Raw genomic sequence first — 115,343 nt, 5'->3', positions numbered from 1 at the left:
CGACGATCAATTCTCCACTCATCTACATCGATGCCGATACATACGCCGTCATTCATTGTTACTGCAAGTGGCTGCGCCCCACCCATACCACCTAGACCAGCTGTTAAAGTGATAGTATGTTTTAATGAACCGCCGAACTCTTGACGAGCAAGCTCTGCAAATGTTTCGTAAGTTCCTTGAACAATTCCCTGGCTTCCGATATAGATCCAGCTTCCAGCAGTCATTTGACCGTACATCATCAAGCCTTTTTTATCAAGCTCGTGGAAGTGCTCCCAGTTTGCCCATGCAGGTACAAGGTTTGAGTTAGCAAGCAATACGCGTGGTGCATCTTTGTGAGATTTCCAAACAACGACTGGCTTACCTGATTGAACTAGCATGGTTTCATCATCTTCAAGCTCTAAAAGCGTTTTCACAATTGCATCAAAAGATTCCCAGTTACGAGCTGCTTTCCCAATCCCGCCGTATACAACAAGATCTTCTGGTCTTTCTGCTACTTCTTGATCTAAGTTATTATATAACATACGTAGTGCTGCTTCTTGGATCCAGCCCTTTGCATGGAGTTCAGTGCCTTTATAATTTTTGATTACTCTTTTTTCAGATGTCTTTGTCATTTTTTACACCCCTTAGTTAATGTTTAACTCTGATTTCATTATAAAAAGATAATCTTCTGAAAAATACGAATAAAACATTAGAAAAAGGAAAGTATTTTTTGATTTCAGGGGTGTTTATATAAATATTCTCGGTCTTTATCTATAAAATTTTTAGGAACATATATTATATTTATATTTCCGCATAAAAATGACCGCCCTCAGCGGCGGCCTTTCATGTTTCAAGTATATTTTTCAGTCTTTGTAAGTCCTTCTGATTTTCCCGTTTCATCATTTTCCCCATAAACGGTGCGAAGATTTTCGAAAAACCGCTTGGATTCCCAGCATTCTTTAATGTCATCCTTGTGGAAGCTGTGTCCAGCTTTTCCCATGTATAGGTCGTTTCCATGGGAAAAGGTCCATGTGCCGTTCTCATGACGAGCTTTTGTCCTGAAATATATTCTGCGATCTCATACGTATACTCAAGCCGCCGTCCGAGGAATTCCGCTTTGAAGGCAATTTTCGAGCCGCAAATCAAAGGTTTTGGTGTTTTCCATTCCACAGATCTAATGTTTACATACCATTTTGGTGCATTGTCAGGATCTCCTGCAAAATGAGCTACTTTATCTATTGGAGAATTAATGATGATTTCCGTTCGAACATCGACCATTCTAATCCCTCTTCATATTGTTTTTATCACTAGTTTTCTGCTTGCTCCTTGTCGCTATTCAAATTTTCCGCTTTATTCAGGCGGAATTCCCTTGGTGACATCCCGGATGTTTCTTTGAAAATCCGGCTAAAATAATTGGTATTTTGATAGCCGACAAGATAGGCAATCTCTTTTACTGGCTTCCTTGTCTCGATGAGCAGCCGTTTTGCTTCCTTCATCCGTATGCCTGCGAGGACTTCGGTAAAGCCTTTTCCGGTTTTTGAGATAAGAAGATGGCTGAAATAAGACGGGTTGCGGTCGACATAATGCGCCACATCTTCTAGCCTAAAATTCGTGTTGGAAAAATTGGCTTCCATATAGGAGATTCCCCGTTCGATTGGATCTTGTTTGAAGTTTCGTGAACTGGCTTCAGCTCCAATAAAGATCTTTTGAATAAAGAGAATTAGGTTCTGTACTGTTCGATATAAAACCGTATCATATAAAATCGAATTAAAAATATATCGGTACTCGCGCTCATAAAGCGACTGGTCATCTAGATTAAAGGTTTGCATATATCTCCTGATTTGGGCAAGTATACTTGTCAACCTAATTCTGACCAGACCGGGATCTGGATATGGATTTTGCAACTGGAGAAATTCATCATACAGCCATTTTTTTATTTTTTCTAAATCAAAATTAGTCAGCATATCAATCCAGGTCCGCTGTTCGGGCGGGGTTAAAAACGGATCCATATGCACCCAGTCCGGAGAGTATTCGAATTCAACTACCTGTTTGTAGCCTTGATAATAAGTAAATTCAAGCATTTTCTGGGTTTGAAGATATTTTTGGTTTAGCGTCACAGCTGGATTTTTCCCTGTATAAACCACAATCGCAAGCGGTTCAGAAAATTCCTCATCCCATCTTCTCATCGCTTTTTGGCATTGTTCCGTTATATTTGGGCATGATTCTTGAAACAATAAGACAACCAATTCACTCAGAGCGAAGACACCATGTAGGTCTTTAAATGGAAATTCGGACAGAAAGGAACTCAATGTGCCGATAGTCTCAGCATTTTCCGTTTTAAATGCCGCTATATGATAATCTTCAACTAGGGATGGCTGTGAGATAAACAGGGCTTCATAGGATAGATCTTTGTATGAATTTGGATGGTTAGCGCCAATTGCATTTTTTTTTCTCCCGATGCTTCTTGATGCCTTTTGAAAGGCGGAATTTACCTTTGTGGTCGAAAAAGGCTTAATCATCAGGTCTAACGCCTGCATATCTATCGCAAGTCGTGCCTTTTCAAAGGTTGCCTCGGCACTGGTTAAGACCAAAGTTGGATCGTAAATTTGTATCAACTCTCGAAAGGAGGACCAATCCTCCCTTCCGATCATATCCAGCTCCATCACCACAACATCCGGAATTTCCTGCTCAAATATCACAACAAACTCCTGATAACTAGAAGCTAAATGAATATTCGTAACCGGAATCGAAGACGTCCTCAACCACCACTTCAACCCCTCCCGCTCATTCAAATCCCGATCCACAATTAACCAATTACCCTCCACCTGTGGGACCCCCTTCCAATACGGTGATACAATACGGTGACAGGCACCGTCCGTGGACTTTCACACCAATTTGTCCGTCTCCAATGGACACTATTTTTTGTCATGATACGGTAAGGAGACGATAAAGGTGGTGCCTTTACCTTCTGTTGAAATGATTTCAATCGCTCCATTTAGGGCTTCGATGCTTTGCTTGACTAAATACAATCCGATACCTCTATTATGCCCTTTAGTGGAGAAGCCTTTTATAAAAAGATCATCCACCTGCTCATCTTTAATACCTTTTCCGGTATCGTGAATCTCTAATACAAGCTGACCCTCGTAGTAATCAAACCGAAGGGTAACCGTTTTAATCAAACAATCCTTCACTGCATCCAACGCATTGTCAATCAGGTTTCCTAGAATTGTTACCAATTCATGTGTTGTCTCTTGGCGGCGTGGTTCAGGTAAAATTCCCTCTCCATCAATGGTCAATTCACAGCCATTTTCCCTAGCGTAGCTTAACTTACCTAAAAGAAATCCGGCCAATACCGGGTCCTTAAACCTGCTGACAACAAAGTTCACTTCGGTCTGTTGATGATCAACAAGATCGGTTATATACGAAGAAACCATTTCATAATTTTTCATATGAATTAACCCTGAAATCACGTGTAATTTATTCATAAATTCATGCGACTGGGTACGTAATGCTTCCGCATAAAGCTTAACCCCGGTTAATTGTTCCGCCAACTGCTTGATTTCAGTTTTTTCACGAAAGGTTGCAATGGCACCGACAATTTTTCCTTTCACGATGATCGGAACCCGGTTCGTTATTATCGTCACACCGCCAATGTCCTGCTCCTGATCATAATGATGCTCCCCAGATTTCAAAACAGAGGTCAGCCTTGAATTAGGTAAATACCCGTCAATTTTTCTTCCAAGCGGTGGATCCTGAATTCCCGCTTTTTCAAAAAGCCGAATGGCTTCATTATTTACTAACGTTATTCTGCCCCTTTGGTCAACCGCAAGCATCCCTTCTCTAGTAGACTGGAGCATCATACTTCTTTCCTCGAGTATTTTGGCGATTTCATTTGGTTCAAGTCCAAATAATATTCTTTTGATTTTTCTTGCAAGAAAAAGGGCCCCGATAATTCCGACCAATATTCCAAAAAACGTGCCGATAATGATTATATTCCGGCTTTGTGCAACCGCTTGATTAACCTTTTCTAAAGAAATCCCGACGGCAACAGCCCCAACCTGCGTGTGGCTTTTATCGTAGATGGGGATGAACGAACGTAATGAAACTCCCAATGTCCCTGTGGCTATCGAAACATGTTCTTTTCCTTTCAGGACAGCCTTTTCATCTCCACCAACAAAATGCTGGCCAATTTTGTCTTTATTCGGATGGGATTTTCGGATTCCGTTCATATCCATCACTACCACAAACTCAACCTGTGTAGATTGTCTTATTTGACTGGCAAATGCTTGAATTTCCTTTTCATCCGCCTTTCCAGTAAGCCCGTCGATCACAAGTGGAGTCTGAGCGACGATTTTCGCAATTTGAGTTGCTTTGTTTGCTTGAGTTTTTTCCGTTTCACTCGTTATCCGGTAGGTGATCAGTAAATCGGTTACGAGAAATGCCAAGACTACGACAACGCAAACCATTAACGTAATGACTGATTGCAGGCGAAGCTTCGGCTTTGAGAGTCTATTATATACAAGGCCTTCCACGATGTTCTCCCCTTCTCCAAACCTTGTGATGTTAAATTCCGTACCGATTAACCGGTCTTCCTACCCCGCCATAATGAACATGTATCTTTACTTTCCCTTCCTTTTCCAAAAAATCAAGATATCTTCGTGCTGTTACCCGGGCTATCCCAATGCCTTCTGCCACTTCCTCAGCAGAAACAGGTGTTTTTTGGAGTGAAAGGTAGCTTGTAATTTTAATTAATGTATTTGGGTTTAACCCTTTCGGCAGGTTCTCCATTTCCTGGTCTTCTTTATTTTTTAAAAATAACAGCTGATCTAACTCATCCTGTCCAAGAGCATCTTTTTCCTTCAATTTCATGCGATATCCTTTATAGTTTTCAAGAGACTTTTTGATTCTCTCAAACGTAAAGGGTTTCATAATATAGTCAATGGCTCCCTGCTGGAGGACACGGTGAACGGTTTCAATATCGTTCGCAGCTGTTATCGCTATCACATCGACCAATAAATCTTCTGATCGTAATTCTCTTACCATTTCCAAGCCATTTACATGGGGCATGTATATATCGATAATGGCCAAGTCTGGTTTGGATTCTTTTATTAATGCAAGTCCCTCAAGCCCGTTTGTAGCAGTCCCAATGATTGTAAATTCTTCAATTCTTTCAATAAACTGGCGGTGTACTTCCCGAACCATTGGATCATCTTCTACTAAAATTACCTTGAATGGAAACAACGCTGTTCCCCCTGGTTTTATAATCTATTACTATCATCACCTATTTTATCAATATAGTAAATTGAATAAACACTATTTCCAAGAATTTTTAGATAACAAAAGGAACAATAAGACCAATATGACCAAAATATAATCTTTTCTGAATTTTCTTTTATCATGTAGATAGACGGGATGAAAGCGATACCAAAATTAAAAAAGGGGTGTAACAATGAAGAAGATTAATTTTAAAAATTTAACGGTCCAAGTTTTGACAGGTATTCTTCTTGGAGTTATTGTTGGTTTCTTGTTTCCGAAATTCGGGTCTGAATTAAAGGTTTTAGCGGATATTTTTATTAAACTGATTAAAATGGTGATTGCTCCAATTGTCTTTTTCACGATTGTTATTGGAATTGGAAATATGGGAGATTTGAAAAAGGTTGGCCGAATTGGCGGTAAAGCCCTCCTTTATTTTGAAATTATTTCGACTATCGCTTTAGGAATTGGTTTATTGCTTGTCAATATCCTTAAGCCTGGTTCCGGTTTTGATACTCATGGCGCAAAAGCAAGTGATGTTGCACAATTTACAGAGCAAGCAAAAGAAAGCAGTCATGGATTTGTCGAGTTTATTTTGGGAATTATTCCGGATAATTTTGTTGCCGCTATGGCAAATGGCGAGCTCCTGCCGATCCTATTCTTCTCCGTTCTTTTTGGAATTGCGCTTGCATCGTTTGGAGAAAAAGGGAAGCGAGTTGTTGCATTGTTTGAAGATTTAACCGAAATCTTCTTTAAAATTGTTAATATCGTTATGAAGTTTTCTCCAGTTGCAGCATTTGGTGCAATGGCATATACGATTGGTAATTTTGGTCTTGGCTCTTTAGTTTCGCTTGGCAAATTGATGGGAAGCGTCTACTTGACGATGTTTATCTTTATTGTCTTTGTTTTAGGAGCGGTTGCAAAGTTTTACGGCTTTAATATTTTAAAATTCATCGCCTATATTAAAGAGGAAATTTTATTGGTATTAGGTACTTCTTCTTCTGAATCCGCTTTACCAAGAATGATGGAACGTCTTGAAAAATACGGTTGCTCAAAGTCTGTTGTAGGTCTTGTTGTTCCAACTGGATATTCATTTAATTTGGATGGCACCGCCATCTACCTTTCAATGGCAGCGATCTTTATTGCACAAGCCTATCATGTTGATATTACGATTTGGCATCAGATCACTTTACTCGGAATTTTAATGCTGACTTCTAAAGGTGCAGCAGGTGTAACCGGATCAGGTTTCATTACCCTTGCCGCTACCCTTTCAGCTTTTCCGGTTATTCCGGTTGAAGGAATTGCCCTTCTACTAGGTGTCGATCGCTTCATGTCCGAAGCACGTGCCATCACCAACCTAATCGGAAACGGCGTAGCAACAGTCGTTGTTTCAAAAATGGAAAAAGAATTCCACCCACAAGGTGAAACAGAAGAAGCTGATGTAACCATCAGCGCATAAAAAGGAGGGTGGAGCTTGGAAACCAAGCTCCACTCTCTTTTTGTAACAAAATTTAATTCGTTTCATACTATAAGGAATAATACAATATGAAAGAGGTGCAGCAATTGACTCAAAATATTACAACAGGACCACATCCTGGACAACCTGGAGCATGTATGGCACAATACAACCATCATATCCATAGTCACTCACACCATCATCACTCCAATCCTCACAATCAACAAATGCCATATATGCAACATATGAACTATGGTAATTATGGGACTACTAGCTGGAGACCACCTGGGGCTTCATTTCCTACTTTTTATTAAATTCTTATCGCGCTGATGTTAGACAAGCTTTCTTAGATTGCACCTTCAAATTTGTGAAACTTTCACACGGTGCCTGTCACCGTTCGTGGACAATTGCCCATTTTTGTACACGTGGAAAGTACACTCAATAATATTTTAATAGAAGTAAAGCTTGGAATTGCTTATTCTAAGCTTTTACTTTGGATTAAAGGCGTTTACATAGGATTGAATATATTAAACAAATTTTCTAGATGCACGATTTGTCGTGCAAACCATTGCCCAAAAATATACGACTCCAACCCATACAGGGCTGCTTTTTTCAATGGAACCCGTGTTTGCAGCTTTCTTCGCTTTTGCTTTCGCAGACGAAATGCTGACGGCAAAAGGATATTTGGGTGCATCATTAGTCTAATTAGGTGTCCTTACAGCTGAATTTGATGTTAAAAAGTATTTATTAAAAAAAGGGACCAACAAAACAAACCAAGGTTGTGAAATGACGAAATAGTCAACTCACAACCTTGGTTTTATTTTTGTTTAAACAAGATTTTCCATCCACCCACAACGGACAAAACTGCCGAATTGTCCACGAGCGGTGCCTGTCACCTTTTTTTGTCACCTTTTTTACTACCTTTTTATCCTTTTACGAACACAGTTTTGATGGCGGTGAAGAATTCTTTGGCGGCTTCGCCTTGTTCGCGTGAGCCGGAGGAGGATGATTTCATTCCGCCGAATGGGGCTTGAAGTTCGACGCCGGCACTTTCGGCATTGATCCTCACCAAGCCCGCTTCCATATCATCAATAAATGTTAGCATTTTGCCAATATTGGCGGTAAAAATGGAAGCACTTAATCCGTATTCTGAATCATTGGCGATTTCTATCGCTTCTTCCAGTGAATCTACCTTGATTAACGCGAGCACAGGCCCAAAAATCTCTTCCTGCGCAATTGCCATATCCGTGGTGACACCCTCAAAAACGGTAGGATTGATATAAAAACCATCCTTCAACCTCGGATCAACAGGCTGATCTCCTCCGCAAAGCAAGACGGCGCCTTCCTTCTTCGCCACTTTAATATAATACTTAACGGTATTTAACTGGCTCTCACTCGCACAAGGTCCCATCCACGTACCTTCAGAAAGCCCGTCTCCAACCTTAATACTGCGAACCTTCTCAAGTAACAATTCCTTAAACGCCTCATACACCTTTTCGTGAACAATCACCCGGCTCGTGCAGGTACATTTTTGGCCGGTTGATTTCAGACCCCCACTAATAACAGCCTCCACTGCTTTCGCCAAATCTGCATCCTCGGTGACAATCACCGGGTTCTTCCCACCCATTTCAAGCTGGAATTTCGCACCGCGGGCAACGGCCCCTTGTCCAACCCTTTTCCCGGTTGCAGAAGACCCTGTAAATGTAATTCCATTAATATCGGGATGTTCGATAAGTCCATTTCCGATCACCGAGCCTGAGCCTGTTACGAAATTTAAAACACCCTTTGGCAGCCCCGCTCTTTCAAAACACTCCACCATTTTAGCCGCCGTCACCGCAGCTTCTGTAGCCGGTTTAAAAACAACTGTGTTCCCGTATATCAAAGCAGGTGCAATCTTCCAAATCGGTATCGCCACAGGGAAATTCCAAGGTGTGATCACCCCAACCACCCCTAATGGAGCCCTGGTAGTAAACATTAACGCACCGCTATCAGATGATGGGATAACATCTCCAGATTTGCGCATCCCTTCCCCTGCATAATAGCGCAAGATCGCTACACCACGAGCTGTCTCCCCTTTTGCTTCCAGCAAGGTTTTTCCCATTTCTCGTGTCATCGTCTCAGCGATGTCATCCAGGCTTGCCTCTAAGATGTCGGCAACCTTAAACAAATAATTTCCCCGAGAAGGTCCGCCAAGCTTCCACCACGATTTTTTTGCCGTTTTGGCTGCGTCAACAGCCGCTTTTAAATCGGTAATTGTTGATTTTTGCACCTTTCCGACCACTTCAAAGCGGTTTGCTGGACTGATACTTTTAATCACCTCGCCAGATTCACTTTCCACCCATTCCCCATTAATATAATTAAAATATGTTTTTGTAAAAACCTCGGTTTGCATTTGCAAAAACACCACCTATTAAAATATTAAAGTTTTACTTTTTGACCGATCCCCAGTTCCAATGCTTTATCATAAATCGCCTTAGCGACGACCACATCCATCGCTGCTAAACCTACTGATTTAAAAACGGTAATTTCTTCATTGGATTCTCTTCCAGTTCTCATACCATTTATGATTTCGCCTAATTCTCCATAAAGATCATCTGCTTGAAAAAGTCCGGCTTCAATTGGATTAATTAAATCACCGCATTCCTCCAATGCAGCTTCCTTGGCTTCGACTACTACTTTTGCAGCACTTGTAATAATTTCAGTTGGTATTTCCTGCATGCTTGGCTTAAAGGATCCCACCCCGTTAATATGTACACCGAGCGCAACACTTTCAGCGGAAAAAACCGGCCTTTCGGAGGTAGTCGCCGTTACAATAATATCAGCAGCCCTTACTGCCTCATCTGCTTCGTCCGCAATGACAATCTCTGGACACTTCTCCTGGTAGCGAGCCTTTAATTCCTCTGCCAATACAGATGCTTTTGATTTCGTTCGATTATATAAACGAATTTCCCTAACCGAAGGCCGAACATGTAAAATCGCTTCAATCAATCCTCTTGCCTGGCTCCCGGTCCCAATTACCCCCAGCACCAACGCATCCTCTTTAGCAAGATACTTTGTTGCCAGACCGGAAGCAGCACCAGTTCTCAAAACCGTTAAGGAAGAAGATTCCATTAAAGCTAAGGGCTGCCCGGTTTCTACATCGGATAAAACCATGACACCGTAAATGGTTTTGTCTTTATTTTTTGGAAAAACGGAGACGAATTTAACCCCTAGACCGCCTCCGTATTCCACTAAAGATGGCATGAACAAGGCCGTTCCCTCTGTTTGGGAAGTGCTAATTGCCGTGCGAACCGGTGTAACTGTTCTTCCCTCTGAATATTCAACAAGTGCCACCTCTACAGCTTTCATCACATCTTCCATGGTAACCGCTTTTTTTATTTCTTCTTCACTTATAACTAACATCCTCTACCTCCATTTCTTCTCATTCAAGCAGTCTCTTATCCTATTAAAAAACCGCTGCTTAATGGGTCTGTTGGGTCCACAACAAATTGGTGCATACCGGTAATAAAGGCATTCCCAGTAATTTTCGGAATGACTGCTGAATAAGGACCAAATTCTGTTTCTTCAATAATTTCTGCGGCAAATTGGCTGTTCACAATACTCTCATGGACAAATCGCTGTCCTTTCTGTAGATGACCTTTTTGTTTCAGAAGGGCTACACGGGCACCCGTCCCGCTGCCACATGGGGATCGGTCAACCTGCCCATCAGCAAAAATCGTTACATTGCGCGAATCGGAATCTTCAAGATCGGGCTCATCGGTAAAAATAACTCCGTAAATCCCATTAATATCCTGTTCAAATGGATGAACGACCTCAATGGACGATTCAATTTTACGCTTAATCTCCATACCAATTTTTTGTAATGCTGCGAGATGTTCAATATCTATCTTTTGGCCAAATTCATTGGCATCGACAATGGCATAAAAAGCACCGCCATAAGCAATATCAACCAAAATATTTTTTCCATCTACCACTACAGGGTAGTTTTCCATAAAAACAAAGGATGGTACATTTTCAAAGGATACGGACTTTACTTTTGTTCCCTCACACTGGGCATAGGCTGTCAGCTTCCCAGCAGGGCTGTCGATTACAACACGTGTTTCCTCACCCGTTGCCGCAACCATCCCACTTTCAATTGCGTATGTTACAGCAGCAATCGTTCCATGTCCGCACATTGTACTTAGCCCTTCATTATGCATAAATAGAATACCGAAATCGGATTCCCCTCGTTCCGGCGGAGTGATTACACAGCCATACATCCCGTGATGGCCCCTTGGTTCAAACATCAACACCCGACGAACTTCATCGTGATATTTTTTAAAATAAGCACGTTTTTCCAAAATGGTATCCCCTTTTAAAAAAGGAACACCTGATGTAATGATTCGAAATGGCTCGCCGCCCGTGTGCATATCAACGGTTGAAAAATGCTTCGTAAACTTCACCGATTTCTCCCCCTTAATGATCGTCCGCTGCAGGAATTAATAAAAACCCTTCATTTAATTCGTCTTCTTCGTTATAAAGGAATGTATGGAAACCCATCACCCATGCCGATCCGGTTATTTCCGGAATGACTGCCGGATAGCCCTGAACTTCACTTGTTTCCAAAATTCGTGCCTTAAATAATGAACCGACGATGCTTTCATGAACAAATTCTTCACCTACGGCCAAATCTCCTTTATTGAACAGTACAGCTAATTTTGCTGAAGTCCCCGTTCCGCAAGGGGAGCGGTCAATTCCACCCGGAGGGACGACAACCGTATTTTTCAAATTGGCATCCGGATGAACCGGATCAGTATAAAATTCAATATGAGTCAAGCCGCGGATAAACGGAAAAACAGGATGAACAATTTCATTCTGTTGATTAATTGTTTTCCGAATCCTGATTGCTTTTTCTATAATCTCAGAAGCATTTGAAGGGGTAAGTTCCAAATTTAGCTTCCTTGCGTCCAAAATCCCGTAAAAATTGCCGCCGTAGGCAATATCACAGTCGATTTCACCAAAACCTTCTACTTCAACCTTTAGCGATTTATATAAGAAAGACTCTATATTTCGGAATGTTACCTGCTTTGCCTTGCCACTTTCTACTAGGATCTCTGTTTTGACCAAGCCTGCCGGTGTGTCCAATGTAATGTACGTGACCGGCTCAACCGCCTCCACCATCCCCGATTCGATTAACGCGGTACAAACGCCAATCGTGTCATGTCCACACATCGGTAAATAGCCGCCAGTTTCGATAAAAATAACACCGATGTCCGCATCAGGATGACATGGGTCAGTTAGTAATGCACCCGACATAACCCCATGTCCCCGCGGTTCATTCATTAAAAATTTACGAATCCAGTCATATTCATTTTTCATTTGCAGCATTTTTTCTGACATGGTGTTGCCAGTAAGCTTTGGCACACCGCTCGTTACCGTGCGTGTTGGGTTCCCGCCGGTATGTGTGTCAATCGTCGTAAACATTTTTTTCGCCGATATCATCTATGCCACCTCGTTTCTAATGTTTAAGGGTGAATGAAGGCGTAAACCGATCATGACGTAGCGGTTCAACAGGAATAATCGTTTTTTCACGCCCTTCTATCATTTCGGAAATCAACTTGCCCGTTACTGCTGCAAGACTAATGCCGTCCCCTTCATGACCGGCCGCAATATAGTAACCGGGAACTTCCTCCACATGAGAAATCACAGGTAAGTGATCCGGAGTCCACGGGCGTAGTCCTGCATAGGCCCGGATAAAATTCATTTCCTTCAATTTTGGATAAAATCGAACTGCCCTCCGTGCAATACAATGGACGACATCCATATCAACTTTCGTGTCAAAACCAACAAATTGCCGGCTGCTTCCGATTAAAAAGTTTTGACTGACAGTTGGTTCGAATACCAAAGCAACCCCGTATTTTTCGGTTTCAGCATCGACCTTCCTCTCCCCGCCGAATTTGGACAGCAGGTAACCAAATTCCATTACTTTTCTGAGCCCAATTGGGAGATTGCGAGAAGCTACAATGATATGGCCCTTACGCGGCTGGATGGGAAGTTCTAGCCCAACCATTTCAGCCAGTTTTGGTGCCCAAATCCCACCGGCATTGACGACTTTTTTAGCAGTGAAATCGCCGTTTGATGTTGAAACATGAAAAACATCATCCGCCAGCACTTTATTTACGCTCCTGACTTCGGTATTTTTTACGATCCTAGCCCCGAATTTTTGCGCACCTTCAAATAATGCATAGGTTAATAGATACGGATTTACGGTTGAGTCAGAGGGACATTCCAATCCGCCTAAAAGATCGTCGGCAAAGTAGACTGAATCCTGTCTGATATCTTCCCGGTCAAGCAGGCGCATGGGTACTCCGGTTTTATTCTGGCGGTCCACCCATTTTTCGGCGGCCATCATTTCTTCCTCCGTCTCACAGACAAGTATGCTTCCCGGTGCACGGTATTCAAACTCCGATGGCAGCTCCCCGCTTAATTCATGGACTAATTTTTGACTATGTAGGGACATTTCCGAATCAAATCCCGGGTCTTTGTCAATGGCTAAAATATTACCGTCACAACGGGAGGAGGTACCGCTGGCCAATTCCTTTTTTTCAATCACTGTCACTTCGAATCCTAGTTTCGAAGTATAGTAGGCAATCGCGGCCCCAATAACCCCGCCCCCGATAATTACAACCTCTGAATGTGTTTTCATGGTTATCCCTCTTTTGAAAAACTTTTATATTTATCTGCGTAAAAATGACTTTTATCTGCGATCCTTCTGGTTTTATCTGAGTAAATTCAACTTTTATCTGCGATGCATCCTTTTTGAAAGAAATTACCCTTTTTTCACGTATAGCTGATTCCCCATTTCAGCCTCCCAAACCTTAAAAGCCATTTCCACCTGCTCTCTGCCTTTTTCAATCCCGGGATGAAATTGAATGTCAGCCTTTTGCCTGGTTGCCTCAACCTTCTCGAGGGCTGCCCTTAGCGGCTCCTCGAATGAGCGAGTCCCTAGTAGCTCCTCAGCAATCGAATAGCCGGCTACCTCACCCTGGGACATGGCTACCTTTGCACTTTCAATTCCGGTAATGTTTCCGGCAACATATAGCCCTTTCAGACCTGTTTTCATTTTTTCACTATGAATGGGAACATGCCCACCGAGCTCTTCCACATAACGGAAAGAACATCCGGCCAAAGCTGCTAATTCCACAAGTGGATACAAGCCGCCAGCAATACAAACAAAATCCGCTTCAATCAAACGTTCAGTGCTTTCAACTGGATTTCCATCCAAATCAATATCCACCACTCGAACTCCTTCGACCTGCTCCGATCCGACAATTTCAACCACAGCCTGCCGCAGCTTGACTGGAATTCCCCAGACACGAAAACCGCTTTTAGGATAAAACTTCAACCCAAACCGTTTCATCGACGGCGATTTCATCATTCCGCTGCCAAAACGAAGAAATTTAGAGGGGGCAAGATGGGCAACACGCAATAGCGAATCCAGGACTTTCCCTGGGTCACCAGCATCTTCAGTAATCAGACTTTTCAGCGGAAGCATCATTGACTCAATTTCAACCCCAGCTAATTCCAACTCACGGGCAATTGCAGTAGATAAAATATTGACCCCGACAATGACTCCACGCTGTCCCGGCCGTACCCGATGCACATTCGTCATCACCTGGGCCGCACCGATTGACATTACCCCCGGCAAGGTCCAACCGGCAATTGGCAGTGCCGTTTCTGCTGCACCCGTTGCCAGCAGCAATGCTTTAGCCCGGATTGTATCCTTTGTGGTGTATACTTTCCATTCGTCCCCCGACCGTTTAAGGTTGTAAACCGAAACACCCATATCAAATTCCACACCCAATTCACGAGCTTCCGAAATCAGACGTTCAGCCGTTTCGATTCCATTCCACCAGGTGCCATCCGGTTCTTCGTGCAGTTGACCGAGCAGCCTGCCGCCAGGTCGTACGAATTCATCGACCACCTTCACTTTTACTCCAGCACGTGCACAGACAATCGCTGACGAAATACCTGCTGGTCCCGCTCCAACAATAAGAACATCCCTCACAAGGTATCGCCCTCTTTCTTAAAAGGAGTAGGCAGCTTTTCTCCCGAATGGACATTCATCCCATTTCGAATTGGGGTTAAACAAGCCCGAACACCTGTCCTACCATCCACTTGAACTCGACATTCATAACAATGTCCGATATTACAATAGATTCCACGAGGCGTACCCGTCTCTTCCTGGCATCGTAATGTTCGAACACCGCTGGCCAGAAGGGCCGCTGCAATCGTTTCTCCCTCCAATCCGCTAAATACCTGATCGTTAAACGTAAAATTCACTAGACCTTTAATCTTTAATTCTCCCAAAATAGGATGATGGACCACCCGATTATTCTTTTCCATTCGAATCATTCCCAATCATAAAAAATTGGATGGGTCGGACAGGCGGCTGAAACCTTAGCGGAATATCGTTCGTCCGCTCTTTCCCCGTTTGTTTTTCAACAATCCGATCAATCAGGTTGCGGCAGGTCCGCCCGCCGCAATACCCCATTCCAGCCCTTGTCCGGAGTTTTAGTTCCCTGGAGGAACACCCGTGAATCTGAACTATTTCTATTAAATCCTCCAAATATACTTCTTCACAGCGGCAGACTACCGTTTTCGGTTTCTCCAAAAAAACACCAGCTTTCCAATGAATATAGGGGGACAAATTACCTCCCCCTTAAATCCTCAAATTAATTCACCTTCACACTGACCGCTTGCTCGAACGCTTCTTTAATTTTTTGAAGCTCACTCTCAGGCAGCGGCATTCTCGGCGGACGAGTTGGTCCCACCGGTCTGCCGGCAAGTTCCATCGAATATTTAATCGCCTGAACAAGCTGCGGTTTTGCATCATAATGATACAGAGGCAGTGAAGGACGATAGAGTTCCAGAGCTTCTTGTACCCTGCCTTGCGATGCCAATTCAAATATTCGTACCCCTTCTCTAGGAAAAACATTTGGGAATCCGGCAATCCAGCCAGTTGCCCCGGCAATCGGACCTTCCATTGCTAAATCGTCAACACCAATCATTACTTCTAAGTCAGTTTTAGCTAAAATATCATGTACACGGCGGATATCTCCCGAAAATTCTTTTACTGCAACCACATTTTCAATCGCCGATAATTTTTTTAGTAAATCCGGTGTTAAATCAACTTTGTAATCATGGGGATTGTTGTAGGCAATAATTGGAATACCAACTTCCGATAATGCCTCATAATGAGCAAAAATTTCCGCTTCAGTCGGATTATAATTAATCGGCGGCAGTGCCATAATTCCGGCCGCACCAGCAGCTTTTGCATGACGAGCCCAGCCTGCTGCCTGATCAGTAGACGGCGCACCCGTGCCGACAACAACCGGTACTCTTCCATTTGCCGCAACAATGACGGTTTCAATAACCTTTGCCCTCTCCTCAGGAGTCAGCGATGCATATTCTCCAACCGATCCTGCCGGGATAATTCCGTGCACTCCTTCCTTAATCAGCCAATCTACATGCTCCTCCAACTTCTTATAATCAACCTGATATTCCTCTGTAAATGGTGTAATAATCGCGACATAAACTCCTGAAAACTTTGCCATTTCCACATTCTCCTCTCAAACTCGAAAAATATTTTTATTTTATGCTAAATAAGCATTAACCACTTTACTATCTTCTTGCAGTTCCGCAGCAGACCCCTCCATCGTCACCGAGCCTGTTTCCAGCACATAACCCCTTGTCGCTAGCTTCAAAGCAGCTCGCGCATTCTGTTCAACCAGCAAAATCGTTGTCCCTTGGTTATTGATATTGCGGATAATCTTCATAATTTCTTTGACAATAATCGGCGCAAGTCCCATTGACGGTTCATCGAGCATCAACAATTTCGGCTCCACCATCAATCCTCGGCCAATCGCCAGCATTTGCTGTTCCCCGCCAGACAACGTGCCGGCCTTTTGCTTCGCCCGCTCCCTCAGACGGGGAAACAGCTCAAAAATATTTTCCACATTATCCTTAATATGATTTTTTTTCTTTCTTTGGGTAAAGCCACCCAGTTCAAGGTTTTCAAGAACGGTCATTGTGCCGAAAATCCGTCTGCCCTCCGGAACATGGACAATTCCCAGTTCCACAATTTCATGAGGACGTAATTTCGTGATTTCCTGCCCTAAAAAAGTAATTGAACCATTTTGGTTTTTCACGAGACCGGAAATGGTTTTCAGCAGGGTGCTTTTTCCGGCTCCGTTACTACCAAGCATTGTCACAATTTCTCCAGGATAGATGGCGGCACTCACCCGTTCTAGTGCCTGAATTTTTCCATAATAAGAGTCTACATTCTTTAATTCTAAGACGGGAGTGCTCATTCATCGTCCTCCTTTCCTAAATAGGCTTCAATCACCAGTTGATTTTGGAAGACTTCTTCCGGGCTGCCATCGGCAATTTTTTTCCCATAATCCAAAACCGTTACATTGTCTGCTAATTTACTAACAAGGCCAATATCATGTTCGATGATAAAAATCGTCAGGTCATATTCCTTATGAATTCGTTTAATCAACAGAATCAGTTCTTCCCGTTCACTTTTATTCAGCCCTGCAGCGGGTTCATCAAGCAGTAACAACTTCGGCTGAGAGGCAAGGGCTCTGGCAATTTCCACCTTCCGTTGCAGCCCATATGGCAGGTTTTTCGCTTGGCGGTTTGCATAATCACTAACGCCGACAAATTCCATTGCTGATTCCGCAACGGTTTTAATTAATTCTTCTTCTCTTCTTTGCGCGGGTGTACGAAAAATAGCTCCTAGATAGCCCTGTCTTGTTTTGCTGTGCATCCCGCTCATTACATTTTCAAGCACCGTCAACGACGGAAAAAGACGGATATTTTGAAAGGTTCGAGCCATGCCCAATTCGGTGATTTTACTTGGCTTTTTCCGGACAATATTATTACCATCGAAAATGATATTTCCTTTGCTAGGTTTGTAGAACCCTGTAATGATGTTGAACATCGAGGTTTTTCCAGCCCCGTTCGGTCCAACAAGCCCGATAATTTTACCTTTTTCAATCGTGAAACTGACATTATCAACCGCCTTCAGGCCACCGAACTGTAAGGTTACATTTTCGATACTAACCAGCGACATGGCGATCCGCCTCCGTTTCTTTTCCTGCTGAAACCGATGCCCTTTCCTTTGCGGACGGCCAGATTCCTTCCGGACGGAAAATCATCATGACCACGAGGAGTCCGCCAAAGATTAGCAGGCGCCAGTCGGAAAAATCACGCATCACTTCCGGAAGGAGAATGACAAATACTGCACCCAATACCACTCCCGGAATTCTGCCTATCCCCCCAGAACTACAGCTAATAAAATCATCGCTGATTGGTTAAAGCTAAAACTCTGCGGAGAAATCGCCGTCATTTTTACCGCAAAAATTGATCCGCCAAAGCCGCCGACTATCGCTCCAAAAATATAGGCTAATAGTTTTGTCCTCCAACGGTTAATTCCCATTGCTTCCGCTGCATCTTCGTCCTCGCGAATATATTTCCAGGCTCTTCCTAATCGTGAATCTCCTAGTCTTCTGACAATAAAGATCATTAAAATGACAGATACAAATGCCAGATAATAAACCCCTGTTAGACCTGTTAATTGGAAAGAACCAATCGAAGGCTTTGGAATCCCGTAAATTCCCGATGCACCGCCGGTAAAATGAAGATTTATGGCAGAAATCCGGACAATTTCGCCAAACCCTAATGTGACAATCGCCAGGTAATCACTTCTGAGACGAAGTGTGGGTGCCCCGATAATCACGCCTGCAATTGCAGACAGAATTGCGGAAGCAATAATCGCAATCCAAAAGGATAGATGGTATTGTGTCATTAAAATTCCCGTTGTGTAAGCTCCCACTGCAAAAAAGGCCGAAAACCCTAAATCTAGCAGGCCGCAAAAACCAACGACAATGTTTAAACCTAATGCAAGAATGATATAAATCAGTGCCATCAGTGCAACATCGATCCAATAGTTGTCTGAAATTAAGGGCAGGCATGCCATTAAGAGAATGAGTACACAAAGGGCTGCTATTTTCAAAGAGTTTTTTTGAACTGTCTTGTCCATAAGCTACACCCTTTCCACTTCATTCTCACCAAGGATTCCCGTTGGTTTAAAGACAAGTAACAGAATCAAGATTCCAAAGGCAAAAACATCCTTCCAGGCGCTTCCTACATAAACGGTTCCGATGGTTTCAACAATTCCTAGAAGCAATCCGCCAAGCATCGCTCCTTTGACACTGCCGATTCCGCCGATTACTGCTGCTGTGAAGGCTTTTAAACCAATGATAAACCCCATGAGGAAATTGATTTGTCCATAATAAACCCCGTCCATCACTCCTGCTGCGGCAGCAAGTGAGGAACCGATAAAGAACGTCATCGCAATGACGCGGTGAACGGCAATACCCATTAAGGATGTAGCCGTCGAATCAATAGCAATCGATCGCATAGCTTTTCCGTACAATGTTTTGTGAATAAAAATATGTAATGCAACCATCATGAAAATAGAGAAGATAATAATGCCCAATTGCATGTAGGATAGATTTGCTCCGAGGATATGAAACCCTTTATTTGATAGATGAATAGGATAGACGCGAAAACTAGCTCCATAGGTAAGCATGATTCCATTTTGTAAAAATAACGAGACCCCGACGGCTGTAATTAAAACGGCTAGACGTGAAGATGCATTAAATAGAGGTCGATAGGCAATTCTTTCAACAACTACACCAAATAATCCGATTACAACCATCGAAATCAATAGGGCTAACCCTAAACCTAGTAAACTTGGCATACCAGTCAAAAAAGATAGCACGGTGAAGCCGACAAAAGAACCTACCATAAATATATCGCCATGAGCAAAGTTCAATAGCCTGATGACACCGAACACCATCGTATAACCTAAGGCAATTAGGCTATAAAAACAGCCAATGATGATCGCATTTATACATTGTTGTATAAATATATCCATCTAGATCTCCCTTTCACGGGGTGTCCTGGTATAATATGAGACACCCCTAAATCTGATTTTAAACCGTTGGACATCCATAACTGTCTAGCCCCCATCCTGTACGGGCGCTATCTTCTTTTCTATTGTGCCAATGTCATTTGGCCATTTTTAACAATCAATACAACAAAATTAGAAGTGGCAGTCTCTCCATTTCCCTTAAACTTCAATGGACCGCTGAACGTTTCAAAGCCATTTGTTTCGTTTAGCGCCTTGATGACTTTATCCTTGTCTGTTGAACCCGCGCGTTTGATTGCATCCGCCATGACTTTCATCCCGTCATAAGAAATCGCGGAGTATGGTCCTGGATCTGCACCAAATTTTTCTTTATATTTTGGGATCCAATCCTTCGCACTTTCTTGGAATTGCGGTGTTGGAGTAGTCGTTACAAATAGCCCTTCTGCATTTTCCGGACCAGCGATTTTAATAATCGTTGGATCGTTTGAGCCATCACCTACACCAAAGGCACCGGAAACGCCGGCTTGCTTAAATTGTTTTGCCAAAAGTCCGCCGACATTATAGTAACCCGTCCAGTAAGTTGCATCTGGTTTAAGTTCCTTCAGTTTGGTCATGAGTGAGTTAAAATCTTTTTCCTCTGGATTGACCGCGTCAAATGCGATGACCTTTGCACCCATTCCTTTTACTTCATCTCTTGTTCTTTCTGCGAGGTCAACTGCATACGCGGAATTATCATTGATTATTGCGATTTTTTTAGCGCCAAATTTGTTTACCATATATTCAGCAGCAGATTTAGCCTGCGCCGGCGCGGTACTATTTAATAGAAAAATATCTTTGAAGCCTTGCTCAGGAATTTTCGCAGAGTTTGCAGCTGTTAAAATCCAAGGGATATCTGCTTGGTTCATAACACCTGATGCCGGCAGAACAGCACCTGAGCAGTATCCGCCGACAACTGCTACGACATCCTTTGATACGAGTTTGTTAGCACCGGCTGTGGCAATTTGCGGGTCACAGCCTTCGTCCTCTTTAACAAGTTTGATTTTCTTTCCGTTGATACCACCGGCAGCATTGATTTCATCAGCAGCCATTTGAATCGCATTATTCATGTCCTCACCCATTTTTGCACTTGAACCGGTAATTGGGGTTAGCGTTCCAATCAATATTTCGCTGCCTTTGTCCTTGCCATCAGAGGAATCTGATCCTCCCGTTTTCGAGGAACAGGCAGTAATCATCATCATGACGATTACAAGTAATCCTAAGCGAGAAAGCCATTTACTCATTCAAAATATCCCCTTTCTTTTAACAAAATCGGATTGAAAACGGTTTCATTATCTAATAGAGCCACTTTGGTCGGCTAATGATTGGTCTGCCTGCGATTGCAGATTGTACGCAATCTTTAATGCTACTAAAATAAATTTTGCGATTAACTAGGCCAGGAGCATAGTGCGCATATTTTGCAGAGTTGGTCATTAATGTTTGACATTTATCCGGAATCACTGGAGTGTTAATCATACATAAACAAGTATCGGTCAAGAATTTTATTCCGAAGTGCTCAATTCTACCGGCCACACCGTTGTTGAGGGCTTGTTCATAAACGTATTGGGAGGTCGTGATGATGAATTCTGACTGGACTTTTACTGGAGATTTTTTTTCGATTAAGTTCTGGGCTTGTTCTACTTCCTGTTCAATTATTTCTGCCAAAAACTCGCATTCCTCATAGGAAAAATGCGGACTTCCAAGTGTGATCATATCAACCTTTGCTTCGGCACCGGAAGACAGTTTCTCCCACACTTCCCGTAGTTCTGCTTTTGACACTTTATGTATGGAAGCTGGAGGTTTATTGCCCAAAGCATTTTCCACCGATTGTGCTTCAGGTGTAATTCCGACAATATGAAACATTCCAACGGAACCGGCTGTTGCAGTGGCAGCTCCAAAGGCCTTTAAATCATCGGCTGATGGGGTATGGTTTAGACCGGTAATCACAGGTACACCACCATTTACCCTTTGGCCAACAAAATAACCAAAAACTGGATAGAAGAAGGCGTCTATCTCGTGAATCTCCTCCACATCGATTAAAATGGTGCCTTTCCTGTTTTCCTCAAGATGAAGACCTGTTAAGGGAACCCGGCCGATGATGGCAGCACAAATATCCATCAAATCCCCATAGCGGTTTGTTTTTGCTCCAAGGACACTATTGGCATAGACGACGGCATTTGATTCTGCCCAGGCGATATCCATTCCTTTTTGCGGTTTTTCCGGCAACAGGTATGGGGTGCAAGTAAAGGTTGGCTTTGCTCCCATCTGCAGATAGGCATCAGCAAGTCTTTGAGCGCAGTTTGCCCATTCCGCCTCGACACCCTGTTCCTTCCAGCGTTTTCGGTCAATAGAGATGGCATTCATAGTTGTCGGAACGGTAACCTTCCCACCCAATTCGGCTAGCGTTTCAGCAAAATGAAGGCTCGCTGGGCCGGTATAAATACAGCCATCAATATGTGCGCACTCAATATCAATTAGCTTTTTTGCCCCTTGAATTTCCGCCATTCGGACTATAACCCTCATGGCTAACTGCTTTGCTTTACCTTCATTTCCTTCAAGAATGCTTCGATCTTTTTTCGTCAATTCAACCTGCATCTTTGACACCTGCCAATTATAATCTGGGCTTATGTTTATCCTTTAACCACCCCCATTCAGAATATTTCGTGACCTTGTAAGTAGATAAGAGGCACTAACAGAAAGTTGGAATGCGAAATGCCTAGTTGGAGACGGTCTAGATTTGCAATTTTACCTTTCCAGCTTTATCTATAAAAGCATATTTTGCTTTTAACGCATCATCAAAATCTTTAGGAGTTAAGACAATAATCGGGATGGATTTTTGCAGAAATTCATCAGCAACGATAGAGCCGAGCGAAATAATTTCGTCAAGCTGACATAGAAGAATGGCTGTGGGTGCGTGCTCAGAAAAGATCGCTTCGAGAAGGATCCCGCTCCCTGTGCAGGAACCTCTTCCTGTCGGTAAAACAAATACCTTACCAGTTACATTTTCCTTTGATAACGGATGATGTCGGTCAATAATTTCCCCTGTGGTTGGATTTAGTCCACCCCAAAAGCTTAGTGGAACATTTGTGGCTAAAACAGGTCCTTCGGATTGTCCATCTACCAGGACCTGGCCTTTTTTTATAAGGAGTTTACTAGAAGACATTTTTACAACCCCTTTGTTTATTAATAAGGGTGTTGACTCGGAGATGTTTTTAAAAAAACATAATGATATGAAGGAGACTGATAATCATTTCAAATCAGTGAGACTTTGGTTCATTTTCGATGTAATATTTCCCTCGACGTGTTCTGCCATTTTTAATTTGGCCGTATTCGCATCACGGTTTTGAATGGCTTGTGCAATTTCCATTAACTCTATCGCTTGTTGTTCACGAAACTTTTGGTCGTTACCGCTTTCTAAACTTAATGCTGTCTTTCGTAGAACACTTTGAATTCCAAGCATAATGGCAATATGTATTTGGTTTTTTGAGGCATACGCCACTGCTTCATGCATCGCAAGGTCTAGGTCGATTAATTGCTCCCACGGTGTATTGATATCTGTTGTCAGTTCTATGAATTTTTTCGCAATGAGGATAATTTGGTGAGTCTCGAGATGGGTTGCTCTTTCTGCTGCCAAAAAGGCTGTTTTTCCTTCAAAATCGGTACGAAATTCGGCAAGCTCTATAAAGGTTGCTCCGCGGAAGTGAAGTAAGGTTTCCAACGAACGGCCCAGCTGGTCGGGTTTAGGTTCTACTATACTAATGCCACCGTTCACGCCTCTTTTGACTTCTACCACCTGTTCTGCCTCAAGTACCCTTATTGCTTCACGAATGGTTGTCCGGCTTACTTCAAACATACTGGCCATTTCACGTTCGCTTGGAAGCCGATCACCGGTTTTTAATTGGTTACTATAAATTGCATTATAGATTTGAGTGAGAACATCCTCAAAACCTCTAACTGGTTGAACTTTATTAAAAACACTGGCAAACTGGTTGTTTTCCTCTTCATCCACGCAAAAAATCCCTCCCTTCATAATGAATTTCGACCCAAAATTAAAGATTGGAACGTCTAATGGTCAAACCTTTAACCACATTATATTATTATCCAAACACTAAAACTAGCGTGTTATTTTGTGATGTTTTGACTAGTTTTGACGAAAACTGTACGGAACCAACAGTACGGTGCCTGTCACCCTTCGTGGACAAATCGAGGAAAAATGTCTTTTTAGGGCGGACACTTCCTAAACGGGCTTTTGTACTTGTAAAGTGGTATGTAAACTCTTAGAACTGTGACCTCTATATGTAAAAAACCTACCACTTGAATGAATGGCAGGTTTTCCTTTTATTCAATTATCATTTCTTTTTCAATATAACTAGCCCTAATTCCAAATCTAGGTTTCACTAGCTCGATTTCCTCACCTAACAGGATTTTGATGGCGAGGTATGGCATATTGATCCCAGAAAGACAACTATAATGCATCCCCCCGCTCATTCGCGGATTGATTTCCAGTAGTTTAGGGACATCTCCGTTATATTTCACCTGAATGTTAAACACATACGGCAATTGATACTCTTGATGAAAAGCATGAGCCATCTGAATAAGCTCAAAATGTTCAATAAGCTCTCGAACTCTTCCTGAACCTTTTAGCCGTGGAATAGCAGCAATTAATTTTTCTTCTGTTGCCAAACAATCAATGCTATATTCGGGACCGTCTAAGTACTCCAATACCATTAAGTCGGGAAACGACTCACTTTGGCCCAGAATTTCGCACGCATATTGAAAAGGAATCCGACGGCTCATTCCATGATAAAAGAGCTGATCAATGGTGTCATTTTCCTCTCGAATCACCCGAAAACCATTCGCTCCCTCACCGACTACGGGTTTAATACAAACAGTATGCCCTTTTTTCTGTAGCCGTTCATATGCATGTTTAAAAGAATCAACCGTATTCACCACGAAATAATCAGGAATAGAAACCAAAGGTTTACCATTTTTCGCACATTTCTCAATGGATTGGTAGGCTGCAGCCTTATTATCCATTGTCTCCATTAATTCAGCATCAGGGCAAACTAGAACCTTTACACCCAACTCCTCAAATAACGTAAGCCGTTTAGAAATTAGTACGTTTTCCTTTCGAGGAATAAAAATATCAATTTTATGCTTTTTACAAAACTCAAGACAAAACTGAATATATTCCTCACCGGAAACATCCGGTTCAATAAAAGCAAAATCACAATTCTTTAAATAAAGGGCATCCTTGTTGGGATGTGTTCCATAAATCATAAACTTCCGCTGATCCGGATTCTCACGAATCATATCGATATAGTGAGAAACTGTCGTAAACCAGCGATTAAACCAAATATTCATCTGAAACCTCTTTCTGGTTGTTTTATAAAACTTTTTCCATTATAGGCATTCAGAAAAAAATATATACGTTAACCTATTATTCAAGAAAAATAAACCGTGCATAAAACAATTCCAGGTTCAGTTATTAGAAATAAAGGACGTAAACTATTTAACCAGTTTACGTCCTTTTACATTTGCCAAGCTTTTCCTATACCTGCGACCACCGTTGTCCATCCCATGTGGACAAATTTAGCCGTTTGTCCACGTGCGGTGCCTGTCACCTTATTTTGTCACCTTATTTAACGATTACTTTCGGTTGGACTGAGAATTCGATGCTGCATCTTAGGGTGTTGGAGATGAAGCAGGCTTTTTCTGCGCGGACTGCTAGTTCCTCTAATTTTTCGACTGTAACCTCGGCATCCGGGTTTATGTAAATAGTTGGTTTATGATTAATTTGCTTAAATTTCAGCTTTCCATCGATTTTATCAACAATGCCTTCCGAAACAACTTCGAAGCTGACACCCTCAATTTTGCGGTTGCTAATCATCGCTGCCAGTGTAATCATGTAGCAATTATTTGAAGCAGCAATCAAAAGCTCCTCTGGACTTGAGCCAATCCCCGGACCATCAAATTCCTTTGGAACAGAAGCAGTTATATCCAATCCTGCTGCTTCAATATGTCCAGTACCATTCCGATCACCTTGCCATGAACCATTTACAGAAAAACGAGAAATCCCCATTGAAAATCCCCTCCTTAAAATTTCCTTTCTTTTATAATAATTTTAACCTACAATGGAAAGTAATTTTTTCACATCCTATATCAAGAAAACCTAGAACCATTTAAATATTTGCACTTTCTCCTGTAGATTCGTAAGTGCAGTCAACGCACCTATTTCCGTTGTGGAAAGTGCCGCAATTTCGTTCGCGAATTGCGTATATTTTTCTAACTGAGACAGGTTTTCCGGTATCCCTTTTTCATGGAATCCAAACAATATTGCAGCCATGAACGCATCCCCAGCCCCAGTTGTATCAATTGCATTTACCTTTACGGCTGGCACAAAAATTCCGCTTCCACTCCTAATCGCATATGTTCCTTTACTTCCCCTCGTGACCAATAGAAACGGAATCTTCAGGCCCGAGAGCTTCTCCAATCCAGCTTCTAAAGAACTAGTCTCAGTCACAAACAACAATTCCTCCTCAGCCATTTTCACCAAATCGACTTCTTGCAATATAGAAAGAATTGTTTCCCGGCATTGCTCATCACTCTCCCAGCGCTTCAGCCGAATATTGGTATCAAAAGCCCTTAATAAGCCGGACTCTTTTGCATACTTCAAAGCCCGATCAGTTGTTCCTCTAGCCGTTTCATGAAAAAGTGTCCCGGAACCGAAATAAAAGATCTTAGCATTTTCAAATAAATCACGCTGTAATTCTGACTCCAGCAGCCATTCATCAGGAGTGGGATTGATATAGGAATGAAAAGTCCGCTCACCTTGCTCATTTAAATAAACATATACACGACAAATTTTCTTACTAGGCGTACGGACACAATATTCCGTTTTGACTTTTTCCCGCGCCAGTTCTTTCTCAACAAATAAGCTAGACTCATCCACCCCTAATCTACATAAATAATAGGAGGGAATACCTAGTCTTCTCGTGCCGGCAATCACATTTACCGTAGCACCGCCCAACAACTGTGTAAACTTGGTATTGCTGCGGTCCTTCGAAATATAATCGATAAATGCTTCACCAAACGAAATCACACCATGTTTTTTCAAAGTGTTTGTCACAATCCTTTCAAACATTTACATAAAATTCAAAATATTATAAAATTATTTCTAAGGAAATTATTTTTCTCATTTACTATATTACAATAAAAACAAAACTGGAAATATCTTATTTAGGTGGCTATATAAGTGACGATGGCTATGCATATATTTAACTAAAAGCAAAAACAGACCAAAGGGGGAAATTGGATGAAGCGTTTGTCAAAGCAAGAAAAAAGCTGGGTCTTTTACGACTGGGCTAATTCTGCCTATTCGTTACTGATTACGACAGCCATTTTTCCATTATATTTTAAATCGGCAGCAAATGATGCAGGGGTTGCCGCAGTAGACTCGACTGCCTATTGGGGAATTGCCAATTCGATTGCTACCCTGCTGATTTCCATTTGTGCGCCGATATTAGGCACGATAGGTGACTATAAAGGATTTAAGAAACGATTTTTCACTTTTTTCTTTGGACTCGGAATTGTTTTTACCCTGCTGTTAGCCTTCGTTCCCCATCACCAATGGCTGATTCTCTTAATCTGTTATATGTTCACTGTCATCGGTTTTGCTGGAGCGAATATTTTCTACGATGCCTTTCTTGTCGATGTGACCTCTGAGGAACGGATGAACCGGATTTCTGCGAGAGGATTCGCGATGGGGTATATCGGAAGTACCATTCCCTTCATTTTAAGTATCGCCTTAATTATTTTATCATCTAAAGGAATTCTTCCTCTTTCCGTTACCGTTGCAAGTCAGGCTGCCTTTGCGATTACAGCTTTATGGTGGGGATTATTCACCATCCCGATGCTGAAAAACGTAGAACAGGTGTATTATGTCGAGCGTGTTCCCAATCCTGTATCTAATAGCTTTAAAAGAATGGTTGGAACCTTTAAACATATCAAATCTTACCGTGCGCTTTTCCTTTTCCTCGTTGCTTATTTCTTCTATATTGATGGGGTTGATACGGTTATTACCATGTCTACCGTATTTGGTACAGATATCGGCATTAGTTCTAATAACCTCTTAATCATCCTTTTTGCAACGCAAATTGTTGCCTGTCCGTTTTCGATATTATACGGAAAACTTGCAGAAAAATTCAGAGCAAAAAAAATGCTTCTTGTCGGGATTTTTGTCTATATTGTCATTTGTTCCTATGCTTACTTCCTTGATTCAACATTGGATTTTTGGATTCTGGCTATGCTTGTTGCCTCCTCTCAAGGGGGAATTCAGGCCTTAAGCCGTTCGTATTTTGCAAGACTAGTCCCAAAAGAAAATGCCAATGAGTTTTTTGGTTTTTATAATATTTTCTATAAATTTGCCGCTATTTTAGGGCCAACCTTAGTCGGTGTAACAGGAAAACTAGCGGGAGATACAAAAAGCGGCATATTCAGCCTCATTATTTTGTTCGTCATTGGCGGTGCAATTCTACTAAGAGTACCTGAAAAAATAGACTCCTCCCAATCCAATACCGTTTCCAGCTAAACCCAAAAAGGGACTTTGCCACGGCAAAGTCCCTTTTCCAACAATGTCCACTCCACACGGACAAAACCACCCCAAATGTCTTTCTATGGTGTCAGGCACCTGTAGACTCTCTCTGGTCGTCCGACGGTTCCATATGCTAGGTCCGCGGCTATTTTTTCCTCGGACATGAGGTGCTCTAGATAGCGTCTGGCGGTGGTTCGGCTTACACCAATTTCTTTGGCGACGACCTCTGCGGTCAGACCGCAATCCACTTTTCCGAGAACAATCAGTACTTTATCCAGTGTCAGCGGGTCAATTCCTTTCGGCAAATAGGATTTGTCATTTGCCGCCCCAGACCCGCTTACTTCCTTACGCAGCAACTTGTCCACCTGCTGCTGCGTAACATGCAGATTTTCATCGTGTAGTTCCACCAGCTTCAGATGATATTCCTGATAGCGTACTAATGACTGCTTAAAACGCTCAAAAACAACGGGCTTAATCATATAATCGAAAACACCAATACTAATGGCCTCTTGAACTTTATGAATCTCTTTTGTTGCGGTAATCATAATCACGTCCATTTGCTTCACCTGCTGTTTTGTCTCCTTCAGCAAATCAAGCCCATTCATATCCGGAAAATAGACGTCCAATAAAAGAAGGTCAGGCTGCAGTAGTTCGATATAGGTTTTTGCTTCCTCATAATTTACAGCAATCCCCACGGTCTGGAAACCCTCTATTTTTTCAATAAAACGCTTTTGAATTTCCGCAATCCGCAAATCATCCTCAACAATTAACACTTCGATATCGCGGCTCTTTTTCATGTAGGCACCCCCTGCTTTTCGGTATCGCTACCGTAAAAATCGTCCCTTCACCCTTTTCGGATGATAAAGTAACATAACCCTCAAGGTCCCTAATCGCCTTTTGAACAAGGCTTAGACCAATCCCGGCATTACTAACAGTATTCTTTGTCGTAAAACCTGCTTGAAAAATCCGCTCCTGATCCGCTAATGATATTCCCTTTCCATTATCTTCAACCTCGATAATCAGTTCTTTCCCAAGATCGGTTAAAAACAAGGTAACATTCTTTTCTTCCTTGCCATTGTCCCTTACCGCATCAAACGCATTATTAATCAGATTTCCGATGATCGTTACTAGGGTTTCCCTACTAATCTCCTTCGGAACATCTTGAAAACTGCTCTCACGGTCAATTGAAAAATGAATTTTTAGCTCACTAGCCAAGCTGACCTTGCCTAAAATGAATCCGGCAATAATGGGATCCGGGATTTCCCTCATTAAAAAAAGGATGAAACCCTGGGCAAAATCAACTTCTTTAGAAATAAACTCAATAGCTTCTTTATAGGAACCAAGTTGAATCAACCCAAGTAAAGTATAAAGTTTATTAGAATATTCATGTGTCTGAGCCCGCAGCCCTTCAGCATAGGCTTTCACATGGGATAATTCCTGGAGAAGATTGGCAAGCTCAGACTTGTTTCGGAAACTCGCAACTGCTCCAATCACCTCACCCTTTTTATCTAAAATCGGAATGCGGTTCGCCAAATAAACGTCACCATGAATAATAATTTCCTGATCATACTCGGCTTGTCCTGTTTTTACTACATCTAATAGATGAGTATTTTCCAAGACGTCTTCAATTTTTTTCCCGCGAAGCAAAACATCGAGTGGCTCATTTAAAATTTTATGAGCGGTTTCATTCACGACTGTTATTCTTCCCGCTGTGTCGATTGCGATAAGCCCTTCATGGATCGATTCCAGGATGGCATGCTTTTCCTGATACATCCATGCGATTTCTTTAGGTTCAAGTCCAAATATTGCACGTTTTATATTTAATGAGATTAATAGTGCTGCGATTAATCCCCCGATTAAAATAAGTAGAGTGGTAATAAAGATTTTTCGCTGAATTTTTGCAACCTCTGTATGAATATCCTTTTGCATGTAGCCAACGGAGACAACACCGATTACTTTTCCATTGTTAAATATTGGTGCTTTCCCCCTAAGTGAAGGGCCTAATGTCCCAGTCGATTCTGAAATAACCGATTTCCCTTTGAAAACAGCATCATTGTCTCCCCCAACCATTTTTTGTCCCAGCCGGTTTGGTTTTGGATGCGAGTAACGAATTTCGTCGCGGTTCCCAATTACAATAAATTCGGCTCCCACCTGTTTCCGTATTTTTTCCGCGATGGGTTGAATAATGGCGGCTGGGTCGCTAGTAGTAAAAGCGTCTTTAATACCCGGCATATTCGAAATAGTTTGAGCAACAGATAGGGCCTTTGTTCCCATATCGTGCTTAAGATTAGTCTCCATGATATTTTTAAAGGTAATTTCTAATATAACGCCAAGGACAATAATAAGTACGAACATTCCCAGCATTAATTTCGTATGTAAACGCATCCAAACACCTCTATTATTATCATATAAAAAAAAACCCCTTAAAAAAAGGGGTTTTTAAATGGATTTCAGAAATTTTGAAATCTTTATCTCGGATTAACGAGCAGTAAGACCCCCACTTCAAGAATTGAGGTACAAAAAAGATAAGTGTTGGATCAACTGCCCGTAAAAGCCCGATTGGTTCAACTAACAATCAGTGATGAAGCCCCCCAATGATTGAGGTTTCACTTTATCCTTCAACATTGATGACAACTTGTTTCCCTCTCATTTTCATAAGGGTTGGTACAATCAGCCAAAGAATAGCAATAATGAGGAAAGCTAGGGAAATCGGACGGGTGAAAAATACGCTATAGTCCCCATTCGAAATCGTTAAAGCTCTGCGCAAATTGTTTTCAATCATTGGTCCTAAAACAAGTCCAAGTACAAGCGGTGCAATCGGATAATCATTTTTACTAAAGAAATATCCTAAGAGACCACATGCTAGTAATAACAAAAGATCATACATCGATACCTGAACTGCATAGACTCCAAAAATTGAGATCGCGATAATTAATGGAATTAAATATTGTTTTGGTGTTTGAATAATTTTTGCAAAAACTTTTACGAGCGGGAGATTCAAAATTAATAGCATGAGGTTACCGATAAACATACTGGCAATCAAGCCCCAAGCAACACTTGGATGGTCCTCAAATAATAGCGGGCCTGGCTGAACATTATACATCATCAGTGCGCCCATTAAAATTGCCGTCGTACCTGAGCCGGGAATACCCATAGTGAGCAGTGGAATCATCGCTCCTCCAGATGCAGCATTATTCGCAGATTCTGGTGCAGCAACGCCGGCAATTGTTCCTGTACCAAATTTAGATGGATTTTTTGAAATCTTTTTTTCCAGGATGTAGGAGAAAAAAGAAGCTAGCGTTGCACCCGCACCGGGAAGGATTCCTATAAAGAAACCTAGAATCGAACCTCGGGCAATTGGTCCAGCCGATTCTTTAAATTCCTCTTTCGATGGGATCATATTATTAATCCGTGCTATTTCTCCATCTTCTTCTTCTTTTTCCAAAATGGTTTTGAATACTTCGCCGAGAGCAAATAAACCAACAGCTACCGTTAAAAATTCAATTCCTTGATAGAGCCATGGAACATCAAAAGTGAAGCGGGCAATTCCTGAAACGCTGTCAATTCCAATGGTTCCTAATAATAAACCGCAAACTGTCATAATTAGCGCTTTTGTAACCGAATTTCCGGCTAATCCGCTAACTGCCATTAATCCTAATAACATTAGTGAAAAATATTCTGACGGACCGAATTTTAATGCAATGGTTGATAACGGCTGTGCCAGAGCAATCAAGGCGATCAGAGTTACAATCCCGGCCACAAAGGAACCTATTGCAGCGATTGATAAGGCGCTGCCGGCCCGGCCTTTCTTTGCCATCTGATATCCGTCCAAAGTCGTTACAACCGAAGAGGACTCCCCAGGCGTATTTAATAGAATGGAAGTCGTTGATCCTCCATACATAGCTCCGTAATAGACCCCGGCTAAGAGTATGATTGCGCTTGTCGCTGCCTGCTCCGGCGGAAGGGCTCCAGTAACGGATGCCGTGACCGGGATGAGAAGGGCGACTCCGCTCATTGGACCAATCCCTGGGAGAACCCCTACAGCAGTACCAATTAATACGCCAACAAAGGCAAAGAGTAAATTATACCAAATAAGTGCTGTTCCAAATCCATGCATTAAATAATCAATCGTACTCATTAAATAGCCTCCTTTCTAAAAATTAAATCCATACAGGCCAGCCCGGTAGTGTTCCTTTTAGCACTTCTACGAATAAAAAATAGACAATTCCGGAAAAACATGCAGAAATAATGAGTGATTTAATGATTTTCCCGCGTTCCATTGCCTGGAAGCAGACAAAGAGGAAAATAAACGTGGTAATGACATACCCAATCGTTTCAAGCGTTAAAACATAAATTAGAGTTGCTACTAAGATAATAAGAAACGGCTTGTAATCCAGTTTTTCTTTTTTCCCGAATTTGTACCTTTGTCCCCTTAATGTTTCAATAAATAGACGGATGCTTAACAAGGCGAGTGCGATTCCGAGAATGAATGGGAAAATATCTGGTCCGACAACACTACCGTAAGAAGAGCTTGTGAGATTTTTGCTGCCGATGATAAACAGGATTCCAATAACCAGAAACAGCACAGCGGCAAATCGGTCGAATTTTATATCCATTTTATCTAACCTCCTGACTTGAAAATAAGCGGGAAGGAGAAGCTGATTCCCCTTCCCTTTTTGTTTACTTCTGCATGCCTAATGCTTCTAATAATTGTTGAACTTGCTTTTCCTGATCATCCAAGAAAGCTTTGAAGTCTGCGCTGTTTTTGTATTCTAATTCCCAGCCTTGTGTTTCTACTTCGGTTTTCCACTCTGGCGAATTGACTAGTTTATCAATAGCTTTTTCCCAATATGCTTTAGCTTCAGCAGACATTTTTTCAGGACCAAACACACCGCGCCAGATTGTAAATTCAGCATCTATGCCTTGTTCTTTGGCGGTTGGAACATCCTTAAAGTCCCCTCCCAAACGTTCTGCAGCTGTCACGGCAAGAACGCGAATTTTCCCAGCTTTTAAGAATTCCTTAACACTTGATGCATCGGTTCCAATTACGTCTGCGTTACCGCCGAGCAGCGCGGTGATTGCTTCGCCGCCGCCATCATAGGAGACATATTTGATTTTAGTTGGGTCAACACCGTATTTATAAGCTGGCAGAATCGAAACTAAGTGGTCCATGGAGCCTGGTGCAGAACCGCCGGCAAAGGTTAGTTTGCTAGGATCCTTCTTAACTTCTTCCAATACGGATTTTAGATCTTTATATTTTGAATCTTTTTTAACGACAATGGCCCCATAATCCTTTGTTAACTGAGCAAGTGGCGTAGTGTTCTTATAGCCATATGGGCTGTTCCCCTCTTTTTTGAGGTTGTTGATGATAATTGGCGGTGAGTTGACAAAAAGCATGTCGTTGTTTTCAGCTTGCTGGGTAGCATACTCAGCCATAAATACGGCACCGCCGCCACCTGGCTTATTCTCAACCGTTAATGGCTGCTTGACTAGCTTTGTCTCGCTTAAAACCTTTGTAAATGAGCGTGCTGTCAGATCCCATCCGCCCCCTGCACCTGATGGAGCCACAATTGTAATCGCTTTCGTTGGATAGCCAGTACTTTCTTTATTCGTGCTGCTGTTAGATGTTTCCTTACTGCTGCATGCCCCCAAGCTTAGCGCAAGAGCACCTGCACACATTACTGCTGAAATTTTCTTTAGTGTTTTCATTTCATTTCCCCCTTGTAACCGTTTACTTAATTTTATAAAGTTTCAGATAAATTCATAGTTTATACAGTTAAACCGCATAAAAAACTTAACCTCCATTTTGTTCATAAAGTTCACGGAGGGTTCATATTTTTTTCAATATAAAAAAGAGACCTTTTTCAAAGTCCCTTTTCAATCATCATTTTTCCTGTTTTACAATCTTTGATGGATTATTGATTTTATAAAGCACGGTAACATCCACGACAAACTCTTCTTCAACGTCTTTTCCCTTTGGCAATTTTTTTGCCGCAACCTTCCCGTCAAATTCTAGCTTGTCTCCTACTGTTAGCTCAAATTTTTTAAGGGTTTTGCTATGGCTGCACCAAGCATATTCAAGCTCAAGAGGTGAGTCTTGGACTATGGTGACATTCTCTAAAATGACCACTTCATCATTTTCCTCGGTAAATCCATTGTAAGTCAATGCAAACTGTTTAACAGTTGCTGTGAAATGAACCTTTTCTGAAGGAAGATCTAGCTTCTTTGCCTTCTCTTTTTTCGGTTTCTTTGGTTCTTTGGCTTTTTTCGGCTCAGGAGCTTTAGTGGTCTCTGTAGCCGATTCAACTTTTTCATCAGGTTCAGTAGCCAGAATCTCCTCCAAATTGGAACTTTCCGTTTCTGAATCTTGGGAATCGGTTTTTTCCTCTTCCTTTTCTTCAACCGTAAACATACTCTCTTTTCCAAAACTCGCCTGCTGCATTTCCTTTAAATACGCTGGATGGATACAGCTTAAATTGCCATCTTGGAATTCAATGATTAGTGTATTCAAATCATTGGCACGGCCATAAATCTCATACCCTTTAATGGATACTAGCCGCTGGTAGTTCCGCTCCTTATACCAAAACTCTTCCTTTGAGGCAGATAACCCCCACTCCCTGAGCTTTTCCTTGAAATGCTCCTCATCACGGAAAGTTTCAAATTCCCCTTTTGGAGGAATATAATGAGTCAAATCTGATTGTTCCATTTGCGGGCGTTGGATTGCCATTTTTCCACTTCCTTGTTCTAAATAAGTAAATAAATTATATCATGTTCCGGGAAAACTTTGAGGATTAGAATGGGGACGACGCTTTGTACTACCTCAATAGAAAAATCATCGTTTGGCAGCTCCTAACCCAAACCAGTACCCCAAAACCATACCGAATGCAAGGATAACAAAATAAACAAGCCCCGTTGAAATCGCTAAAAAATTTATGACCTGATAATCCCCAGTCGATTGATGCAAAATTGTCCTTTGCACATTAAGCAAAATCGGCTGGTAGATGATTAAGTAGGAAATCAGAACGAGTAAGACCGCAATCCAACTCCTGCCAATAAAATATCTGGTCATTAAAAAGGCAAGGATTCCAAATAGAATTGCTAATCCATACACAAACCAATTAATATATTGCAGCGCTCTTTCCGGTTGATCAAAAAAGGCCAAAATATGTAAACAGAGGATTCTAAATACCCCAAATATTATTGCCATAACCTGTGTTCTAAGCAAAAACTTAATCCAATTCATTCCAAAATACCCCAATTCCACTCCAAATTCCATTAAAACAACTACTGTACGCCCCACACGGACAAATCAACCTAAAAGTCCACGGGCGGTGCCTGTCACTGTATCACTGTATCACACCACAGTGTCAATGCCTTTTAACAAAGTCTCCGATTTCTGCGATGGCTTGTTTTGCTTCGGGGAGAAGGTTTCCGGTTAGCTGCCAGACATGCCACATTCCTTGCCAAATTTTAAAATTCACCGGGACTTGATATCTTTTTGCCTGTGCTGCGAGCATTTCAGCATCGCTAAGTAATAATTCTTCGCTGCCCACTTGAATAAATATTGGTGGAAGACCTGTTAAGTCTGCATATACGGGGGAGATAAACGGGCTTGTTAAGATTTCATCACCAGCATAAACCCGTGCTGCTTTTTTAATGCCATCAGGTGTAAACAGAGGATCTTCTTTTACCTTCTTCCAATAACTTACCCCGCTGCTGGCCAAATCGACCCATGGTGATAGACAAATAATCGAAGCTGGACACCCTATTCCTTCTTCTTTTAATACAAGAGTTAACACAAGACTCAAGCCGCCGCCGGCAGAATCACCGGCCACGAATATGTTACTGGATTCAAATCCCTGCTCTAATAACCATTTATAGATCTTCACGGCATCCTCAATCGCAGCAGGGTATGGATTTTCCGGTGCCAATCGATATTCCGGGAGCAGCACCCTTACGCCTGCTGCCTTCCCAATTTTCCCGGCTAATGCCCGATGGGAGTCCGTTGATCCATATGTATAGGCGCCGCCATGAAAATAGAGCAGTACCTTATCTTCCGCGACAGGCTTATTTGTAAGCCATTCCGCTTCTATTCCCTCTATATACACCTTTTCCACCATACAATTCTTCGGAACCCTTGTCCACATTAATGACGCCCGGTCCATCGTTCTGCGCTTTTCCTCAATACTTGTTCCGACCGTTCTAAGAATTGCTCGGTTCATTATCTTTTTAAAAATAACACTGCGTAAACTTGCCATTTTTGCTCTCCTCTATTACATTCCAGTACTACTCTCCATTTTGTCCATTCCGGACTTTTCTTAAAATCCTCCATCCACAACCAAAAAAGCACACCACTAAAAAAGTGGTATGCCTTTCGCATTCTAATTTTCGACAATCCTGCCATCCTCTGTTATAAAAAAAACTTTGTCATTTTCATTTCGCGCCTTTTCATAATAGGTTACTTGAATAAGTACAGGAAAATGAATCGATTTTAAATGGTGGCTTAGCCTTTTCACTTTTTCAAGTTCTGTGGCTTGTTTCACTTTTTCCCATTTAGTTTTCATATAAATAGTGATTGAGCAGGCTAGCTGGGATGTATAGATTTTTTGATAGGTCGGTATATGGGGACCAAAATATTCCCCTCGATCAACAATTCGCTCGGCGGTAAAAGTTGTTTTGTCCAAGTGGGGGAATAGTCCTTTAATGGTTTTTTTCAGATTACTTGATAACTCACTTTCCCAAAAGACTTTCGGAAATGTATCTGAATATCCGGCAGAAGCATCTTCATCCTCTTCCACCGTAAAGACCAGTTCAGGATGTCCCTTCGGATAGGAATAGGCTTGATACGTTTCACTTAAAAAATTATAATCGATATTTTTTATAATAAATGCATTATGATATTTTTTCGTCAAATAAGTAGTCATATTTTTACTTTGACGATGCTTCTCCCATGGCGTACCATTAAACCCGGAATAGACAAAAAGACTAAGTATGACAATAAGAAATGAAATGATCCATATGAAAACCTTGCTGAATCTTATATGCATCACCCCTATGATTTCAGAATATTTATAATATTTTATTCAATTTTAAAACCCATTATTCCTTCAACCTTTTTTAGAAAAATTGTCTTTTTTATGATATCGTTTAAAAGTAAAATTGAGTTATACAATTCCTAATCAAAGGAGGCACACATGAAAAAATTTCTTCTTTATTTCTTATGCTTGATTTCCCTAACATCCTGCAGTCTTTTTCCAAGAGATAATACAAAGTCTGTGAAAGAACATACTGGTAAAAAAGCTGAAGAGCATCAAATAACTCCTCCTGACGATAAAGAACCAAATCACTCATTGTTAGAAAATACAATGGAACTTGCCCAGGAAGGGAAAGTAGCTACATCTAATTTTGCCGTACACATGAATTCAATAAATGATGTTAAAAAACAATGGGGCCCCGCCGCTAATACCGATCAAATCGGAGGAATTTATTATGCCAATTACCCTGCAAAACACACCGTATTTGGTTATAATGCAAAAAATATTTTGGTAGATATCCGTTCTTACGATGAGCAGCTTCATCAGCTAACTTACCCTCAAATCGTAAAAACTTTAGGCAAACCAGACTATCTTAGAACCAATCAGGACGATCAAATCTATGGCTATAAAATTACGCAACAATTCGAACTACGATTCATTGTTCCGAAAAACACTGAAAAGGTCGATCACATTTCCTTATTAAGTCCAAATGATACTGTCGCAACCACCACTCCTCCCTATATCCTTCCAATAAAAGGAGTATCAAAAAACTTATCGGTGACGGCCTGGCAAAATATGCAGAATTGGCGCAATCAAATGATTCAGGTTGCAAAAAATCATCAAAATTTCGTATTCCTTAATGGTCCGAACAAAAAAAGAGTTGCCCTAACCTTTGATGACGGCCCTGACCTCATGAATACACCAAGCATAATTGAAACACTGGCAAACTACCATTTAAAGGGGAATTTCTTTTTTATCGGGGAGAAAGTAAAAAAGTATCCGGAGGTTGTTCAAAAAGCATACACCAATGGAAATCTTGTGCTAAGCCATAGCTACTTTCATCATGATTTGAGTAAACTCCAGGCTGTGGAAATAAAAACAGATTTGGCTCAAACAGAAGAGGAGATATTTGAGGTAATTGGTAAAAAACCTGCACTGCTTCGTCCACCTTATGGCGCTGTAAATAATACGGTGATCACCACCGCGGCACAAAATGGTTATAAGATTGTCCTATGGTCGATTGATACTCTGGATTGGTCGCAAATGGAAAGCAGTAATATTGAATATAATGTTTTGAAAAATATCCGAAATGGCGACATCATCCTCATGCATTCTGATGATGATAAAGTACAAACAGCTAAAGCCCTGCCACACATCATTGAAGAACTAACTCGAAAAGGCTTTGAAATCGTCGACCTCCAAACATTACTTGGGCAAAAGGCTTACAAATGAAAAGAAGCGTCTCACCTTTTAAGCTGAGACGCTTTAAATTTGATAAAACGAAACCGTATTTTCACGTAATTTTTCAGACACCTCACCAACTGAGAGTCCTTTAATTTTGGCAATCACACGAATCGATTCTTCCATCATATTTGGATGGGTTATCCTCCCTGCAAACGGTCCTTCAAATGGCCATGGTCCATCCGTTTCAACCATCAATTGTTCCAGAGGATAGATTGACACTAATTGTTGGATTTCCGCTTCATACACCACATCCGGTGTTACAGAAATGAAATAGCCGTTTTCAATCATCCTAGCAATCGTCTTTTGGTCTCCCTTAAACCAATGAAAATGTGCCCGATTCCAGGAGTATTTTTCTAAAAGATTACAAACAATGGGGGCTTCTTCATAGACCGCATGAAGAACAATCGGCTTTTTCCATTCTTTCGCCCTTTGTATAAAAATCTCCAATAACGCAATATACTCCGTATACTCTTTCGCAGAAATCTTGCGATCCGCTTTCCTATAATAAGGAAGCCCTACCTCGCCAATTGCAATCATTTCCGTTCGATGCTTCTCCATCCACTGAAAAAGCCTTTCCTGCTCCTCTACAATTGGAAGCGGCTGTTCAGGATGAAATCCAAAGGCAGGTCTAACCTTTTCAAACTCGCTAGCCAACTGAAGATTTCTCTTACAAGATTCAAGATCAAATGAAACCGAAACGAGAGCATCGATCAAACCAGCCTCATCCATGAGGACCTGAATTTCTTTGTCTTTATAATGATCTAGATGAATATGAGCATCGATCATTTTCATCGCATTACCACCTGCCCAGTTAATGTAAAGTGAACCTTGCGTTTCCACTGCAAAAATGGCTCTTCCAGCAGAATGCTCGCATCCCGTGGCCTCGCAAACGGCACTTCCATTTCACTAATTACCTTCGAAGGCTTTTGCGATAACACAAGAATTCGGTCGGAAAGATACAAGGCTTCCTCAATATTATGGGTAATAAACAGAACCGTCCTTTTGTGTGTCTCCCACATAGATAACAGCCATTTTTGCATCTCGAAACGGGTTAATTCGTCCAAAGCTGAAAAAGGTTCATCCAAACAAATCACTGCTTGCGGACTTAACAAAGCACGGATAAAAGCAGCCCGTTGTTTCATTCCACCGGAGAGTTCATGCGGATAAGCTTTTTCATAATCGGCAAGACCGGCAATCTCAAGCATTTCCTTTGCCTTACTGATTTCTTTTTTGCCTTGAAGCTCCTGTCCAAGGACTACATTATCAAGGATGGTCCTCCATGGAAGCAGTGAAGGCGTCTGCGGCATATAACTTATCAAACCGCGCTTTCCGTTAATAACTTTTTTTTCAAGCAGGATTTGACCGTGATCCGGGGCCAGCATCCCACCGATTAAATTAAAAATCGTACTCTTGCCGCTGCCCGAAGGACCTATGATGGAAACAAACTCATCCTTTTTGATAGAAAAATTCATCCCGGTCATGACTTCGTTTGCTCCAAAGCTTTTCCAAACATCTTTCAGCATAAGATGACTCATTTTCCTTCATCCCCTTTCATCTGCCAGCGGACAACCCTTCGTTCCACCACCACAATTATTAGAAAAAATAATAAGCTTAAAAACATAATGGCAAAAATCGCAACAAACACACGGTCGGTGCGGAACGAAGAGGATGCCATTGTCATATAGACGCCAATTCCCTGTTTAGCCCCAAGCCATTCAGAAATAACAGCCCCCATCACACTATAGGTTGCTGAAATTTTCAAACCGGAAAAAACTGATGGCAATGCAAAGGGAAACTCCAGCTTCCAAAAAACCTGCGTTTTCGTAGCACCCGCCATCATCATATAATGTCTGAGCTCTGCGGGAGTCTGCCTGAAGCCGTCCAGTGCTGCAACAGTTATAGGAAAAAAGCAAACTAGGGTGATTACTATCATTTTTGGCAGCAGACCAAAACCAAACCAAATTACTAATAGCGGTGCAAGCACAATGGTCGGGACATTTTGGGATAGAATGAGCAGCGGATAAAAAGAATCTCGTAAAACCGGTATTAAGTAAAGAACCAACGCCACAACTAAGCCAATCACCGCTCCGATTACAAAACCAAATAAAGCAATTTTTGTCGTCGAGAATAAATCCGGATAAAATTCGCTCCAGCCGTGGATGGCTTCAGCAAAAATCTTCGACGGTGCCGGCAGCAGCCACTCCTCAATCTTTGCAGTTTTTACGACAATTTCCCATATCACGAACAAAAGGAGGAGAACCAACAATGGTCTCCACCCTTTTAAAAGCAGTTTCTTCATATTAGCGGTACTTCTCCGTTAATTGATCCATCGTGATTCCTGACGGCTGATACAATACTTTGATTTGAGAAATCACGTTTTTGCTGCCAATCTCCATCATGCGCTCATTCATTTTGGTGATAACACTAAATAAGTGTTCCAACTCACCTTCCATCGTGGTCTCCAAAGGATGAACCTGATATTTTACTCCAGATTCATCAATAATACGGATGGCTTCATCCACATAAGGAATAACATCTTCTCCATCCTTTGTTTTCGGTATAATTTGAATGCTCACTAAGGCATTTGCCATGTGAAACCCCTCCATTATTTTGGTAAAAATTCATTTGTAAATGCTTTTTCGGCATCAAGCTTTTTATCAAGAAGCTTGTGATCGTACATCCAAGAAGCATAGTTTTCCCAAACTGTCTTTTTCTGTAATCCCCACTTTGTTGCATCGTCCTGGTACTTTGGTGATAACCATTTTTGACTTGCTTTGACAAGCTTTGGATCTAAATCCGGCGCCGCTTTGATAAGAATATCTGCTGCTTGATCAGGATTTTTTATCGCAAACTCATACCCTTGTGATGCTGCCTTTAAAAATGCCTTAACGGTATCAGGATTATTTGCAATCATCTTTTCGTTTGTTTCTAACACTGGTGTATAATAGTCAAGTTTCTTAGAATAATCAGTAAGGTAGATCATGTTGATTTTTTGATGGCGAAGCTCTGCCTCTACACCGGTCCAACCGTAATAAATCCAGGCAAAATCAACATCCCTTTTCACAGCCGTGAAAAAATCTGTATCTCCCATATTAATGATCTTTACTTTATTTGCATTGGCATGTTCTTTATCCATTAAAGAAGTAATGACAGACTTTTCAACAGGAGAACCCCATCCACCATATGTTTTTCCTACAAAGTCTTTTGGTGCTTTAATATTTTTGTCAACGGGCGAAGCAAATCCCGATGTATTGTGCTGAATAACCGCGGCAATGGATACAAGCGGAACACCTTGGACACGTGCCTGTGTGACACCCTCCTGATAGCCCACGCCAAAATCCGCTTTTCCAGACGCAACAAGCTGATCAGCACCTGTTTCGCCCGGCTGAATGATATCAACGTCTAAGCCTTGATCCTTGAAATATCCCTTTGCTTTTGCAACATAAAGTCCTGTATGATTCGTGTTAGGTGTCCAGTCAAGAACGACCGTAATCTTTTTAAGCTTTTTGGTATTTTCCTTCGCCGTATCTGTTTCTTTTTTGCTGCTGCACCCGGCAATCAGGAAAACAGTGAGTAGTAATATAAGCCACTTCTTCATTTTTTAAATCCCCCATATGTAAAATTTCCGAAATGTTCGGAATGAATAGTGGAAATAAACTAGAATTCCTTTTGCAGACCGATTTAGCTACTATAAGCATAATAGAACAAAAATTGCCCCAAAACAAATAAAGCACCCGGGTTCTAAGAACCTCGAGTGCATATTGGCAAACAATTTATTTGTTTAAGAATATGTTCCCTCCGCCGGTACTAACCAGATCAGGTTCCAAGGGTCATCGTTTTTAGAACGAACTCTCAACCGGCTACACCGGCTCCCCTACATTTTACAGTATGAAGTTTATTCCCCTACTTATTATAACAGAAGTAATCTATATTGCTAGTATATAATTTTTACTGATCCTACACTACATCATATCCTTGATCATCAATCGTTTCTTTTAGTTTGCTAACCGTAACAACATTTTGATCGAATTCGATATCAACAGTACCTTTATCTAAATGAACCTGTACCTTCTTCACACCTTGAAGCTCTCCGACACTGCCTTCCACTGCCTTTACACAATGGCCGCAGGACATACCCTTAACATTTAACGTAATGCTTTCCATGTTTATAACCCCCGTTATTTTTTCATTAATTTTTGAATCGTTACTAGAACCTCATCAAGAACCTCCATGTCCCCTTCTTGAATTCTTTCAAGTACACAGCTTTTTAAATGTCCCTCTAATAAAATCTTTGCCACACTATTTAGAGCTGATTGGGTTGCGGAAATTTGCGTAATCACATCATCACAGTACGTATCTTTTTCAATCAATCCTTTAATTCCACGAATCTGGCCCTCAATCCGATTGAGACGTGTTACGAGATTATTTTTTACCTTATCTGAATGATGGCTTTTTCTGTGGCTTCCTTCTGAAGCGCAGCACTCATCATCCAAGATTACCTCTTCATTATTATGATCAATAGACATCCGCACGCCCTCCTTTTCATTTTCATATCATACCCCGGTATCGTAATGGATTAGACATAGGCTGACAATCCTATTACATATAAATGGATGATTACTTAATTTTAATTATAAATGGAAATACTCTAACTTTTCCAGCCTGTTTAAATTCTGCCCAAATTTTATAGGTGCCGGGATGGTCAAATTGGGTTTCGAACACGGGTCTTTGTTCATCTTTTGGATGGACATGCAAGTATTGATTTGCATTTTCGTTTAGAATAACAACATGACCGGCAGCACCTAAATACTGCTCAAGTTTGGAGTCATCCAATTGAAACACTAATGTCACAGGAGTCCCGGCTTCAAAAGAACTTACGTTCAACTCCACTTTCTCTCCATCTATTGTTTTTACTAAGGTTTGATCTGGAACTAATGCTGGATGAGTATGGGAAGACACTGGATTACCAACATTAAAAGGAACAGGTTCCACTTTATAATCCAGGTTTTTTGGCTTCACATCAATGAACGCTATATATTTACCTTCTGCTAACGGATAGCGAATTACAAATTTCCCGGGACCTGCTTTTTTTGGATGGATGTGATAATACTGATCCAAATGATCATTCACCACAATTAAATGCATCAATTTTTCATGATTAACATCGAGGTCATTAACAGGATTATTTTGCATATCCTTTAGCGTAATTTCTATATTGCCATCTTTATAGCTAAAAGTTGGTTTTACTTCTCCTGCTTCTATACCTGTACTTTCATGATGGTGGCCCGACCCTGACTCATTTTGGGCATGACTTTCACTCGTTAACACCAGTGATTCATGACTCATATCCATCGTTGTCTTAGCTTCCGTCTTAAAATTGGCATCGTATACCCAATAGCCGCCAATAATAGCGAGCAAATAGACTATTGCTGCAAGAGCCCATTTTTTCATTTTATTACTCCCCTTCTATTATTTGGTATTTAATCTAACCTGTCAGCTAAAATTTATTTTAATTTTGGCTCTGTTAAACCTGGTTGTTGATTTCCGCTCCAGGCACAAGCGGTTCGTGGCCGGTTCGGGGAGCCTCCTCGTCGCTTCGCTCCTGCGGGGTCTCCCCTGTCCCGTAATCCCACAGGACACTGAATTGCTTCCTTGAATCAGCCCACGCATGAAGAAAATGCGTTAGCATTTTCGAGAAGTCTTCGTGCCTTCCGCTCCAATCAACGTTGTTCAAAATCAACATTGTCATTTAACAAAGCCTTACAAAATATACTATACCCCCCTATAGTAAAATGTCAAACAAAAAAATAAAATATTTTCCATTTATATTTGGGTAAATTCGCCTTAAAGAGCGATAAAAAAAGCACCTTTTAAAAAAAGTGCTTTTACTTTCGGTCCCCGACCTTTTCCATTAATGTCTCTAACATGGGAATAGAGAATTGATGACCAACAAGATTAAAAATACTTGTCTCTTCTTTTCTTTTATTCTCCTCTTTGATGACCGATATTTCTTTGTGAAGTCGTTCCATTTTTTGATCTAAATGAGTAGCCATGGTTGCAGCTTCCTTTAACTCTACAATCATTTTCTGAGGAACTTCCTCATTATACTTGTAATAAATTTTATGCTCTAAACTTGCCCAAAAATCCATTGCGATCGTTCGGATTTGGACTTCGACATAGACTAATTCCTCCCGGTCAGACATAAAGATTGGTACTTCCAAAATAAGATGCAAGCTTTGATAGCCATTTGGTTTGGGATTTTGAATGTAATCTTTATATTCAACAACTCTAACATCCTTTTGGTTTGCAATCATTTTACTTATTTCATAAATATCAGAGCGAAAGGAACAGGTAATTCTTATTCCCGCAATATCCTTAATATTTTCCTTGATGCTGGCTAACGTAAAATCAAAATCTTTGCGGTAAACCTTTTTTAAAATACTTTCCGGCGATTTTAACCGCGACTTCACATGCTCGATCGGGTTATAGTCATGTATAAAATTAAATTCATCCTGAAGAATACTTATTTTTGTATTCATTTCATCCAAGGCAAACTTATAGGCCATCATAAAACGTGTTAATTCAACCTTTAATTCTTTAATCTCTTTTATATTAAGGAATTGTTCAATTTCCAACCGAAAACTCCCTCTCTCTCAATTCTCTAAATTTTCTTCGTAATTTTCGTCAGTTTGTAATTTTTTCAATACCTCAGGAGGGAAAACCATTCTACAGATTATTTTAGCAGTTTTTTGATATTCCTCGGTATCCCCTGATTCCAACACTTTACCGGTTGTATTCTCAGCAAGCAGCATGATCGACCAAGTAAGTGTGTTTAAATCTAAGTCATTCCAGGTTAGACCCTTCTCACTAGCTTTTTGCAATCCTGCATAGATTCTGCTGTGAATTTTCAATTTTGCAGAAGCTATAACCTTTGAAAGCTCCGGATCCTTTAATATTAATTCAGGTAATACACGATGTAATCCAAGCCGCTGCAATCTATTCCCATGCACTTCAAACAGTTCAGCTAACCTTGTTTCAGGATTCCCGATTACCCAGCTTGGTTCAGGAGGCATCAGTTTTTCAATTTTATCTTCTAATAGCGCCATTAATAATTGACGTTTATCTAAAAAATACCGATAAAAGGTCCCTGTAGCAACCCCTGCTTTGGCGGCAATTTCCTTTGCGGTTGTTTGTTCATAGCCCTTTGAAATAAACAACGCATGCCCACTTTCTAGCAGAGCATTCCTTTTTTGCTGAGCACGCTCTTGTTTTGGAACAAGTGGAAAATCACCAACCAACTGGTCTTCACGGTCTGACATTTTATCACCTCAGATCTAATCATATCATAAATTACAAAAAGGTGAACCTCTGTTCATATTTCCATTGACAGTTTTCTTAAACCATGTAATACTATGAACCATAGTTCATGTTATATCCACTTCTTAGTTGGCACCCCTTGACTAAATGAGATTGGATATAACATGAACATAATTTTTTAAAAATTTCTGGAGTGAACAGGATTTTTGATTTTTTCACCGAATTATTAAAGAAAATTACTGTAGGATTGAAATATCTAGGCACCTGCCGGAAAGATTTTCATATGATGTGAATAATCATAAAATCCCAATACTTCTGTCTAGTGTTTTGTGGTCTTCATCCTATATAATATCACCATACTACCTTGGAAGGTGTGAATAATTTGGCAGCCAATTCTGAACCGAAAAAAATTGACATTAATTCAACCATTTCCTTAAAAGGAATCGTGAAGGCCATCTTTAACGATACCATTCATGTGCAAATTGGTGGAAAGATTATTACCTTACCAAAAGGAGATTTCCTGCTGGACAAATCAATGAATTAAATAAACAATTATTTTTTAAGCCCATCACTTCCCACTGAAGTGATGGGCTTATTTTTAACTCATCTTATCAAATACCGTGTTTTGAACGCAGCGAATCATATCCCCCCTGCTAATGACACCCAGCACATGACTGTATTGATCAATCACCGGCAGCTTTTTAAAATGGTGTTTCGCTAAAAGTTGTACCACCTGTTTCACATCATCCTCAGGTGAAACTGTTACCAAACCATGGGTTTTGGCGATTTTTATGATTTTCAGATTCGCCATCTCTTTAATCTTGCTCTCTAAATTCTGTTCCCAATGATAACTGATAAAAGAAAAATAGTCATTAATTCGGCGGTCAACCGGTTGAATCGCCCTCAAAATATCCCCATCCGTAACAATCCCCTGCAATTTCCCTTCCTTATCCATGATGGGCACACCGCCGATTTTTCTTTCAACCATTATTTTCATTACATCTTTAATTGTGGCGTCGGGACTGGCGGCAATCACACTTGTTATCATAAAGTCCTTTACTTTCATAACGCAGCACCACTTTCTGTTGTATTTATTAATAAACAGCTATGCAACACCTATTATTTGGAACTTTTAATGATTTTATTGCTAAAACATGCCCATATTGGAAGGAAACTGCCATTATTTTAAGGATTGACGAGGTGACCTCCTGACACTCTTACTAAGCGCTCGATATGGAGGCATACACTGGTATATCCGCTTTGTGAATACAAATCCATTGATGGTAAGATGTATTTGTTCAATAAAAAACCTAACGGAGGGGAATTTTTATCAATCCATTAGAATTGAATTACACGAGTGAAATGGAAAAAGCCATGCACAAGGCTCATGGAGTTGGCTATCAAGTCTATAGTCAAAAGCATTCAGTGAGAATTAGAGTTGAAAAGCAACGAGAACAGAATTATCGAGAAAGTAAGAGATTGCTTGCAGAAATCACGAATAAACTGTATGCCTACGCTACCTAAATAGAAAAAGGGAACCGGTTAAATTTCACCCGTTCCCTTTTGTGTTTCATGCGTAATCTTCTTATAACAATCACATTTCATTACATGGTCATTGACCATTCCCACAGCCTGCATAAAAGCATAACAAATTGTTGAGCCGACAAATTTAAAGCCACGCTTTTTTAAATCTTTACTAAGTCGATCACTAATTTCGGTAGTGGCAGGTACTTCTGATAAGTCCTTAAAGTGATTTTGAATCGGCTTCCCATCGACAAATGACCAGATATAGGCACTGAACGAGCCAAATTCCTCCACCACATTTAAAAATGCTTTCGCATTCGTTATAACTGCGCGGATTTTTAATTTATTTCTGACGATACCTTCATTGTTTAGCAGCTCATCAATTTTTCGATCATTATAGTCAACAATTTTTTCTGCCTCAAAGTTGTCGAATGCCTTCCGGTAATTGGCTCGTTTCTTTAAAATCGTATACCAGCTTAACCCTGCCTGTGCTCCTTCAAGATTCAAATACTCAAATAGCTGGCGATCATCATAAACCGGCACGCCCCATTCGTGGTCATGATAATCGATATATAATGGATCCTGATTTACCCAGCCGCATCGATTCATTTATTTCCACCTCCTCTTTTTAAAATACCATAAATTAGATTTTTATTAAAAAAGTCCGAAAACTAAAAATAATTCTTCTATTTTTAGCAAAGATATGATAGTTTATTAAGTATTAAAGGATTTCATGCAGCAGAATTAAAAAAATGAAGGATTTAATTCACTGAATTACTACCTTACTAATTCTCTAATCTGCTAAAGTGAGGAAGGAGGATGAGATGAAACAACTTCCGATTAAACTTTTGGTCAAAGAGAAATTCTCCCTTTTATCAGCGGGCCAAAAAAAGGTGGCCAATTATCTAATTGAACATCTTGATGAGTTTGCCTTCAAAACAGCGTATCAAATTGGAAAAAAAACTGGTGTCAGCGAAACCACTGTGATTAGACTTTCTTTTGCACTAGGTTTTGAAGGATTTAGTGACATGCAGACAACGATACAAAATCAACTGCTTCAACAACATCAAGTGGAGCCTTTGGAAAGCAATCAACAAGAAGAAATCAATGATCCCTTTAGAAAGGTAATTGAAAATGAAGTCCATATTTTAAGACATATGCTTAATCCAACGAATATTAATGAGATTTGGAATGCAGTAGATACCCTTATCAAGGCAGATCAAGTATTAATTGCAGGATATTGTCTTTCCCACGCTGCAGCCTACTGGTTTTCCTATAGGCTTAGTACCTTAAGGGAAAACGTCAACCTTTGTTCTCCTAATGGAAATTTTGTCGAGCAATTTTGTAATCTTACAGAAAATTCGGCCGTTGTCGTTTTTTCATTCCCGCGCTATTCAAATGAAACGATTAAAATAGCGGAGTGTGCTGCAAACCACGGTATTCAGATAATCGCGGTTACGGACCGCCTCCTCTCACCCATTGGGCGGATTTCAGATATAGTCGTTACGACAGAAGAGAATGCCGATACTGGAGTGAATTCGATTGCATCCGTCATTAGTTTACTTGACCTGATTATAGAAGGAATCCAGCAAAAAGATCAAAAACGAATCCATTCCCACCAGCAAAAACTAGAAATGCTTTATTCAAGCTTTCATGTTTTTAAAGAATAAATCTTAAAGAAAGTGGTTGAAAATTGAAAGCGATTCCAAAAATTGTCTTTCAATATAAACTACATAAATCAATTAGCATCTAAAGGTGAACTTTTCATTAATCGTAAAAAAATTTTAACCAGGACGTATCCTTGCGTTTCCGGTATAAAAATTTAATAAAATAAAAGAGGTGTTTTATGTCAAATACTGCAAAGAAGTTTCAGACATCAGAACAAATGGGACAAGCTGTTCAACATGAACATTTGGAAAGAAAACTGAAAACCAGACATTTAACGATGATTGCCATGGGTGGAACAATTGGGACCGGTTTGTTTTTAGCAAGCGGCGCGACCATTCATGATGCTGGCCCGGGGGGAGCAATTGCTGCCTATCTAATTGCAGGAATCATGGTATATTTCCTTATGGCCAGCCTTGCCGAAATGGCTGCATTTATTCCTATTTCCGGTTCTTTTAGTACGTATACTGCTAGATTTGTTGACCCAGCTTTAGGTTTCGCGGTTGGTTGGAATTATTGGTATAATAACGCAATTATTCTTGCACTGGAATTATCCGCATCCGCTTTAATTATGAAATACTGGCTTCCTAATGTACCAGGTATTGTTTGGAGTGCGAGCTTCCTAGTTATCATTTTCGGCTTAAATGTTTTATCAGTTAAAGGTTACGGTGAATCAGAATTCTGGTTCTCTATTATCAAAGTTGTAACGATTATTCTTTTCATTGTTGTTGGTTTATTAATGATTTTTGGAATTATGAAAGGTTCTACCGGTGGATTTGAAAACCTTACGAAAGGTGATGCACCATTCCACGGCGGGCTCTTATCCATTTTCAGTGTATTTATGGTCGTAGGTTTTGCCTTTCAAGGAACAGAAATGGTCGGGGTTGCAGCCGGAGAAAGTGAAAACCCTGAGAAAGATATGCCAAGAGCTATTAAACAAATTTTCTGGCGCATTCTTTTATTCTACGTTTTAGCAATTTTCGTTATCGGCTGTTTAATTAGCTATAAGGATCCAAACTTATTAGGCGGCGACTTAGAAAATATTGCTGTCAGTCCTTTTACTCTTGTATTTAAACATGCGGGGTTAGCGTTTGCTGCTGCTGCAATGAACGCTGTCATCCTTACATCCGTTTTATCAGCAGGTAACTCATCCTTATACGTAGGTTCCCGTGTCCTTTGGACATTGGCTGAAGAAGGTAAAGCGCCAGCATTCTTGAAAAAAGTAAATAAGGGCGGTGTACCAGTTAACGCCCTTTACGCTACTACACTTATAGGAATGCTTTGCTTCTTAACCTCCCTTTTCGGAGATGGTACAGTGTATAATTGGCTATTAAATGCTGCAGGTTTAGCCGGTTACCTGTCTTGGTTAGGTATTTCAATTACCCACATGCGCTTCAGAAAAGCGTATAAAGCACAAGGAAAAGATATGAAGGATCTTCCATATGTAGCAAAATGGTTCCCATTAGGACCAATTTTAGCAACAATCCTTTGCTTAGTTGCTACACTTGGGACCAATTATGGTGCGTTTATTGGTGATAAAATCGACTGGTATGGTATACTTGTTTCCTATATTGGATTGCCATTATTTATTGCCGGCTATTTAGGCTATAAATTAGTAAAAAGAACGAAAATGGTTCCACTAAAAGAGGCAGATTTCAGTAGAGAATAATTTTTTCCCCTAACGCCTTGTTATTGCAAGGCGTTAGCCTTTTTTACATACTAAGCATAATGAAGGAAAGGAGAATGAAAAAGCTATGAAAATAAAAGAAATCACTTTAAGGCATTTAAAAATGGATTTACTTTATCCTTTTGTCACCAGCTTCGGAGAAGAAAAAGATCGGGATTTTATTCTTGTCGAAGTGAAAAACGAGGATGGTCTAACCGGGTGGGCCGAAAATGTCGCCATGCCTACCCCCTACTATAATGAGGAAACAGTAAAAACGAATTGGCATATGCTTGAGGATTTTTTAATGCCGCTTTTATTAAATCGTGAGTTCAGTCATCCCAATGAGATCTCTGAAAAACTCTTTGCTCATATTCGCGGAAATTACATGGCAAAGGCTAGTTTGGAAATGGCTGCATGGGATTTATATGCCAGGGAACAAAACATTTCTCTTGCAAGTGCTCTTGGCGGAACGAAGAAAACTATTGATGTCGGTGTCAGTATTGGCATTAAAGACTCCATTGAAGATACTCTAAAGGTGATTGATCAGCGCCGCTTGGAAGGCTATAAACGCTTCAAATTAAAAATTAAGCCAGGCTGGGACGTTGAATTAATTGACAAGGTTCGCAAGGTATATCCAGATATCCCGCTAATGGCGGATGCAAATTCGGCCTACACTTTAAACGATATGGACCTGTTAACCGCACTGGATGACTATAACTTAATGATGATTGAACAGCCCTTAGCCTATAATGATATTATTGATCATGCGGAGCTTCAAGCAAAATTAAAAACACCGATTTGCCTGGACGAGAGCATCCATTCATTAGCAGATACACAAAAGGCATTAAAGCTTGGAAGCTGTAAAATTATCAATATCAAAGTGGGCCGGGTTGGAGGATTGACCGAAGCAAAGAAAATCCATGATTATTGTATGGCACATAATGTACCAGTATGGTGTGGCGGGATGCTTGAGTCAGGAATTGGCAGGGCTCATAATATCGCTTTGACTTCCCTGCCAAACTTTACACTGCCTGGAGACACAGCAGGTTCTGCACTTTACTGGGCAGAAGATATTATTGAACCAGAGGTTATCGCCGAAAGTGGTACCATCACGGTTCCGGACGGTCCTGGAATGGGCTATAAGCCAAGTATGGAAAAAATCGATAGCTTTACTTTATATAGTAAGACATATCGTTGATTGAAAAATGCCAGGATTTTGATTGATCCTGGCTTTTTCTATTATAAAAACAACACCATATATTCCTCATCATAATACGTTTGATCAATTTTTTCCGATCGTTTCTCAAGGCCAAAAGTCTCAAACCCGTATAAATGATAAAGCTTTTTTGCAGATTCATTGGTGGATACAACAGTTAGAGTAATTTGCTCAACACCGCCCATTTGTTTTGCTTTTTCAATGGCTGCCTTCATTAATCGTTTCCCTACTCCCATTTTCCGTATTTTAGGGGAAACGTACATGGCAAAAATAGTGGCTTTATGCCTTGTTTTTCGCTTAGTTTCCCTTACGAGTGTTACAACCCCACACAGCTTGTCATTATCAAATGCTCCATAAGTAAAAACATTTTCGGATTTCAATCGATCTGCATAGGTTTCAAGGGAGTATTCCTTTTCTTCCTCATAGCTTGAAGCAAAGGCTTCAGGATCTTTTTGTAACGCTTCTAAGCGCAGATTCTGATATTGCCCTGCATCCATAGAATTTAATTGTCTGATTTCCATCATTACCCTCCTTCGTGAATTGACTTTATATTTATTGTCAATTTCTAATAAATTCGCTATCTGTTTCCTTTCTCCTTCGGCAAGAATGGAAAAACCATCGTCCCACTCTGTAATTTAATGCATAGAATAACACAAAAAATACTGGAGGGGAGGAGGTATAATCATGGGTTTATATTTTGATCATAACAAGTTCCCTGAGCTTTATAAAAACACTGAGTCCATCCAGGAACCCAATCAACAATTTTCCCGAAATGATGCATTAGCTGATCTTTTAGAAGAACAGAAAAAAGAATTGGAAAGAATGTTCAACCATGTAATGAAAACAATGGATGAAAAAAATGTCAATTTACGTACTGATATTGAACATGATGAGCAGATGATGATGGATATGCTTAATCAAGTATTGACTCGACTTGATCGCCAGGAAGCATTAACAGAGAAAATACTGCGCCAAATAAACCATATTCGTTCAATACTGTTTGAAAGAACCAATTACTTGGCGACAAAAATTGAGGATGGTTATAAGGTCACCTCAACTTATGTGTACAAATTAATGACTGGCTCTGAACAGCCGCTTACATTCTTATTAAGAAATGATAAAAAGGAAGAGAGTAAATGAAGATTCAATAAAAAACCCATCATGTTCACATGATGGGTTTTCTTCTTAAAATTCGCCTTTGTTAAAAATATCTGTTAAAACAGGGACGATTTGCTTTTTACGGGAAACAACGCCCTTTAATACAGCTGTATTATCAGAAAGCGTTACATTATAAGCTTTTTCAACCGCACTTGCTTTGCTTCCGATCGCTAGTCCAACTGAATCGTTTGTTAGTATATCTGTAACAACAAACAAGAACAGATCTAAGTTCTTTTCAGCAACAATTTTTGAAATCGCTGCTTCTAATTCCTCTTTACGTGAAAGGACTTCGTCTGTATCAACTGCATTGACTTGTGCAATTTCTACTTTGCTAGAACCCATTTCGAATTCTTTTGCGTCAAGTGAAATAAGTTGTTCAGTGGTTTTGTCGCTTAAATCGGCACCGGCTTTTAACATTTCTAAACCATACGTATCGGCATCTACGCCAGCGATTTCAGCCAATTCACGTGCTGCAGCAACGTCTTGTTCTGTGCAGGTTGGTGATTTGAATAATAGAGAGTCAGAAATGATAGCAGAAAGCATAAGACCTGCAACTTCTTTGCTGATTTGTTTGCCGTTTTCTTTGTACATTTTGTTTAAAATGGTTGCGGTACATCCGACTGGTTCGCAGCGATAGTATAATGGGTCGCTTGTTTCAAAGTTAGCGATGCGGTGATGGTCAATTACTTCTAGTACACGAACATCGGTAATATCGTTAGCACTTTGCTGGCGTTCGTTGTGGTCAACAAGGATGACTGAATTTACTTCACTTGCAACCGTTTCTACTAAGCGAGGTGCTTCAGCGTTGAAATAGTTTAAAGCATATTGAGTTTCGCCATTAATTTCACCTAAGCGGACTGGTTCAACATCCTGTCCTAGTTGTTTCTTTAGGTCTGCATATGCTATTGCTGAGCAAATTGTGTCTGTGTCGGGATTTTTGTGCCCGAAAATCAAAACTTTTTCCATCTGAATTACTCCTTAACTAAATAAAATATACGGACAAGCCCCTTGGGGGATGACCCTAACGAAAATTATATAATATTCTGAAGGAAGATACAAAATAAATCTGACTGTTTTACTAAGATTAATGGAGTTTCTTCATTAGGCGGTCTTCATCGACCTTATGTAGACCTCTTTCATGGTTCACTCCTCCAGTTTTGGGCTTCATCGACCTTATGTAGACCATTTTCATGACTCTACCTCCACTTGTGGCCTTCATCGACCTTATGTAGACCATTTCCATGGCTCTCTCCTCCACTTTTGGCCTTCATCGACCTTATGTAGACCATTTCCATGACTCTACCTCCACTTTTGGCCTTCATCGACCTTATGTAGACCATTTCCATGACTCTCTCCTCCACTTTTGGTCTTCATCGACCTTATGTAGACCATTTCCATGACTCTCTCCTCCGCTTTTGGCCTTCATCGACCTTATGTAGACCATTCCCATGGATCTCCCCTCCAGTTTTGGCCTTCATCGACCTTATGTAGACCATTTCCATGGCTCTCTCCTCCACTTTTGGCCTTCATCGACCTTATGTAGACCATTTCCATGGCTCTCTCCTCCAGTTTTGGCCTTCATCGACCTTATGAAGACCATTCCCATGGATCTCCCCTCCAGTTTTGGCCTTCATCGACCTTATGTAGACCATTTCCATGACTCTCTCCTCCAGTTTTGGCCTTCATCGACCTTATGAAGACCATTCCCATGGATCTCCCCTCCAGTTTTGGCCTTCATCGACCTTATGTAGACCATTTCCATGACTCTCTCCTCCGCTTTTGGCCTTCATCGACCTTATGAAGACCATTTCCATGACTCTCTCCTCCGCTTTTGGCCTTCATCGACCTTATTAAGACCATTCCCATGGATCTCCCCTCCACTTGTGGCCTTCATCGACCTTATTAAGACCATTCCCATGGATCTCTCCTCCACTTTTGGCCTTCATCGACCTTATGTAGACCATTTCCATAGCTCACTCCTCCAGTTTTTGCCTTCATCGCTGTATAACAAAAATGCACACAGCATCAAAGTACGCCATGTGCATTCCACAAGATCAATCTACTTCACACCTATCGGGACCACTTTCTGTCCAATCGCGGCTATTAATTCTTTCGACATTGGGAAGCTCGCAGCGGCTGGATCCTTCATCACCGCGGGAATGGTTTGCTTTAGAGCCTCTTCAGAAATCTGGTAATCTTTAAAATCAGCCGGAAGACCAACCTTATGCTGCATCACCCTAATTTTCTCGACAACCTTAGCCAAGGACGCTTCTGCAGAATCCCCCTTCACATCCACTCGTAATGCCTCTGCGAGCTCAGCCACTTTTGGTAAATACAACTGTGGAATATACTCCATCACCACCGGTAAAAACACTGCGTTGGCCAATCCATGTGGAATTCTGAACAGTGCCCCGTAAGCATGTGCCAAATTATGGACCGGAATTGCATTCAAAGCGAAACTAAATGCGGTAATTCCCATTAAGCTTGCATGAAGTAAATTCATTCTTGCCTCAATATTCCCGCCATCTGCAACAGCAACAGGAAGATTTTTTTCAATTAAGCGAATCGCATGAAGTGCCTGTGCATCCGTTAAGGCCGTTGCAGTTGGTGAGACAAGCGCCTCAATGGCATGTGTTAATGCATCAAACCCGGTAAAGGCAGTAATAGCTGCTGGCAGCCCGACCGTTAAATCGGGATCCAAAATTGCCATGTCTGCATTAATAAATGGATGGATAATATTGGTCTTCATTTGAATGTCTTCATTAAAAATAACCGCAATCGGTGAAACCTCGGAACCTGTACCTGCCGTCGTCGGTATTGCAATATGTGGAATGGGAATGAAGCCGGCCTTCGGAAACGATTCATACAAAAGCCCTCCGGGAATCGCTTCCTTAATATCCGCTAACCCTTTATGCATCGCATATTTTACCCCTTTTACCGTATCCATTACGCTTCCACCGCCGACAGCTAATAACGCATCTGCGCCAACCTCTCTTGTATACTGCACAGCTTTATTGATACAGTGACTTTCTGCGTCTTGAGCAATATCAAGGAAGGTGCCAACAAGCTCCGGACCGCTTCCATGTCCGGTTAATTTAAAAATATCAGCAACTTTTTCAACCACGCCCGCTTTTTCTAATCCTCTATCGCTAAAAAGTACAACCCTTTTCGCACCTAGTCCGTTCAACAAGCCTGGTACAAGAGCCCGGGAATTGGACCCGCTGTAAATCCGTGTCCGGAGCATAAACTGTGATAAAGTCGTTTTCATTTCAAAAAGCCCCCTATTTATTATATTTTTTAAAATCTATAAAACTCCAAGCTCACTCTCCGTAAATCTATAAATCTCTTCTATTTTCTTGCCTTTTGCTCTAGCAAGGATTTCCATCCGGACCGACAGTTGTTTCATTGTAAAATTCATGATGTCTTCGGGATCTCCACCAAAAGAACTAACCTTCCTTCCTCCTATCCCTTCTTGATTTAACCGAATTGCGAGTGGAGTTAACTCAGCCATTTTATGAGCAACAAATTGAAAGAGATGTGGATGTTCACAAATTAACCGCTGCAAAAGGAAGGTACCGTAGCCTATATGTCTCGACTCATCCTTTTTTAAGTTTCCTACTCCTTCCAAAAGACCGGGCATAATTCCTGCCGTTTCAAGTGCATTATAAAAGGAAAAATATCCAGTTTCCGCCAGAACTCCTTCAACAAACATATTGTAGACAACAGAAGCTTCAGCAATTGACTCCGGAGATTGGTCATCGACCAAGCGTTCCATGGTGGTAGGTAGGATTTCATAAAAAATAGTTTTATAGGTTTCCGTGTGAAAATGCGAAAGATCCCCTTTCTCACCGATTGCATTCAACACCAGCCGGAAAAATTCTGTATGCTTTGCTTCCTCATATAAAAAGGTGGTTAAAAACATTTCTTCCTCAAGGCGGCCTTCTTTTGCAATCGCCATGATGAGCGGTAAAAGGTCAAGCGTTACCGCTTCCTCTCCTGCCTGAAACTGGGAGATGAGACGTAAAATATCCTCTTTTTGCTCACTATTCATGTTTTTCCAGTCTTTTTGGTCCTGAGTGAAATCTATATCTGCCGGATTCCAGGTCCCGAGCCTTTTTGCCTTTTGGTATAAGCGAAAAGGAAATGAATCCTCTAGTAATCCCCTGCTGCTCGTCGTTAACATTTTTCTACTCTCCATCAAACAAACTCCCTTCGTTTAGAAGATTTAAGGAATAAAATTTTCTATCGCTTCTTTTCGTAGTTGTGTTTTAAGAATTTTACCAACACCATTACGCGGCAATGACTTAAGAAAGATAATTTTTCGAGGAGTTTTATTTTTCGCTAAGTGTAGTTGGCAATGGCGGATTAATTCATATTCAGATACTCTTGAACCCTGCTTTTTTACTACACAGGCGACCATTTCCTCCCCCATCCGCTCGTCCGGCACACCTACAACTGCGGCTTCATAAACCTCAACATGAGCATTAAGAATTTCTTCCACATCTCTCGGATAGATATTAAAGCCACCACGGATAATTAAATCCTTTTTTCGGTCCACTATATATACGTATCCTTCATCATCGACCCGGGCCATATCACCGGTATAAAACCATTTATCTTTTAATACCTGCATCGTTTCCTCGGGATTCTGAAAATAACCTGGGGTAACATTATCGCCGCAGACAATCAATTCGCCTACCTCACCAATTGGGAGCTCTACTCCAAGGTCATCGACAATTTTAACTTCCACTCCTGGAATCGGTACCCCGACCGAACCTGGTTTAATGGGAACGCCCTTTCGATGAGCCGTTACCACAGGTGCAGCTTCCGATAACCCGTAACCTTCATAAACAGGTGCAGAGAATTTTTCAGCAAAGGCATTTAGCAATGCGACAGGTAGTGGAGCAGAACCCGAGCCAACCGATTCAAGACTAGATGTATCGTAGCTTCTTGCTTCGGGAAAGGACACCATGGCATGAATCATAGCCGGAACGGCTGAAAAGGTTTTTACTTTATATTGTTCAATCGCTTTAAAGACCTTTTTTACATCGAATTGAGAAAAGACAGCAACCGAACTGCCTGTTAAAAAACAGACATTGGAAACGGTCAGACCATACACATGAGCAAGCGGAAGTACACCTAGTGTTGTCCCGCGTTTAGTACCACTGTGTGTAGCTGAATTCAAGGCATTGGAGTATAAGTTTTTATGGGTTAGCAAAACGCCTTTTGGATTGCCTGTTGTTCCGGATGTATAGAGGATGACGGCTGTATCTTCTTCATTTGAGTTTTGTCCGAAATGATCTTGATTGAGATTGTCCATTACATCGTAGAAGTTTACTAGATTCGTATTTGAAGGCAGGTCTGTTGCTATAATGATGGGTTTTACAGGAAGATCTTTAAGTGCTTTTTCTACTTTTTCTAAAACAGATGATGAGGTAATCACAGCCTTGACACCGGAATTGTGGGCAATATATTGAATTTCTTTTGAATGAAGGGTAAACATGATGGGAACAATAATTGCTCCTGCACGCGAGATTCCTTGGTAGGCAAAAACAACTTCTGGGCAATTGGGCATAACGACAATCACCCGGTCCCCTTTTGCGATGCCTTTTTTCAATAATCCCGCGGCAAAGCTATCCGCAAAATTCTTTGTTTCTACATTGGTGTATTGCTTTTCATTAAAATACAAAAAAGGATATTCCCCGAACTGAGATATATTTGTTTCGAGCAGCTCCCTAAGCTCCACAACATCCATCCTTTCTTAAAAAAGTTGAAAAGAACAACACTGAACACAGAAGTGGAGTTTGCACACTTCTGTGTCAGTAATTATTTAAATGGTAGTATATTACGGATCCACGCTTTTCCCAGACTACTTGGTTTCTTTCCTCTAGCAAATCCAGGTGCCCTTGGATTTGTGATAGCCCTAAAAATACTGTTCTTTCTTGCAGCTGCGGGTACATTTTTAAACAGATCTCAAAAATGGTTTTATCTCCGTCTTGGAGATAGTTAATAATCTGCCTGCAGCGATTCTCTTGTTCTAGCAACCTTAGTTCAATTTTTGAAAGATGATCTTCAAAAGGTTCTCCATGACCGGGATAAATCATTTTTATTGGTAATTTACTGATTTTCTCTAATGAATTACGATATTGTAATAGCGGTTTCGGGCGCTTATCCCCACTGTTAATGGGGGGTTCGATAAAGGCATTAACGGAAAAAGCCTTTAATAAATGGTCTCCTATGATTGTATCGCCTGTATCATGATTCCAAAGCAAAATGTCGCACTGACTGTGCCCCGGAACAAATATAACTTCAAAATCCACTCCGCCTAATGGAACAATATCCCCTTCTCTAAGGTAAGAAACATTCCTCCAATTTTCCTCTTTATAGCTTCGCTGGATGATATTTTTTTTAGAGTCTGCCCCGCATTCTTCCATGAATGTACGGTAAAATCCCTCATTTTCTTGGAATTGTTTGATTCCCATATTAAATGGGCCCCGTGCATTTTCATGAACATAAATAGGAATATCAGCTTCTTTCAAAATAAGTGGAATCCCGCCGGCATGGTCCGTATGGATATGCGTTAAAACAATATGATCCAAATCGCTAAAAGTAATGCCCTCGTTCTCCACTAAAGATTTCAAACGTTGAAAAGAATTAACACCGGGATCCCCCGTATCAACTAAGGTGACAGACTTTCCAATAACCAAAAAGGAGTTAACCGTCCCCTCGGCAAAAAGGGTTTTAAGTTCAAGAGGGACAATTCTAACCAATCCGGCCCACTCCCTTCTTAAATAATTTTTTAATCAAAGAATTTAAGCAAGCCTGCTGCATTTAAATCTATATTTTGATGAAACAAATATTATGAAGAAATTTTTTCAAAAAATAAAATCCTTTATTGAACTTTCTTCTCTACTTTGTCGAGTTCTTCTTCCTGAAGCTTGCGCCATAAAATTTTTCCGCTGCTCGTCATCGGGAATTGCTTTCTAAATTCTACTTCACGCGGATATTTATAAGCAGCCATATAAATCTTGGACCATTCAATAATTTCTTCCTCACTTATTTTCCCTTCATAATTTTCGTTTAAAATCACAAATGCTTTGACGGTTTCCCCTCTCCTTGAATCTGGTACACCGACGACACATGCCTGCTGGATAGCCGGGTGTTTATAGAGGAAGGATTCTACTTCTGTCGGCCAAACTTTATATCCGGATGCGTTAATCATCCTTTTCACCCGGTCTACGATAAAAAAATAGCCTTCTTCATCATAGCGGCCAATATCACCCGTTCTGAAAAACGTTTTACCCTCCATTTCCAAAAAAGAGCCTCTGTTTTCCTCGTCACGGTTATAATAACTAACCATTACCTGGGGACCATTAACAACAATTTCTCCTACTTCTCCCACACCCAGCTCTTTTCCGGTACCTGGTTCGATAATCCTTGCATCAACGTCAAAGGATGGGATTCCTAGACATTGCATTTTTGGGCGGTCTGCTGGGTTAAAATGGGTTTGTGCAATCGTCTCAGATAAACCATAGCCTTCGACAAACCTCAACCCGGTAAGGTTAAACAATTTTTCGCCAACCGCCTCCGGCAATGCGGCCCCGCCTCCGGAAATGGAAGTTAAATTAGCAAGATCCTCTGCCTTTAATTTCGGATTCGCCAGGAAATCCACAATCATCGTCGCAATTGCTACCCAATGGGTGCAAGCCTTCGTTTTGATTAACTCTACTGCCGCCTCACGATTCCATCTTGTCATAATCACCATCGTTCCGCCTGCAAAAATCGGCATATGCATGCTGTGAACCATTCCTGTTACATGGAAAAGTGGCAAAGTTGTTAAATGGACAGAATTCGTTGTCGTACGGGACCAATAATATGCTCCGATCGTGTTTGCATTCACCGTACAATTGGTATGCATACATCCTTTCGGCAGACCGGTTGTTCCAGAAGTATAGGGAAGAACTGCTAGATCATCACCTTTGGCCGTATGTTCAAGAGGAATGAGCTTGGATTCAATCGCTTCCCTCCAAAGGAAATGGTTTGGAAGATTAAAAACCACTCTTGGTGTCTCTACCTCTTTTGGAAGGATACCGGCAAACTCATCTGAAGCGTAATCGGAGTAAGCAGCAATAACCAGATTATTAAGGGTTGTTTGTCCATGTAAGGGACGGACCTGCTCGTATAATTCCTGCCCAATTAATGCCGTATTGATTTCACAATCACGTATATAGAAGTCCAATTCATCCACTGTTAACATTGGATTAATGGGGACGACCACAGCGTTTGCCCTTAAAATTGCATAGTATCCAATAACAAATTGCGGTGAGTTCTGCATAAAAAGCATTACTTTTTCACCTGCAGCGACACCAAGTTTGTGTTGCAAGTACCCAGCAAGGCTATTGACTTCCTCGTTTAGTTGTTGATAGGTGAGATTCTTGCCATAATAATAGATTGCTTCTTGATCTGGATAGCGTTCAGCACTAACCTTGAGGTTGTGATAAAGTGAAGTGGATGGAAGTTTCAAAGATTTTGGGATTTGAGGCCAATAATTGTAATGAAGGGTTAGCATTGATCAACTCTCCTCAACGAATAGAATAAATGTATGTAAACGCTGTCATTTTTGCATAAAAAATAAGGTCGCCAATTATAGGAAACTTAGTGTTCAATTGGCGATACCTTTTCCAAATTTAATTATTTAATATAGTCGATACACGACTTCCCCTTTTAACACTCCTTTATGATCCTGGTTCACTGCTTCTACTTTAAAACGAAGAGTTAGGTCCTGTTTCTCTAGTAATCTTGCTTTAAGAGTGACGACATCGTTTAAAAAGACCATTCCTTTAAAACGGATGGAATAATCTTGAATAAATCCTTCTTCAAAATAGGACGTAAACAGCTTTGCGAGGTTCCCCATTGTCCACATCCCATGCGCAATAATCCCCGGCAGCCCGGCTTTAATTGCTTCTTCATCAATCGTGTGGATGGGGTTATAATCACCAGATGCTCCTGCATATTTGATTAAGTCGAGCCTAGATACGGGCTCAAGTTGAACCTCTTTCAACGATTCTCCAACCTGTAACTGTGACAATGTATTCATGGTGCTAACACCTTCCTCACTGCTTCAGAAATGACAATTGTCGAGGTAGAGCTAAAAATGGTATTTCCGGAAACATCCTCCCCAAAGCTTTCAAGGACAAGAAAACCCATCTTCCCAAAGCCGCCATTTTTCTCCACATAGCTTTTTATGATGGAATAGCAGAAAATTTCTTCCCCTACCATCAATGGGCGAACATAGTGAAAGGTTTGTTCCCCATGAATCAAGCCCTTGACAGGAAGATGAAAGCCATCAATTTCCCCATAATCGAAAACCCTTGGAAACGTGGGCGGTGCAATATTGCTTTTATATCTTGATTGTTTTCCAATCTCTTCATTAAAATAAATCGGCTGCAAGTCGCCAATTGCTTCAGCAAATTTCTTGACGGCCCCTCTTTCAACGACATTTTTTATTTTTGTTGATTGCTTGCCAATTTGATCTTTAAACAATTCCAGCCCACCTCACATGATTAGCATTTCGGTCCGCCTGCAACATAAATAACCTGCCCGTTGATAAACGATGACTTTTCATCAGCAAAGAAAGCAACTGCATTTGCGATATCAGCTGGCTTCCCGCTTCTGCCAACAGGAATTTGAGAAACGCTAGCTTCAACCAAAGTCTCGAATGGAATGCCGATTCTTTCTGCAGTTGCCATGGTCATTTCCGTTTCAATAAAACCTGGTGCTACCGAATTTGCGGTAATTCCATACTTGCCAAGTTCAATTGCTAATGTCTTGGTGAACCCCTGTAAGCCTGCTTTCGCTGCTGCATAATTGGCTTGGCCGCGGTTTCCAAGCGCAGAAGTAGAGGAAATGTTTATAATCCGGCCATAGTTCTTTTCCACCATGTATTTTTGCACGGCACGAGTTGCATTAAAAGAGCCCTTTAAGTGAACATCCATCACCATCTGCCAATCAGAATCCGTCATTTTAAACAACATGTTATCACGGATCACACCCGCGTTGTTGACAAGGATATCGACTGAACCAAATGTTTCAAATACCTCTTTAATAGCTGTTTCCACTTGCTCAGCTTCGACCACATTTGCAACCTTCGAATAGACCTCATAGCCTTTTTCTCTTAATGCACTTGTTGTTTCATGTAATGCTTCTTCATTTAAATCAATAAAGGCAACCTTTGCTCCTTCTTCTGCAAAAAGCTCAACAATACCTTTTCCAATACCACGGCTTCCGCCTGTGACAAATGCTACTTTACCGTCAAATCTTCCAGTCATTATTTATTCCTCCCAATAAAACCTATCTACTTCTCTAGTAATCATACTATGAATAGGAGAACGCTTACAATTCTTACCTATCAAATAGATTGGCCTATTTTCACATGCCCCTTGATCAGGTTTCGAGCAATAATCATTCGCTGAATTTCATCTGTACCATCATAAATTCTCCAAAGCCTGGCTTCCCTGTACCAGCGTTCAATTGGCAATTCCTTTGTATAGCCCATGCCACCATGAATTTGTAAAACTCGATCTACAACGCGGTTACCCATATTGGAACCATATAATTTTGCTATTGAAGCTAAGTGACGGTTATCTTCCCCTGCATCAAGGGTGAACGCGGCATTTAACACTAACCATCTGGCTGCTTCAATTTCAACCGCAGAGTCTGCAATTTGCCACTGAATCGCCTGTCTTTCGGCAATTGGCTTGCCAAAAGTGATCCGCTCTTTTGAATAATCGATGGCCATCTGCAATAGGCGCTCTGCTGCTCCAACTGCTCTTGCCCCCACAATCCATCTGGCAAACCCAATCCATTCAAGCCCTATATTGTACCCTTTATGAAGCTCACCAAGGATATTTTTTTCCGGTACACGGACATTTTCAAAAACTAACCCGGCTGGTCCCCATTCTCCCATTGTATGTATATATTCAGATTTCCAACCCATTTCTCTATCGACAATAAAACAGGTAACCCCTTCTCGGCCCTGTGTTTTTTGATGGAGCTCTTTATTGGTAATCGCAATCGCCATGACAAAATCCGCTTCGTTTCCGCCGGTGATAAAGGTCTTTTCGCCATTTAGCACCCATTCATTGCCGTCTTTCACAGCAGTCATTTTAATATTTCTAGTATCAGATCCAGCACCTGGCTCGGTCATCGCAAAACAGGATTTCTTGTCACCATTAATCGTGGGAATTAAATAGTTCTTCTTTTGTTCTTCATTTCCATAATAAAGGATATTATCAGCTGAACCGCCAAATTGGAATGGCACAAAGGTTTTAGAAACTTCCATTAACACTATAGCCATCATCATTTGGCCAAGGTTGGCACCGCCATATTCCTCTGGAGTATTGATGCCCCAAAAGCCTGCTTCCTTCGCCTTTAATTGCAGTTCCTTTAGCTTACCAGGCGGTAGGCTTGGGCTTCCCTCTCTTTCGTTTCTCAGCACATCATTTTCAAGTGGAATTAACTCTTTTTCTACGAATCTTCTAATTGTCTTTTGCACCATTTTTTGTTCATCGGTAAGTCGCAAATGCATACCATTCACTCCATTCTAATTCTTAGAATCTCCCCTATATTCCACAAATAATATGCAATTCATTCCGAAAACATACCTACTGGTTAGTATGTTAACTATATTTTATTCTGAACTTTCAGATAACACAAGTCTTATTGCGCAAAGTTTATTAAAAAATCCTTTGGCTATTTTCTATGCCAAAGGATTAATGGGTTATGACTATGAATTACTTTTTTACTAAATGCCTTTTCACGAATAGTTGAAATTGCGATGGAGCTTGCCAGCCAGGCAAGGATACCGGAGGCAATACTTAAACCCCAATTATTTGTACCTTCTAATACAAGGAGGACCGTAGTTACACAGACAATTCCTCCCATCATTCCATAAACTGAACCCTTCGCAATATTCGTTGCTTTCCTCGTTCCAGCAGCGATACCGACCATAATGACGGCCGTCAGCATCACACCGGGAAATGTAGCAAAGATACCAGCTAGAATTTTCCACGGAGAAATAATTGTAATCAGATAGCTTAATGAAACAGCCAACCCGCCTAATAAAAATCGAAAAAATAAGTCCTGTTTATTCACAGTAATCACCTATTTCTATTATGATATAATCACAACTACTACCATTGAGACAACAAACCAGCAAGCCATTGAATGAATAATGCCTCGCTTCCAGCCGACCTTTGGAAGCAGATATCCAGCAAGGATCGCAACCAGGATATTAATAGCCATTCCCCAAAATGCTCCCTTAGAAATAAGGATAGAATGTGCCACTAGCTCACCGCCGCGAAAATCAAGCGCAATAGTCAAAAGTGCAGCAAGATAGACAGCTGGGAAGCGGCAAAAATCCCTCCGGCTTTTTCCCCTAGTTTCTTAGCTACAAGTGTACAAGCAAGAACAGCAGAACCTCCTAATATGAATCGAATCAACAGGGCACTTAATGAAAGATGCATGATTTATTCGCCTCTTTCTGATGTTTAATAGTTTGTGCATTTATTCACGAATTTCTTTACATTGATAGTTTACCTCATTTTCTTTCCAACTCCTGTGAACTTTTTATTACGGTTTTCGAAGCGTTTACATATTAAATTCTTGTCTTTTTATGCATTTCTAGATAAATTATGCATGGTTAAATAAAATTACAAAATTAATTTATTTATTAATTCCTAACAAAACATGTATAAATAAACTTTTTTACAATTGAATTCTTTTTATTAAATTTGGTACGAAAATTGCAACTATTTAAAATAGTTAATTATTACTTTGACAAAGATTGGGGGTATGATTGAAATATGGCTTTCAAAGGATACTTTAAATTTTAAAGCATCCTATTGTTTAGGCTGAAATGAAATCGTTTACATGTTTTTTAAAAAGTAAAGTGTTTTATAAGGAGAGTTGATAGTATTGGAGAATGTAAGCCTTAAACGATCACTTGGACTCTGGGCAATTGTTGGCCTCGGGTTAGGGTATATGACACCTACGATTGTATTTGATACTTTTGGAATTGTGTCGCAAGAGACCAATGGAGTTGTACCTCTTGCCTATCTAACAGCACTGGTAGTCATGCTCTTTACAGCGATTAGTTACGGAAAGATGGTAAAGGTTTTTCCGAGTGCAGGTTCAGCCTATACGTATACAAAAGAAACCATGAGTCCCCACCTTGGATTTTTAGTCGGCTGGGCAGCATTGCTGGATTATATCCTTCTTCCAATGGTTAATGCACTTATCATACGTATTTATATGGTTTCCGTATTTCCGAACGTTCCTGCGTGGATTTGGGTTGTTGTGTATGTTGCTATCGTTACGGCTATTAACGTATGGAGTATGGGGAAAACTTCAAGCTTGAATTCCATACTAGTTGTGTTTGAAGTTGTATTAATTGGGGCCTTTATTGTCCTCGCGTTTATTAAGCTTTCACAAGGTATGGGTCAAGGAACCATTTTCACAGCAGAACCACTTTTCCATTCCAATATCCACCTTGGACATATTTTAACAGGTGCAACAGTTGTTTGTTTTTCATTCATTGGTTTTGATGCAGTCACCATGTATGCGGAAGAAGCCAAAGATCAGAAAACACTGCCGCGGGCGATTATGCTGACCGTGTTTATCGGCGGAGCGATCTTTTTCGTCTGTGGATATTTTGCACAAGCGTTATTCCCAGACGTATCGAACTTCAAAGTAACAGATGATACCCTTCCTGAAATTGGCTTATATGTCGGGGGGACATTATTTAAACTTATTTTCCTTGCAGGTGCTTTTGCCGCAACCGTTGCATCGGGACTTGCTTCACATGCAAGTGTGTCCCGTCTTCTATATGTTATGGGACGAAATGGTGTCTTACCTAAAAAGCTTTTTGGCTACGTACACCCGAAATTCAGGACTCCTGCCTTTAATGTCATTCTTGTTGGTGTTGTTTCACTGCTTGCGATTGCTCCAAGTCTAGAGTTGATTTCTTCATTTATAAATTTTGGGGCGTTAATTGCCTTTACCTTTGTCAATTTATCTGTAATCGCCCATTTCGTATTCCGCCAAAAGAGATATAAAACAGGAAAAGATATTTTCGCCTACATTGTCATGCCGCTTTTAGGAGCTGGATTAACGGGAATTTTATGGTATAACCTGCAGGCTGATGCTCTAATCGGAGGAATTGTCTGGGTAGTCATAGGGTTTATTTATCTTTTATTCCAAACAAAATTCTTTAAAGTTAAAATTACTGATTTTGATTTCGATGAAGCAGAACGTACCACAACTCTATAAATAGTTAGAGAGGGACAGGTTTAATACGGTCCCTCTCTGATTGTCGAGAAAGGGTATTTTTCTCGACATTTTTTTGTCTGACTCCAAACTACCGCTTTTTCATTAAATATTAGCACCTGCTACCTGCCCTGTTGATTTCCGCTCCGGGTGCTTCGCTTTCCGCGGGCGTGCCGGGGAGCCTCCTCGTCGCTTTGCTCCTGCGGGGTCTCCCCTGCCCCGTACTCCCGCAGGAGTCTTCGCACCCTCCGCTCCAATCAACAGGGAGAAATGACCTAATAAATTGCAACACACATTTTCTAACCTGGTTAAATTTGTGTGACAATCTTTTTATAATTTAGGCAGGCTGCAGTTATGTGAGCCTGTTCACTTACATTCGATCAGACAGCCCTTTATAAATAGGGTTTGTATGAAAACCTAAATCTAGGGCTAAAGCTTCTATTTCCAAGGGTAACATATACATCCGTAATAATATTAAACTTCCTGTCTAAAGTCCGGTGTTCAAGGTAACGAAACATTTCCTGCTTAATATCAGGGGACATAAATCATATTCAGGGTCTGTTTTACTAACCCTAACTTCTTTAGTTTTTTAACTTCCTCCCTTTCCTTTAACGGTTATTATCAGACTTGATTCTATCATCTTCTATGCTTATTTAATTCCTCAAAATATTCGCAAGTCACTATTTCCACTTCTTCTTTTACAAACATATGTTATTGGCGTTGCCTTTAAATGAGTAGAGTCCGTAAATTGAACTCGCCCCCCACCATTTGTGATTCATTGCTAAGAGAACTATTCATCAAAACTATCCAGAAAAATATCAATTTCTGTAAAACTATATCTACGATTCTAACTAATCTCGAAAGGTGTGGAATCTAAAAGAAATGAAACATCTTTATTTTTTTCAATTAAATGTAGAAGGTGACCGTCCAAAACTAGATATCAATGGACATAAATTCATTTTCACTTTAGCTAGATTCTTTTAACTAAAACATTAATTTCACCGCTTACTTTTTTAATAGTTTAAAGGAAAGTCTTTATTGAATAACAAAAAGTTGATTGGAGCGGAAGGCGCGAAGACTCCTGCGGGAGTACGGGGCAGGGGAGACCCCGCAGGAGCGAAGCGACGAGGAGGCTCCCCGGCACGCCCGCGGAAAGCGAAGCGCCTGGAGCGGAAATCAACGGGCCTGTTGAAAAGCATAAATATTAATAATGTTATAACAATTAATGCGGTGAATTATTGAAGGAGTAAAGGAAATAAAACATAAATCGAAAGTTTTTCGACAACTTGAGAGGGACAGGTTTGATGTCCTCTTTTTTTCATGTCAGGATTATGCAAGAATGCGTAAATTATGCAAAACTTCATAAAGAATAACAGGTATACCTAATCTGGCTAGATGGAGAAAAGTCGAATTTTGGAGAAAGTTCCTGGCCTTTTCACTCCAAATTTGCATGATTTTATGGTTGGCACGAAAATTGCAAATATTTTAAACAGTTACATTTTATATTAATATAGAAGGAGGATTAATAGATTGGTTGATTAACGAAGGCTTTTAAACTTTAAAAGCTTTTGAAGGATAATTTTAAAATGAAACGGCTTTCATTTTGAAAAAATTTCACATAGGCTAGATGTGCATAAAGGGGAGTTGTTTAAATTGGAGAATGTTACACTAAAGCGTTCACTTGGATTATGGGCAATCGTTGGGCTTGGCTTAGGTTATATGACCCCTACGATTGCATTTGATACCTTTGGCATTGTTTCTAAAGGAACAAATGGGGTTGTTCCGCTTGCCTACCTTACAGCTTTATTGGTGATGCTGTTCACCGCTATTAGTTATGGGAAAATGGTACAGGTATTTCCTAGTGCGGGTTCGGCCTATACCTATACAAAGGAGACAATGAATCCATACTTAGGATTTCTTGTCGGCTGGGCTGCACTGCTAGACTATATCCTCCTTCCAATGGTGAATGCTCTAATTATCCGAATTTACATGGTATCCATCTTCCCAAGTGTCCCAGCATGGGTATGGGTTCTCATTTGGGTGGCGATTTGTACAGGATTAAATGTTTGGAGTATGGGAAAGACCTCAAATTTGAATTCCATTTTGGTTGCTTTTTCACTAATTTTAATTGTGGTTTTTATCATTCTGGCTTTTGTAAAGTTTTCTCAAGGAATGGGGCAAGGAACCATTTTAACAACAGAACCGCTTTTCCATGCGAATATCCATTTTGGTGCCGTTTTGACGGGGGCTACGGTCGTTTGTTTCTCCTTTATTGGATTTGATGCCGTTACCATGTACGCTGAGGAAGCAGTTGATAAAAAAATCATGCCAAAAGCGATTATGCTAACGGTTTTCATTGGTGGAGCTATCTTTTTCGTTACAGGGTATTTCGCTCAAGCCTTATTCCCAAATGTTTCGAATTTCAAAAATACCGACGATACCTTACCTGAAATTGCATTATATGTTGGCGGCACTCTTTTTAAACTATTCCTTCTTGCAGGTGCCTTTGCGGCAACGGCAGCCTCCGGACTTGCTTCCCATGCGAGTGTTTCGAGACTTTTATATGTGATGGGGCGTAATGGGGCCCTGCCGAGAAAACTATTTGGTTATGTGCATCCTAAATTCCGGACGCCTGCGTTTAACGTCGTTTTCGTTGGTGCGGTTTCCATGCTCGCCATCTCTCCAAGCTTGGAGTTAGTTTCTTCGGTTATTAATTTTGGAGCGTTAATTGCGTTTACATTTGTTAACTTATCGGTCATAGCCCATTTTGTCTTTAAGGAAAAGAGATATAAAACGGCAAAGGATCTTTTCACTTATTTAATCATGCCGTTAATCGGTGCTGGCTTAACAGGGATTTTATGGTCAAACCTTCATGCAGATGCACTTATTGGAGGAATCGGTTGGACACTGATTGGGGTACTTTATTTACTCTATCAAACCAAAATTCGTAAAAACGATATTGCCGTTTTAGATTTTGAAGAAGCAGGATGATGTGGGAAGGCAGACCTATATAGTCCATCTCCTATATGAGAATACTAAGCCGCTTGGATTAACCAATTCCAAGCGGCTTTTAGTTTTATAGGCATTTTAAATAACATTTTTGATTGGAGCGGAAGGCGCGAAGACTCCTGTGGGAGTACGGTACAGGGGGACCCCGCAGGAGCGAAGCGACGAGGAGGCTCCCCGAAGCGCCCACGGAAAGCGAAGCGCCTAGAGCGGAAATCAACTACCATGTTCACATTGCCATTTCTATAAATCTTTTACCTTTTTGTAAACATTTTTAACTGTTTCGATACCTATGATTTTCTAAAATTGATTATGATTACCTTGTGGAAAAAAATAATCGAAAGTAGGGATTTTCATGGTAAATGCTTCATTGAAGAAAGGTTCATTTTTGACAGCTTTAGTAACGGCGTTGCTCCTCATGTTCTCTTCCTTCTTTAGCCCGATTGCTGAGGCATCACAGACGAAAGGACAAAAAGTTGTATCCTATGCCCAAAAATATGAAGGAAGTCCTTTCAAATATGGCGGCACCACTCCAAAAGGATTTGATGCTTCAGGTTACACTCAGTTTGTTTATAAAAATGCTATAAATACTAAGATTCCAAGAACAAGTGCCGATCAATATAAAGTTGGTAAAAGCGTTACATTGAGCCAATTACAGCCTGGTGACCTCGTATTCTATAAAACAAATGGAAAAACGGTTTCCTTTGTTGCTATTTATATCGGTAATCAAAAATTCATTGGTGCTACCTCTAATGGTGTAAAGGTTCAGTCGATGAAGCTATCTTATTGGAAAGATAAATATGTTGGCGCTAAGAGAATCATCAAATAACCCGCTTCTGATTAAGTTGATGAAAAAGTTGCAAAAAAAGTGGAAGGATTTTTTCTACTACGTCGTAATAGTATTTCTATGCATTCTTGGTGTAAATTCCCTCTTTTATTTCATCGTTCGTTTATTCATTCGTGATTTTTAAAAAGGCTTGGGGATTTCCCCAGCCTTTTTAAACTTCATTAAAAAGTCCCAGGATCAGAGAATATTCTCCATCCGATCTCTGTTTTTTGGAATCCGATATGGACCACTTCGTAGGAGTAACTATTTCCTAGTGGAACCTTTATATCAAACTCTTTTTCTTCCCCATTATCTTTTTTCTGCACTACTTTTGCTAAATCATAATTTAACATTGATCCCCCGTCGGCATTTGGCTGGACAAGCTTCCTATCGTGCTCTAAAATTTTTGCTTTTTTCATAAAGGTATCGATTGCATCCAATGTATATGAAGAGGATAAATAATTAAACAACTTTGCTTTCGTGTCTAAATCAGCCCCTAGATAACGGTACTCTGAATCACTTAGATTGATGGGTTCGATTATTCCATCTTTCATTTCTCCGCCGCTCATTACATACTGATATTTCACCGCTGCATCCTTTGCGATCTGAATGACATTTACATTTTCAAGGCTGTAATATTCCTGGTACTCGGGTCCGATTTTTACACTTGAAATGATTTGTTCCCTGTTGGAAATAGCTGTTTGAACGAGCTTATTCCCAGCATCGCTCAATTCTTTTCCTCTCCTTATAAAATAAAGATGGTTTTTCGTTTCTCCAATTTTCACTAATTCAGTGTCCTTGATTCCTCCTGACATATCCTTTGTAAAAATCTCGAAGGTAAATAAACTTTTTTGCAGCCTTTGATCAGGAGAAAATAGGACTGAAACGATATCGCTGTTATTTTCGCCGTGTCCGCCTTTCGTTGTAATGTATGGAGCAAGATTACTTGGAACACGAAAGGACAGATTCGGATCATGATATTCAAACAAAACCGAAGAGTCTTTATTTTTTTCCAGCTTTTCAACAATTTGATCCTTTAATTTCAAAAAAGAGCTATAAGACGGAACAACAGTATGAAGCTTCATTCCCTTTTCCAGTGCCTTTAAAGCCAGCTCCGGGTGATTCGCCTTTAAATGGGCATCAGCTAAATAATACCAATAATAAGCGGCATCCGGAACCTCTGCTGTTCGATGTTCATAATAATCAATCACCTTATGAAAATAGCTGGATTCATGTTCTTTATCCACTTCAAAGCTGTTCCCATTCCATTTTAATAGCTGTACCTTATAAACATCCGCAAGATCACGCTGCCAAATGACAAGTCTAGTCAATGAATCATTTTTAAACTGAAGGGCTTCCAATTCGTGATAGTTTAACCTCTGTATCTTCTTAAGTTGTTGCTTATTCCAGGAATAGATTTCCAATACATTCCCCGAAGAAACTCCATCCTGCCAACCAATTAATAGGTCCTTTTGTTGATCTTCCGTTACATCAGCAGAATTGGCCCAGTTAACCGCATAGCCGGTTCCTTTTTTAATAAAAACTTTTGCCCAATCCTTATTTTCTTTTTTTAATACAAAAAAGCCAACCTGGTCTTTGGTGTTGGTTGAACAATAAAAAACAACAATTTCGTTTTTCCCATCCCCATCTAAATCAACGGGCTGCACCGAGTCAGCCCCTACAGGACCATTCGGCACTGAAAAAGTAGTCCCCTTTGGCAGATACTTTGCAGCGATTGCCACCACATTAGCATCATGCTCCGTTTTAAATGCTTTCACGTACTTCGGAACCTGTATAAGACTTTCAGGTTCGGGAAAAAGATTGCAGCCGCTAAGCATAATCATACCGATTGCCGGAACAACCCATTTTCTCATTTGGCTTCCGAACATAACCTTCTCCTCTTAATCTATTTAATTGGCAGACGAATCTCTGCTGTAGTTCCTTTCCCATTCTTACTTGTCAAAGAAAATTTCCCGTGATGCGCTTGGATAACCTCATCGACAATTGCCAATCCGATTCCGCTCCCAGCACCTTTGGACTTCCCTTTATAAAATTTATTTTTCACCAACTGTAATTCTTCTTCAGTGATTCCACTACCTGAATCGATGACTTGAATTACCGCTTCCTTTCCTATGCTCGTTAGTACGACAACAATTTTCCCACCATAAGGGGTGAACTTAAAAGCATTATCCAAAAGATTCATCAATACCTGCTTTAAACGATTATGATCTACAAGAACGGGCACAAGACTTTCATCTAAATGTCCTGAAAGCTGAATTCCTTGTCTCTCAGCCCTTGGAGCTAATTGTTGAATCACCTGTTGGATGAAAGTTGGCAATACGACTTTTTCAATCACCAAGGGCAGTTTACCTGAAGATAAACTCGAGAAATCTAGTAGGTCACCAAGTAAATGATTGAGCCGGTCACTTTCAGTTGAAATAATTTCAAGACCGTTGCGGAAGAAATCGTCTTCTGTCATGGAATTAAGCGTAACTGCCCAGCCCTTGATGGAGGTCAAAGGCGTTCGAAGTTCATGTGAAACAGAAGCGATAAATTCATTTTTTAATTGCTCATGCTTCTCAATCTGCATCGCCATATAGTTTAATGTATCTGCAAGCTTGCCAATTTCATCTTCATTCTCCTTTTTGACTCTGGTAGATAACTTCCCGGAAGCCATTTGTTCCGCAGCCTTCGTAATAACACTAATCGGCTTCGTAATAGTGTTTGCAAGGAAAAAGCTGATGATGGCTGCAGTAAGGATAACAATCCCTCCAAAAGATAAAAGGATTAGCATATTTTTGGTAAAAACGTGATTTAACCGTTCCATTGAGGTAGTAAAGCGAATTGCCCCAATAACCGTACTTCCCCGCTTTAACGGCTGTGTTACAAATAAAATCCGTTCTCCAGCTGCTTTCGTATCTAGATAACCGGTAACACCGGTAAAGGCCATTTTTACATCCTCATAATCGGAAATGTTTTTTTGCTTATTTTCATGGGTATCAGCGATTACATTTCCATTGGGGTCAATTAATTGAACTTCAGCCGATACCAGGAATCGATATTGATTCAATAATCTTCCCGGGTTGTTAAGCAACTGGTTATCAATTAATTCCTGCTCATAATAGGAAGAAAACAATAGGCCTTGGTCGCCTAATGTTTGCTTGATTCCATCAAGATAATAAACTCTTAAGGCGAAAAGAATAATCGCTTCAAATAAGGCAACACTAAAGATGATGAGGATTAAATAACTCCAAACCACTCTCCGTTTTATTCCCTTTTTCATTTATTTATCTCACTATTTTGAAAGGAATAACCAAAACCCCAGATGGTTTTTAAAAACAAAGGCTGAGACGGGTCATCTTCAATTTTCTCTCTTAATCTGCGAATATGTACATCTACTGTTTTTGGGTCGCCAAAATAATTTTGCCCCCAAATTTCATCTAATAGCTGATTTCTTGAGAGCGGCTCGTTAAAGCGCTCAAAAAATAATTTAATTAATTGAAATTCCCTTGCGGTTAATTTGACCAATTGTCCATTTTTGTACAAGCGCTGTGTTTTCATTTCGAAATGAAAAGGGCCAGCTTTGATAACCGGTTCAGGCTGTTTAGGTACTGTTTGATTTGTTCTTCTTAAAACTGAACGAATTCTTGCCACTAGTTCCAGTGGATTAAATGGCTTAACAATATAATCATCCGCACCGAGCTCCAAACCCATGATCTTTTCCATGTCTTGTCCGCGGGCAGAAACAATAACTATAGGAAGTCTGGGATGAGTTTCCCTGATTTTGCTGCAGATTTCAAATCCGTCCATATCAGGCAGCATAATATCTAAAAGGACTAAAGAAGGAGTTCGATTATTTACAAGTGCTAACGCCTCTTTCCCTTCCCCTGCTTCCATTACCTCAAAATTTGAGCGCTGTAAATTAAATACAATTAGTTTCCGAATCGGGATTTCATCTTCCACCACTAAAATTTTTCCTTCTGACATCGTATAAACCTCACATTTTAAAATTTCCCTTCTTCTATAATTTTACATATAAGGTAAAACTAAGCAACGGTTATTTCATTTTATTATAAAAAAATAACCCACGCGGCAGCGAAGGTTTTTATATTGTAAGGTTTCATTGTAGAATTTTATTCTGTTATCCAGCTTTTTCTTTATTACTTATCTCCTCCATTAAAATTTTTAATTGTTTAATCGCTCTATGCTGGGTTGTTTTCACTTTACTTTCCTTCCAGCCTAATACTTTAGCTGTTTCATAAATTGAAAGCTCCTGAAGGAAGCGGAGAATGATTACGCTCTTTTGGTCTAAGGTGCATTGTTCAAGACATTTGAACATATTTTGTGTATCCAATTTTTGAAACACAGACTCTTCCAGCGAAATCGATTCATCCTTGACTTGCTGTTCCCAAGAATCAAATTGATCGATGATCCGCTGTTTCCAGCCTTTATGTTTTCGAAAAGAATCAATGGCTACATTTCTGGCAATTGCAAAAAGCCATGTTTTTTCACTGCTATCACCCTTAAATTGCTGGTAGGCCTTTAATACACGTATATAGACTTCTTGAACAAGATCTTCTGCTTGTTCACGATTATGAACCATATAATACAAAAAATTAAAAACATCCTGATGATATTTTTTATATAAATGATTAAAGACTTCTTCCAATTCATGCTCACACTCCTAACACCATTCAACCTGAGGCAAAGGACAAATCTTCCATTTAAAAAGTCTTAAATTCATATCCCCTACAAATCATACTTTTTTTTCCAGAAAAAAGGGTTACAATCCGGTAAAATCTTTTATTCGACTATGTTACCAATTTGTAACCTTTACGATAGCTTTATTTTCTCGAAAATACTGGAATAATTATGGACTTTATCTAGATTTCCAGTTTTGCATTATTCCAAATTCAATCAGAATCTAGTACTATAGAAGGAAGGTATGTTTTTATGAACAAACGCGGAAATTCACTTACTGAAGGAACTGGAGAATTACATGAAGAAACAAAAACTTGTAATTTTATACTTTGTCTTAAGTTTTATTTGGATATATGGAACAAATTATCTAGTTGAACATTATCTCCCCACCCATTTAATTTGGATTTTTGAACGGTTAAAAGAAATCTTTTATGTGCTTGTTACTGGTGGAGCAATTTATTTCTTTATCGGTAAAAAAGAAGAATTGAATGCGTCCAAAGAGGATGAAAGACGTCTATCCACCTTGATCAATTCGATGGTTGATTTCGTCAACTTTAAGGATGGGGAAGGAAGATGGATTGAAGCAAATGATTTTGGACTTAAGTTATTCCAGCTTGAAAATATTGATTATCGAGGGAAAAAGGACTCCGAATTAGCAGCATACTCAGATTACTATGCCGATGCACTGAGGTATTGCGAGGTATCGGATGAAGAAACGTGGAAAAATGGAATCGTGACAAGGTGCGAAGAAGTGGTTCCAATCCCCGATGGCTCTAGCAAAACATTTGACACAATCAAAGTCCCACTGTTTAATCCGGATGGATCAAGACAGGGCCTCGTGATTATTGGCCGAGATATTACTGAAAAAAAAGAAATGGCCAAAAAGCTGGCAGAAAGCCAGCAGCAATACAAATCATTGTTTGAATACAGCCCGGATATTGTTTATATGATGGACCTAAATGGAGTCCTTTCTAATTTAAATCCACAATTTGAAATTATTACGGGTTATAAAAGGGAAGAAATGATTGGTAAAAATGTAAAAAGCATATTACCTAAACGCTTTCGTCATCATCTTAAGGAATTTATCTCGACTGTCGTAGATGATAGTACGCCAATCATTTATGAATTAAACATCCTCCATGCGGACGGGCATTCGATTACCTTACAAACTACCTCCCTTCCCATTGTTATTAATGGTGAAATAACAGGGGTTATTGGTTATGGAAGAGATGTAACGGGATTGAGGCAAACAGAGGAACGGTTGAGAAGGACAGAAAAACTTTCTGTCGTCGGGGAACTATCTGCAAGTGTTGCCCATGAAATTCGCAATCCGCTTACCTCTTTGAAAGGATTTGTTCAGCTTTTACAGGTTGAGGACCAAAGGCATCAATTTTATTACCAAATCATGCTAGATGAACTTGATCGAATCAACCATATTGTGGGTGAACTGCTGCTTTTAGCAAAACCGCAAGTACTTAAATATACAACTGCTGATATCCAAAAAATCATGTTTGATGTCATTTCATTATTAAATACAGAAGCAAGTCTATATAACGTGCAAATAAAATCAACTTTTCCTGCGAAGGAAACCTTCATGGAGTGCGAACCAAATCAACTTAAGCAATTGTTTATTAATGTCATTAAAAATGCGATTGAAGCTTCACAAAACGGCGGTACGATTCTAGTAAGTATAGAAAAAATCGAACAAGAGCAGATTACGATTAAAGTGAAAGATAACGGCTGCGGTATTACGAAAGAAAGATTAGCCAAAATTGGTGAGCCGTTTTACTCCTCCAAAGAAAAAGGAACTGGTTTAGGATTGACGGTCAGCTTCAAGATCGTGCAATCACATAAAGGAACCATTACATTTGAAAGTCAAAAAAATGAAGGAACATTAGTCACCATCGTTTTGCCGCATAATCCCAAAAAGGCTGAAACAACAAGGCATGCAAAAATTGCAAAACCATAATTCCGATTAAAAACAGTCATTAGATTATGAATGGCTGTTTTTTCAATTTGTCGTCGTATTAGATTTTTCCTTCCTATTTCGAAAAAAGGCAATCACTAGCATAGTACTTGGAATGATAATTTGAAAGGGATAATGTAAATAGACCGTGACAACTACTAACCCCTCTTTAATATGTTCAGAATATGTGGAGGCCATAGTAATCGATGCGAACAAAACAACCAATCCAATTGGAAAGGTAAGCTTCTTCTGATTTAATTGAAATATATCGGCTGCACCGGCAACGGCTGCGTAATAGAAGAGTGTAACTTTAAAAAAACCGCCAATGATGAGATAAAGCATAAAAAGAACATCCAGCCGCTCAATAAAATTCGCCAATTGGATTCTCGAAACGGTTGTTAACAATGGAAAGTTTGACCGGACAAACACTTCCGGACCGATGGTCGATATCGTGATGATTACTGTAATAATGATATTGATTCCACTTAAAATCATCCCGCCAACACAAACAAATTTTACTTTTTTTGGTTCATTAACAAATGGTAAAATCATCGTGAAAACAATCATCTCTCCAAACGGAAAGGTAAGTGTTTCCCTAAGAAACGTTTTAAATACCGGTTTCCAGCCATTTTCAAGAATCGGCTTTAGGTATTCAAAGTGAATTAAGCCAGAAAAGATAATGAGCAAAAATCCTGCTATCGCCATTAAATAGATAATCCCGAAATATAGCTGCCCCACTCTTGCGATGACTTCTAACCCTTTATGTATTCCATAAATAATGGTCAACACCATTAAGGTATTAATGACAAACAGAGGGGTAGTGGTATACACAGTGGTTGTCAATAATTCGCCAAAATCCCTTAAGACCCTCGCTGAAAAATAGATAAAATACGTTATATAAAATAAGGAAATGATTCGCCCCGGCCACTTCCCGACAATCTTTTGTACATAGCTAGTCAAGGGCAAATCCTGATAATAAAGAAATAGACGATAGTAAATAAAGAAGACGAGTAAACCGCCCGCTAATCCTAATAAAATGGCAATCCATGCGTCTTGTTTTGCTCTACCACCAAGACCAAAAAGAATTGAACTCCCCATTTCAAAAAGAAAGACAAGGACGAAAAGCTGGGATGCATTTATTTTTATCTTTTCCATCTACAACCTCTCCCCCTTTTCTTTTCTATAGGGTTATTTAGTTAAATCGACCCAGAATGGATTTACTCGAATTCCTTCCCGTCTTACGTAGGAGGCTACCTGTACATTTACATCTAGCTCCGCAAATTGATTATCCCAGTCAGTTTTAATTTTTTTCCAATAAAGCGGGTACGTTCGATGAATCGTTTCTCCAAAGCCGAACACATCACTTTTTTTCCTTTGGACAGCCTTAATCGCTGCAAGGACTTCCTTTTGAATTTCATTTTGAACGAGTTGGTCAATTTTATTAATTACTTCCGGATTTGAGAGGTCAATAGCCGTATTTGCTTCACTAATCCAGCCTTCGTTCTCAATAAAAACATTTATAAGAGGTTTCCCATTTTTCATGCTTGGAGTGACCTTTGTTTTCGAACGAATGGGTGCAACTGATAATGCATCCTTTTTTCCATTCCAACTCACATTAATATCTGTGCTTTGAACCTTATTTAAAACCCATACCACACCGCGGGCATTTTTTTGATCAACCCACCCCGTCAATTTTCCTCTTTTGAAAAGGGCTAATCCAGCCGCAGCTGGAATGCCATCAGCTTTTGTTTTTTGTAAAATATCCGATTTCCCGACATTCTCTGTATCTCCAATTAGTCTAATTCCATTTGCCAATGGCTGTTTTCCCTTCGAAACTAGTGCAGCAAGAAAATCATCAATTGGGACATGCATATTTTCTCCCAACAGTTTTTCTGTTGTATTAATTTCTTTTGTGATCTTATTCACCGGTAGTTTATCAAGAAGAGAAAGCGTCGAAATCATGTCTTCTGCTTTTACGTTTCTAGCAACGACCAGCTCTGTTGTTGTTCGGAACTCCGGATCACGATCGAGGGCGTCCAAAAGATCTAGTAAATCCGTTTTCGCAACTTCTTCACCAACGACAACCAGATTGGTATGAGCGTAATAAAGGCGGCGTGATATTTGCTTTGTTAATTTTCTCGCAGCTTCGGTTAATGTATTACCGGAACTCTTATAGACGACGATCGGCAATCCTTGCCCACCGCCATTCTGTCCTGATGATACATTTCCAGGATTTACAATTTGTACCGAAAATTCAAATTTCTGATTCTCGCCCCTATCTATACCTAATGCCATGACAAATGCTAGATCAGTCAGCTCTTTTTGATTCCAGCATGCGCTTACAATGGGAAGAAAAAGAATGATGAGTAAAAAAATTATCAGAAATTTTTTCATTACTGGTCACCTTTTGTTCCAGATTGATTGTTTTCATTTTGGGGACCTGGTTTCTGATTTTCTCCCGTTCTAACGATATTTCCTTTACTGATAAACATTGGCCGATTTTTCAACGCCCAAATTGGAAATCGTACAATTACATCCTGCTGGTTTTTAATGTTAAATGGAGCTAACGGCATCATATAGGGAATCCCAAATGACCTTAGTGAACATAAATGGATGGTCATAAACATGAGACCTAACATCAATCCATAAAAGCCTAAAATGGTCGCCAAAATCATCAGAACGAAGCGGATTAATCTTGCGGCGATAGCCATCGCGAAGCTCGGTGTCGAAAAATTTGCGATTGCTGTAATCGAAACCACGATTACCATGACCGGGGAGACAAAACCAGCTTGAACTGCCGCCTGACCAATAACTAACGCACCAACGATGGAAACAGCCTGACCCACTGCACGTGGGAGTCTTAATCCGGCCTCCCTTAATATTTCAAAGGTTACCTCCATAATGAGGGCCTCAACAAAGGCAGGAAATGGGACATTTTCCCGCTGAGCTGCAATGGCAATTGCCATTGTGGTAGGAATCATTTCCTGATGGAAGGTGGTCGCTGCAATATAGAGTGCCGGCCCCATAATTGCAATAAAAAAAGCTAAAATTCTTAAGAAACGAATGGCTGAAGAAAGATCGAAGCGTGAATAATAATCATCAGGTGCCTGAAAAAATTGAATAAAAACGGCCGGAACTGTCACGACAAACGGAGTTCCATCGACTAAAAGCGCAATTCTTCCTTCAAGTAGATGGGAAGTTACTACATCTGGTCTTTCAACATGAAAAGTAGTTGGAAAGGAAGTCCATGCCTGATCCTCAATTAATTGCTCAATATAGCCTGAACCAATAATCGAATCGATATTGATACGATTTAAACGCTCTTTGACTTCAGCCACAATTTTTTCATTTGCAATCCCTTTTATATACATAATTCCGATATCTGTTTGGCTGACTTTCCCTATTTTAATCGTTTCAAGCCATAAATTCGGACTTTTTATCCTTCTTCGGAGAAGTGCTGTATTTGTTCTTAATGTTTCTGTAAACGAATCCTTTGGACCACGGATGGCTAATTCCGTTGACGGTTCAGAAATCGCCCTTTTCTCCCAACCTTTTGTCTCAACACTAATCGCCTGATTGTATCCATCTAAAAAAATGATTGTGTTACCCGATAATAAATATTCATAGACCTTATCCCAGTTTTCGATTGCCTGAACACTGCCTAAACCTGTTGCATAATCTAACATCCATTCAAAAGAATTAATCTCCACTTTTTCCAATTCTTCCGTTAATGCTTGAAGGAAAAAATCATTAATTGTTTTATTATCAGCTAACCCATCCACATAAACGACAAATCCTTTTACTTTCGAAAATCTGATTTCCCGAAAAACGATATCAGTACTATCGCCAAATTCTCCCTTAATTCTCGTAATATTTTCTTGATAGTCTCGATTTAACGGTAAATTTTCCGGCTTGCCCGGGTCTTGTTTTTGCCTGTAATTATCGTTTTGCCGTTTTTTTTGCTTCTTTTTTAATATATTCGTTAATATGGACACAATTTCCGCCTCACTTAGAATCACCATCATTCTCTAATATGGGTAGATTGTCCAAAAATCACCAAATTATCCATTTTTGTTTCTGCATAAACGATAAATCGGAACAAACAATATTTGTATTACGGTCAGTAGGTGATGTAGATGAAACTGCTTTTTGTCAGTATGCTGCTTGCTGTTTTCTCGTTTTCTCTGATCATCGGGCTAGACCTATTGATGGGACGAAACCCCAATGATGTTTTAAAGAATGCTTTAAATCCCTTTCGTGTCATGATGCCATCAGAATATCTCATTTTAATTTTTTTCATTCTTTTTTTTCTGATAGACGTCTTCCGTGATTATCTTAGTAAGAAAAAAGGAGATAATTCGTCTTCTTAAATAAAAAAAGGAGGGCTCAATTAGCTCTCCAATTTCGTTCTTATTTTTCTCCATAATCCACGGACGGATTTCATTCTATACTTCCATTTTTCTTTTCTTTTTAGATTCGGTCCAAATAAATATCGTTTCCATCCCCAATTTACTGATTCCTCAAGAACAATCAAAAATACTAGTAGTCCAAAACTAATCCAAAGCCACATCCCATAGTCCCCTTTACTACTGGATAATTTATCGTATTCAAATTTACCCCTCGACAGCACTATGAGATTAGTTTTTTAGAAAATGATAAATTGGTAGACAGAATGCATGAGATATAACGAATAAGACACTTACAAGAATTAAAGAGATTTTAAAATAGTTAAAAAGGATGCTTATTGAGCATCCTTTTTAGATTTTTTCAATACCTGCCACTCTTGTTTTTATATAAACCTTATTACCAGCTGTAAAAAAGAAAAGACTTCCCAAGGTAATAACTGTAATTATCCAAAACATGACTTGACCATGAACATGACTTAATAGAAACCCGCCCAAAACCGGACCAAGAAAATTTCCTATTTTTCTAAATTGCCCTGCACCAAAATACGCTCCTCGTAAATTTTCAGGGGCGAGGTGATCAATGAGAATACTGCTTGAAGGAAAAATCAAAATTTCTCCCAGGGTTAAAAGAATGATCGAAAAAGCAGCCGTCACCCAACCAGATACAAAACTAAAACCAAATAGCCCTGCAGCCATAAAAATGGAACCTGCAAGCATGGCCTGCATCGGCTTAAATTTTTCCGCTATATGACTAATCGGCATCTGAAGAACAACAACCATAACCGCATTAATCGAAAGTAGAACAGAAAATATTACCACGCCGTTTTGCAACTTTGCTTCCAAATGTTGCGGCAGATTTGAATCGAGCTGTACATACCCAATGTTTACTAAAATACTGCCCAAAATTAAAAACATGAGGGCCCGGTCTTTACGGATAATCCTAAATGCATTGATAATTGATACCATTTTTTTGCTTTCCTTCTGTTGAGGAATGACCAATCTTTGCAAAAAGAAAAACAATACAATCGCATAGAGTAAATAGGTTGTACCTGTTATGGCAAAAGACATTTTAGCGGATGTTGCCGCTAAATAAGCCCCGATTAGCGGCCCAACGGATGCCCCGATATTGATAGCGGTATAACGAAGGGAATAGGCTTTCATCCGATTTTTCTTATCGGTGATATCTGCCATCAATGCTTGTGAGGTTGGTTCAAAGAACGAATTGCAAAGTCCATTCAAGGCGTTTAAGAGGATAAACCAGCCTTGACTGCTGGCAATAGTAAAACCGTAGTACACGATTGCTAGTGTGAATAAAGATAATAGCATGACCTTTTTTCGCCCGTATCTGTCGGAAAGATGACCGCCAATAAATCCGCCAACGGTTGCCATAAGCGGACTCATTCCGACTGTCAAACCGATAACAACAGGAGGAAGGTCCATATTACGAGATAAATAGATGGATAGAAACGGCAGGGTCATAAAAGCTGAGCCTCTTGCCAGCACAGTACCAATTAAAAGGACCCAAACAATCGTATGAAATTGTCCAAGGTAAGTTTTAATTTTATTCATAAAATTCCTCACTTTATGTATTTTCCTTTATTAGTAAATCAATTTGGGTTCAAAAAGTAAAGAAAAAAAAGACCATTTGTGGTCTTTTATCGCTATTCAATCCATTTATATAAGGTAATATCATGATAAATGGGTTCAAATAGATCATTTGAATGAAAGCTTTTTAGTTTTTTTACTTTTTGACCAAGGTTTATTCCTTGGGACTTAAATCCTTCGATGACTTTATCGGTCAACAATATCGTCTTCTCGTGATAATACTTTGACTCCAGTCTAAACAATTGATATGTTTCAATTCTTTTGTTTAAGTAAGGTGCTTTTAGGTACTGCAGAACTCTTGTTTCTTCCCATGTATAAAGAATGACAGGTTCATCTAACTGTCGAATATATTCATTCATTTGGTAAATTGCAGGTTTTTCTGTTGCTTGTATTTTTAAAAGCTTTACATCACGATTGACTTGACAGAACAAAATTACCACAGTCACTCCCATAACAATTGCAGATGGCTTTTTTGAAAAATGCTTAATCATTACAAAAAGAAGGAGCATAAGAACCAGCGGCAGAACATGTCTTGCTTTTTCAATATTCTGCGCCAATAACGCCCAGACGAAATAACTAGCGAATAACCAATAAAATAGCATGTTGGATGGCTGACTTTTTTTTACCTTTCGAAATAGAAAGGAGAATAAAAGAATATAAATACCTGCAGTTAAGTGGGATTCTGCAAAAGTACCCGTCCAGAAAATATTCTTCCAAATAAACAGATACATACGTTGAAAAAAGTCTATTTGATCTGTTTCGATAGCCCCTCCCCAATCGGTGAAATGCCCGCTTGTAAATGCTAATGAAAGTTTGATGAATCCGCTTATACTCCCTTCGGAAATAACAAGACCCATCACCCATATGAGCTGAAATAAAACGGCCCATATGGTGTAGATAAATATGGTTCGCATTGGAGTATTATTAGTTTTTACCTTCAGATAAAATAAATAGATGATGCCGATTGCAAAGGGCAGATAGGAGAGACGAATACCAAGTAAAACACTTAAAAGGACCAGTGGGACCAGCATATCCCGGTTATTTTTTGAAGTAATTGCAAACTCAAGTCCCCATACATACCACCATAGGGACGCTAGGGCGGCCCCCTCTGACATCGGTTGGTTGACCATAATAACAGTATAGGTAGATGAATAAATAATTGCAGTTGATAAAATTGCGTAGGAACGTTTGAGTCTTTTATGTATGATTCGATACAGCGGGATTAGCGAACTTGCATAAAAAAGAATGGTAAAGACAGTTAGTGACTGTGAAGGCTCACTCACAAAACCATGCATCAATTTACCGCCTAAAATAAAAAAAGGATAGCCCGGAAAATGCGGCTGCATCTCCATCAGATCGAAACGCTTGACGGCCAAGGCAAAATCAACCTGGTCCCAGGAAGAAACGAACGGATTTAGGTAAACCCACTGCATGATAAATACAATAAGTATAGAAGCAATCCCCAGCCATTCTATTAAGGTCAATTTTAAAATTGAGTTTTTCATATTTCACCGCCTATTCCATGAAAAAGTACAAGGCTAACAGCCTTGTACTTTTATAATCAATCTTATTTAGCTTGCGGTTTTAGAATTTTAGCTTTTTCAGCATCCTCATTCTTTTTGACCGATTTAACCGATTTCGAAGAAGTCAGCAGATAGATTGCTGCAAAATATCCGATGTACGCAATTACTTCCTCAATCGAAGGCATAGAGGAATAGCCAAATAACGCCTTCAAGAAAACACCTACATCCCCAGATAAGAGCGGTGCATGACCGGTATCACGAAGGTAGTGACTCGCATCAATTGGGTGCTCCGGCAATAGCCACGTCAAATCATACACATGGGGCATTACACTGCCAATGATATTTAAATCCTGCATCATTGAAATCGCTTGAACGAGCAAACCAGCTGAGATTAGAATAATGAAACCGCCAGTAAATTTAAAGAAGGTACTAAGTGGTACTCTCATCGTTCCCTTGAAGAAGAAATACGATACAATCGCGGCAATCACAACACCAGTGATGGCACCCCAGCCCTGCATGGCGGCACCAATATTCCCCCCGTAATCGCAGCAAAGAAGAATACGGTTTCAACACCTTCACGAAGAACTACGAGAAAGGAGTGAACCACCATTCCAACCACATTCCCTGTTGAGATAAATTGATTCATTTTACCTTCCATGTTGCCTTTTAAGTTTCGGCTATGGCTCGCCATCCAAAAGACCATTTGCGTTAAAAGCACAGTCGAGACAAGCATAATCCCTATTTTCAAATACATTTCGCTTCCCATTGCAGCAAATCCGGTAAATACGATCTGGAAAAGAAGCGCTACTCCGACACTGGCCAACACAGCAAGACCTGCACCGAGCCATACAAATTTTACATATTTCTTTTGGTTTACCCTGCTCAAATACGTAGTAATAATCCCTACGATTAACAGAGCCTCTAATACTTCACGGAATGTAATTAACAGTGACTGTATCTCCATTGCCGATTCTCCTCCAACTTGCGATATTCTCTTCTATCTTTGTTTTCTTCTTCTCATTACAGTAACGATGACAACAATTAAAACCGCAACAATTAAGATAATTGGAATCCAATTGCGAATATTGGAAATATCCGTCCAATCTTTTTTAGCTGCTGCTGATTCTTGTTCTGTTGCGCTTTCGGCAAAATGTCCCACTTCTAAACTTTTTATTTTAAATTCTGTTTTTAAGGTATTTAAAATATCTTTTTTATTTTTTTTAAAGGAATCAAGACTTGCTTCCTTTTTTCCTACTCCAAATAAGCCCGGATTTCCTAATGCTTCTAGTGCCTGATCAAAGTCTTTTCGTATTTTCTTGTCATTTTCTGGATGCTCAGCCTCTACTGTTGGGGAGAGGGCATCATATGTAGCATGAGCTTTGGCAAGAAGCCTTTTCGTTGTGTCATATTCAGAAAAATTCTTTTCAATACTCTCAAGCCGTCTTGCAATATTTAACACGAGTAACTTTTTCATATTCCTTATCGCTGCTTTTTTATCCTGATCATCGAGGTTCGCCAATATCAACTTAGATGGCTCAGGACCCATATGCATATCGACTTCTTCTTTAACTGTTTCGTAAAGTTTTTTAGCAGAAGTAAAATTGGGAGGGTTCTCATCCAGTTTAACTAACATTTGTTTATAAACTTCTGCAACCTTTTCCTCATTGGGATCACCATATGAATAGGCGTATACCCCCCTCTGCGGTAGGCATGTGATCAACAGTACAAAACAAAATATAAAAACGGAAAATCTTTTCATCCAAACGTTCCCTCCTACACTCTTAATGATAATGATTATCATCGTCGTTGTCAATGTAACCTTCATAATTTTCACATATTTATCACATAGTGATTTACTTATTGTACTTTTTCGCTTACCTGTACCATCTCAACTTGTTGGTTTTTATTTATTTTTTTAACCGGCCTTCTCATTTCTTTTAAAATGGCTGGCAAAACCGAAGTCATATACTTTTTAAATTTGATAAACGACTCCCCTGTATTTCGGACCTGATAACGAATGGGGATTTCCTTCATTCGGAATCCCTTTCGAATCAGATTAAGCGTCACAACCTGGGCATAGTTATAATCATGAATGATTTCCGCTTCCTTCATGGCATTTCTTGAAAAAGCCCGCATACCGGATTGGCCATCGTAAATCCATTTTCTTAATAGTAGTGCCTGAAGCACGGTGAAACAATAGTTTCCTAACCTGCGATTCCATTTCATCCCTTTAATGGTTCCAAGAAAACGAGATCCCATTACATAATCAGCTGACCCATTAAAAATTGGTTCGACCAGCTCCGGGATTTGATCGGCTGGATATTCGTTATCAGCATCAATCATCACCCCGATGTCAGCCCCATGAAAAACACATAGCTCCAACCCTTTTCGGACAGCAGCTCCCAATCCCTGATTGATCGTAAAGCTGTGAATATAGTCTGCCCCCGCAATTCTCGCCACCTCTACGGTGTTATCATTTGAACCATCATTAATGACTAAAACCTCAATGTTGATATTCTGATGAAACTTCCTTGGTATTTTTTGAATCACTTCTGCAATCGAAGCTTCCTCATTATAGGCTGGAAGGAATACGATAATTTTCTTCTGTTTCATTCAACTCTACATCCTTCCTGATTGCATCAATTAATACAGGACCACGGGCATGGTCCGGGTAAGGAGCTCCCAATAAATAAGAAATCGTTGAAGCGAGTGATACTAAACTATGTTTTTCCTCCACTCGTCTCCCCTTCTTAATCGAGTGCCCATACATGAAAAATGGGACATACCTTTCCCCTTCGTCCAAATGTCCGTGACCGCCGATTCCATCCGCTTGGCCGTGGTCAGCACAAACGACGAATGTATAGTTTTCAAGCTTTCCTTTTTCTTGAAGCCATTCAAAATATTCCTTTACCAGTGCATCTGCTTCCTGGATTTTTTCGATATAGTCATCATAAAGGACTCCTCGGCTATGTCCCGTTTGATCGGTTCCTATTAATTGAACAATTTGTAAATCTGGGTCTTGTTCATCCATAATTTTTTTTGCCCGTTCAATAATATTGCGGTCGGCAACATCATTGTGCATCACAGCGGTAACGGTTTCGACATCGCTGCCAAAGGAATCGACAAGATGGGCAATCCCCAGCAATGATCCCTTTTTCCCGATTTTTCGTAAAGAATCAAAAATACTTTCAACTTTTAAACCAAGCTTCCATACCATATTCGATTTGATACCATGTTCAAACGGGTAGGTGCCCGTGAACATGGAAGAGAAACAAACAACGGTTCTTGCAGGGTATACCGTTTCCATTCTAGTATACTCTGTACCATTTTTTCGCAAATAATCAAGGAAAGGTGTATGTGCTTCTTCAAAACGTTCCTTCCGCATTCCATCGATGACCATCACGATGACTTTCTCATTTACAGCGTTACCCGGCACGTCAACATTATCGGTATAGGTGGGAATTACTTTCGGTTTCCAATCAAATAGGTTTTTATGTAGAATCCAGGCAAATAAAAGAATTCCCGCATAAAAAATTGCCAACATAGATAATTCCTTACCAGTCCATCCGGTGCTTGCAGTACCAAAATTCCATAACGATAATAATAGAAGGAACTTTGGCAGCTGTTCTTGAGCATTTCCACTTGTAGAGTCACTATTTTTTAAAACTAGCTTCCAAAACCGGGTGAAATTCAGCCAGGAGGTGCCGATTCGTAAATGATAGTAAAAGGTTCCCCAGAAAAAAACGGTAAAGAAGAAATAGAGACCAATTGCAAACAACAGCAATCCAAGGTTTACTTGATTCCAAATCATTAAATAAGCAATGTATGGAATCCAGAGATAATTTCGAAGGAACAATGGAAAGTCAAACAAGTAATAAATAATTAATAGCGGCACAATACCAAGAAAACCAGCAAAAACATCAACCGGATTAGGTGCTTCACCAATTCTAAAGATTATGTATAGAATCATTGTTCCCACAGTAAAAATGGGGGTAAACGGCTTTCCTTCATTTAAGAGGTTCCAGCATCTTGCCGCAACCTTTTCAAATTTTGATGCTTTTTTCATCCTTAACCTCTCCTCAAACGTAGTAACGCTTTAATTTGTTGCATTTTTACAGCAGGGGATATCAAAAGCAGCATGATCCCTGCAAAATAAGAAAAGATAAATTTATAGCTGTGACTAATTAATGCAACCATATACCCTTCTCTTACCGGATAATGAAAACTGGTTAATGCTGCTGTCATCACTGATTCGTATGTAGAAATTCCCCCAGGGGTAATTTGAAAAACCTGTCCCCCAACTGTTATGGAGTTTACCCAGATGGCTTTAAATGGGCCAAGATGCTGGCCAATTGATGAGGTCACTCCAAAAACAACTACACCTTCAAGAGCCCAGCTCAAAACTGTAAGTGTGAAGATAGGCAGAAAATTTTTAGCCTGAAAACTATTTTTTAATAGATGTAGATGCTTTTTGAAAAGTTTTGGGAGGTATCTCCTCAAGAACCATATTGCAAGGATGATGAAAACAAAAGCAGCTATTAGTAAAACAATGGATGATTTAAACAGAATACCTCGTGAAAAAGCCAAGAGTCCCATGAATGAAAATAGCAGTAAAATTAACATATCTAATACTCTTAACACCACTACCGAATGAGCAGATATCGAAGTTGAAATATGCTTTTCCCTCCAGGACAGGACGCCAATCCTTACAGCATCCCCTGCCTTAATCGGAGTAATATGGTTAATGAATAAACTAAAGAGAAGCCCCTGAAGACAGCTAAAATATCTAACTTTTTTCCCTAAGTAAATTCTCCATGCTTCGGCACGCAGACAAAATGATAAAAAATAACATATAGTTACAATCAGAAGAATTAGTGGGTTATCGACAAAAAACTTCCTCGTTTCCTTCCAAAATTGCTCTGCATGAAAATAACGGACAGAGAGAAAAACAAAGACGATAATTAGTAAAAATCCGCCTGTTCGTACCCAAGCTTTATTCCTTCTTGACTTCTTTGCCACTTTGCTTGATTTACCCTCATACACTTCCATCCGCTCCATATGTATACTATTCCCTAAAAACAGGAAAAACCTTGCAATTGTTACAAGGTTTTTCCACTAAATTATTTCGCTTTTTCTACGATTGTATTCAGAGTGGAGATCAGGTCCTTCAATTGCGCCTCGCCAGCAGCTTTATCTTTTGCTTTTGCGGTTTCAACATATTTATGTGCTTTCTCGTTCAGGTTCTTGTAGGCATCCTCACCAAGCAAGGTTTTGATATCTTCACCAATGATGTCGATAAATAATGCACCCTCTAAACCTGTTACTACCGCTTTATCATCTTTACCAAGTAATTCCTTGCTTTCACCGTACTCACTGATAGCAATTTTCGCAAATCCGCGAACAAATGCTTTATTTACTGCAGCTGGGTCAAGCTCCAAAACATTCGATTCTAAATTAAATTGTTTTTCAATAAATGCTGTCTCATCAGCAGCATGTTTGTTTAGGTATGAGTATACAGATTGGAAGAATGCCCAGCCTTCAGCTTGTTCTACTTTTGCTGCTTTTTCATCTTTCTTCGCTTCATTTGCCGCTTTTGTAGCATAGCCGTTTGGTAGTGCACCAGTTGCTAAGTAGAAGGTCTTCATTAAGGTTTTGTCCACTACTTGCTTACCAAGATTAAAGCCTAATTCATCTTTGTTTTTAACAGCTGTTTCGATTTCGTTAAAACCGCCATCAATTGCACTTACAAGATTGGTACCATAAGCAGCATCACGTTTTTCAACTGTAGTTTTTAGAATTGCATAATATTCTTTTGCCTCCTCAATTTCGTGGTTAACTTCTTCAGTTTTGCCCCATTTATCAGCTACTTCAGTAAAATCATGCTTAATTGATGTATAAAATACCTTTTGCATAAGCTTATCAAAAACCTGTTTTACCACAACCGGGTCCAATGATCCGTCTTTGCCAGCTGTTAATGCAGCCGTGATTTTTTCATCAACAGTATCTTCAAATTCTGCATCTCTATTTTGAACTAATTCTTTCAAATTGTTGTTATATAATTTTGTTACTTTATCAAAATCAACCTTTTTGCCTTCCTTGGCTTTCTCTAGCTCTGTCACTGCTTCTGTAAAAACATCTGCATATTCTACTTTTTCTTTCTCAGCAGATTCGTTTTTCTCTACTTCTGAATTTTGATTGCTTTCAACCTTTGATTTATTTGCACTCTCTTCTGCTTTGCCACAAGCTCCTAGTACCAGTGATAATGCGGCCATTGCTGCAAACACTTTAAATTTCATTGCCATTTTGCTTTTCTCCCCCGTATGTAGCTTATTTTTATATTTGATAATGATTATCATTTACATTTATCATTATAATAGAGAATGATTATCAGTGTCAACGAAGTTTTTTTAATTGTTACAAATTAGACACAAATAAAAACGTCCATACTAATAATCAATTGGAAGTTTGGACGTTTTCTTTCATATAATATTCTTTTTAATTTGGGTCTTTATAATTTAAGGCACGGTCACTATCTCCATATCCCTTTGTGGTTGGATCTTGAACGAGACCAAGCATAGAAAGAATGACAAAAATTGCATTAATAAAGGTTAATACTGAACTCTGAACTGCTTGTGTCAATTCAAAATGGATTAAACCCAACATATTTAATCCAGACAAAATCATTTGTAGAACGATCATCACTTGTGAAACAAAGGCAAGCACCCAATGTTTGTTTTTTAAGCGAACTTTCCAGTTAATCATGCTCCTACTCCCTTCATATGTTGTAACCTCTCTTTTCTATAACATATGCTTATGACATAAATGGTTGTCCAAAAAAACTGGTTCTAAAAAAAATGGGTATATTTCTAGAAAATTTACCGTATTATTGGTCTTTTTCAACAAGAAAACTTATAATGAAAAAAGCAAAATTCCTTTGAAAGTTAGGAGATAAAATGGAAAAATTGCAACCCTATTGGGAAACAATCGTATCTTTTTGGAAAAAGAGGCATCTTACTCAAATTTTTTTATTAATTTTATTGGTCGTTGTTTTATTTACGATTCTTTATTTTGGTTGGATTGCGATAAGAGCAAATGTGGAATCGTTAAAACAGGGGTTAAACCAGCCAACTGTTATTTATGATAAAAATGGCAAAGTGGCAACGAATGTATTAACAAATCGGACAAAAGGCGTGAACATTGAAGAAATTCCCAAATATGTTCCGAATGCTGTTGTTGCGATTGAGGACGAGCGCTTTTATCAGCATGGCGGCTTCGATGTCAGAGGGATTGCCCGAGCGTTTTTTGGAAATTTATTTTCTGGAAGAGTTACGGCAGGTGGAAGTACCTTAACCCAGCAGCTTGCTAAAAACGCTTTGCTCTCGCCAGAACGGACCTACAAGCGGAAGGCTGAGGAATTATTTTTAGCCGTTAAAATCGAAAAGGTTTATACCAAAAATGAAATTTTGCAAATGTATTTGAATCAGGTCTACTTTGGCAGCGGTGCATGGGGGATTGGAAATGCGGCAAAGAAGTATTTTAATAAGGACATCAAGGATGTATCCATTAGTGAGGCGGCTCTCTTGGCCGGATTGCTACATGCTCCGGACTACCTTGACCCTTATAAAAATTATGATGAGGCCGTAAAACGCCGCAATGTGGTTTTAGCGAAAATGAAAGAACTAAAATTCATTACCGCTTCACAATACAAACAGGCAATAAATGAAAAAATTGTGCTTGATAATGGCGGTGGAAGCTTTGTTGACCGGAAATACCCTTACTATGTTGATGCGGTTTTAAATGAGGCAATTTATCGTTATGGCTTGACGCAGGATGAAATTTTGACACGCGGTTATCGGATTTATACCGAAATGGATCAGAATTTGCAGACAGGTTTGGAGAATGTTTATAGTAAGGATTATTTGTTCCCAAGAAGTATGGGTGGCAAATTATCACAAAGTGGGTCTGTATTAATGGATCCTGCCTCAGGAGGAGTGCGGGCTCTTGTGGGCGGACGAGGTGAGCATGTATTTCGCGGCTTTAACCGAGCAACGCAATTAAATGCTCAGCCTGGTTCATCGATTAAGCCGCTAGCGGTTTATACGCCTGCACTTGAAGAGGGATATGATTATTCCTCAGAACTGGTAGACAAGCCGATTTCATTTGGCAAATATAAACCGGAGAATTTCTCTAGAACCTATAGCGGGAAGGTTCCGATGTATAAAGCTCTCGAGGAGTCCTTGAATATTCCGACCGTTTGGCTATTGGATCAAATCGGTCTTAATAAAGGTCTTAATTCCTTAAACCGTTTCGGTATCCCTGTCCAGAAAGCAGATAAAAACTTAGCAATCGCGCTTGGGGGAATGAGTAAAGGAGTTTCCCCTCTGCAAATGGCTGATGCATATTCAACGTTTCCAAATGGCGGGAAGCGGTATGACAGCCATCTGATTACGAAAATTGTCGGTCCAACGGGGAATGTCATTGTGGAACATAAGTCAGAAGCAACAAAAGTAACGTCTAAAAAGGTTACAAATCAGATGACTTCTATGTTGTTAAATGTTGTGGAATCAGGAACAGGAAAGCTTGCTCATATTCCGGGTGTTCAAATAGCCGGAAAGACAGGTTCTACTCAGCTTCCTTTTAGTGGTGTTTCGGGCACAAAGGCTCAGTGGATGGTCGGCTATACTCCAAATCTTGTCGGAGCGATCTGGATTGGATTTGACCAAACGGACAGGCAGCATTATTTGACGGGCGCAAGTTCAGTCCAAGTTGTACCGATTTTCAAGGAGATCATGCGATCTTCCCTACCCTATGTTCCACGGGAGAATTTTGATGTGGTCTCGGTGAATGATCAGCTTGCTGGAAAAACCCAATCAAAGCAGGAAATGCAGCAAAAGGCTGAAGCAATTAAAAAGGAATTAAATGCGAATGCCGAAAAGATCGGCAAAACAATTAAGGAAAATGCCCCTGTTTGGAAGGAGAATCTGGATAAGGTTCTTTATAAAGTTGGCGGAGCGGTGGATTCTTTGATCCAAAAGGTTCGCGGAGCTGTACAATAGAATGGTAAAAGCCCCCAGCCCAGTGGCTGGGGGCCATTTATTATTTTATGGTCTTATCAAAAACAAGTAAGTATATGATCCTTGTTGTGCGCTTCAAAAGTGCCTACAGCTTCACTTATTTTATCTTTGCGGGCACTAACAACCTATATCAACGCCCGGACGCTCTCTTTTTTCCTTCCCACGGGCACTATCAACCCCGTCAGGGACCAGGCGAACATCATTTACCTATTTTTATCCCCAACAACCGCAAACCATAATTGTCTTGAAGCCTCAGTTATATCCCCGGCTATGCTAATCGCTGTAATAACAGACACCCCGTCAGCCCCTGCTTCCATTACACCATAAGCATTACCAGCATTGATGCCGCCAATCCCAACCAACGGAATTGTAAAACCGTTGGCCCTCAGTTTTTCAATTAACAATGTGCCCTGTACCGCTTTCGCATCCTCTTTGGTACTGGTTGGAAAAATCGGACCAATTCCAAGATAATCAGCTCCGCACCTGACAGCTACCTCGGCTTCCTCAAGCGTGTGAGCAGAAACCCCCAGAATCTTATTACCAATCCTTTCACGAATGGTTTCAACCGGTTCATCGTCCTGCCCAATATGTATACCATCAGCATCTAATTCTAGCGCCAACCCAACATCATCATTGACAATGAAAGGAATTCCGTTCATCCGGCAAATTTGCTGGAGCCTTCTTGCAAGATCATATTTTGCTGCTCCATCAAGAGCATCTTTTCCTTTTTCTCGAAATTGAAACAAGGTAATTCCTCCAGCAATCGCTTCTTCCAACACCGTTTCAGGATCTTTATTACAATTATTACTCCCCATAATAAAGTAAACTTTTAAAGCTGCCTGGATCAATTCCTTATTCATTCGTTCCATTTAAAATGCCCCTCTTTCGGTTGTACGCCCAATGGTTCGTTGGCCCATGGCCGGTACCAATGAACAAATCTGCTTCGATTGCCGCTTGAATAAATTCTTTGGCAGTTGCAACAGCCTCATAAACATTGGAACCTTTCGCTACTTCTGCCGTAATCGCCGCTGAAAAAGTGCAGCCTGTACCGTGGGTGTTTCTTGTTAAAATCCGCTTACTATTAAAATAGTAAAATTCGGTTCCATCATAGAGAAGGTCAACAGCATCTTCGAGTTTCTCATCATGGCCGCCTTTTATCACTACATGCTTTGCCCCAAATTCGATGATTCGTTCTGCTGCTTCTTTTCGATCATCAATAGTAGTAATCGTCATTCCTGTTAACACCTCGGCTTCAGGAATATTTGGGGTTACCACCCATGCCAATGGTAAAAGATATTTTTTCAAAGCTTCAATGGCTTCCATTTGAAGCAAGGATGCGCCGCCTTTTGCAATCATCACCGGATCAACAATAACTTTTTCCCACTGATTTTGACTAATTTTTTCAGAAACCGCACAAATAATTTCTGAACTAAAAAGCATCCCTGTTTTAACAGCATTAGTCCCCATGTCAGCTCCTATGGAGTCAATTTGTGCCGCCACTGCTTCTTTTGTCATCGGATAAACTGCTTGCACACCCAATGTATTTTGTGCCGTAACTGCCGTTAGAGCAGACATTCCGAAAACACCTAGCTCTTGAAACGTTTTTAAATCGGCCTGGATTCCAGCACCGCCGCCAGAATCAGAGCCTGCAATCGTTAATGCTTTTCTGACATCCATCCTATTCGCTCCCTACTGCCTGAGTAAAATGACCATATTTCTCAATTTCTGCCCTTGAAACTTGATAGAGCTGATTTAAAAATTCAATTTGAAAACTGCCTGGTCCCATAGCGTCAGTTTTTTCAGCTGCAATTTCAGCTGCAGATCCATAGAAGACTAGTGCTGAAACGGAGGCTGATACCAAATCCTTTTCAACAGCTGCAAAAGCTCCAATCACCGAGGTTAATAGGCAACCTGATCCAGTCACTTTAGTTTGGATTGGATGTCCATTATGAACGATAAAGGTGCGCTGTCCGTCAGAAATGACGTCATCCTTCCCAGTAATGACTACAACTGTTTTTAATTTTTGTGCTATTTGAATCGCCAATTCCACTGAATCCCCATTTGACTGACCGGCGTCAACGCCTTTAATTTCCCAATCGAGACCGGCAACATTGGCGATTTCGGCGGCATTCCCACGGATTACGGAAATCCGAATCTCATTGATGAGTCGTTTTGCTGTTTCCGTGCGGAAAGCTGTTGCCCCTGCTCCAACCGGGTCAAGTATAACAGGGACGCCATATTCATTAGCAGATTTCCCTGCAATGATCATGGATTCAACCTCTGCTGAGTTTAACGTTCCAATATTTAAGACAAGCGCTCCAGCTAGTTTCGCCATATCCGCTACTTCTTCAGGAGCATAAGCCATCACTGGTGAAGCACCAAGTGCCAACAGTCCATTTGCGGTAAAATTCGTTACCACTACGTTGGTGATGTTATGGACCAACGGGTTTTTTTCTCTCACCTTTTGTAATGTTGCGCTAATATAATCTTTATTCATATTAAATTTCCTCCTTCTATTAATTCATCACTAATCCGCCATCGACATTTATACATTGTCCGGTAATAAAGGAAGCCCAATCAGATGCCAAAAATAGAACAGCACCTGCAATATCTTCCGGCATAGCAAGACGGTGCATTGGGGTCAAACCAATAATCATTTCCCGAACATCCTCTTTTGTCTCCGAACTTGAATCAGTTGGATATGTAAGACCAGGAGAAACCGCATTAACAGTAATCCCAAAGGCACCCAGTTCCTTTGCAAGATTTCTTGTGTACCCAAGCAGCGCCATTTTCGCTGTTGAATAATCATGATACGGGACGACCGGAAAATCAATTAAATTACTGACGATATTGATAATCCGGCCTGACATTTGCTGTTTCATATAAGGCATTGCCGCTTTACAAATATGAAAGGCACCTTGAAGACTGCCTGCGATTTGCTGGTCGTAATCCGCCCACTCCAGTTCCCAAGCTGTTTTTCGTGTTTTTGGGTTAAACGTGTAATGGTTGAGGGCATTATTGACCACGACATCAATTCCGCCAAAGGAGTCAATGATTTGGTTGATCATTTCCTCGACCTGCACTTCATCACGGACATCCGCTTGGAGCGGGGCTGCCTGGCCTCCATTTGCCTCTATCTCCGAAACGACCTGACCTGCAAGCTGTTCATTTCGCAAGTAATTCACAATCACAAACGCACCTTCAGATGCTGCTTTCTTAGCAACTGCTGCCCCAATCCCGCGGCTCGCCCCTGTTACCAAGATAATTTTATCTTTTAATATCATTCTTTTAACCTTCCTTCTACTCGACATCCGGGTCAAACCGTTCCAAATCCAGTTCAAGGTTTCGTTCAATATCGGTAAACCTCACTAAATCCAGTAAGTTAAAACCGCCATCATGATGCCATCCCGGCTTCGCCCGATTCATTTCGCCAATTGGAGCGATACGATTAACACCCAATGTTCCTAGTAATTCAGCGATTTGAAAAAGACGATTAGGTGATACCGCAAGGCCGCAGGATTGTAAATAGTCTTGATATAGTGCTATTTTTTCAAAATCATCCTCTAATCTTTGTGAGTTGAACACATGGATTGTTCGATTCAACGGTGACCCTTCCATTCCTGCTTCGGCATGATAAATCACCGTCCATGCTGAAGCATTTAGACTTGCAAAGACACTGATGCCATCCCTTGACAATGACTCCAAATGATAGTGATTTCTTACCTTTTGAATGGACATTGCTTCTTCAGCGGTAAGCGTGGCCCGCGGCCGTTTTTTATGATAACGTTCTAATTCTGCTGCAAGCATTTGGGCGAATTGCTTCGGACTGACAGCGCCCCCCTCTTCCACCAATACCGATTGGGGAGATAAACAGCTTTGCTGATCAAAAACCGAAACATCCTCTGCTAACTTATGGATCGTTTCAAAATAATGGTCAGCAGTGAGCGCCTCCTTGCCAACCAAAGCCAGACTAATTTTGTGCCCATAGGATAAAAATTTCTTTCCAAACGGCACAAGTTCACGTACTGTTTCTACCGTAGTATTGGATCCATAAACAATCACCGCTTCCGCCGCTGCAATTGCCTGCTCCTCGAGTTCCTTTGTCCCGCCTTTCCAAGGAAGAATTGCAATGGATTCAGCTAATAGCGGGTCCACTTCTGCTAATGATTCAGCAAACAAAACAGGAAATAGCGGCTCCGTCGTTGAGGTTTTTCCAATATTTGCGGATTTCAGCAGCAGCCCCATGATTAAACTCCAGATTTGTACACCCGGCACGTTTCCGGAGAAGACATGAAAAATCGACCTTGGTCCAAACGCTCTGCTCATCCCCCCTGTTTTTCTTGGACGAAACTCATCGAGCATGGCTGGCTGGTCAAACTCTTCATCTAGGAAGCGCAGGAGTTCTTTTTTGCGAAACATTCTGATGTACCGTTTTAATTCAAGCCGTACCATCTCCGAATCATATCCAGTAATTCTAGGTATTAGAATTTCCGCAAATTGTCGTAACCGGTAATCAGGATTTAGCCATTGCTGAACGGCCTGGTCAATTTTTGCTACGATATCGTTTATTGAGAGAACAGCTAAATATCGATCCCTATTTTCCTGAACAGTCCGAGAAATCTTGGTGATATTACCAGCGGATAGAATCGGATATTTTAGAATAAAAACACCCTTTTCTGTTTCGAACAATTCCTCACGAAATTCAGTCAGCTGGATTGACTTTGGTACCTTATAGACTGGGATTTCTACTACTCTATCATCTACCATAAGTCATCCCCTCATTTTCCATTTGCCTGCAATAATTGGTCAATTGCAATCGAGCAGCCTCTGGCTTCTGACCCCTTTACTCTTCCAAGTAAAACAAAGCCTTCCTCCGTTCTATAACCTAAATCCTCTGTCAAGATTGCCTGGCAGGAATTCCAATTGGCTAGGTCATAATGAGCAATTACCCCTGCCACGCCATTGCTTACAGGCTCTAATGTGTTTGCATCCAGCACAATGGTTTTCACCCAGGCAGGTCCTGTTTTATCGAATACAGTTGTTCCAGTTAAATAATTTGATAAAATAGTTTGATCATAGATTTGCGAGCTTAATTCCGTCATTCCATACATATTGATGCACATTGTACGATCGACATGGAAATACTCCTTGAACATGTAATATAAATGGTCCATTTCTATTTCCCGTGACTGCCCTTTAAAACCGCCTGTATCAAAAATCCGGCTGCCCTTTCCTAGCTGGAACCTGACGTTCTTTTCTTTTAAATAATCCAAAACATGCACATAAGCGAACGTTGCTCCTATCAGGAGAATCGGCTCTCCACGTTCCTCCGATTCCTTTAAAGCGTTTGTCAGCCCTTCCATATCCAGTCCCTTTTCATTGAAAAAGAAACGGCTATTTTCAGTCCCAAAAAAGGTGACAGCATTTGTTAAATATCTGGATAGCGAGGAATTTTGATTAAGATTCGCTGCCGGTGATAGCACAAACATCGTGATTTTTTCTACATCAGGCAAGACAAAATGTTTAAATGGGCACTTCATTGAAGCATCCCAAACTGCCAGAGTTGGGTGATAGTTTTTCCCCTTGGCATTCGGGTTTGTCGTGCCGCTTGTCATAAAAACGGCCTCAGCATCCTCTACAGATTCAGAGGATAACACCATTTCTTTAAATCCTTGAAGCGGAATGGCCGGAATATCCCTCCAATTCTTGACCGTTAACGGGGTTTTGCGCTTTGTTTGGCAAAACTTTTTGTATGGCAGATTAAATTTAAATTGAAAATTAAATAACTTTATTGCTAGTTCATTAAAGTTTGTCTCTGCTTCTGGAGGAAGCCCTTCCGGATACTGATGAATAAATTGTAAAATTTCATTCGTAATTTGTTGTGACTCCGGTCTCATTTTTTACTGCCTCTTTTCTAAACCATTTTGGTAAATTGACCAATAAAACTTGAAGAATAATCGAGAAAAATGCCCCGATAAAAATACTATTGGAAAGGAATGTTCCGATAGTTCCTTTTACATCTTTAAAATAGGTAGGCAAACTAATCGCTAAAAGAATAGAAAGTCCGATAATCATATAGTTGGTTTCGTTCTTTTCCACCTTTGCCAAAATCGAAATACCGGTAAAAACTAAACTTGCTGCCGCAGGTAAAAAGATTCCGCCGACAACAGCATCCGGTGTCAGTGCAAGGATGGCACCAGCCTTTGGCACAAAGCCAAGAACTAAAAAGATGATTCCCGCTACAATTACCGGTTTCCGTGACCCTACACCTGTTAATCTTAGTAATCCTACATTTTGAGCATATGCAGTAGTAGGAAATCCTCCGATTAATGAGGAAATAAGTGAACCAGCGGACTCACCTGCAAAACCGTTTCGGATTCTTTTTCGATCCAAATCAATATCAAGCATTTCCGCGGATGCCTGATAAACTCCCATTGCTTCGATAATCGCAACAATGTAAGCGACAAAAAAAGTCAAAAACCAGCTCCAATGGAAGGTGAATTCTCCGTAGGGGAGAAAATGAGGCATGCCAAACCAGCCTTTTTCACTAATGATTGAAAAGTTTGTTTTCCCAATACAAATGGCAATCAAATCCCCAACAATCAGGGCAATAAGGAAGGAGAATGACTTCCATATGCCGCGGCCGAAAAGAGATAAAACAATAACTACCAAGGCAGTTGGGATAGACATGACAAGCGTACTCGAGCTTGCAAAGCTGTCCATTCCCGGTGTTCCGCCTAAAAATTCATATAATGTAAAGCTTGATAAGGAAATTCCGACGATAAAAATAACGGTTCCGGAAATAACTGGTGTAAATAGAGCCTTTAGCTTTCCGATTATTCCGGTAATGGATAATAGAAAAACAATAATTGCACTTAAAAAGATACTGCCACTTGCAGCCGCAAGCGCATTTGCTTTACCTGCTGAAATCATGATGGAATCAAAGGCTGCGGACGGTCCTTGAACAATCGGCAATCTGACAAGCTTCGTTGCTTGTATCAAGGTAACCAGTCCGGCAGAGATAAAAATGGCGTTGACAATATTGGCTGATAAGGACAGCGGCAATCCAATCATCGCAGCGACAAAAATTGGATCTAGCCAGACATTTGAAACAAAGACATGCTGCAATCCATATAAAAAACTTTTAACTGGCGGTAATTCTTCCTCTACCCCTATTACAATACTTTCTTTCTCATTCATGCTGTACTCCCCTTTATAAAAAATAAAAAAGCCAGATCCATAAAAGGACCTGACTTATAGGCAATAGAAAAAATTAATTTTTTCCACTACTTTCCTACGCTGGTATGATCCAGATCAGGTCCAAAGGGTTAAAAAACAAATTGTTTTTCTCTCAGCCCTGCATCCGGGCACCCCTAGTAGTTTATGAATTTAATAATTTTATCCTATACCTTATTAAAGTGAATAGCAACAATAATATTTTAAAATTCTATATGCAACGAGTGGAAATAATCCCCTGATGCTCTCTTAATTTTTTCTTCAAGACCTTTAGGATAGACGGCAATAAAACAAGTGGAAGGACCGGATGATTTAAAAACATCTACATCCGTTATTAGATTTTCTTTTTCTAAAACCATATTTAAAAACAGTTGATTCAACTCATATAAGATTCCTTTTGATCCCACTGGTAAAACAACCACCTCTTTCAATTTGCAAATTTCTTTGAAAAGTGCCAATGGTACCACGTTATCCGGTTGTTCCACCACTTCATTTCCAACAAGAGGCATCCCAATTATCGCAACTCTTAAAGTGTCTGAAAAAGGTACTTCCATTACTGTATCTGTTTCCTTTTTCCCAATTACGATAATCCCGAGAGCTGATTGCTTTAAGGAAAAATTACTTTCCGTGCTTCCCGTAATGGAAACTTCCTTTAAATTAAGTTCATTTAATCCCTTTTGAACACCCTTGAGAAGATCCTCCCAAGGTTCATTGCCGCAAAAGTTTTGAAGCACCACAGAAAAAGGTTCTCCACCACCAGCCAAACATTCCATAGCAGCAACACGAAAAGAATAATAGGCAACCGTTTCATAGGACACTTTTACGAAATCGTCATCCTTCATTCCAATACCGCCGCTATTATCATTTGCAATAATGAGTGATTCCCGTTCATTTAAAGTGAGCGTAACAAAATCCCTCATTGTTTAGGCTCCTCTTTTTGGACAGCTGTCTTAAATAATCCGGAAAGCCTTGGAATTAACACTAGGCCAATCACCACGTTGATGATTGAACCGATCAGTAACGATGGAACGATCGCCAAATAAAAACTTTTACTCATTAAAAAAATAAACGGGAGAGGTGCGGCAAATGCATTACCTAACACAAAAAGAATGGCAGCAACGATTCTTCTATTTTTATATAAGACACCGAACATCCAAACAAGTACGGCCATTTCTCCGGCTATTAAAATATGCATGGGTCCAAGTGGAAATCCGCCAAATAGGGCCGACAATAAATGTCCAAAGGCAGCGGCAATCGCGCCAAATCTTCCTCCAAGAAAAGCAGCTGCCAAGAGCGCCGGAAAAACATCCAAGGCAACACTGTCAACAAACGCAGGTATTTTAATGGAAGCACCGACAACAGATAAAGCGGTGAAAAGGGCAAGCCAGCTTAGCATTTTTACATCAAAGCTATTTTTCATCTGAACGTTTCCCGCCCCTGAACACTTTTGCGCTCCTAACGTACTCCACATCTTTTACATTTAACCGATTGTTAACGACCCTTGCCAAGGCAAAGAAATAGTCTGACAGTCGGTTTAAGTATTGCAGTGCCACCTCAGGAGACTTCGAATCAGCTTTTACTAGTTTTACCACCAAGCGTTCTGCTCTTCTTGTCACGGTCCTTGCGATATGAATTGAGGCAGCTGGCTTTGTCCCTCCCGGTAAAATAAATCTTTCTAACTCAGGTGCCTCTTCAATATACTCATCGATTTTCTTTTCCAAATAGTCAATTGATTCTTTCTGCAGCTTCATTTCTCGTTTGTCTGAAACATTGGCCAAATCTCCGCCGCAATCGAATAATTCGTGCTGAATGGTTTCAAGGTCGGCTAATACATCTGCGAAAATTTCCGGGTCAAGCTCTTGAATTGCCTGACCGACAAAGCAATTGACTTCATCAACGGTTCCATATGCTTCCACCCTTGTGTCATCTTTATCGACTCGGCCGCCAATGATACTTGTTTTTCCCTTATCACCAGTTCTTGTATAAATTCTCATCCTTACATTCCTCCACCTTTTATGGTTTGATTTAATCCATACCAAATGACGTCGACTTTGTCCGCTACTGCCGCGATGTCCTGATTGGCCCATCCCGCCAAATCGCGCCAAAGTCTGTTCTCTTTCTCCATCGGAACAATTCCTTTTGTAATGTCTGTTCCAATTACCACTAGTTTTCGATTTTTCTCAGCTTTCTCCCAAGAAGTCCAATGGTTTAAGCAGGCTTTCCATATTTCACGTAATTTGCCAGGTTCATATTCTTTCATTAATGCCTTTACCCATGTTTCAATTCCTTCGAGAACAAGCAATTCTTCAGGATGTTCTTCAAGTTCAAATGGAAATGGGTCATTTTGATAGGCTGATTTCCATTGTTCTATTGATTGAATCGGATAAGTTTTTCTTACCCATTCCCTTTTTCCATTAAAGGCACCTCCTGTAACAAAGTGCACCGCTCTCCCCTCCTTAGCGCTTCCCGGTTAGTGGTTAATTCGAACCCTCGATGATGGGGAGATTGCCACTCCCAAAATTCTTTCTTTTCTGGCGCATACTTAGTCAAGAGTTGACGAATGACACCACCATGGGTAATTACCACACAGCTTTGTAAGTCTTTCAGAAGAATTTCATCTACCATCTGTCTCCAGCCAGCTTGAATCCTTTTCTGAAATTGCTGAAACGATTCCCCATCTGGCGGATAATACTGAAATGGATCTGAGAGCCATTTCTGATATCGTGAATCTTCTTTCAATTCATCGTAGGTTTTTCCATCCCAAGCACCAAAATTTATTTCTCGTAACTCTTTTAAAAGCTTGGGATTTGTATTCGGAAAAAATATCTTTGCAGTTTCTATGCATCTTTTTAGGTCACTGGAAAAATAACCATCATAAACACTTTTAACCGGAACTTTGATTTCCCCTATACATATTGGTGAATCCGTCCACCCCAAATAAGCTTTTCGTTTATTCGCTTCTGTCAAGCCATGACGAAATAATGCAATAACCACACTGTCATCCATAAGATTAACTCCGTCCCTTCTACAGAGGCTCCCAAAACATCACCTGTGATGCCGCCAAACCAATTGGACACATTACGGCGGCAAAGGAAATAACATCCACCAGCAGCCAACAATAAGATTGTGACATGAATGATATTTTCATTTAAGAAAATCACTAGGACCAAAAAAATGATGATAAAGATAGGATAAATAATTAACAATTTGAGAGAGACCGCTGTTTGAAACATCGCTGCAAGCCCTTCTTTTCTGGATGATGGGACCGTTACAAGCAAAAGCCCCATTACACTCTTGCTGAAAAAAGGAATCGCTGCAATCAGAAAATATGGAGTAGATTCAGTAATTTCAAAAATAAATAAAAAGCGGCAGCTTAATAAAACAATAACAGAGAGTACTCCAAACGCTCCGGTTCGCGGGTCTTTCATAATTTCCAGCCTTTTTTCTTGATTGCCATAGGAAAAATAAGCATCGCTCGCATCCATCCAACCGTCAAGGTGAATACCGCCGGTAAGAAGGATCGTTGCCAGCCAAAGTAAAAAGGCTGCGGCAAGGTGGGAAAATGGTGTCCATTCTTTTAGTAAAAAAAATAGACTGGCATAGATGATCCCTTGGAACAACCCTAAAAGTGGAAATGCCTGTACCGTCTTACCAAGATGTTCCGAATCCATTGGCAGCTCACGTCGAATCGGGACCGCAGTAAAAAACTGCAGGCCAATGAGAAAACCTTTTAAAAACATCATTCCCCAGAACTCCAATTTTCGATTATTTCTTTTAGAAGGTCCCACTTTAGATGCGCTTTCATTTCTACTGCAAGAGCGGTATATCTTTGATCCTTATAATCTCGCAAATTCCTTATCTCTTTTACCGCGAGCCCCTTCCTTTTCCGAATAAGGTTTAACCAGCGATTTCTCCATTCGTCATTATGAAAAAGGTGGTGCAGATACGTTCCGATGAGTTGGCCGTTATAATGAAAATAGCCTTCTTCTTTTCCGTCTTCCAATTTAAGAAACGAACATCCTTTTTGCTTGATCACCGTTTTTCCCAGATGAATTTCATATCCTTCCAATGGAATTTTTTCAGGAAAACCCGTATCTTCGTGATACGCCGCCACTGTTCTAATCGTTTCCTTTTCTTTATAAAAAATGGTTTTTCCCGGAATCAACCCGATACCCTGTAACCTACTGTTTACGATTCCGGTATCCGAGCCGGCTTCATCAATCATTTCATCACCCAGAATTTGGTATCCACCGCAAATCCCAACTGTAAACCCGCCGTTTTTAAAATGATTTTTAATTTTCACGTCCAACCCTTGATCTTTGATGAACTTTAAATCTTGAATCGTACTTTTTGTCCCCGGAATGATGACCGCGTCTGGCGCACCAAATTCATCAACATGTTTTACCCAGCGAATTGATACATCATCTTCAAATAAAAAGGGTTCTAAATCACTGTAATTTGAAATAAAAGGGAGTTGGATGACTACAACATCAACATCCCCTCTTTTTTGATTTGAAAATTGATTAGCGATAGACAATGAATCTTCCCCATCAATCATATGATGCTCGATATAGGGCAATACCCCTAACACGGGAATCCCTGTTTTTTCTTCAATCCAGCGAACCCCATCTTCAAATAAAGTAATATCCCCGCGGAATTTATTTATGATCACACCAGCTACTCTTTTTCGTTCGTCTGGTTCCATTAGTTCAAGGGTGCCGATAATACTGGCAAAAACACCGCCACGGTCTATATCGGCAACAAGCACAACCGGCACATCCGCTAAAGCAGCCACCTTCATATTGACCAGCTCACGATCCTTTAAATTTATTTCAACCGGACTGCCAGCTCCTTCGATCACTACCATTTCAAACTGATTTGACAGCATTTGAAAGGATTCTCTAATCACATTCAACCCTTTTTCATAAAAATTTTCCCTATATTCTCGCCCGGAAAAGGTCTCAATCGCTTTGCCTAAGTAGACCACTTCTGAGTCCTGGTGGGAACGTGGTTTTAATAGGATTGGATTCATCCAAACCGTTGCCTCCGTTCTAGCTGCTTCCGCCTGAATTCCCTGCGCCCTGCCAATCTCTTTCCCATCAATGGTTACATAAGAGTTATTGGACATATTTTGTGATTTAAACGGTGCAACCTTCACACCTTCAGTCGATAGTATTCGACATAAAGCAGTAACAACCAAGCTTTTACCCACATCTGACGCTGTTCCCTGGATCATAACCCCTTTCATTGTTTCACTCCTTTCATTAAGATGGGGATACCTGCTTCAACCAAATACGCTTCATCTGCAGCTTTTACTAGTTGACGATGGATGTATCCAAGCAATCTACCATATTTCATGACAAGCTCATTTTCGGATAATGACTCGTACACCACTTCATTACTAACAACTATCAACGTTTTCACCTGAATGTTAATCGCTGTAATTCCATTGAGAATTCTTTCCTTGACCACTTCTAAAAAGCTACAATCCCATGATTCTTCTGTAGAAAACAGCTCATTATTCAAGAGTGTCGTTACACAATCAAGCAGCACAATATCCTGTTTCGTCATTTCCTTTGCCCGCTTGCCAATATCTATGGATTGTTCAACGGTTTTCCACTTGTATTTGCCTGCCTCACGATCCAGTTGATGTTTGCTGATACGCTCCTTCATTTCCGTATCTGAAGCAACCCCGGTTGCGAAATAAATGGGGGTTCCTCCAGTTTCAACAGCAATCTCCAGTGCCTTTCTCTCAGCAAAACTGCTTTTGCCGCTCCTAACGCCGCCAGTTATGAAGATAAGGGATGGTGCTTCCGCCACTTTGTAAACACCTCCAGAAGTCGGTCATTCTCCTTACTGCTCTTTATGGCAAAACGAAGCCATTTTCCCTCCAGTCCTGGAAAATTGAATGTATGCCGTGGAATCATCCCGTTGTGAAGGAGAAATTCAAAGAGTTCAAATTGATCGAATATATATGGATCTCTTAATAAATAAAAATTAACGTCAGATGGTGTTACCACAAAGTTTTGTTTTTGGAAAAAATTTAATAGTCTCTCCCGTTCATGAAAAATATAATCCTGCGTTTCTTTGATAAACAATTCCTCTTGCAAACAAAGTTCACCGGTTAATAAGGCAATCGTATTCGTACTCCAATGCGATTGCAGCTCACTTAGTTGTTCAATTACAGAAGGTTCTGCTACTAAATACCCTAATCGAATTCCTGGTATCGCAAACATTTTGGTCATGGAACGAATGATGATTAAATTGGAATATTGATTTATGTAGGGTAGAAATGAATGATAATCTATGAGAAAGTCATAGAATGCCTCATCTAAGACGACAGAACAGTTTTGTTCTTTACATGCCTCTATTATGGCATGGATGCTTGCAGCAGGGTATTGAATCCCTGTTGGATTGTTTGGGTTACAGATAAATAAAGCATCAGCCCCAATCAGACTAGACTGTAGCTCTGCAACATTTAATTCAAATTCTGGCTCTTCCAATGTATGATAGACAATTTCACATTGGTTCACCCGGCAGTTTTTTTCATATTCTGAAAAAGTGGGCTGAATGATGACAACCCTTTTACCCGAGAACCTTCGGGCAACCAAAGCAATTAACTCGGCACCGCCATTTCCAATCAAAATAGACTCATCCAGGATTTGTTCCTTTTTTGCAATTCTTTCCTTCAACCCACTTGCAAAAGGATCTGGATATACATGAATATCCTGATAAAACGCCATCCATTTTTCTTTTAGCAAAGGAGGTGGTCCCAAAGGATTAATGTTTGCACTAAAATCCACATATTCCTTTGGAAGTGAAAGCCCCATTGCTTCATACAAATAGCGTGGATTGGATCCATGTGACGGCCATTTCAATGATGATCCCTCCTGCCCATAATAATAATAAAAATAAAAAAACAGTTTTCCCTAGAATCGTATTCGCCTTTGGGATATGCTCTGCCTTTATCGGCAATAGCGGCTCTCCCATTTTTGCCCGGTCTGAAACCATTCCTTTATAATAATTTATTCCTCCAAGCTGAATCCCTAAAATCGCGGCAACTGCCGCTTCTCCCCAGCCGCTGTTAGGACTTGGATGTTTTTTTGCATCTCGGAACAAGATTTTCCATGCATGACGATACTTCATTTTTTCTGGCTGATTTCCAAAAAGCATGATTAATCCTGTCAACCTGCTGGGGATCCAGTTCATCACATCATCCCATTTGGCAGATGCCCAGCCAAACTCTCTGTACCGTTCATTTTTATATCCAACCATTGAATCGCAGGTATTCGTGGCCCGGTACAATATGGCAAGAGGAGCTCCGCCAATTAGCGCCCAAAATAATGGAGCTGTAACACCGTCACTTGTATTTTCAGCAACAGTTTCAATTGCTCCACGGGCAATTTCCCCTTCACTCAAGGAATCGGTATCCCTGCCAACAATATAGGATAATTTTTTCCTTGCTTCGACTATCACTCCAGCCTTCAATGGTTGATACACTTCAAGAGCCGATTCCTTTAAGCTTTTTTGGGCAATGGTTGTCGAAATGATAATCGCTTCAAGAAAGATCCCCACATACAAGTGAATCTGATAACCTATAAAAATAATAATGAATACCAAAAGAAAAACAATAAGTAAAACACAGATTAGCATCAATACCCCTTTTGCTTTTTTCGCTTGACCATGGTTCCAATTCTTTTCAAAAGATGAAATTAGTGAACCAATCCAGCGAACCGGATGGGGCCAATTGGGGGGATCGCCAATAAGCAAATCAATCATGATTGCAATGGTAATTGAAATTAAATGATGGATAATCACGATTTTTTCCTCTTTTGTGATTTTTGAATCGCTTCGGTCGTACATTGATATACCGCTTTACTAATCAGCTTTCCTAACGGAGTGATCGTACCGGCATACTCCAGAACGCATCCTGTTTGGGTCGCAGCAATTAAGATACTGTCCGTCGAGGTTCCTGTCGCAATAGTCCCCGTAACATTGTCCATTACCTGTAAATCATGGATGGCCTTCACTTTTGCCTCTGTGGCCGTCATGATACTTTGAATAAATGCTTCTTCAGTCAGCTCTCCATTAACAAAAATCCAGGTATTAATCGTGCCGGGCACTCTTTCAAAGGAGTGCAGTTCACTTTTCGAAGCATCAATGGCATTTCCAACACCTGCAGTTACCACGATAAAGATAGAAAAGTCATTTTCTTCATAGGAACGGTAGACCAAATCCTCTAAAATAACAGCAGTCATCATTCCCACGGTTTCAGATGGCTCAAACCCATTCGCTTTTAAAAATGTCGCCATTTCGAGGCGATGGTCACTGCAATTATAACTTTTGTCAACATGACGATTCACAAAATTTTGGTGCCATCCCGTTCCTGAGCCAATCACACCTGAAGACATTGTCCGTAATGGTGCAGGTGTACGCAGCACGATAAACTCAGACGAAATGCCTACCATTGATTCATCTACAATTTTAATCGAATCTTTTTTAATCCCTTCTGGCAATAAGCACATTTGCGGTGCCGCTACTTTCGGATGAGGATGTTTTAGAACTTCTGTATGGTATACGTCCCTTATCTTTTCTTCTCTTAGCACTTCATTCGGAATATGATTGATATTGATTGTGCCGTTTTCGAGCAAGAGCAGGCGGTCACAATATAAACCGGCAAGGTTTAAATCATGAAAAATAGAAATAACCGTCAAACCGGTTTCCCTTGTCCACTGTTTTAATAAATCAAGTAATTCTTTTTGATAAGATAAATCCAAGTGGTTCGTTGGTTCATCTAAAAGAAGAATTTTTGGTTCCTGGGCCAGGGCTTGAGCTAAAAACACCCTTTGTTTTTCTCCACCGGATAACTCTTGAATATTTCTATTTTGAAATGTGGAAATACCCGTCTGGTCCATCACCCGCCTGACGATTATCTCATCTTCTTTTGACCATGATTGAAACCAGCCCTTTTGATGTGCATATCTTCCTAGTGAGACTGTTTCCTTGACGGTATAAGAAAAAGACTCAGAAGAGTGCTGTGAAAGAACGGCAATCATTTGCGCAAGTTGTTTTGAGCCATACTCCATGAGTCTTTTTCCATTAATTAAAATATCACCTTGTTGAACGGGAAGGATTCCACTTAACATTTTTAAAAGAGTTGTTTTCCCACTTCCATTTGGACCTAAAATACCATATAATTCACCTTTTTCTACTTCAAATGAAACATCCTGAAGAACGGTTTCACTTGCATAACCACCTGAAACATGTTTAACGGTAAGCATTTGTTAACCACTTCTTTCCTTCCTTTTTCTCTGCATGAGAATAATTGCAAATACGGGTGCACCAATCAATGCCGTTATAACACCAATTGGCAATTCAGTAGGTGAGATAATCGTTCGGGAAACAAGATCGGCTAAAATTAAAAAACCACTCCCGGATAAACATGTTAATGGAAGTAGATGCCTATGATCAGGTCCCCATAATAATCTAGAAAGATGCGGAATAACCAATCCGACAAAACCGATGGTTCCTGATACAGCTACTGCAGCACCTGTTAGAATCGAACCTGCTGTTAAGATAATTAATTTCCTTTTTTGGACGTTTACCCCTAAATGCTGAGCTCTCTCTTCGCCAAATGACATGGCATTCAATTCTTTGGCATTAAAGATCAAAACGATGGCACCTATTATAAAAAATGGTAAAATAAGCTTTATGTATTCCCAGCCTCGCATCGAGACACTGCCTAGGAGCCAGCCAATAATTTCTCGAAGTTCATCTCCTGTTAAAGCAATCATCAGTGAAATAAGTGCTCCTAAAAACGAACTAAAAATTATCCCCGTTAAAATAATCGTTTCCACTCGCATGGAACGGTCAATTTTCCTTGCTAACGTAAGCACCAAAAAAATGGTTATAAAAGAAAAGAGAATGCTTAGCACAGGTAATGTAAATGCTCCTAAAACTGGAATCGAAAAGCGAAAAAATAATGTCAAAACCGCCCCTACAGATGCCCCAGAGGATACGCCTAATGTATATGGATCGGCCAATGGGTTTCTAAGCAGTCCCTGAAAGGCGGCGCCGCTGATTGCAAGTGCGGCACCTACAAGTCCGGCCAAAATTACCCTCGGGAGTCGAATGTTCATTACAATGCTTTGATACATGGGGTCCAGTTGCTCTGTAAAATGTATTCCAAAAACATTTGAACAAATGATCTTAATAATAGTAAGAACGGGAACGGATACCGTTCCCATCGAAATTCCTAATAAAATTGCAAAAACAAGGAAAATTCCTGCCAAACAAAATGCAGTGTATTTATTATTTAAAAACATCCGGATAGATGGCCTTTGCAAGATCTCCTACTCCTTCGACAATCCTAGGGCCTGGACGGTTTACTTTATCAGCATTAACATCCAAAACCTGTTTGTTTTTAACGGCTTTGACATTTTCCCAGCCTTTTTGTTTTAAAACCTTTTCAGTTGGGTTTTTTACGTAGAAACCAAATGTAGTCACAATTACATCTGGATTTCTTTTTACCATGGCTTCTTCATCTATTTTAATCCAGCCACTTTGATCGTTTGCGATATTGTCTGCGTTGATCATTGATAACATTTCGTCCATAAAAGTATTTTTTCCAGCAGTATAAATTTCTGGTGCAGGAGACACTTCTACTAATACTTTTTTCTTGTCTTTAACTTCTTTTGCCTTTGTTTGAATAACCGCAAGCTTATCTTTCATCCCTTTGATGATTTCTGCTGCTTTTTCGGTTTCTCCGGTAGCTTTCCCAATTGTGTCAATGGTACTATACACTTGCTCAAAATGATCAGCATTTTTCACCACTAAAACCTTGATCCCTGCATCTCTTAGCTGTTGAAGCGCCGCTTTCTCAATACTTGCAGCGGATTCATGAGCTAACACTAAATTCGGCTTTAAAGAGATGATTTTTTCAACATTTATTTCTTGTCCGCCAACTTTCTCTTTTTTCGATACTTCTGCTGGGTAGTTATCGTAATCAGATACTCCCACTACTTCTTTCCCAAGACCCAAAGCAAATGCAATCTCTGTATTACTTGGGATTAATGACACAATCCTTTCAGGCTTTTTATCAATGACAACCTTATCCCCTAATGCATCTGTAATCGTTACCGGGAAGGCAGCTTGTTCAGTTTTCTTTTCCCCAGCATTTTTGTTCTCTTTTCCTTGGTCTTGTTTTCCGGCACAACCTGCTAACATACCTATTATTAACATTGCAGCTAACAATAGTGAATACCATTTTTTCACGTCTATTCCCCCTGTTTTTAACTGAGCTGATTGCTTTTTATCAAAAAAATATTTTGCACCGCAAAAAAACATCTCCATAGGATCATGGAGATGTTGGTTCGATTAGATTCAGTTACTTATTCGAAAGTAAGAAGAGTCTAGCCTTCCACACCTCCCTATCCTCGTAGGTTATTTGGCGTACATAAATAGGCAGGTTTCCTGACTCATGTTCATCGCTTCCTATGTCTTCCCATCATTACGACAGTGACATTCTATAGGTTGCTCCCATTTACAGTGGCGGGACCGCGTTGGTTTTGCACCAAACTTCCCTTTTAAGCTTAAATTCTTTTTAAAAATTTTAGCACCTATTTTTTAAATATATTTTTATGACTACTTCATTATATAGGAAAAGAAAATAATTTGTATATGTTTTTAGAAAAATTTCCGTTCAAAGGAAAAACTTTCATCTAAACATGGTTCTAGCAAAAAATCTAACTCTAATTTTCCGAAATGTGGCGAAAGTTATTCAATTGTTCTGCAAAGGTTGGCCATTTCAATCGCAGCTGATGCTGCGTCCCAGCCTTTATTGCCTGCTTTTGTTCCAGCACGTTCAATCGCCTGTTCAATTGAATCAGTTGTCAATACGCCAAAAATAACTGGAATCCCTGTTTTTAAATTGAGAGCAGAAACGCCCTTTGCCACTTCGTTACACACATAATCAAAATGTGGTGTGGAGCCGCGAATAACCGTACCAAGGGTGATAACGGCATCGTACTTTTTGCTTTCCGCCATTTTTTGCGCAATTAACGGGATTTCAAACGCACCTGGTACCCAGGCAACATCCACGTCTGTTTCACTGACACCATGTCTTTTTAAAGCATCCTGTGCCCCACCTAATAATTTACTTGTAATGAATTCATTAAAACGACCTACTACGATTCCTACTTTTAATCCTGATCCAACTAAATTACCTTCAAAAATATGTCCCATGCTTCTTCCTCCATTTGTTTCCTTAATTTTTTTCTTCCTTAATAATGTAAAAGATGCCCCAATTTGTCGTGCTTTGTGCGAAGGTAGTTCGCATTCTCTTTTCTCATTTCCATTTGTAGCGGAACACGCTCGACCACCTCAATGTCATAACCTTTTAAGCCTTTAATTTTTCTAGGGTTATTCGTTAATAAACGCATTTGTTTAACCCCGAGGTCCTTCAATATTTGTGCGCCTATCCCGTATTCTCTGAGATCCGCTCCAAAACCAAGTTTTTCATTTGCTTCAACGGTATCGTATCCCTCTTCTTGAAGCTTATACGCTCTGAGTTTATTCAATAAACCAATACCGCGGCCTTCCTGACGCATGTATAAAAGGATGCCGTTACCTTCCTTTTCAATTTGGCTCAAAGCCGCATGAAGCTGAGGACCGCAATCACACCGGTAGGAACCAAAAACATCCCCGGTTAAACACTCGGAATGAACTCTGACAAGAATCGGCTTCTCAGGATCAATTTCCCCTTTTACTAATGCCACATGCTCTTTACTATCAACAAGATTGGAATACCCAACTGCTTTAAAATTACCAAATTCAGTTGGCAGATTAATTTCCACTTCACGTTTAACAAGCTGATCCTTTTTATTGCGATATTCAATCAGGTCTTTTATCGTAATTAATTTTACATTTAACGAATCCGCAATTTTTCGTAGTTGAGGAACGCGTGCCATTGTGCCGTCCTCGTTCATAATCTCACAAATCACACCTGCCGGCTTAGCTCCACATAATGTTGCTAAATCAACTGCCGCCTCCGTATGCCCCGTTCTTCTTAAAACACCGCCCTTTTTTGCGACTAACGGGAAAACGTGCCCCGGCCTTTTAAAATCTGAAGGTTTAGATTCTGGGTCGAGCAAACTTAAAACAGTTGCGGAACGCTCGAACGCAGATATCCCTGTCGTTGAAAATTTATGGTCGATACTTACAGTAAAAGCCGTACCATGTGAATCCGTATTAACCGATACCATCGGGAACAAATCAAGTTTTTGCGCCAATTCCTCTTGAATTGGCACGCATATTAGTCCTCGTCCATGGGT

The 115,343-nt window shown here is 40.3% G+C and carries 116 protein-coding genes, 4 pseudogenes and 3 riboswitches (2 of these 123 running past the window's edge); of the genes and pseudogenes, 17 read left to right on the top strand and 103 right to left on the bottom strand.

Annotated features, from left to right (window positions below; all coding sequences use genetic code 11):
- The 5 genes from hutU to RCG21_RS14220 all read right to left on the bottom strand — a co-directional run.
- A protein-coding gene (hutU, locus tag RCG21_RS14240; protein ID WP_133333418.1) for a urocanate hydratase crosses the window boundary here: on the bottom strand, positions 1–611 show its 5' end (the start). It extends 1,060 nt beyond the left edge of the window; only the first 611 of its 1,671 coding nucleotides appear in the window; its start codon is at positions 609–611; its stop codon lies beyond the left edge, outside the window.
- A 211-nt stretch (positions 612–822) separates the two neighbouring features.
- The gene (locus RCG21_RS14235; protein ID WP_133333419.1) at positions 823–1,257 is read right to left on the bottom strand and encodes an SRPBCC family protein; all 435 of its coding nucleotides are present in this window, start codon (positions 1,255–1,257) and stop codon (positions 823–825) included.
- A gap of 29 nt (positions 1,258–1,286) precedes the next feature.
- Positions 1,287–2,804, bottom strand: coding sequence for a helix-turn-helix domain-containing protein (locus tag RCG21_RS14230; RefSeq protein WP_133333420.1), 1,518 nt, complete (start codon positions 2,802–2,804; stop codon positions 1,287–1,289).
- 90 nt (positions 2,805–2,894) lie between these two features.
- Positions 2,895–4,511 carry a DcuS/MalK family sensor histidine kinase gene (gene dcuS, locus RCG21_RS14225; RefSeq protein WP_133333421.1) on the bottom strand — a complete coding sequence of 539 codons (1,617 nt, stop codon included), beginning with the start codon at positions 4,509–4,511 and terminating at the stop codon, positions 2,895–2,897.
- A 31-nt stretch (positions 4,512–4,542) separates the two neighbouring features.
- The gene (locus tag RCG21_RS14220; protein ID WP_308913291.1) at positions 4,543–5,220 is read right to left on the bottom strand and encodes a response regulator; all 678 of its coding nucleotides are present in this window, start codon (positions 5,218–5,220) and stop codon (positions 4,543–4,545) included.
- Positions 5,221–5,428: 208 nt separating this feature from the next.
- Between RCG21_RS14220 and RCG21_RS14215 the strand changes: the two genes are divergently transcribed.
- From RCG21_RS14215 to RCG21_RS14205, 3 genes and pseudogenes are all read left to right on the top strand, one after another.
- Complete coding sequence (locus tag RCG21_RS14215) at positions 5,429–6,691, top strand: dicarboxylate/amino acid:cation symporter (RefSeq protein ID WP_133333423.1); 1,263 nt, start codon at positions 5,429–5,431, stop codon at positions 6,689–6,691.
- A 104-nt stretch (positions 6,692–6,795) separates the two neighbouring features.
- A complete protein-coding gene (locus RCG21_RS14210) occupies positions 6,796–7,002 on the top strand; it encodes a hypothetical protein (protein ID WP_308913290.1) in 207 nt (68 codons plus the stop codon).
- 238 nt (positions 7,003–7,240) lie between these two features.
- Positions 7,241–7,390 (top strand): annotated as a pseudogene (locus RCG21_RS14205) (EamA family transporter); the annotation flags it as partial.
- Between the two features lie 223 nt (positions 7,391–7,613).
- Here RCG21_RS14205 and gucD read toward each other — a convergent pair.
- The 21 genes from gucD to RCG21_RS14100 all read right to left on the bottom strand — a co-directional run bounded on the left by gucD (position 7,614) and on the right by RCG21_RS14100 (position 26,823).
- Positions 7,614–9,080, bottom strand: a complete 1,467-nt coding sequence (gucD, locus tag RCG21_RS14200; RefSeq protein WP_133333426.1) for an alpha-ketoglutaric semialdehyde dehydrogenase GucD — start codon at positions 9,078–9,080, stop codon at positions 7,614–7,616.
- Between the two features lie 26 nt (positions 9,081–9,106).
- Positions 9,107–10,090 carry an NAD(P)-binding domain-containing protein gene (locus RCG21_RS14195; RefSeq protein ID WP_133333427.1) on the bottom strand — a complete coding sequence of 328 codons (984 nt, stop codon included), beginning with the start codon at positions 10,088–10,090 and terminating at the stop codon, positions 9,107–9,109.
- A gap of 35 nt (positions 10,091–10,125) precedes the next feature.
- Positions 10,126–11,130 carry a proline racemase family protein gene (locus RCG21_RS14190; protein ID WP_133333428.1) on the bottom strand — a complete coding sequence of 335 codons (1,005 nt, stop codon included), beginning with the start codon at positions 11,128–11,130 and terminating at the stop codon, positions 10,126–10,128.
- A 13-nt stretch (positions 11,131–11,143) separates the two neighbouring features.
- Positions 11,144–12,166 (bottom strand): proline racemase family protein, encoded by a 1,023-nt coding sequence (locus tag RCG21_RS14185; RefSeq protein WP_133333760.1) that lies wholly within the window; start codon positions 12,164–12,166, stop codon positions 11,144–11,146.
- Between the two features lie 19 nt (positions 12,167–12,185).
- Entirely contained in the window at positions 12,186–13,373 is a 1,188-nt protein-coding gene (locus RCG21_RS14180; protein WP_133333429.1) for an NAD(P)/FAD-dependent oxidoreductase, read from the bottom strand.
- Positions 13,374–13,496: 123 nt separating this feature from the next.
- The gene (locus RCG21_RS14175) at positions 13,497–14,735 is read right to left on the bottom strand and encodes an NAD(P)/FAD-dependent oxidoreductase (protein WP_133333430.1); all 1,239 of its coding nucleotides are present in this window, start codon (positions 14,733–14,735) and stop codon (positions 13,497–13,499) included.
- A complete protein-coding gene (locus RCG21_RS14170; RefSeq protein ID WP_133333431.1) occupies positions 14,732–15,073 on the bottom strand; it encodes a (2Fe-2S)-binding protein in 342 nt (113 codons plus the stop codon). Before RCG21_RS14170 ends, RCG21_RS14175 begins: the two co-directional genes overlap by 4 nt.
- Positions 15,060–15,377 (bottom strand): (2Fe-2S)-binding protein, encoded by a 318-nt coding sequence (locus RCG21_RS14165; RefSeq protein ID WP_372512657.1) that lies wholly within the window; start codon positions 15,375–15,377, stop codon positions 15,060–15,062. The genes RCG21_RS14170 and RCG21_RS14165 overlap by 14 nt, the downstream gene beginning before the upstream one ends.
- Positions 15,378–15,402: 25 nt before the next feature.
- Positions 15,403–16,284, bottom strand: a complete 882-nt coding sequence (locus RCG21_RS14160; RefSeq protein ID WP_133333432.1) for a dihydrodipicolinate synthase family protein — start codon at positions 16,282–16,284, stop codon at positions 15,403–15,405.
- A gap of 39 nt (positions 16,285–16,323) precedes the next feature.
- Complete coding sequence (locus tag RCG21_RS14155; RefSeq protein ID WP_133333433.1) at positions 16,324–17,040, bottom strand: ABC transporter ATP-binding protein; 717 nt, start codon at positions 17,038–17,040, stop codon at positions 16,324–16,326.
- On the bottom strand, positions 17,037–17,807 hold the full coding sequence (locus tag RCG21_RS14150; RefSeq protein WP_133333434.1) for an ABC transporter ATP-binding protein: 771 nt from the start codon (positions 17,805–17,807) through the stop codon (positions 17,037–17,039). The genes RCG21_RS14155 and RCG21_RS14150 overlap by 4 nt, the downstream gene beginning before the upstream one ends.
- Positions 17,794–17,985 carry a hypothetical protein gene (locus RCG21_RS14145; RefSeq protein WP_308913289.1) on the bottom strand — a complete coding sequence of 64 codons (192 nt, stop codon included), beginning with the start codon at positions 17,983–17,985 and terminating at the stop codon, positions 17,794–17,796. Before RCG21_RS14145 ends, RCG21_RS14150 begins: the two co-directional genes overlap by 14 nt.
- 20 nt (positions 17,986–18,005) lie before the next feature.
- On the bottom strand, positions 18,006–18,776 hold the full coding sequence (locus RCG21_RS14140) for a branched-chain amino acid ABC transporter permease (RefSeq protein ID WP_308913288.1): 771 nt from the start codon (positions 18,774–18,776) through the stop codon (positions 18,006–18,008).
- Positions 18,777–18,779: 3 nt separating this feature from the next.
- Complete coding sequence (locus tag RCG21_RS14135) at positions 18,780–19,676, bottom strand: branched-chain amino acid ABC transporter permease (protein WP_026575356.1); 897 nt, start codon at positions 19,674–19,676, stop codon at positions 18,780–18,782.
- A 119-nt stretch (positions 19,677–19,795) separates the two neighbouring features.
- Complete coding sequence (locus RCG21_RS14130; protein WP_133333436.1) at positions 19,796–20,950, bottom strand: branched-chain amino acid ABC transporter substrate-binding protein; 1,155 nt, start codon at positions 20,948–20,950, stop codon at positions 19,796–19,798.
- Between the two features lie 52 nt (positions 20,951–21,002).
- On the bottom strand, positions 21,003–22,301 hold the full coding sequence (locus RCG21_RS14125) for an aconitase X (protein WP_133333437.1): 1,299 nt from the start codon (positions 22,299–22,301) through the stop codon (positions 21,003–21,005).
- A gap of 136 nt (positions 22,302–22,437) precedes the next feature.
- Positions 22,438–22,869 carry an aconitase X swivel domain-containing protein gene (locus RCG21_RS14120; protein ID WP_133333438.1) on the bottom strand — a complete coding sequence of 144 codons (432 nt, stop codon included), beginning with the start codon at positions 22,867–22,869 and terminating at the stop codon, positions 22,438–22,440.
- 84 nt (positions 22,870–22,953) lie between these two features.
- Complete coding sequence (locus RCG21_RS14115) at positions 22,954–23,715, bottom strand: FadR/GntR family transcriptional regulator (RefSeq protein WP_165976192.1); 762 nt, start codon at positions 23,713–23,715, stop codon at positions 22,954–22,956.
- Positions 23,716–24,044: 329 nt separating this feature from the next.
- Positions 24,045–25,070 (bottom strand): ATP-grasp domain-containing protein, encoded by a 1,026-nt coding sequence (locus RCG21_RS14110; RefSeq protein ID WP_308913287.1) that lies wholly within the window; start codon positions 25,068–25,070, stop codon positions 24,045–24,047.
- A 274-nt stretch (positions 25,071–25,344) separates the two neighbouring features.
- Entirely contained in the window at positions 25,345–25,788 is a 444-nt protein-coding gene (locus tag RCG21_RS14105) for an OsmC family protein (RefSeq protein WP_133333441.1), read from the bottom strand.
- 90 nt (positions 25,789–25,878) lie between these two features.
- Positions 25,879–26,823: a carbohydrate kinase family protein gene (locus tag RCG21_RS14100; protein WP_308913286.1), complete on the bottom strand. Its 945-nt coding sequence runs from the start codon at positions 26,821–26,823 to the stop codon at positions 25,879–25,881.
- 198 nt (positions 26,824–27,021) lie between these two features.
- Between RCG21_RS14100 and RCG21_RS14095 the strand changes: the two genes are divergently transcribed.
- On the top strand, positions 27,022–28,296 hold the full coding sequence (locus RCG21_RS14095) for an MFS transporter (protein ID WP_133333443.1): 1,275 nt from the start codon (positions 27,022–27,024) through the stop codon (positions 28,294–28,296).
- Positions 28,297–28,379: 83 nt separating this feature from the next.
- Here the strand turns inward: RCG21_RS14095 and RCG21_RS14090 are convergent, their stop codons facing one another.
- From RCG21_RS14090 to RCG21_RS14050, 9 genes are all read right to left on the bottom strand, one after another.
- Complete coding sequence (locus RCG21_RS14090) at positions 28,380–29,096, bottom strand: response regulator (RefSeq protein ID WP_133333444.1); 717 nt, start codon at positions 29,094–29,096, stop codon at positions 28,380–28,382.
- Positions 29,059–30,684, bottom strand: coding sequence for an ATP-binding protein (locus tag RCG21_RS14085; protein WP_133333445.1), 1,626 nt, complete (start codon positions 30,682–30,684; stop codon positions 29,059–29,061). Before RCG21_RS14085 ends, RCG21_RS14090 begins: the two co-directional genes overlap by 38 nt.
- A 226-nt stretch (positions 30,685–30,910) precedes the next feature.
- Positions 30,911–32,437, bottom strand: a complete 1,527-nt coding sequence (locus RCG21_RS14080; protein WP_133333446.1) for a tripartite tricarboxylate transporter permease — start codon at positions 32,435–32,437, stop codon at positions 30,911–30,913.
- A gap of 22 nt (positions 32,438–32,459) precedes the next feature.
- Positions 32,460–32,915, bottom strand: a complete 456-nt coding sequence (locus RCG21_RS14075; protein ID WP_133333447.1) for a tripartite tricarboxylate transporter TctB family protein — start codon at positions 32,913–32,915, stop codon at positions 32,460–32,462.
- A 64-nt stretch (positions 32,916–32,979) separates the two neighbouring features.
- Positions 32,980–34,008: a Bug family tripartite tricarboxylate transporter substrate binding protein gene (locus RCG21_RS14070; RefSeq protein ID WP_133333448.1), complete on the bottom strand. Its 1,029-nt coding sequence runs from the start codon at positions 34,006–34,008 to the stop codon at positions 32,980–32,982.
- 175 nt (positions 34,009–34,183) lie between these two features.
- A complete protein-coding gene (locus RCG21_RS14065; RefSeq protein ID WP_133333449.1) occupies positions 34,184–35,026 on the bottom strand; it encodes a hypothetical protein in 843 nt (280 codons plus the stop codon).
- 105 nt (positions 35,027–35,131) lie between these two features.
- The gene (locus RCG21_RS14060) at positions 35,132–35,542 is read right to left on the bottom strand and encodes a hypothetical protein (RefSeq protein ID WP_133333450.1); all 411 of its coding nucleotides are present in this window, start codon (positions 35,540–35,542) and stop codon (positions 35,132–35,134) included.
- 124 nt (positions 35,543–35,666) lie between these two features.
- Positions 35,667–36,557 carry an alpha/beta hydrolase gene (locus tag RCG21_RS14055; protein ID WP_133333451.1) on the bottom strand — a complete coding sequence of 297 codons (891 nt, stop codon included), beginning with the start codon at positions 36,555–36,557 and terminating at the stop codon, positions 35,667–35,669.
- A 123-nt stretch (positions 36,558–36,680) separates the two neighbouring features.
- The gene (locus tag RCG21_RS14050; RefSeq protein ID WP_133333452.1) at positions 36,681–37,346 is read right to left on the bottom strand and encodes a YfjL-like protein; all 666 of its coding nucleotides are present in this window, start codon (positions 37,344–37,346) and stop codon (positions 36,681–36,683) included.
- 147 nt (positions 37,347–37,493) lie between these two features.
- Between RCG21_RS14050 and RCG21_RS14045 the strand changes: the two genes are divergently transcribed.
- Positions 37,494–38,786, top strand: coding sequence for a DUF4309 domain-containing protein (locus tag RCG21_RS14045; protein WP_133333453.1), 1,293 nt, complete (start codon positions 37,494–37,496; stop codon positions 38,784–38,786).
- 33 nt (positions 38,787–38,819) lie between these two features.
- On the opposite strand, the gene RCG21_RS14040 is transcribed toward RCG21_RS14045, so the two are convergent.
- From RCG21_RS14040 to RCG21_RS13995, 10 genes are all read right to left on the bottom strand, one after another.
- Positions 38,820–39,590: a TatD family hydrolase gene (locus RCG21_RS14040; RefSeq protein ID WP_235824735.1), complete on the bottom strand. Its 771-nt coding sequence runs from the start codon at positions 39,588–39,590 to the stop codon at positions 38,820–38,822.
- Entirely contained in the window at positions 39,587–40,333 is a 747-nt protein-coding gene (locus RCG21_RS14035) for an ABC transporter ATP-binding protein (RefSeq protein ID WP_133333454.1), read from the bottom strand. Before RCG21_RS14035 ends, RCG21_RS14040 begins: the two co-directional genes overlap by 4 nt.
- The gene (locus RCG21_RS14030; RefSeq protein ID WP_133333455.1) at positions 40,330–41,097 is read right to left on the bottom strand and encodes an ABC transporter permease; all 768 of its coding nucleotides are present in this window, start codon (positions 41,095–41,097) and stop codon (positions 40,330–40,332) included. The genes RCG21_RS14035 and RCG21_RS14030 overlap by 4 nt, the downstream gene beginning before the upstream one ends.
- A gap of 1 nt (position 41,098) precedes the next feature.
- The gene (locus RCG21_RS14025) at positions 41,099–41,389 is read right to left on the bottom strand and encodes a thiamine-binding protein (RefSeq protein ID WP_026575339.1); all 291 of its coding nucleotides are present in this window, start codon (positions 41,387–41,389) and stop codon (positions 41,099–41,101) included.
- A 14-nt stretch (positions 41,390–41,403) separates the two neighbouring features.
- Positions 41,404–42,396 carry an ABC transporter substrate-binding protein gene (locus RCG21_RS14020; protein ID WP_133333456.1) on the bottom strand — a complete coding sequence of 331 codons (993 nt, stop codon included), beginning with the start codon at positions 42,394–42,396 and terminating at the stop codon, positions 41,404–41,406.
- A gap of 178 nt (positions 42,397–42,574) precedes the next feature.
- Positions 42,575–42,684, bottom strand: a riboswitch (TPP riboswitch).
- 71 nt (positions 42,685–42,755) lie between these two features.
- Complete coding sequence (copZ, locus tag RCG21_RS14015) at positions 42,756–42,962, bottom strand: copper chaperone CopZ (protein ID WP_026575337.1); 207 nt, start codon at positions 42,960–42,962, stop codon at positions 42,756–42,758.
- Between the two features lie 14 nt (positions 42,963–42,976).
- Positions 42,977–43,324, bottom strand: a complete 348-nt coding sequence (locus RCG21_RS14010; RefSeq protein ID WP_133333457.1) for a metal-sensitive transcriptional regulator — start codon at positions 43,322–43,324, stop codon at positions 42,977–42,979.
- Between the two features lie 91 nt (positions 43,325–43,415).
- A complete protein-coding gene (locus RCG21_RS14005; protein ID WP_308913285.1) occupies positions 43,416–44,249 on the bottom strand; it encodes a DUF8832 domain-containing protein in 834 nt (277 codons plus the stop codon).
- 434 nt (positions 44,250–44,683) lie between these two features.
- The gene (locus RCG21_RS14000; protein WP_133333459.1) at positions 44,684–45,433 is read right to left on the bottom strand and encodes a GTP pyrophosphokinase; all 750 of its coding nucleotides are present in this window, start codon (positions 45,431–45,433) and stop codon (positions 44,684–44,686) included.
- Positions 45,434–45,451: 18 nt separating this feature from the next.
- Positions 45,452–46,117, bottom strand: coding sequence for a TetR/AcrR family transcriptional regulator (locus RCG21_RS13995; RefSeq protein WP_133333460.1), 666 nt, complete (start codon positions 46,115–46,117; stop codon positions 45,452–45,454).
- A 380-nt stretch (positions 46,118–46,497) separates the two neighbouring features.
- Here RCG21_RS13995 and RCG21_RS13990 point away from each other — a divergent pair, with 380 nt between their 5' ends.
- A complete protein-coding gene (locus RCG21_RS13990; protein WP_165976193.1) occupies positions 46,498–46,659 on the top strand; it encodes a hypothetical protein in 162 nt (53 codons plus the stop codon).
- 54 nt (positions 46,660–46,713) lie between these two features.
- Here the strand turns inward: RCG21_RS13990 and RCG21_RS13985 are convergent, their stop codons facing one another.
- Positions 46,714–47,181, bottom strand: coding sequence for a CBS domain-containing protein (locus tag RCG21_RS13985; protein WP_133333461.1), 468 nt, complete (start codon positions 47,179–47,181; stop codon positions 46,714–46,716).
- A 296-nt stretch (positions 47,182–47,477) separates the two neighbouring features.
- On the opposite strand from RCG21_RS13985, the gene RCG21_RS33765 reads away from it, so the two are divergent.
- Positions 47,478–47,639: a YuzK family famiily protein gene (locus RCG21_RS33765; RefSeq protein WP_504928506.1), complete on the top strand. Its 162-nt coding sequence runs from the start codon at positions 47,478–47,480 to the stop codon at positions 47,637–47,639.
- Positions 47,640–47,657: 18 nt separating this feature from the next.
- Here the strand turns inward: RCG21_RS33765 and RCG21_RS13980 are convergent, their stop codons facing one another.
- The gene (locus tag RCG21_RS13980) at positions 47,658–48,248 is read right to left on the bottom strand and encodes a DNA-3-methyladenine glycosylase I (protein WP_133333463.1); all 591 of its coding nucleotides are present in this window, start codon (positions 48,246–48,248) and stop codon (positions 47,658–47,660) included.
- Positions 48,249–48,463: 215 nt separating this feature from the next.
- Here RCG21_RS13980 and RCG21_RS13975 point away from each other — a divergent pair, with 215 nt between their 5' ends.
- The 3 genes from RCG21_RS13975 (at position 48,464) to menC (ending at position 52,168) form a co-directional block, all read left to right on the top strand.
- A complete protein-coding gene (locus RCG21_RS13975; RefSeq protein ID WP_133333464.1) occupies positions 48,464–49,309 on the top strand; it encodes a MurR/RpiR family transcriptional regulator in 846 nt (281 codons plus the stop codon).
- Positions 49,310–49,485: 176 nt separating this feature from the next.
- Positions 49,486–50,973 carry an amino acid permease gene (locus tag RCG21_RS13970; RefSeq protein WP_372512654.1) on the top strand — a complete coding sequence of 496 codons (1,488 nt, stop codon included), beginning with the start codon at positions 49,486–49,488 and terminating at the stop codon, positions 50,971–50,973.
- 85 nt (positions 50,974–51,058) lie between these two features.
- A complete protein-coding gene (menC, locus tag RCG21_RS13965) occupies positions 51,059–52,168 on the top strand; it encodes an o-succinylbenzoate synthase (protein WP_133333465.1) in 1,110 nt (369 codons plus the stop codon).
- Between the two features lie 41 nt (positions 52,169–52,209).
- Here menC and RCG21_RS13960 read toward each other — a convergent pair whose 3' ends face one another.
- On the bottom strand, positions 52,210–52,707 hold the full coding sequence (locus tag RCG21_RS13960; protein ID WP_133333466.1) for a GNAT family N-acetyltransferase: 498 nt from the start codon (positions 52,705–52,707) through the stop codon (positions 52,210–52,212).
- Between the two features lie 163 nt (positions 52,708–52,870).
- Here RCG21_RS13960 and RCG21_RS13955 point away from each other — a divergent pair, with 163 nt between their 5' ends.
- Positions 52,871–53,326, top strand: a complete 456-nt coding sequence (locus tag RCG21_RS13955) for a hypothetical protein (RefSeq protein ID WP_133333467.1) — start codon at positions 52,871–52,873, stop codon at positions 53,324–53,326.
- A gap of 45 nt (positions 53,327–53,371) precedes the next feature.
- Here RCG21_RS13955 and RCG21_RS13950 read toward each other — a convergent pair whose 3' ends face one another.
- From RCG21_RS13950 to RCG21_RS13880, 15 genes and pseudogenes are all read right to left on the bottom strand, one after another.
- A complete protein-coding gene (locus RCG21_RS13950; RefSeq protein WP_133333468.1) occupies positions 53,372–54,310 on the bottom strand; it encodes a manganese-dependent inorganic pyrophosphatase in 939 nt (312 codons plus the stop codon).
- Positions 54,311–54,671: 361 nt separating this feature from the next.
- A complete protein-coding gene (locus RCG21_RS13945) occupies positions 54,672–54,794 on the bottom strand; it encodes a hypothetical protein (protein ID WP_268884035.1) in 123 nt (40 codons plus the stop codon).
- An 85-nt stretch (positions 54,795–54,879) separates the two neighbouring features.
- Positions 54,880–55,002 carry a hypothetical protein gene (locus RCG21_RS13940; protein WP_308913284.1) on the bottom strand — a complete coding sequence of 41 codons (123 nt, stop codon included), beginning with the start codon at positions 55,000–55,002 and terminating at the stop codon, positions 54,880–54,882.
- An 85-nt stretch (positions 55,003–55,087) separates the two neighbouring features.
- The gene (locus RCG21_RS13935; RefSeq protein ID WP_308913283.1) at positions 55,088–55,210 is read right to left on the bottom strand and encodes a hypothetical protein; all 123 of its coding nucleotides are present in this window, start codon (positions 55,208–55,210) and stop codon (positions 55,088–55,090) included.
- A gap of 193 nt (positions 55,211–55,403) precedes the next feature.
- Positions 55,404–56,612 carry an iron-containing alcohol dehydrogenase gene (locus RCG21_RS13930; protein ID WP_133333469.1) on the bottom strand — a complete coding sequence of 403 codons (1,209 nt, stop codon included), beginning with the start codon at positions 56,610–56,612 and terminating at the stop codon, positions 55,404–55,406.
- A 36-nt stretch (positions 56,613–56,648) separates the two neighbouring features.
- Positions 56,649–57,542 carry a R2-like ligand-binding oxidase gene (locus tag RCG21_RS13925; RefSeq protein WP_133333470.1) on the bottom strand — a complete coding sequence of 298 codons (894 nt, stop codon included), beginning with the start codon at positions 57,540–57,542 and terminating at the stop codon, positions 56,649–56,651.
- Between the two features lie 27 nt (positions 57,543–57,569).
- Entirely contained in the window at positions 57,570–59,090 is a 1,521-nt protein-coding gene (locus RCG21_RS13920) for a long-chain-fatty-acid--CoA ligase (RefSeq protein WP_133333471.1), read from the bottom strand.
- Positions 59,091–59,163: 73 nt separating this feature from the next.
- Positions 59,164–60,114, bottom strand: coding sequence for an MBL fold metallo-hydrolase (locus tag RCG21_RS13915; RefSeq protein ID WP_133333472.1), 951 nt, complete (start codon positions 60,112–60,114; stop codon positions 59,164–59,166).
- Between the two features lie 122 nt (positions 60,115–60,236).
- Complete coding sequence (locus tag RCG21_RS13910; protein WP_133333473.1) at positions 60,237–61,913, bottom strand: long-chain fatty acid--CoA ligase; 1,677 nt, start codon at positions 61,911–61,913, stop codon at positions 60,237–60,239.
- A gap of 126 nt (positions 61,914–62,039) precedes the next feature.
- Entirely contained in the window at positions 62,040–62,441 is a 402-nt protein-coding gene (locus RCG21_RS13905) for a MaoC/PaaZ C-terminal domain-containing protein (protein WP_133333474.1), read from the bottom strand.
- Positions 62,438–62,887 (bottom strand): MaoC family dehydratase N-terminal domain-containing protein, encoded by a 450-nt coding sequence (locus RCG21_RS13900; RefSeq protein ID WP_133333475.1) that lies wholly within the window; start codon positions 62,885–62,887, stop codon positions 62,438–62,440. Before RCG21_RS13900 ends, RCG21_RS13905 begins: the two co-directional genes overlap by 4 nt.
- A 20-nt stretch (positions 62,888–62,907) precedes the next feature.
- The gene (gene fabG / locus RCG21_RS13895; RefSeq protein WP_133333476.1) at positions 62,908–63,672 is read right to left on the bottom strand and encodes a 3-oxoacyl-ACP reductase FabG; all 765 of its coding nucleotides are present in this window, start codon (positions 63,670–63,672) and stop codon (positions 62,908–62,910) included.
- Positions 63,673–63,752: 80 nt separating this feature from the next.
- The gene (locus tag RCG21_RS13890) at positions 63,753–64,931 is read right to left on the bottom strand and encodes an acyl-CoA dehydrogenase family protein (protein ID WP_133333477.1); all 1,179 of its coding nucleotides are present in this window, start codon (positions 64,929–64,931) and stop codon (positions 63,753–63,755) included.
- A 164-nt stretch (positions 64,932–65,095) separates the two neighbouring features.
- Entirely contained in the window at positions 65,096–65,497 is a 402-nt protein-coding gene (locus tag RCG21_RS13885) for a DUF3147 family protein (RefSeq protein ID WP_133333478.1), read from the bottom strand.
- Positions 65,498–65,515: 18 nt separating this feature from the next.
- Positions 65,516–65,868 (bottom strand): annotated as a pseudogene (locus RCG21_RS13880) (DUF3147 family protein).
- A gap of 451 nt (positions 65,869–66,319) precedes the next feature.
- Between RCG21_RS13880 and RCG21_RS13875 the strand changes: the two are divergent.
- Positions 66,320–67,672 (top strand): APC family permease, encoded by a 1,353-nt coding sequence (locus tag RCG21_RS13875; protein WP_133333479.1) that lies wholly within the window; start codon positions 66,320–66,322, stop codon positions 67,670–67,672.
- Positions 67,673–68,045: 373 nt separating this feature from the next.
- On the opposite strand, the pseudogene RCG21_RS33520 reads toward RCG21_RS13875, so the two are convergent.
- Positions 68,046–68,516: pseudogene (locus RCG21_RS33520) on the bottom strand (transposase); the annotation flags it as partial.
- Positions 68,517–69,322: 806 nt separating this feature from the next.
- On the opposite strand from RCG21_RS33520, the gene RCG21_RS13870 reads away from it, so the two are divergent.
- Both RCG21_RS13870 and RCG21_RS13865 read left to right on the top strand, forming a co-directional pair.
- Positions 69,323–70,660, top strand: coding sequence for an APC family permease (locus RCG21_RS13870; protein ID WP_133333482.1), 1,338 nt, complete (start codon positions 69,323–69,325; stop codon positions 70,658–70,660).
- Positions 70,661–71,030: 370 nt separating this feature from the next.
- A complete protein-coding gene (locus tag RCG21_RS13865) occupies positions 71,031–71,504 on the top strand; it encodes a C40 family peptidase (protein WP_133333483.1) in 474 nt (157 codons plus the stop codon).
- A 179-nt stretch (positions 71,505–71,683) separates the two neighbouring features.
- On the opposite strand, the gene RCG21_RS13860 is transcribed toward RCG21_RS13865, so the two are convergent.
- The 4 genes from RCG21_RS13860 to RCG21_RS13845 all read right to left on the bottom strand — a co-directional run bounded on the left by RCG21_RS13860 (position 71,684) and on the right by RCG21_RS13845 (position 76,170).
- On the bottom strand, positions 71,684–73,390 hold the full coding sequence (locus RCG21_RS13860) for a DL-endopeptidase inhibitor IseA family protein (protein WP_133333484.1): 1,707 nt from the start codon (positions 73,388–73,390) through the stop codon (positions 71,684–71,686).
- A 17-nt stretch (positions 73,391–73,407) separates the two neighbouring features.
- Complete coding sequence (locus RCG21_RS13855; RefSeq protein ID WP_133333485.1) at positions 73,408–74,784, bottom strand: HAMP domain-containing sensor histidine kinase; 1,377 nt, start codon at positions 74,782–74,784, stop codon at positions 73,408–73,410.
- Positions 74,781–75,488 carry a response regulator transcription factor gene (locus tag RCG21_RS13850; RefSeq protein ID WP_133333486.1) on the bottom strand — a complete coding sequence of 236 codons (708 nt, stop codon included), beginning with the start codon at positions 75,486–75,488 and terminating at the stop codon, positions 74,781–74,783. The genes RCG21_RS13855 and RCG21_RS13850 overlap by 4 nt, the downstream gene beginning before the upstream one ends.
- Positions 75,489–75,642: 154 nt before the next feature.
- On the bottom strand, positions 75,643–76,170 hold the full coding sequence (locus tag RCG21_RS13845) for an RNA polymerase sigma factor SigX (RefSeq protein WP_133333487.1): 528 nt from the start codon (positions 76,168–76,170) through the stop codon (positions 75,643–75,645).
- Between the two features lie 330 nt (positions 76,171–76,500).
- Between RCG21_RS13845 and RCG21_RS13840 the strand changes: the two genes are divergently transcribed.
- The gene (locus RCG21_RS13840) at positions 76,501–78,171 is read left to right on the top strand and encodes a PAS domain-containing sensor histidine kinase (RefSeq protein ID WP_133333488.1); all 1,671 of its coding nucleotides are present in this window, start codon (positions 76,501–76,503) and stop codon (positions 78,169–78,171) included.
- A 42-nt stretch (positions 78,172–78,213) separates the two neighbouring features.
- On the opposite strand, the gene RCG21_RS13835 is transcribed toward RCG21_RS13840, so the two are convergent.
- From RCG21_RS13835 to RCG21_RS13825, 3 genes are read right to left on the bottom strand one after another with little or no spacing between them, the layout of a single operon-like run.
- Entirely contained in the window at positions 78,214–79,323 is a 1,110-nt protein-coding gene (locus RCG21_RS13835; protein ID WP_133333489.1) for a GerAB/ArcD/ProY family transporter, read from the bottom strand.
- Between the two features lie 33 nt (positions 79,324–79,356).
- On the bottom strand, positions 79,357–80,562 hold the full coding sequence (locus RCG21_RS13830) for a Ger(x)C family spore germination protein (RefSeq protein ID WP_308913282.1): 1,206 nt from the start codon (positions 80,560–80,562) through the stop codon (positions 79,357–79,359).
- Entirely contained in the window at positions 80,562–82,163 is a 1,602-nt protein-coding gene (locus tag RCG21_RS13825; protein WP_235824737.1) for a spore germination protein, read from the bottom strand. Before RCG21_RS13825 ends, RCG21_RS13830 begins: the two co-directional genes overlap by 1 nt.
- A 141-nt stretch (positions 82,164–82,304) precedes the next feature.
- On the opposite strand from RCG21_RS13825, the gene RCG21_RS13820 reads away from it, so the two are divergent.
- Positions 82,305–82,538: a YczF family membrane protein gene (locus RCG21_RS13820; protein ID WP_133333492.1), complete on the top strand. Its 234-nt coding sequence runs from the start codon at positions 82,305–82,307 to the stop codon at positions 82,536–82,538.
- Between the two features lie 20 nt (positions 82,539–82,558).
- Here RCG21_RS13820 and RCG21_RS13815 read toward each other — a convergent pair whose 3' ends face one another.
- The 10 genes and pseudogenes from RCG21_RS13815 to RCG21_RS13770 all read right to left on the bottom strand — a co-directional run bounded on the left by RCG21_RS13815 (position 82,559) and on the right by RCG21_RS13770 (position 92,464).
- Positions 82,559–82,738, bottom strand: a complete 180-nt coding sequence (locus RCG21_RS13815) for a hypothetical protein (protein WP_308913281.1) — start codon at positions 82,736–82,738, stop codon at positions 82,559–82,561.
- 187 nt (positions 82,739–82,925) lie between these two features.
- Positions 82,926–84,143, bottom strand: coding sequence for an MDR family MFS transporter (locus tag RCG21_RS13810; protein ID WP_308913280.1), 1,218 nt, complete (start codon positions 84,141–84,143; stop codon positions 82,926–82,928).
- Between the two features lie 92 nt (positions 84,144–84,235).
- Positions 84,236–85,684 (bottom strand): hypothetical protein, encoded by a 1,449-nt coding sequence (locus RCG21_RS13805; protein WP_308913279.1) that lies wholly within the window; start codon positions 85,682–85,684, stop codon positions 84,236–84,238.
- Between the two features lie 62 nt (positions 85,685–85,746).
- Positions 85,747–86,666 (bottom strand): annotated as a pseudogene (locus RCG21_RS13800) (FTR1 family iron permease).
- A 33-nt stretch (positions 86,667–86,699) separates the two neighbouring features.
- Complete coding sequence (locus RCG21_RS13795; RefSeq protein WP_133333497.1) at positions 86,700–87,461, bottom strand: hypothetical protein; 762 nt, start codon at positions 87,459–87,461, stop codon at positions 86,700–86,702.
- A gap of 98 nt (positions 87,462–87,559) precedes the next feature.
- Positions 87,560–88,315 carry a glycosyltransferase family 2 protein gene (locus tag RCG21_RS13790; RefSeq protein WP_133333498.1) on the bottom strand — a complete coding sequence of 252 codons (756 nt, stop codon included), beginning with the start codon at positions 88,313–88,315 and terminating at the stop codon, positions 87,560–87,562.
- The gene (locus tag RCG21_RS13785; protein WP_308913278.1) at positions 88,275–89,768 is read right to left on the bottom strand and encodes an alkaline phosphatase family protein; all 1,494 of its coding nucleotides are present in this window, start codon (positions 89,766–89,768) and stop codon (positions 88,275–88,277) included. The genes RCG21_RS13790 and RCG21_RS13785 overlap by 41 nt, the downstream gene beginning before the upstream one ends.
- 2 nt (positions 89,769–89,770) lie before the next feature.
- Complete coding sequence (locus RCG21_RS13780; protein WP_308913277.1) at positions 89,771–90,760, bottom strand: lysylphosphatidylglycerol synthase transmembrane domain-containing protein; 990 nt, start codon at positions 90,758–90,760, stop codon at positions 89,771–89,773.
- Positions 90,761–90,822: 62 nt separating this feature from the next.
- Complete coding sequence (locus RCG21_RS13775) at positions 90,823–92,004, bottom strand: hypothetical protein (protein WP_308913276.1); 1,182 nt, start codon at positions 92,002–92,004, stop codon at positions 90,823–90,825.
- Positions 92,005–92,197: 193 nt separating this feature from the next.
- Positions 92,198–92,464 carry a phage holin gene (locus RCG21_RS13770; RefSeq protein ID WP_133333502.1) on the bottom strand — a complete coding sequence of 89 codons (267 nt, stop codon included), beginning with the start codon at positions 92,462–92,464 and terminating at the stop codon, positions 92,198–92,200.
- Positions 92,465–92,655: 191 nt separating this feature from the next.
- Between RCG21_RS13770 and RCG21_RS13765 the strand changes: the two genes are divergently transcribed.
- Entirely contained in the window at positions 92,656–94,758 is a 2,103-nt protein-coding gene (locus RCG21_RS13765; protein WP_308913275.1) for a transglycosylase domain-containing protein, read from the top strand.
- Positions 94,759–94,979: 221 nt separating this feature from the next.
- On the opposite strand, the gene thiE is transcribed toward RCG21_RS13765, so the two are convergent.
- From thiE to RCG21_RS13655, 22 genes are all read right to left on the bottom strand, one after another.
- Entirely contained in the window at positions 94,980–95,645 is a 666-nt protein-coding gene (thiE, locus tag RCG21_RS13760) for a thiamine phosphate synthase (RefSeq protein ID WP_372512653.1), read from the bottom strand.
- Positions 95,629–96,453, bottom strand: a complete 825-nt coding sequence (thiD, locus tag RCG21_RS13755; RefSeq protein WP_133333505.1) for a bifunctional hydroxymethylpyrimidine kinase/phosphomethylpyrimidine kinase — start codon at positions 96,451–96,453, stop codon at positions 95,629–95,631. Before thiD ends, thiE begins: the two co-directional genes overlap by 17 nt.
- Position 96,454: 1 nt before the next feature.
- Entirely contained in the window at positions 96,455–97,273 is an 819-nt protein-coding gene (thiM, locus tag RCG21_RS13750; RefSeq protein ID WP_308913274.1) for a hydroxyethylthiazole kinase, read from the bottom strand.
- A gap of 19 nt (positions 97,274–97,292) precedes the next feature.
- Complete coding sequence (locus RCG21_RS13745; RefSeq protein WP_133333507.1) at positions 97,293–98,060, bottom strand: 3-oxoacyl-ACP reductase; 768 nt, start codon at positions 98,058–98,060, stop codon at positions 97,293–97,295.
- 16 nt (positions 98,061–98,076) lie between these two features.
- On the bottom strand, positions 98,077–99,543 hold the full coding sequence (locus RCG21_RS13740; RefSeq protein ID WP_133333508.1) for an acyl-CoA reductase: 1,467 nt from the start codon (positions 99,541–99,543) through the stop codon (positions 98,077–98,079).
- A gap of 11 nt (positions 99,544–99,554) precedes the next feature.
- Positions 99,555–100,673 (bottom strand): LuxE/PaaK family acyltransferase, encoded by a 1,119-nt coding sequence (locus RCG21_RS13735; RefSeq protein ID WP_133333509.1) that lies wholly within the window; start codon positions 100,671–100,673, stop codon positions 99,555–99,557.
- On the bottom strand, positions 100,642–101,976 hold the full coding sequence (locus RCG21_RS13730; protein ID WP_133333510.1) for a solute carrier family 23 protein: 1,335 nt from the start codon (positions 101,974–101,976) through the stop codon (positions 100,642–100,644). The genes RCG21_RS13735 and RCG21_RS13730 overlap by 32 nt, the downstream gene beginning before the upstream one ends.
- Positions 101,977–102,050: 74 nt before the next feature.
- Positions 102,051–102,161, bottom strand: a riboswitch (TPP riboswitch).
- A gap of 54 nt (positions 102,162–102,215) precedes the next feature.
- Entirely contained in the window at positions 102,216–102,932 is a 717-nt protein-coding gene (locus tag RCG21_RS13725) for an ATP-binding protein (RefSeq protein ID WP_133333511.1), read from the bottom strand.
- Positions 102,929–103,432, bottom strand: a complete 504-nt coding sequence (locus RCG21_RS13720) for an ECF transporter S component (RefSeq protein WP_235824738.1) — start codon at positions 103,430–103,432, stop codon at positions 102,929–102,931. The genes RCG21_RS13725 and RCG21_RS13720 overlap by 4 nt, the downstream gene beginning before the upstream one ends.
- On the bottom strand, positions 103,422–104,006 hold the full coding sequence (locus RCG21_RS13715; RefSeq protein ID WP_133333512.1) for a cob(I)yrinic acid a,c-diamide adenosyltransferase: 585 nt from the start codon (positions 104,004–104,006) through the stop codon (positions 103,422–103,424). Before RCG21_RS13715 ends, RCG21_RS13720 begins: the two co-directional genes overlap by 11 nt.
- Positions 104,007–104,008: 2 nt before the next feature.
- Positions 104,009–104,455: a bifunctional adenosylcobinamide kinase/adenosylcobinamide-phosphate guanylyltransferase gene (locus tag RCG21_RS13710; protein WP_133333513.1), complete on the bottom strand. Its 447-nt coding sequence runs from the start codon at positions 104,453–104,455 to the stop codon at positions 104,009–104,011.
- Entirely contained in the window at positions 104,407–105,018 is a 612-nt protein-coding gene (locus RCG21_RS13705; protein WP_133333514.1) for a histidine phosphatase family protein, read from the bottom strand. The genes RCG21_RS13710 and RCG21_RS13705 overlap by 49 nt, the downstream gene beginning before the upstream one ends.
- On the bottom strand, positions 104,976–105,755 hold the full coding sequence (cobS, locus tag RCG21_RS13700) for an adenosylcobinamide-GDP ribazoletransferase (RefSeq protein WP_133333515.1): 780 nt from the start codon (positions 105,753–105,755) through the stop codon (positions 104,976–104,978). The genes RCG21_RS13705 and cobS overlap by 43 nt, the downstream gene beginning before the upstream one ends.
- Positions 105,752–107,260 carry a cobyric acid synthase gene (locus RCG21_RS13695; RefSeq protein ID WP_133333516.1) on the bottom strand — a complete coding sequence of 503 codons (1,509 nt, stop codon included), beginning with the start codon at positions 107,258–107,260 and terminating at the stop codon, positions 105,752–105,754. Before RCG21_RS13695 ends, cobS begins: the two co-directional genes overlap by 4 nt.
- Positions 107,257–107,832, bottom strand: coding sequence for a bifunctional adenosylcobinamide kinase/adenosylcobinamide-phosphate guanylyltransferase (locus RCG21_RS13690; RefSeq protein WP_133333517.1), 576 nt, complete (start codon positions 107,830–107,832; stop codon positions 107,257–107,259). Before RCG21_RS13690 ends, RCG21_RS13695 begins: the two co-directional genes overlap by 4 nt.
- Positions 107,802–108,890: a threonine-phosphate decarboxylase CobD gene (gene cobD / locus RCG21_RS13685; protein ID WP_308913273.1), complete on the bottom strand. Its 1,089-nt coding sequence runs from the start codon at positions 108,888–108,890 to the stop codon at positions 107,802–107,804. Before cobD ends, RCG21_RS13690 begins: the two co-directional genes overlap by 31 nt.
- Positions 108,847–109,830, bottom strand: coding sequence for an adenosylcobinamide-phosphate synthase CbiB (gene cbiB, locus RCG21_RS13680; protein WP_133333765.1), 984 nt, complete (start codon positions 109,828–109,830; stop codon positions 108,847–108,849). The genes cobD and cbiB overlap by 44 nt, the downstream gene beginning before the upstream one ends.
- A complete protein-coding gene (locus tag RCG21_RS13675) occupies positions 109,827–111,293 on the bottom strand; it encodes an adenosylcobinamide amidohydrolase (protein WP_133333519.1) in 1,467 nt (488 codons plus the stop codon). Before RCG21_RS13675 ends, cbiB begins: the two co-directional genes overlap by 4 nt.
- A 3-nt stretch (positions 111,294–111,296) precedes the next feature.
- The gene (locus RCG21_RS13670) at positions 111,297–112,358 is read right to left on the bottom strand and encodes a FecCD family ABC transporter permease (RefSeq protein ID WP_133333520.1); all 1,062 of its coding nucleotides are present in this window, start codon (positions 112,356–112,358) and stop codon (positions 111,297–111,299) included.
- Entirely contained in the window at positions 112,324–113,286 is a 963-nt protein-coding gene (locus RCG21_RS13665) for an ABC transporter substrate-binding protein (protein WP_133333521.1), read from the bottom strand. Before RCG21_RS13665 ends, RCG21_RS13670 begins: the two co-directional genes overlap by 35 nt.
- Positions 113,287–113,457: 171 nt before the next feature.
- A riboswitch (cobalamin riboswitch) is annotated at positions 113,458–113,649 on the bottom strand.
- Positions 113,650–113,787: 138 nt separating this feature from the next.
- Positions 113,788–114,255: a 6,7-dimethyl-8-ribityllumazine synthase gene (gene ribH, locus RCG21_RS13660; protein WP_133333522.1), complete on the bottom strand. Its 468-nt coding sequence runs from the start codon at positions 114,253–114,255 to the stop codon at positions 113,788–113,790.
- 38 nt (positions 114,256–114,293) lie between these two features.
- Positions 114,294–115,343, bottom strand: partial view of a bifunctional 3,4-dihydroxy-2-butanone-4-phosphate synthase/GTP cyclohydrolase II gene (locus RCG21_RS13655; protein ID WP_133333523.1) — the 3' portion only. It continues 144 nt past the right edge of the window; the window shows 1,050 of its 1,194 coding nt (coding positions 145–1,194); the start codon falls outside the window, past its right edge; it ends in the stop codon at positions 114,294–114,296.

Source organism: Bacillus salipaludis, from assembly GCF_030938565.1.
GTDB classification, from domain to species: domain Bacteria; phylum Bacillota; class Bacilli; order Bacillales; family Cytobacillaceae; genus Neobacillus; species Neobacillus salipaludis_A.
The sequence above is the reverse complement of the archived record's forward strand: the minus strand, read 5'-3'. Positions and strand labels throughout refer to the sequence as shown.

What these genes read in the sequence shown, in the direction of transcription:
- RCG21_RS14120 (WP_133333438.1), bottom strand. Translation starts at nt 22,869, where the DNA reads ATGTCTTCTAGTAAACTCCTTATAAAAAAAGGCCAGGTCCTGGTAGAT.
- RCG21_RS13925 (WP_133333470.1), bottom strand. Translation starts at nt 57,542, where the DNA reads ATGGAGAGTAGAAAAATGTTAACGACGAGCAGCAGGGGATTACTAGAG.
- RCG21_RS13740 (WP_133333508.1), bottom strand. Translation starts at nt 99,543, where the DNA reads ATGGTAGATGATAGAGTAGTAGAAATCCCAGTCTATAAGGTACCAAAG.
- RCG21_RS13840 (WP_133333488.1), top strand. Translation starts at nt 76,501, where the DNA reads ATGAAGAAACAAAAACTTGTAATTTTATACTTTGTCTTAAGTTTTATT.
- RCG21_RS14135 (WP_026575356.1), bottom strand. Translation starts at nt 19,676, where the DNA reads ATGGATATATTTATACAACAATGTATAAATGCGATCATCATTGGCTGT.
- RCG21_RS13960 (WP_133333466.1), bottom strand. Translation starts at nt 52,707, where the DNA reads ATGGAAATCAGACAATTAAATTCTATGGATGCAGGGCAATATCAGAAT.
- RCG21_RS13830 (WP_308913282.1), bottom strand. Translation starts at nt 80,562, where the DNA reads ATGAAAAAATTTCTGATAATTTTTTTACTCATCATTCTTTTTCTTCCC.
- RCG21_RS13850 (WP_133333486.1), bottom strand. Translation starts at nt 75,488, where the DNA reads ATGTCAGAAGGAAAAATTTTAGTGGTGGAAGATGAAATCCCGATTCGG.
- RCG21_RS13970 (WP_372512654.1), top strand. Translation starts at nt 49,486, where the DNA reads ATGTCAAATACTGCAAAGAAGTTTCAGACATCAGAACAAATGGGACAA.
- cobS (WP_133333515.1), bottom strand. Translation starts at nt 105,755, where the DNA reads ATGATGTTTTTAAAAGGTTTTCTCATTGGCCTGCAGTTTTTTACTGCG.
- RCG21_RS14090 (WP_133333444.1), bottom strand. Translation starts at nt 29,096, where the DNA reads ATGAAAAAGAGCCGCGATATCGAAGTGTTAATTGTTGAGGATGATTTG.
- RCG21_RS14155 (WP_133333433.1), bottom strand. Translation starts at nt 17,040, where the DNA reads ATGAGCACTCCCGTCTTAGAATTAAAGAATGTAGACTCTTATTATGGA.
- RCG21_RS13985 (WP_133333461.1), bottom strand. Translation starts at nt 47,181, where the DNA reads ATGAAAGTAAAGGACTTTATGATAACAAGTGTGATTGCCGCCAGTCCC.
- RCG21_RS13765 (WP_308913275.1), top strand. Translation starts at nt 92,656, where the DNA reads ATGGAAAAATTGCAACCCTATTGGGAAACAATCGTATCTTTTTGGAAA.
- RCG21_RS13860 (WP_133333484.1), bottom strand. Translation starts at nt 73,390, where the DNA reads ATGTTCGGAAGCCAAATGAGAAAATGGGTTGTTCCGGCAATCGGTATG.
- RCG21_RS13725 (WP_133333511.1), bottom strand. Translation starts at nt 102,932, where the DNA reads ATGAGGGATTTTGTTACGCTCACTTTAAATGAACGGGAATCACTCATT.
- RCG21_RS14170 (WP_133333431.1), bottom strand. Translation starts at nt 15,073, where the DNA reads ATGGAAAAGAATAATCGGGTGGTCCATCATCCTATTTTGGGAGAATTA.
- RCG21_RS14030 (WP_133333455.1), bottom strand. Translation starts at nt 41,097, where the DNA reads ATGAAGAAACTGCTTTTAAAAGGGTGGAGACCATTGTTGGTTCTCCTC.
- RCG21_RS14040 (WP_235824735.1), bottom strand. Translation starts at nt 39,590, where the DNA reads ATGAAAATGATCGATGCTCATATTCATCTAGATCATTATAAAGACAAA.
- RCG21_RS14130 (WP_133333436.1), bottom strand. Translation starts at nt 20,950, where the DNA reads ATGAGTAAATGGCTTTCTCGCTTAGGATTACTTGTAATCGTCATGATG.
- RCG21_RS13865 (WP_133333483.1), top strand. Translation starts at nt 71,031, where the DNA reads ATGGTAAATGCTTCATTGAAGAAAGGTTCATTTTTGACAGCTTTAGTA.
- RCG21_RS14075 (WP_133333447.1), bottom strand. Translation starts at nt 32,915, where the DNA reads ATGGATATAAAATTCGACCGATTTGCCGCTGTGCTGTTTCTGGTTATT.
- RCG21_RS14020 (WP_133333456.1), bottom strand. Translation starts at nt 42,396, where the DNA reads ATGAAGAAGTGGCTTATATTACTACTCACTGTTTTCCTGATTGCCGGG.
- RCG21_RS13910 (WP_133333473.1), bottom strand. Translation starts at nt 61,913, where the DNA reads ATGCTAACCCTTCATTACAATTATTGGCCTCAAATCCCAAAATCTTTG.
- RCG21_RS13735 (WP_133333509.1), bottom strand. Translation starts at nt 100,673, where the DNA reads ATGAGACCGGAGTCACAACAAATTACGAATGAAATTTTACAATTTATT.
- RCG21_RS13780 (WP_308913277.1), bottom strand. Translation starts at nt 90,760, where the DNA reads ATGGAGCGGATGGAAGTGTATGAGGGTAAATCAAGCAAAGTGGCAAAG.
- RCG21_RS13975 (WP_133333464.1), top strand. Translation starts at nt 48,464, where the DNA reads ATGAAACAACTTCCGATTAAACTTTTGGTCAAAGAGAAATTCTCCCTT.
- RCG21_RS13940 (WP_308913284.1), bottom strand. Translation starts at nt 55,002, where the DNA reads ATGGAAATGGTCTACATAAGGTCGATGAAGGCCAAAACTGGAGGGGAG.
- RCG21_RS33765 (WP_504928506.1), top strand. Translation starts at nt 47,478, where the DNA reads ATGGAAAAAGCCATGCACAAGGCTCATGGAGTTGGCTATCAAGTCTAT.
- RCG21_RS13810 (WP_308913280.1), bottom strand. Translation starts at nt 84,143, where the DNA reads ATGAATAAAATTAAAACTTACCTTGGACAATTTCATACGATTGTTTGG.
- RCG21_RS13890 (WP_133333477.1), bottom strand. Translation starts at nt 64,931, where the DNA reads ATGCATTTGCGACTTACCGATGAACAAAAAATGGTGCAAAAGACAATT.
- RCG21_RS14095 (WP_133333443.1), top strand. Translation starts at nt 27,022, where the DNA reads ATGAAGCGTTTGTCAAAGCAAGAAAAAAGCTGGGTCTTTTACGACTGG.
- fabG (WP_133333476.1), bottom strand. Translation starts at nt 63,672, where the DNA reads ATGACTGGAAGATTTGACGGTAAAGTAGCATTTGTCACAGGCGGAAGC.
- RCG21_RS13855 (WP_133333485.1), bottom strand. Translation starts at nt 74,784, where the DNA reads ATGAAAAAGGGAATAAAACGGAGAGTGGTTTGGAGTTATTTAATCCTC.
- RCG21_RS14150 (WP_133333434.1), bottom strand. Translation starts at nt 17,807, where the DNA reads ATGTCGCTGGTTAGTATCGAAAATGTAACCTTACAGTTCGGTGGCCTG.
- RCG21_RS13905 (WP_133333474.1), bottom strand. Translation starts at nt 62,441, where the DNA reads ATGAATACATTGTCACAGTTACAGGTTGGAGAATCGTTGAAAGAGGTT.
- RCG21_RS14025 (WP_026575339.1), bottom strand. Translation starts at nt 41,389, where the DNA reads ATGGCAAATGCCTTAGTGAGCATTCAAATTATACCGAAAACAAAGGAT.
- RCG21_RS13935 (WP_308913283.1), bottom strand. Translation starts at nt 55,210, where the DNA reads ATGGGAATGGTCTTAATAAGGTCGATGAAGGCCAAAAGCGGAGGAGAG.
- RCG21_RS13730 (WP_133333510.1), bottom strand. Translation starts at nt 101,976, where the DNA reads ATGAATGAGAAAGAAAGTATTGTAATAGGGGTAGAGGAAGAATTACCG.
- RCG21_RS14010 (WP_133333457.1), bottom strand. Translation starts at nt 43,324, where the DNA reads ATGTCTATTGATCATAATAATGAAGAGGTAATCTTGGATGATGAGTGC.
- ribH (WP_133333522.1), bottom strand. Translation starts at nt 114,255, where the DNA reads ATGGGACATATTTTTGAAGGTAATTTAGTTGGATCAGGATTAAAAGTA.
- RCG21_RS14060 (WP_133333450.1), bottom strand. Translation starts at nt 35,542, where the DNA reads ATGAATTGGATTAAGTTTTTGCTTAGAACACAGGTTATGGCAATAATA.
- RCG21_RS13795 (WP_133333497.1), bottom strand. Translation starts at nt 87,461, where the DNA reads ATGAAAAGATTTTCCGTTTTTATATTTTGTTTTGTACTGTTGATCACA.
- thiD (WP_133333505.1), bottom strand. Translation starts at nt 96,453, where the DNA reads ATGGATGTCAGAAAAGCATTAACGATTGCAGGCTCTGATTCTGGCGGC.
- RCG21_RS14125 (WP_133333437.1), bottom strand. Translation starts at nt 22,301, where the DNA reads ATGCAGGTTGAATTGACGAAAAAAGATCGAAGCATTCTTGAAGGAAAT.
- RCG21_RS14215 (WP_133333423.1), top strand. Translation starts at nt 5,429, where the DNA reads ATGAAGAAGATTAATTTTAAAAATTTAACGGTCCAAGTTTTGACAGGT.
- thiM (WP_308913274.1), bottom strand. Translation starts at nt 97,273, where the DNA reads ATGAATAAAGATTATATTAGCGCAACATTACAAAAGGTGAGAGAAAAA.
- RCG21_RS14105 (WP_133333441.1), bottom strand. Translation starts at nt 25,788, where the DNA reads ATGGGGATTTCTCGTTTTTCTGTAAATGGTTCATGGCAAGGTGATCGG.
- RCG21_RS13775 (WP_308913276.1), bottom strand. Translation starts at nt 92,004, where the DNA reads ATGGCAATGAAATTTAAAGTGTTTGCAGCAATGGCCGCATTATCACTG.
- RCG21_RS13705 (WP_133333514.1), bottom strand. Translation starts at nt 105,018, where the DNA reads ATGGATGACAGTGTGGTTATTGCATTATTTCGTCATGGCTTGACAGAA.
- copZ (WP_026575337.1), bottom strand. Translation starts at nt 42,962, where the DNA reads ATGGAAAGCATTACGTTAAATGTTAAGGGTATGTCCTGCGGCCATTGT.
- RCG21_RS13785 (WP_308913278.1), bottom strand. Translation starts at nt 89,768, where the DNA reads ATGAAAAAAGCATCAAAATTTGAAAAGGTTGCGGCAAGATGCTGGAAC.
- menC (WP_133333465.1), top strand. Translation starts at nt 51,059, where the DNA reads ATGAAAATAAAAGAAATCACTTTAAGGCATTTAAAAATGGATTTACTT.
- RCG21_RS13675 (WP_133333519.1), bottom strand. Translation starts at nt 111,293, where the DNA reads ATGCTTACCGTTAAACATGTTTCAGGTGGTTATGCAAGTGAAACCGTT.
- RCG21_RS14065 (WP_133333449.1), bottom strand. Translation starts at nt 35,026, where the DNA reads ATGGCAATCCAACGCCCGCAAATGGAACAATCAGATTTGACTCATTAT.
- RCG21_RS13820 (WP_133333492.1), top strand. Translation starts at nt 82,305, where the DNA reads ATGAAACTGCTTTTTGTCAGTATGCTGCTTGCTGTTTTCTCGTTTTCT.
- RCG21_RS14080 (WP_133333446.1), bottom strand. Translation starts at nt 32,437, where the DNA reads ATGAGTACGATTGATTATTTAATGCATGGATTTGGAACAGCACTTATT.
- RCG21_RS14005 (WP_308913285.1), bottom strand. Translation starts at nt 44,249, where the DNA reads ATGAAAAAATGGGCTCTTGCAGCAATAGTCTATTTGCTCGCTATTATT.
- RCG21_RS13695 (WP_133333516.1), bottom strand. Translation starts at nt 107,260, where the DNA reads ATGAAAGGGGTTATGATCCAGGGAACAGCGTCAGATGTGGGTAAAAGC.
- RCG21_RS14140 (WP_308913288.1), bottom strand. Translation starts at nt 18,776, where the DNA reads ATGGACAAGACAGTTCAAAAAAACTCTTTGAAAATAGCAGCCCTTTGT.
- RCG21_RS13980 (WP_133333463.1), bottom strand. Translation starts at nt 48,248, where the DNA reads ATGAATCGATGCGGCTGGGTAAATCAGGATCCATTATATATCGATTAT.
- RCG21_RS13815 (WP_308913281.1), bottom strand. Translation starts at nt 82,738, where the DNA reads ATGTGGCTTTGGATTAGTTTTGGACTACTAGTATTTTTGATTGTTCTT.
- RCG21_RS14085 (WP_133333445.1), bottom strand. Translation starts at nt 30,684, where the DNA reads ATGCGTTTACATACGAAATTAATGCTGGGAATGTTCGTACTTATTATT.
- RCG21_RS14070 (WP_133333448.1), bottom strand. Translation starts at nt 34,008, where the DNA reads ATGAAAACACTAAAGAAAATTTCAGCAGTAATGTGTGCAGGTGCTCTT.
- RCG21_RS13950 (WP_133333468.1), bottom strand. Translation starts at nt 54,310, where the DNA reads ATGGAAAAAGTTTTGATTTTCGGGCACAAAAATCCCGACACAGACACA.
- RCG21_RS13945 (WP_268884035.1), bottom strand. Translation starts at nt 54,794, where the DNA reads ATGGGAATGGTCTACATAAGGTCGATGAAGGCCAAAAGCGGAGGAGAG.
- RCG21_RS14195 (WP_133333427.1), bottom strand. Translation starts at nt 10,090, where the DNA reads ATGTTAGTTATAAGTGAAGAAGAAATAAAAAAAGCGGTTACCATGGAA.
- RCG21_RS13715 (WP_133333512.1), bottom strand. Translation starts at nt 104,006, where the DNA reads ATGAGAATTTATACAAGAACTGGTGATAAGGGAAAAACAAGTATCATT.
- RCG21_RS14035 (WP_133333454.1), bottom strand. Translation starts at nt 40,333, where the DNA reads ATGAGTCATCTTATGCTGAAAGATGTTTGGAAAAGCTTTGGAGCAAAC.
- RCG21_RS13745 (WP_133333507.1), bottom strand. Translation starts at nt 98,060, where the DNA reads ATGATATTAAAAGATAAAATTATCTTGGTAACAGGGGCGAGCCGCGGG.
- RCG21_RS14045 (WP_133333453.1), top strand. Translation starts at nt 37,494, where the DNA reads ATGAAAAAATTTCTTCTTTATTTCTTATGCTTGATTTCCCTAACATCC.
- RCG21_RS13835 (WP_133333489.1), bottom strand. Translation starts at nt 79,323, where the DNA reads ATGGAAAAGATAAAAATAAATGCATCCCAGCTTTTCGTCCTTGTCTTT.
- RCG21_RS13955 (WP_133333467.1), top strand. Translation starts at nt 52,871, where the DNA reads ATGGGTTTATATTTTGATCATAACAAGTTCCCTGAGCTTTATAAAAAC.
- RCG21_RS14055 (WP_133333451.1), bottom strand. Translation starts at nt 36,557, where the DNA reads ATGGCAAGTTTACGCAGTGTTATTTTTAAAAAGATAATGAACCGAGCA.
- RCG21_RS13790 (WP_133333498.1), bottom strand. Translation starts at nt 88,315, where the DNA reads ATGAAACAGAAGAAAATTATCGTATTCCTTCCAGCCTATAATGAGGAA.
- RCG21_RS13770 (WP_133333502.1), bottom strand. Translation starts at nt 92,464, where the DNA reads ATGATTAACTGGAAAGTTCGCTTAAAAAACAAACATTGGGTGCTTGCC.
- RCG21_RS14235 (WP_133333419.1), bottom strand. Translation starts at nt 1,257, where the DNA reads ATGGTCGATGTTCGAACGGAAATCATCATTAATTCTCCAATAGATAAA.
- RCG21_RS14110 (WP_308913287.1), bottom strand. Translation starts at nt 25,070, where the DNA reads ATGAATATTTGGTTTAATCGCTGGTTTACGACAGTTTCTCACTATATC.
- RCG21_RS14160 (WP_133333432.1), bottom strand. Translation starts at nt 16,284, where the DNA reads ATGGCAAAGTTTTCAGGAGTTTATGTCGCGATTATTACACCATTTACA.
- RCG21_RS14050 (WP_133333452.1), bottom strand. Translation starts at nt 37,346, where the DNA reads ATGCATATAAGATTCAGCAAGGTTTTCATATGGATCATTTCATTTCTT.
- gucD (WP_133333426.1), bottom strand. Translation starts at nt 9,080, where the DNA reads ATGCAAACCGAGGTTTTTACAAAAACATATTTTAATTATATTAATGGG.
- RCG21_RS13995 (WP_133333460.1), bottom strand. Translation starts at nt 46,117, where the DNA reads ATGTCAGACCGTGAAGACCAGTTGGTTGGTGATTTTCCACTTGTTCCA.
- RCG21_RS13930 (WP_133333469.1), bottom strand. Translation starts at nt 56,612, where the DNA reads ATGAAAACGACTTTATCACAGTTTATGCTCCGGACACGGATTTACAGC.
- RCG21_RS13720 (WP_235824738.1), bottom strand. Translation starts at nt 103,432, where the DNA reads ATGAAAAATAGCTTTGATGTAAAAATGCTAAGCTGGCTTGCCCTTTTC.
- thiE (WP_372512653.1), bottom strand. Translation starts at nt 95,645, where the DNA reads ATGGAACGAATGAATAAGGAATTGATCCAGGCAGCTTTAAAAGTTTAC.
- RCG21_RS14180 (WP_133333429.1), bottom strand. Translation starts at nt 13,373, where the DNA reads ATGAAAACACATTCAGAGGTTGTAATTATCGGGGGCGGGGTTATTGGG.
- RCG21_RS13805 (WP_308913279.1), bottom strand. Translation starts at nt 85,684, where the DNA reads ATGAAAAACTCAATTTTAAAATTGACCTTAATAGAATGGCTGGGGATT.